Below are 115,343 nucleotides of genomic sequence, written 5' to 3'. Positions count from 1 at the left end.
GGAGAAGCGGAAGAGCTTCAAGGCGCTGCCGTTTATTTGGCTTCGGACAAGGCTTCGAGCTTTGTAACGGGCTCGCTGCTGCGGGTTGACGGCGGTTACGGAGCAATGACGATTTAACGAATAGGAGCGGAGCAAGCTTCGGCGGCGAAGCGATAGCAAGGGTGCGTTGCGACGAGGACTGCAGACCGGATTCGACGGATTTGGCCTCATGCATACATTACGGTCTCGCGGTTCGGTTGCTGCGCCGGAGCTTGACGCAAAGCCGCAAACGCTCAAAGGAATTCATACGGCAAATAAAGATGAGAGGAAGAGAACCATTATGGCAAAACAGCAAGTAGGCGTGATCGGACTCGCAGTCATGGGTAAAAACCTGGCGCTGAATATCGAAAGCAGAGGCTTCACCGTATCCGTTTTTAACCGTTCGCGCGAAAAAACGGACGTGCTGCTGTCCGAAGCAAAAGGCAAAAATTTGACAGGTACATATACGATTGAGGAATTCGTGGCATCGCTCGAGACGCCGCGCAAAATTTTGATCATGGTGCAAGCGGGACAACCGACGGACGATACGATCAACCAGCTTCTTCCGCATTTGGATAAAGGCGATATCATCATTGACGGCGGCAACGCATTCTTCCCGGACACGCAGCGCCGCAACAAAGAACTGGAAGCGCACGGCCTCCGTTTCATCGGGACTGGCGTATCCGGCGGCGAAGAAGGAGCGCTCAAAGGACCTTCCATCATGCCTGGCGGACAAAAGGACGCTTATGAGCTCGTAGCGCCGATCTTGACGGCCATTTCGGCGAAAGTAAACGGCGACCCTTGCTGCACGTATATCGGACCGGACGGCGCCGGCCATTACGTGAAAATGGTGCACAACGGCATCGAATACGGAGACATGCAGCTTATTTGCGAAGCTTACCAGCTGCTTAAGGACGTGCTTGGACTAAGCACCGAGGAGCTTCATGAAATTTTCTCCGAGTGGAATAAAGGCGAGCTGGACAGCTACCTGATTGAAATCACGACCGACATCTTCACGAAGTACGATCCGGAGACAGGCAAGCCGATGGTGGACGTCATTCTGGACTCCGCCGGCCAAAAAGGCACGGGCAAATGGACGTCGCAAAGCGCGCTTGACCTCGGCGTGCCGCTGTCGATCATTACCGAGTCGGTATTCTCCCGCTTCATCTCCGCAATGAAGGAAGAAAGAGTGGCCGCAAGCAAAGTGTTGAACGGACCGAAGCAAGCGGCGTTCGACGGCGACCGGACCGCATTCATCGAAGCGGTTCGCCAAGCGCTGTACGCGAGCAAAATTTGCTCCTATGCGCAAGGCTTCGCGCAAATGCGCGCCGCAAGCGAAGAATATAACTGGGATTTGCAATATGGCAACATCGCGATGATTTTCCGCGGCGGCTGCATCATTCGCGCCCGGTTCCTGCAAAACATCAAGGATGCGTACGACCGCAAACCGGAATTGAAAAACCTGCTGCTTGACGAATATTTCAAGAACGTCGTGGAGAACTATCAGGATGCATGGAGAACCGTCATTGCGACTGCCGTAACGCGCGGCGTGCCCGTACCGGCGTTCGCTTCCGCTTTGGCATACTACGACAGCTACCGTACAGAGCGTTTGCCGGCCAACCTGCTTCAGGCGCAGCGCGATTATTTCGGAGCGCATACGTTCAAGCGCGTAGACAAGGAAGGCACATTCCACTTCCAGTGGATGAACGATTAATTGTTTTTTTTGGCTGAGCCGGGGGAACGGTGAGAGTGAAGGCCGTAAGCGGCTTCGTACACCCAGTCTTTCAGCCGGTCGGCTTCTTGATCGAATCCGTTTCGGCGTTGAATCAGCATTAAAGAAATGTCGGCAAAATAACGAAAATTTTGCATCAAGCGTGGCTGGGGCAGATCCATTAACTTCGGATCTTCCTCAGTCACCTTTTTTTTAATATATTCCAGAGCCCATACGATATCATCTCTGCACAGCGGGTGATTCGGATTCAGAATTTGCTCGAGTCTGGCTTCGGCCGGATGCGGAACGTTCGGTTGGGAACGGGACATGGCGCTAGACATATAGAGATCTCCTTTCATAGAAAAAATAAACTATAGTAACATCATGACTGTTCACGTTGGAAATTATTCACATCCATCTTATGATTTGGACAAAGTTTCTATTCACACTCGGGAAGCTGTGTTATGATAAAGGGTAAGTTTGTAAATGTTACGCCCGGAAATAGGATAAGCGCATGGATCGACAAATGCGCAAAGTAAGAGGTGATTTTGTTGAATGGCGGAAATGTCGTGCTCATTGGACCGATGGGTACGGGGAAATCGACGGTAGGCAAAGCGCTAGCCGAAAAACTCGGATGGACGTTTGTCGATACGGATGCGGTCATCGAAGAGAAGGCGGGAACCACGATCGGCGCCATCTTCGCGGAACAGGGCGAGCCGGCGTTCCGTAAAATGGAGAGCGAGACGATTGCGTCGGTGCTTCAGGGGGAAACCCGGATTGTTTCAACCGGCGGCGGCGCCGTATTGGCGGAGCAAAATCGGAAGGCGATGAAAACGAGCGGGTTCGTAATCGCACTGCGTGCAACGGAGGAGACGATTATCATGCGAGTCGGCAACGACGAGAACCGCCCGCTGCTGCAAGGTAACGCTGCGGAACGGGTACGCCGTATTTTGGAGGAACGCAAGCATGCTTACGACTTTGCCGACTTTACCATCGATACTACAGATAAACCGGTTGAAGTCATAGTAGATTTGATCGTGAGCCGGCTGCCGAGAGGAGAAGCTTAAAGCTTCTCCCACTCCAGCATGCCGCCGGTCATGTTTTTGAGACCGGACAAGCCTTGCGCGGTTAAATATTCATAAGCACGGCCGCTTCGGTTGCCGCTGCGGCAAACCAGAATCGTTTCCCCGTTTTGCGGGATGTCGGCCAGCCGTTCGGGAAGCTGCATGAGCGGAATGTGGATTGCGCCGGGAATCATGCCAAACGCAACTTCTTCGTCTTCCCTTACATCGATAATATCGGGCTTCTCGCCGTTAGTGAGTCTTTGCTTCAATTCTTCGGGCATAATCGAGTGCATGCGGGTAAAAGGCCTCCTTTTGTACCTTAAATCGGTCATTTATTCATCATATGAAGTATCGGGCGGTCTGTCAAACGACCTCAATCCGGGTCCGGGGTCGACGTCAAATCGATAACGAAAAAGAAAGAGGAAACCCGTTCCCGTTGTCGAATAAGGTTGCAATAACGTTCTAACACATAAGGAGAGATACATAGTCATGAAAGCAGTAGTGAAGCCTACGGGCCGCTTGGAAGGCACCATCAACGCATTATCCTCGAAAAACTACACGACGCGCTACCTGCTGATCGGAGCGCTTGCCGATGGAACAAGCACCGTGTACTATCCCGCGCACAGCGAAGACAGCGATGCGATGCGGCGCTGCATCCGTGATTTGGGCGCCGACGTGCAGGAAGACGATACGAAGATGACGATTCGCGGCTTCGGCAAACATCCGAAGCATGTGAAAGAGCTCAACGTCGGCAACGCCGGAGCCGTGCTTCGCTTCCTTATGTCGACCGCGGCATTTTGTCCCGAAGTGACGTTTATTAACGCATATCCGAATTCGCTCGGCAAAAGACCGCATGACGATTTGATCGATTCGCTGCAGCAAATGGGCGTTCAAGTCGAGCATAACGAAGGGAAGCTGCCGATTACGATTCGCGGAGGTCATCCGCGCGGCGGCAAAATCACGGTATCGGGCAACGTCTCCTCGCAATTTTTAAGCTCACTGCTGTTCATGACGCCTCTGCTGGAAGAGGATACGGAAATTACCGTGCTGCACGATCTCAAATCGAAAGTCATTGTCGGGCAAACGCTCGAAGTAATCGCTCAAGCCGGGATTACGATTGAGGCGTCGGACGATTTGATGTACTACAAAATTCCGGGCAAACAAAAGTACGCGCCTCAGGAGTATGTGGTTCAAGGCGATTATCCGGGTTCGGCAGCGATTCTGGCTGCGGCGGCGGTGACGAATTCCGACGTGAAGGTGCTCCGTCTGGCTGAGAACAGCAAACAAGGAGAGCGGGCCGTTGTCGATGTGCTCCGCGCCATGGGCGTCAATTTGACGCATGAGAACGACGTTGTGCATGTGCTCGGCAATCAAACGCTGAAGGCGGGCGAGTTCGACGGGGATCATTTTACCGACGGCGTACTCGCGATGGTAGCCGCTGCCGTATTTGCCGAAGGGACCTCCCGCTTCTATAATGTGGAAAATTTGCGTTATAAAGAGTGCGACCGCATAACCGACTTCGTAACGGAGCTTCGCAAAGCGGGGGCGGACGTCGAGGAAAGACAAAGCGAAATTATCATTCGCGGCCGTCCCCAAGGCGTCGCCGGAGGCGTCGAAATCAACGCGCATTACGACCACCGCGTCATTATGGCGCTCACGATCGTCGGTCTCCGTTCGGAGCAGGGGCTCATTATTAACGATGCGCATCATGTCGCTAAATCGTACCCCCAATATTTTGACCATTTGCTGTCACTTGGGGCGCAAATTGAATTGGTAAAGGAATAGACTTCGTCGTAGAAATGCTATGAGGACGGTGAAAACGCCGTGACCGTTTTATGGAAAGGCATTCAAGTCGCGTTCGGTTACTTGCTCATCGCCGGGCTGCTGTTTGCAAGCACCGTATTCGGCGTGCTGCTTTACGGTAAAATAACGGGACGGGAATGGTTTCGCGAAAACGAAATGGTCGCTTATGCCGAGAATAACGAGGCGTCTGCCACTGTCGACGCTGTAACATCTTCGGCGCGCGTTGCGCAGGCACCCGCCCTGAAAGAGCTGCCGAAAAAGGCGATGCTGGAAGCGCCGCTCGTTTTTCAGAAGCCGGAGCTGCCTTCCGGCTGCGAGCTGACGAGCCTTACGATGCTGCTGCAATATTACGGCGTCAACAAATCGAAGATGGAACTTCTTCCCGAGATGAAGCGGGATTCGACTCCGATCCGCTACAATAAGGACGGGACGATCGCTTATTGGGGCAATCCGAACATCGGGTTCGTCGGCGAGATTACGGGTAGTGCCAAAGGCTTTGGCATTTATCATGCCGCACTGTTCGATCTGCTGAAGGAGTATGTCCCCTCGGCTGTCGATTTGACTCGCGAGCCGTTCTCGAAGCTTGAGCGTCAAGTATCGGAAGGCTTCCCTGTCGTCGCGTGGACCACGATCGATTACCAAGTTCCGGAGAAATGGATGACGTGGGACACGGACCTCGGTCCGATTCAAACTACGTTTATGGAGCACGCGGTACTGATTGTCGGCTATGACGAACAAAGTGTCTACGTCAACGACCCGCTGACCGGTAAGCGGAAGATCGAGAAATCCCGGTTCATTGCCACTTGGGAAGCGATGGGAAGACAGGCGTTAAGCTACACGGAGGCGGCCAAATCATAAAGGAGGTTATATGTATGCCATTTGAAAACCCTTCGAGAGACGAAATCCGGAATATTTTGAAAAGTGCGGCGACCGTGGCGGTCGTCGGACTTTCCGATAAACCGGATCGTACGTCCTACATGGTATCGGAAGCGATGCAAAAGAAAGGGTACCGGATCATCCCGGTCAATCCAATGGTAACGGGAACGATTCTGGGCGAAACGTGCTATGCGTCGCTCAGCGATATTCCGGAACCGGTCGATATTGTCAATGTGTTTCGCCGCAGCGATCAAGTCTTGCCGGTGGCCGAGGAAGCGGTGAAAATCAAAGCGAAAGTATTTTGGCTGCAGCTAGGCATTTATAATGAAGAGGCGGCCGAGATCGCAAAAGCGGGCGGGCTTGAAGTCATTATGGACCGCTGCATCAAAGTGGAAGACTCGATCTTATTGCCTGGAGGAAAGTAATGTTCAAGGATCAGCTGCGTGACCTTTTGCCGCTTTATTTGGTTACCGATCTTGCGGAATATGAAGGGAAATCCGCTCTGCATACTGTTCGCGAAGCGCTGCGCGGCGGCGTGACCATGGTGCAGTTGAGAGAGAAGAAAGCCCAGCTTCGCGATACGCTCAAAGCAGGCGCCGCCCTTCGGGAATTGTGCCGAGAGTACGGCGTTCCGTTTATCGTCAATGACCGAGTCGATGTAGCTATGCTGCTTGAAGCGGACGGCGTACATGTCGGGCAGGACGACTTGCCGGCCCGGGAAGCCCGCAAGCTGCTCGGTGACGACAAAATCATCGGCGTATCCGCCGGGACGATGGAAGAGGCGGAATGGGCGATGGAACAAGGCGCCGATTATTTGGGGGTAGGGGCTGTATACGCTACCTTAACCAAAGGAGACGCAGGCGCGCCGATCGGTACGGGGCTGATTGCGCAAATAAAAGACCGTTGGCCGCATGTTTGCATGGTCGGGATCGGAGGCATACAACCGCACAACAGCTATGAGGTTATAGCGGCGGGCGCCGACGGCGTAGCGGTCGTATCCGCTATCACGCGGCAGGCGGACCCGAAGCAAGCCGCCGAAACGCTGCTACGGCATATGAAGGGAATAACATAGGCCGCATACCGGCCCAAGTTTTCCGATCTGCTCCGTTCGAAAAGTTATTGATTGTATTGTTATAAAATAAATCCTCCTTGAAGACAATAAGAAAGGCTTCTGGAAAGGATCGGACCTTGCATAAAACATGGACCGTGAACCGGAAGACTTCTCTAATACCTCGAGGAGGATTTATTACATGTACAGCCAAAATTTCCAACAAAACAGCTTTTCCAATCAAGCCGGTGCAGGTTTTGCAAACACGCAAAATCGCGGTTTGGCAACGAAATACCAACCGGTAGGGATGGTACAATCCCAGTACAACCAATCCCTGAACAACCCGTCTATGACCAACCAGTCGTTCGGCACCCAACAGTTCGCTTCTTCCCAGTACAGCAACTATCAAAACCCGCAATCTTTCCATACGGCTAACTACCGTGGCGACCAACAAGGTCACGACGCTTACCTGCGTGCGGATTCCACGCAGCCTGCGCAATTCGCAACAGGATTCGGCGCATCTTCCTACGGTACTTCCATCGGTTCCATGAACCAAAATCAGTATGCGCAATCTCAATATGCCAGCCCTCAGTCTTTCCATTCCGCTAATTACCGCGGTGACCAACAAGGCCATGACGCTTACCTGCGTGCGGACTCCACTCAGCCGACGAACAGTCAATTCAGCATGGGCGCCAGCTCTTTCGGCAACCAGTTCGGCGCGTCTTCCGCTTCCAATTGGAATCAAACTGCGAATCAATCGGCACAGTATATGCAAGCGACTAACCCGCAGGCGTTCCACACGGCGAACTACCGTGGGAACCAACAAGGCCATGACGCCTACTTGCGTGCAGATTCCGTGCAACCGGCACAAAGTCAATTCGGTATGGGCAGCATGAACCGTTACCAATTTTAATCTTGTTTTAGCGTATATCCCCAGCAAGCGGCGGGCCTAGCGGCCCGTCGTTTTTTTAAGAATTGCGCGTAAGGCGCGAGCTCCAATAAACAGCTTCATACATAGCGGATTCGTTTGACAAATAACGGCTATGCGCTTACCATCGTTATAGGGAAAGGAGGAACGGTTATTTGAATTGGATGGGGAATTTGCAGCAGCTAGGAAGGTCGTTGATGCTGCCGACCATCACGCTTCCCGTCGCGGCCATTTTGCTGCGGCTCGGAAATTTACCATGGGATTCGATGCATATCCCGCAAGTGGGCGAACTGCTGCTGATGTGCGGCACGACGATTTTCACTTACTTGCCTCTGATCTTCGCTGTCGGCGTAGCTCTGGGTCTAACGGAGAATGCCGGAATCGCCGGGATGTCTGCGCTGATCGGTCACTATATGTTTACCGTATCCGTCGAACATTACATGGGCGATTTGTTCCAGCTTGGCGTTCCCGGAGGCATTTTAATCGGACTGATTGCAGCGGTTATATACCACCGCGTGAAACATATTCAATTGCCCGAATCCATTCAATTTTTCGGCGGACCGCGGATGGTGCCGCTGCTTATGGGTCTGGTCATTTTCATTCTCGCGGGTATCATGATTCAAATCGGGCCCATGCTCGAGTCGGGCATGCAAGCGTTAACGAATTTTATTTTGGGACTGGGCGGATTCGGAACGTTTTTATACGGTGTGATTCACCGGCTGCTTGTTCCGTCTGGTTTGCACCATGTATTCAACAACTTTTTTTGGTTTCAGCTGGGCGCATATAATGCGGAAGGCAATCCGGTGTTCGGCGATTTGCCGCGATATTTCGCCGGCGATCCGACAGCGGGCATTTACATGGCCGGTTTATATCCGATCATGATGTTCGCGCTTCCGGCGATTGCCATCGCCATCATTCAGGAATCCCGCGAAGATTTGAAGCCGAAAATCCGCGCGACCTTTTTGACCGCGGCTTTTGCCTGTTTTCTGACAGGCGTAACGGAACCGATCGAATTTGCGTTTTTGTTCGTGGCGCCGTACTTATTTTTTATCCATGCGCTGTTATCCGGTTTATCGATGTGGCTTGCCTATGCACTCAATATTCATCACGGCTTTTCTTACTCCGCGGGAGCGATTGACTTTCTGATCAATCTGCACTTGTCAACGAACGGCATGCTGCTCATCCCGATCGGTCTTGCGTACGGGCTATTGTACTACGTGCTGTTCCGTTTTGCGATTCGCCGCTTCCGTATTCCGACGCCCGGCCGTGAAGAAGGATCGCAGTTGGAAGAGTGGGCAGGGGATATTCCATATCGTTCACCGCTCATTTTGCAGGCGCTCGGCGGGAAAGAAAACATCAAGAATATCGAAGCGTGCATTACGCGGCTGCGTCTGACGCTGGTTAACGACCGGCAGATGGACACGGCGGCTCTCAAACTTCTAGGAGCGGCGGGCGTCATCCGTCTGGGCGGCGGGAACGTGCAGGTCGTCTTCGGGACGTATTCCGAGCTGATCCGGGAAGAGATCATGAAGACGATCCGCAAGGATATTCACCAGGTGCTGTTCAGTTCACCGATGCAGGGACGCATGATTTCGCTCGAAGAAGTGCCCGATAAAATTTTTGCCGGGAAACTGGTTGGCAACGGCGTCGCCTTTCTTCCGGAAAAGGGGGAGCTCGTTTCGCCCGTCGCCGGAAAAATCGTTCATATATATCCGTCGCTGCACGCGCTCGGGATTGAAACGCGGGAAGGACTGCAGGTGCTGCTTCATATCGGGATCGATACGTCGCAGCTGCAGGGGAAATATTTTACCGCGTACGTCAAAGAAGGCGACGAGGTGGAGCCGGGACAGCTGCTCGTTCGGTTTAACCTGCAAAAGGTGAAGCTGAACAGCACATCGCTTGCTACCCCGATGATTATTACAAATGCCGATATGGTTAAATCGTGGAGCTTCGCGCCGTATAAGGCGGTAAAGAAAGGCCAAGCTTCCGTCATGTCGGTTGTACTCAAAAATGCCGTCACAGGGGGAGGAAGCACGCATGGTTGAGGGGATAGGAGCTTCATCCGGTATCGCAATGGGCAAAGCGTTCGTCATTCCAACCTGGGAATGGGACTTTCCCGAAAAGCTCATCGACGTCACGGATCTTGCTTACGAGTTCGAGAGGCTGTATGACGGAATTCGTCATTCCAAGGTGGAAATCGAACAAATCAAGCAGGACTTTGTCAACGTCATCGGAGAAGACCAGACGCAAATCTTCGACGCGCATCTGGCCATACTGGACGATCCTGTCTTTATGAACGAAGTACAGGGCATCATGCAGCGGCAATATAAAGCGGCGGAAGTCGCTGTGAAGGAAGCGATCGAGAAGTTCGTGAATATGTTCGACCTGCTCGACGATACGTACATGAAGGAACGCGCGCTCGACATTAAAGATGTCGGCAACCGATTGCTCAAGCATTTGCTTGGAGCGCTGGAGGAGACGCTGCCGCCCAAGGACGAGCCTTATGTGCTTGTGGCCAAAGAGCTGTCTCCGTCCCAGATGGTGCATTTGGACGTGAACCAAGCGCTTGGCCTCGTTACGATGCTCGGAGGCAAAACGTCGCACGTGGCCATCATGGCGCGTGCTATGGGCGTTCCGTACGTGCTGGGCATCGAAGGAAAGCTGCAAGTTCCGATTCAAAGCGGCGATTTCCTGATCATCGACGGAGATGCGGGGCTGGTCTATGTCAATCCTCCGGAAGATGTGATCGACCGATACAAAAAGCTTCGCGAGAATTGGAAAGCGATGCACGAGCAGCTGCAGCAGCTCGCACATTTGCCCGCGGAGACGGAAGACGGCCAGCCGTTTCAGCTTGCGGCCAACATCAGCTCCGTCAAGGAGCTCGAGCAAGTGATCCGTAACGGAGCGTCGGGCGTCGGATTGTTCCGGACCGAATTTCTATACATGGACCGGCACAATTTTCCTCAGGAAGAAGAGCAGTATGCGGTCTACAAAGAAGTGGCGGAACGGATGGAGGGAAAGCGGGTCGTTATTCGCACCCTCGACATCGGCGGCGACAAGCATCTGGATTACTTGGAACTGCCCGAAGAGGAGAACCCGTCGCTGGGCTATCGCGCCATCCGCATCTCCCTCGACCGCGTCGACTTGTTCAAGACGCAATTGCGGGCGATTTTGCGGGCGAGCCACTACGGCAACATTCAGATTATGTACCCGATGATCTCCTCGCTAGACGAGCTTCGCAGGGCGAATGAAATATTGGCCGAAGCCAAGCGCGAGCTTGCGGCGGACGGTCTCCCGTTCCGAGATAAGCTGGAAGTGGGTATTATGATCGAGCTGCCGGCAGCTGTCATGATTGCGGAACTGCTGGCGCAGGAAGTCGATTTTTTCAGCATCGGCACGAACGATCTTGTTCAGTATGTGCTGGCGGTCGACCGGATGAACGAAACGGTGGCGCACCTGTACGATCCGTTTCATCCGGCGGTGCTCCGCATGCTCCGCATGACGGTTGAAGGCGCGAGGCGCTATGGGAAGCACGTAAGCGTATGCGGCGAGCTGGCCGGCGACATTCGGGCTCTGCCGGTCTGGATTGCGCTCGGCGTCACGGAGCTGAGCATGTCGGTGCAGTCGATTTTGCGGGTGAAGAACAGCTTGCTTCAGAGCCATTACAGCGATGGCGACAACATATGGAACGAACTTTCGCGATGTCCGAGCAGCCAGAAGGTCATGGATGTGCTCAGCCGTTTCATTCAAGCGGACTTGGCGGAAGAGACAAGGGCAGCCGGGCTTTACGCAGATGGCTGATGTCTGGCGTATCAGGTAACCATGGAGACGTAAGGGGGAACATACGATGGAACTGAAAGGTTACAAAGTGCTTGCTTTCGTAGATGAAGAGTTTGAGGATTTGGAGATGTGGTACCCGGTGCTGCGGCTTCGCGAAGCCGGCGCGGAAGTACATTTGGCCGGGCCGAAGTCCAAAGCCGTGTACCATGGCAAATACGGGGTGCCGCTGACAACCGATCATGCGCTGGACGAAGTGAGCGCGGAAGACTATATTGGCTTGTATGTGCCAGGTGGCTGGGCGCCGGACAAGCTGAGACGGTATGAATCCGTACTGCGATTGACGAGACAATTCCACGAGGTGGAAAAGCCGATTGCGCATATATGCCACGCCGGCTGGGTGCTCGCTTCCGCGAAAATATGCAAGGGCTACAAAATGACCTCGACGCCGGGCATTAAAGACGATCTTGAAAATGCAGGGGCGATCTGGGTGGACGAGGAAGCGGTCGTCGACCGCAACATCGTCTCGGGCCGCAGACCGCCGGACCTCCCGGCGTTCACCAAAGCATTCGTCGATGTGCTGGCCAATTATATCAAGAATAAACAATAGGGGCTGCCTTTCAGGTGAAAAACATCGTTTCATGGTTGCCGTCCGTTCTATGGATGGCAGTCATCTTTTATTTGTCTTCCCGTACGGGAGACGATGTAGGCGGTTGGCTGGACGAGGTGCGCCGCTTCGTGCCGATGATGGAAAGCTTTGATTGGGGTCATTTTATCTCCTACTTTATCCTTGCGCTTACTTTTTTATGGGGAATTCGCCCGAAACGGCTGACGTTCCAAATCCAGCTTGTCGTTGTGCTGCTGTGCATGCTGTACGGCGTGACCGACGAGTTTCATCAATCCTTCGTCCCGGGGCGGACGCCGGATGTGATGGACATTCGCAACGATGGGATAGGGGCTGCGCTTGCGATGCTTCTGGCGTCGCTGCCGGTTTGCAAAAAGCGGTTTGAGCGCCGATCCGGTGCTAAATTTTACTAGCCTCCAGACGGCAGGAGATTCAAGACGGAAGTAGAATAATTCTACTTAAGTAACGTTCGGTTTCTTGCTAAAGGAGTGGTTTTTGTTGCAGAAGCAATGCAAATGCGGCAAAGCGATGATCATCCGTCTTCGTACCGTCATTTATCAAAACAAAGTGGAAATTGAAAACGTGCCGATTTTCTCCTGCGATTCATGCAGCCGCAGCGAAGTGTTCTCTGAAGTAAAGCCCGATCTCACCAGTCTGATCGGGACGCTCGGCAGCAAGCCCGGGAAACAGCTGCTGCAATTCCAGGACGTTAGCGAAATCGCGCATTTGATGGTGAAGGTTACGGAGAAAAAACGCGCCGCAGATCCTGTCGAGATGATTATCGATGAACGTATCAACGAGCTGCTCGATTTGCTTCTTCTGGCACAATCGCTGCAGGATGAAGTATGGATTGCCGATGTCCGAAAACGATTGTCCCAGATTGCCAGTCGCTCGTTAAGTACCCATGATTTCTGAAAGCCACTGCCTTGCAGTTGGCTTTTTTGGCGTTATTTGATACTATTAATCGTAGGAAGAACCCAAATTCGTTGCGAAGTGGAGCATTTTGTCGTATGATAAGGCTAAATGATGACCTGTTCGCATTAATAAATATGATAAACATTGGAGAGAATGTCCGTGACTGTGACAATTTATGATGTAGCCAGAGAAGCAGGTGTTTCCATGGCAACCGTATCGCGCGTTGTCAACAACAACCCGAACGTGAAGCCGCAAACACGTAAAAAAGTTTTCGAAGCCATCGAGCGGTTGGGCTACCGGCCGAATGCCGTGGCCAGAGGGCTCGCCAGCAAAAAGACAACGACGGTTGGCGTAGTCATCCCTGACATTTCCAATTCGATTTTCTCCGAGGTTGCCCGAGGGATCGAAGATATCGCTAACATGTATCATTACAATATTATTCTTTGCAACGCCGATAAGAAGAAAGAGAAGGAGATTCGCGTCATCAACACGCTGCTCGAGAAGCAAGTGGACGGGCTCCTCTTTATGGGCGGCACGATAACGGACGAGCACACCCAGGCGTTCAAAACTTCCTCGGTTCCGGTAGTGCTCTGCGCGACCGCAGACGAGAAGCATACGATTCCGTCCGTCGACATCGATCACGAGAAAGCGGCGTATGACGCAGTCCAGCTGTTGATCGAGAAAGGGCACCGCAGCATTGCGATGATCTCGGGAACGCTTCAAGATCCCGCTCTGGGCTTCGCCCGCTACCAAGGCTACAAAAAAGCGCTCGAGGCTGCCGGCATTCCGGTGCGTGAAGATTATGTTCGCGTCGGCAATTACCGGTATGAATCCGGCCTTGAGGTGACCAAATACTTCCTGGCGCTGGACGAGCGTCCGACAGCCATCTTCGCCGCCAACGATGAAATGGCGATCGGCGCGATCCATACGCTGCAGGATAACGGCCTTAAAGTGCCGGAAGACATGTCCGTCATTGCCGTCGACAACATCCGGATGGCGTCCATGGTACGTCCGCAGTTGACGACCGTTGCCCAGCCGATGTACGATATCGGTGCGGTGGCGATGAGGCTCCTGACGAAGCTGATGAACAAGGAATCCAAAGATGCTTCGGAGCTGACAGAGGTCGTGTTGCCGCATGAAGTCATTCATAGAAATTCGGTGGCTCAACGCTAGCGTGAGCCTCTTTCTTTTGTTGTCTAGGAAATTAGACGAAGACAATGTTTGTGGATAATGGGGGCTCTCCCAAAAATAATTAGCTTTGGGGGTTCACTTCACTTTTGGGGGATTTGTTCTAGGGGGGACAATGGTTTGACTTATCGTACCATCGGCGTCATCGGCGCTATGAAAGAAGAAATCGAGCTGTTTCATGAGCATATGCATCGGGTGCGCGAAACGGAACGGGCGGGCATTACGTTTTATGAGGGCGAATTTCACGGAAAAACGATCGTCCTCTGCAAATCCGGCGTAGGCAAAGTGAACGCTGCCGTGACGACGCAACTGTTGATCGATACGTATGGCGCAGGCGCCATCGTGTTTACAGGCGTGGCCGGTGCGGTCAATCCCGAGCTGAATGTGGGGGATATCGTCATTTCGACCGAATGCATGCAGCACGATATGGACGTAACGGCGCTCGGGTTTCCGCGGGGAACGATTCCTTATGAGAAGACATCCCTGTTCATAGCGGATCCGCAGCTCCGGGAGCTGGCGAAAGAAGTAAGCGGCGAACTGTTCTCCGGTCGAGTGAAGGAAGGCCGCGTGCTTTCCGGAGACCAGTTCATTGCAAACCGAGAAACGGTAGCCGTGCTATACAACGAGCTGAACGGTGCCTGCACCGAGATGGAAGGGGCCGCGGTTGCGCAAGTATGCTCCATGAACGGTGTGCCGTTCGTCGTGATCCGCTCCATGTCCGACAAGGCGGATGGGTCGGCGCACGTTAATTTTGCCGAGTTTACGGTTGAGGCATCCAATAATTCATTTCGCATCGTGGAACAAATGCTTAAACGACTGTAGCCCTCTGCAGCAGCTGCAGCTTATATCGAAGGAGAGAATATACATATGGCATCCGTTACGATGGATCAGATCGTCGCTTTGGCGAAACACAGAGGCTTTATTTTTCCGGGCTCCGAAATTTACGGCGGTTTGGCGAATACTTGGGATTACGGCCCGCTCGGCGTGGAATTGAAAAATAACATCAAGCGCGCTTGGTGGAAAAAGTTCATTCAGCAATCGCCCTACAACGTCGGTTTGGATGCGGCGATTTTGATGAATCCGCAGGCCTGGGTCGCATCCGGCCATGTCGGCAACTTCAACGACCCGATGATCGATTGCAAGCAGTGCAAAGCGCGCCATCGTGCGGATAAAATCATTGAAAATGCACTCGCGGAAAAAGGCATTGAAATGGTCGTCGACGGCCTTACGTTCGATCAGATGATGGAACTGATCCGCGAGCACCATATTGTGTGCCCGGATTGCGGCGCATTCGACTATACGGACATCCGCCAGTTCAACCTGATGTTCAAAACATTCCAAGGCGTTACGGAATCGAGCGCCAACGTCGTATATATGCGTCCGGAAACGGCGCAAGGGATTTTCGTAAACTTTAAAAACGTACAACGGACGATGCGCAAGAAGCTGCCGTTCGGGATCGGGCAAATCGGTAAAAGCTTCCGCAACGAAATTACGCCGGGGAACTTCACGTTCCGTACGAGGGAATTCGAGCAAATGGAGTTGGAATTTTTCTGCAAGCCGGGCGAGGATCTCAAGTGGTTTGAATATTGGCGCGCATTTTGCCGCGATTGGCTGTTGTCTCTGAACATGAGCGAAGGCAGTATTCGCTTGCGCGATCATTCCGATGACGAGTTATCCCACTACAGCAATGCGACGACCGACATCGAATACAAATTCCCGTTCGGCTGGGGCGAACTATGGGGCATCGCGGACCGTACCGATTATGACCTGAAGCAGCATATGGAGCATTCCGGCGAAGACTTCAACTATATTGAGCAAGAAACAAACGAGCGTTATATCCCTTATTGCATCGAGCCGTCGCTCGGTGCCGACCGCGTAACCCTTGCGTTCCTGATCGACTCCTACGAGGAGCAGCAGTTGGAAGGCGACGACAGCCGTACCGTACTTCATCTGCATCCGGCGCTGGCACCGTACAAAGCGGCGATTTTCCCGCTGTCCAAGAAGCTGTCCGACGGCGCTCACAACGTGTTCGCCGAGCTGTCGAAGCACTTCCTCGTCGACTATGATGAGTCCGGTTCTATCGGTAAACGGTACCGCCGCCATGACGAGATCGGTACGCCTTTCTGTATCACCTACGACTTCGAGTCCGAACAGGACGGTCAAGTGACCGTTCGCGATCGCGATACGATGGAGCAAACGCGGATGCCGATCAGCGAGCTGAAGACGTTCATCGAGTCGAAGATCGAATTTTAATTAGAGGTATGCAGCCTGCGTCCATCATTGGATGCAGGTTTATTTTTTTGGAGAGAAGATTCGGCTTACCGCTCGCCGATATGCGACGGTCGAAGGCTGGGACAATTCCGCTTTCAATTAAATTTTCCCTGTACAACAGTTGGCTATCGTTTTATGTTTATTCATAACTTTGAGTCAGCAGCGCAGTCTGTAAATTACAATGATAACAAGCGAGGTAATAAGGAATGGCATCGATCGAGGATTTTTTGAAATTGGACATTCGAATCGGTACGATCATAAAAGCGGAGCCTTTTCCGGAAGCGCGAAAGCCGGCTATAAAATTGGAAATTGATTTTGGTGAACTCGGGATCAAACGCTCGTCGGCTCAAATTACGAAAAGATATGAGCCTGAGCAACTGGTCGGTCTTCAAGTAGCCGCTATCGTTAATTTTCCGATTCGACGCATCGCTGGCTTCGAATCGGAAGTTTTGGTCATAGGCGGGGTTCCGCAGGAAGGGGATGTCGTGCTGTTGAAGCCGGATTCACCCGTCCCTAACGGTACACCGATAGCTTAAGAAGGCGCCGGAATGAACGGATACTTACAATAGCTACTATTATTCGGCCCCGCGCAAGATAGGAGAACTGATTTACACGATATAGTACAGAGAAGTAAGCATGAATGATGAATATTTTATTGGCTTTTGATGATCAAGAAATTTTCTCTTATTTAAAAGAATCGTTCAGTCAAGCTGAAGCTATCATGAAGTAACAACGCTTGTCATGTCGGGGGGAGCTGAGCACACCCGGGCGAATCATATCCGCTTGTGGGCGACTTTGGAGCGGGCTCATCGAATGGGCAGCCTAGCGCGACTATGAGATTCATTCCAAGCGAATCCCTTTTAATCAAAAAAGCTGCAACGGCATTAGCCATTCGCAGCTTTTTTTCGTATCAGTTGAAGTATCATTACTTGTGTTTAACGTAAGAACACCAGTCTGGAAGCGTGTAACCTCACGCTTTGGAACAAAGACAAGGTTACTGACGCGCTCCTTGCCTATAAAGTCCCTTCGAAGCTGAAAACGACCTTCCCACGGCCAACGATAAAAGCGGGTCCAGGGCGCAGCGCCTGGGGTCCCCCTTATGAAGGGGGATTTAGGGGGTTGAAAGCCACTTTAGGGGGTTAGAAACACCCCAGTGGGCATAGGGGATTTATAAGTACATCATCGCGAGTTCTTTCGTATGCCGGTTTTTCAATTCGATCTCTTCCCGCCGAGGCATAGGCGTCCAGGAGGTTACAGGATCAAGCCACGTACGCGGAAGCGCCTCTTCGCTATGAGGCTGCCATTCATCCAGCCAAGATTTCGGCAGCGCGAGATCCGGCTTGCGCTCAAGCTCCCGGATCAGCGGATGATCGCTCAGCTCCATCCAGAGCAAGCTCCATGCCCGCGGCACAACGCGCCAAATGTCGTAGCCTCCGCCGCCGAGCGCGACCCAGCGTCCGCCGCAATGCTCATGTGCCAAGCGGTGGATGAATCGCGGCATGTCACGATACACATCCATACTGCAGTGGACGTGCGCGAGCGGGTCGAACGCATGGGCATCGCATCCGTGCTGCGAGACGATCAAATCCGGCTTGAACTGTGCCGCCGCTTTCGCTAATACCTCTTCGAAGCACTCGAGCCATGACGCGTCTTCGGTAAAAGGCTCTACCGGCACGTTGATCGCCTTGCCGAAACCGTTTCCATCGCCGCGTTCACTAACCGCGCCGGTTCCGGGGAATAAATATTTCCCGGTTTCATGAATAGAAAAAGTGCACACATCCGGGTCGGTGTAGAAGGTCCATTGGACCCCGTCCCCGTGGTGCACGTCGGTATCGATATAAAGAACGCGTGCACCATACACCCGTTTTGCATATTCAATCGCGACCGCAGCATCGTTGTAAACGCAGAAGCCGGCGCCTTTGCTTGGAAGCGCGTGGTGCAGTCCGCCGCCGAGATGAAGGGCATGCTCCCTCGCGCCGGACAGCACCGCTTCTACGGCGCCGATCGATCCGCCCACGACCATCGAGGTTACTTCGTGCATGCGAGGGAAGAACGGCGTGTCTTCCGTATCCAGCCCGTATTTGCCTGCGACATGAAGCGCAGCGGTTTCCGGCGAAGGGAAGCTGAGCGCTTCTACCGCTTGTATATACTCCTCCGAGTGAACGGTCAGCAGCTGTTCCCTGCTGGCACTCGTCGGCGCGTTCACGTATGAATCGGGAAGCGCGCCTGCTTTGCGGAGAAGATCAACGGTGAGCACCAGCCGTTTTTGATTAAAAGGATGCGTATCGTTAAACCGGTACCCGGTCTCGTTTTCATCATAAATAAACAATGTTTTCGAATTCATGGACACATGCCCCCTGCTGACGATAACTGACGCAGCAACCGTTATGTTAATACATGAACCGCTGACGGAATCGTACGCGATCGAATTGCTCGACGGAAGACAGCGGAACGTTTTTCCCGATTCGTACCATCAGGCAATTGGCCGGATGGGAGCATATTTCAGGATCATCGGTTGCAAACCATACCATATCGACGCTCTTCATCAGTTTTTCCATCATCTCACGATACTGCCAGACGTTGAGCCCGCTTTTTTCCAGGTCCCAGTGCCAGTAATATTCTGTCGTAAACGTAATGACGTTTTCTAGTTGCCCGTCCTCGAAAGCAAGCTGAATCATCTTTTTACCTAGTCCAAGTCCACGGTAATCGTCGGCAACTTCAATAGCGCCGAGTTCGATTAAATCATCCATTCCGCCCTCCGACCATCGCTCCAGCTCATCCGGATAATGGAAGGTAACGTAGCCGACGATCTGCTGCTCGCTCCGCGCGAGAATGATACGGCCTTCCGGGAGCTCCGCGATTTCGATTAACGCTTCGAACTGCTCCTTCGGGCGCCGAAACGCATCTAAATCCGGATGCATCGTATAGCTACGCAGGCGGTCGGACGGCACAGGGCCTTCAAGAACGAGATCGTTCGGAGTGTGGGAGATAACGCGAGATTGAAATATTTTCAAATGCTCCATTTACGATTGGTCTCCCTTCCAGAGCTTCGCATTTCTAGCATAACAAAAAAATAGTCGAATAAAAAGGCTTGTGGTATAATACTACGAGAACGTCACATAAATTTAACACATCGGAAATGAAAGCGTTTCAGACAAAATGTAAACAAATGGCTCAGGAGGTATAGAGACATGGATCAATCCAATGTAGAAAGCATCGCGCCCGTAGCGACGAATCCGAATTTGAAAAGCTACGAGGAAGAGCGCGCCGGGTTCGATTGGAAGCAAGTCGAGGAATCGTTTAGTTGGTCAAAAACGGGAAAAGTCAATGCAGCATATGAAGCGATTGACCGGCATGCCGAGTCCGGCCGCGGCGATAAAATTGCACTGTATTACAGCGACGACCGCAGGGATGAGAAGTATACGTACCAGGACATGAAACTGCAGTCCAATCGTTTTGGAAACGTTCTCCGCCAAAAGGGCATCGGCAAGGGCGACCGCGTGTTCATCTTTATGCCGAGAACGCCGGAGCTTTACTTTTCGCTGCTCGGTGCGATCAAAATCGGCGCAGTTGTCGGTCCGCTGTTTGAGGCGTTCATGGAGACGGCGGTTAAAGACCGGCTGGAGGACAGTGAAGCCGTAGCGATCGTAACGACGCCTTCACAGCTGCCACGCGTGCCGGTACAGGATTTACCGCATTTGAAACACGTGATCCTGGTAGGCGAAGATCTCGCATTGTCCGAGGGACAAGTTGATTTCCATAAGGAAATGGCGGCTGCTTCCGACCAGCTTGACATCGAGTGGGTGGACCGCGAAGACGGGCTGTTGATTCACTATACATCCGGTTCGACTGGCAAGCCGAAAGGCGTGTTCCATGTCCATAACGCCATGATTCAGCATTATTACACCGGTCGCATCGTGTTAGACTTGCAGGAAAACGATGTATACTGGTGTACGGCTGACCCGGGCTGGGTAACGGGAACGTCGTACGGCATTTTCGCACCTTGGCTTAATGGCGCGACCAACGTTATCCGCGGCGGACGTTTTAGCCCGCAGGATTGGTACAATACGATCGAGAAGTACAAAATTTCGGTATGGTACAGCGCACCGACTGCGTTCCGGATGCTGATGGGAGCGGGGGATGAGACGGTAAAGCAATTCAACCTGTCATCGCTGCGTCATGTACTGAGCGTCGGAGAACCTTTAAATCCGGAAGTGGTACGTTGGGGATTGAAAGTGTACGGTCAACGCATTCATGACACTTGGTGGATGACGGAGACCGGTGGCCATCTCATCTGTAACTATCCGTGCATGACGATTCGTCCGGGCTCCATGGGCAAGCCGATCCCGGGTGTGGAAGCGGCTATTATCGATGATGCCGGCAATGTGCTGCCGCCATATCGGATGGGCAACCTTGCGATCAAAACGCCTTGGCCTTCGATGATGCGCAAAATATGGAATAACCCGGCCAAGTATGAAGAATACTTCCGCATTCCGGGCTGGTATATCTCCGGCGACTCGGCATACGTGGACGAAGACGGGTATTTCTGGTTCCAGGGCCGGATTGACGACGTTATTAATACGGCGGGTGAACGTGTAGGTCCGTTCGAGGTTGAAAGCAAGCTGGTCGAGCATCCGGCGGTTGCGGAAGCCGGCGTCATCGGAAAGCCGGACCCGATGCGCGGCGAGATTATTAAAGCGTTTATCGCTCTGCGCGAAGGGTATACGCCATCGGAAGAGCTGAAAGCCGATATCGCCAAATTTGTAAAAGTCGGATTGTCCGCCCATGCGGCGCCGCGGGAAATCGAATTCAAGGATAAACTTCCGAAAACGAGAAGCGGTAAAATTATGCGTCGCGTGCTGAAAGCATGGGAACTGAACTTGCCAACAGGTGATTTGTCGACGATCGAGGATTAATGCCATTATAATATTAGAAAAGCCGTGCGCTCATCATCACCGTTGAGCGCACGGCTTTTTTCATGCATCTAACGTTCATAAATGGTTTCGGCCGATGCATTAAGCAAGCGTTCCGGTCGATCCTTCTCGCAAAAGCCTCGGCCGAAACCCGCAGCTATTTCTTGTACCTTACGGCAGCAGACGGTTTGGACTCGGCAGCTTCGTTGGTTGCGGTTATTTTATAATATCCTTCGAGTGGAATCGAGTAGCTATATTCCGACTTGCCGGTGCTGCCGATTTTTGAGAAATTGCCGTTCTCTTTGTCGCTGTAGTAAACAGTATATTGTTTTACATTTTCCTTTTCGCCATTGGCCTTCCACTTGAACTGAAGTTCTTTCCCTTCGACTTTGACCGAAAGCCCGGTGGGAGAGGAAGGGGCTTGTTTCGAATCTTTATTGCCGTTTCCGCCCGAGCCGCCCGGATTGTTCGGCGTTCCGCTGCCTGTGTTGCCCGTGCCGGGTTTGCCGTTGTTGTTCCCCGTGCTGCCGGTTGTACCCGACGGAAGAAGGACGCCCGACTCGTCAGGGGTCATGAGCAGCAGATCCATCATGGAGCCGTCCGTGTAAGCGGCCTTGCTCGGCAAGGATTCTTTGCCGGCTACATCCACGGCGGTGACGTAATAGCCATAGATGCCTCCATTCGCGACCGAATCGGTAAACTTCGTCTCATCTCCGGCCATGACAACGGCTTTGCCTACGCGCGAGAAAGGACCGTGATTGACGGAGCGATACAACCGGTAGCCGACCGTGTCCGCGCTGCCGCTCGCCTGGAACGTAATGATGCTTGTATCGCCGGTGTTCGTTGCCGCGACCGTTGTCGGGGCAGCAGGCGGCTTGCCATCATCCGTGCGTGGATCCGTAGCGGTCGGCGCATCCTGATCGTAGTCGGCTGGCTTGTAGAAATCTAGCGAACGCTTGCGATCCGCAGGGAGCCGATCCATGATGCTGGCGATTTGCGCGAAGACGTCACTGAGCGATTTTTCCCGCTTGATCACCGTCCGTTCGTGAATGAAATCGGGTGGGGTACCCTGCTGCGCAATGTAATTGATATCGTTATATTTAATGATCGGCAGGCGGACAAGCACATTGTCCTCCTCCGTCGGCACGAACTTTTTGTTGAACAAATCGGTGACCAGCTTGCCGGCTTTCGTTGTCGCTTCGCTCGGCAGTTTCCCGGAGAGGCTCGACACGGTCATCTCCACGATCCCTTCGGGCCGTTTGAATTGTTTGGTCGGAAACAACTCGGGATGCTTCTCCATGGCCGCATTCATAGAGAGGGCCCATATATTTTTGGCGCGATTCGTCCCGCCCGTTTTTTTGCTAAGTTTATGAATCGGCATATCGTAGCCGGCCCAAACGCCAAGCGTAATATCCGGCGTGTAGCCCATGAACCAGGCGTCCGCATCGTCCTGGGTGGAACCGGTTTTGCCGACGATCGGCATTTTTCCGTAATATTTAAAGCTTTTCATGAGGTCGGTTGCCGTCCCGGCCGTAATGACCGTTCTCATCATGTCGGACATCAAATAAGCGGTTTGCTCGGAAAAAATGACACTCGGCTTCAGCTCATGCTCATAGATCGTTTTTCCGTCGGAATCCGTTATTTTTCGGATCATGAACGCCTCGTTAAAGACGCCGTTGTTGCCGATCGTTGCATAGGCATTGGTCAATTCTTTAACGTTCACACCGTATTTTAAACCGCCGATTACGCCGGTCTGGGCGATGTAGTCGTCTTTCGTAATTGTCGTAATGCCCATGCGATTCGCATATCCCCAGGCTTCTTTGATTCCTACGACATCCAGGAACAGCTTGATCGCCGGGATGTTATACGATTGATCCAAGGCGCGCCGCGCCGTAATCAGGCCGTGGAAGCCGTCGTCCCAGTTTTCCGGGATATGGTAGCCGACTTTGGTTCCGTCCTTCAGAACGATCGGCGAGTCGTCAATAATGGACGCCGGCCCGATGGCTCCTTTTTCGATTGCCGGAATGTAGGCCGCGATCGGCTTCATCGTGGAGCCTGGCTGACGGTATGCTTGTGTCGCATGATTGAGCTGCTCGATAAAGAAATCGCGGCCTTCCATCATGCCGAGAATGGCGCCCGTCTTGCTATCCATCATTACGGCACCGATCTGCTCGACTCCTTTGGTTGGGTCGTCCGGCGTAAAGTTTTTCTCATTTTTCGCAATTTCCGTCATGGAATCGTAGATGTCTTTGTCGATGGTTGTGTATACGTGATAACCACCCCGGCTTAATTGCGCCTGGGCATTCTTAATCGCTTCGTTGTACGCCTCCGGATTTTTTTGCTGATCAAGCTTCGGATCCTGCGCTTTCACCAGCGCTTTGGCGGCTTCTTTTTCCACTTCGATCATGAGATAAGGATAGGTGGAATAAGCTTTTTTGGCCGGCTCGGCGAGCGACGCTTTTAGATCGAACTGCAGCGCTTCCTGATACTGCTGCTCGGTGATTTTATTTTCTTCGAGCATACGCCGCAATACAAGCTGCTGTCTGGTTACCGCGCGCTTGAAAGCCGCTCCGTCGAACTGGCCTTTGCCCGTAAACGTGGAATAATTGCTGGGCTGCTGCGGTACGCCGGCTAAATACGCGGCTTGCGCTATGCTGAGCTGGTTCAGATCGTCGATATTGAAAATTCCTTTGGCCGCCGCCTTGATGCCGTACAAGTTGTAGCCGGAAGAGCCGTTTCCGTAAGGAATTTTATTCAGGTAAGCCAGTAAAATTTCTTCCTTAGACATGAGCCTTTCCATGCGGAGGGACAGGAAGATCTCTTTAGCTTTGCGGCTGTCCGCTTTGTCCAAGGTCAGAAATACGCGGCGGGCGAGCTGCTGCGTAATCGTGCTGCCCCCGGTCTGCACGTCTTCCCTGAGCAGCTTCTGGACGACGGCGCGCAGCGTTCCTTTAATATCGATGCCCGGATGATTATAAAAGTCGTTGTCCTCGATGGCGAAGACGGCATCCAGCACGTGCTGCGGAATATCGTTGATCCCGGCGAGCCTGCGGTCTTCCTCCGTTCGGAGCTGCCCGATAACGGTGTCGTCGCGGAAGTATACGAAACCGGTCAAGGCGTTATCCTGCATTTGCGCCATCATCGAATCCTTGTCACGCACCGGATCGTCCTTCACGAGCGCACTAACGTAGCCAAAGGCGACGCCGCCTCCGAGAAAGCCCGCGATCACGCCGATAATGAAACACCATTTGATCGTCAAACCTATGTATTTGCCGGTCGCCTTCAAAATTTTTATATATCTCTTTTGTTTTTTCTCCTCACCCATGAATGCAAAATCCTCCCGACTTTGAAAACATTCCTACGTCATTATAGCATAAAGCGTACATGCGAAACACCGAAAGCAAGGTGATAAATTGCTGACGGTTTGACAAGCAAAATGAGGCTGTGATATAAATAGCTTTGAAATCATCGCAAAATGCGTCGATGGACTCACAGTAGGATCAGGAATCCATGCTTACAGAGAGCCGGTGGCAGGTGCAAACCGGTGCATGACCTGGCCGAATTACCGTCCGGAGCAGGGGAAGGGAACGCTGCTTTGTGCCGGTCCGTATAGGACCGCGCCGCTGTCGTTAGTAGCTTCTTCCGGGTTAACGGCCCTTATCCGTCAAAGTGAAAGTTCGGGAATCGGAAAAGGGAAACTATCATATTTTTCGATTTTTCGGCTTTAATTAGGGTGGTACCGCGAGCCGCAGCCTTCTCGTCCCTTCGGATCAGAAGGCTTTTTTGCGTTTTCAAACATCATTCGGAGGAAGGAACGAAGCAAAGATGGACATTGTACAAGAGCTGGAGTACCGCGGTTTGATCAATCAAATGACGGATCGCGAAGGATTGGCCAAAAAATTAAGCGAGGAGCCAGTCACGCTATATGTCGGGTTCGACCCGACGGCAGACAGTCTGCATATCGGAAGCCTTTTGCCGATCTTGGCATTAAGACGGTTTCAACTGGCCGGCCATGTGCCGGTTGCGCTTGTCGGCGGGGGAACCGGTCTGATCGGCGATCCGAGCGGCAAGGCATCGGAACGAACGCTGAATACGCGCGATATCGTGGCGCAGTGGACGGATAAGCTGAAGCGACAGCTATCACGCTTTCTGGATTTCGATGCGGCAGGCAACCCGGCGCAAATCGTCAACAATTACGACTGGCTTGGAGAATTGAACGTGATCGGTTTTTTGCGGGATATCGGCAAAAACTTCACGGTCAATTACATGCTGGCCAAAGATTCGGTCGACTCGCGGCTGGAGAAGGGCATTTCTTTTACCGAGTTCAGTTACATGATCCTGCAGGCGTATGATTTCTACAAATTGAACGAAGACCTTGGCTGCACACTTCAAATCGGCGGAAGCGATCAATGGGGCAACATCACGGCGGGCCTCGAGTTGATCGGGAAAACATCGGGCCGTCAAGCGTTCGGCCTAACGATGCCGCTCGTGACAAAAAGCGACGGAACGAAATTCGGCAAGACGGAGGGCGGCACGATCTGGCTTGATGCGAGCAAAACGTCCCCGTACCAGTTCTATCAATTTTGGATCAATACGGACGATAACGATGTCGTGAAGTTTCTCAAGTACTTTACGTTCCTGCCGGCCGGCGAAATCGACGAGCTGGCACGGCAAGTTCAAGAAAGCCCGGAGAAGCGCGAAGCGCAGCGCGTGTTGGCGAAAGAAGTGACGCAGCTGGTACACGGGGAAGCGGCCGCGCTCAGCGCGATCCGCATCTCCGAAGTGCTGTTCAGCGGCAACGTGCAGTCGCTGTCCGGCAGCGAGATCGAAGAAGCGTTCAAAGACGTGCCTTCGACGGAAATTGCCGGCGGTGCGGAAATCGGGCTGATCGATTTGCTGCTTGAAGTGAAGGCGGCTCCTTCCAAACGCCAAGCCCGTCAAGATATCGAGAGCGGCGCCGTTTCTGTTAACGGTACGCGCGTTACGGAACTGGAAAAGACCATTCGCTTAGACGATTGCCTGGAAGGACGATTTGTCGTCATTCGCCGGGGCAAGCGGAATTACTATTTGGCCAAATTCGTATAACCAAGCAAAAAAAACCTTGGCTCTTCGGAAGAAGAACCAAGGTTTTTCGATTCGTTTAAGATTAACGGCTGTAGAACTCGACGATTTGTTTTTCATCGATTTCTTGAGCAAGCTCGGAGCGCTCAGGCATACGGATGAATTTGCCTTCAAGAGCGGCGTCGTTGAACTCTAGGTAAGCCGGCAAGTAGTTGCGATTAGCAACCGCTTCTTTAACAACGGTCAAGTTGCGGCTTCTTTCACGAAGACCGATTACATCGCCGGTTTTTACGAGGTAGGAAGCGATATCGACTTTTTTGCCGTTCACGGTTACGTGGCCGTGGGAAACGAGCTGACGTGCGCCTGCACGGGAGTTCGCAAGACCAAGACGGTATACCAGGTTGTCCAGACGGCTTTCAAGCAGGAACATGAAGTTTTCGCCGGCAATCCCTTGCAGTTTGGTTGCTTTGTCGAACAGGTTGCGGAATTGCTTTTCGTTCAAGCCGTACATATGGCGAAGCTTTTGTTTTTCTTGCAATTGAACGCCGTAGCCGCTCAGCTTCTTGCGTTGTCCCGGACCGTGTTGTCCCGGAGGGAAAGGGCGTTTCAATTCTTTGCCGGTACCGCTCAGGGAGATGCCCAGACGGCGGCTCAATTTAAATTTAGGACCAGTGTAGCGTGACATGTATGGTAAGCTCCTTTGTCATGAATATGGTTTATTGGCATTTTCGCGTGAAGCGTGTGCCCGATTTTGCTAGCGCCTATCAGGAAGAACCAGCCGCGGTCCTGCCGGCAACAAAATCTGTACAGAGGGTGACACAAACTTCCACTTATAAGCGCGCGTTTTCATAGAAAAGCATGCTTATACTCGACTTCTTATTCTATAAGATTGAGATTAACGTGTCAAGTACAGGATCATGACGTATAATATTCGTGACAAGCCGAAATTTCTGGTACAATGATTCGTATTGCGGACATCATGATTTGAGATAAGGGGGTAGGGAGCGTTGACCGTTTGGAGTGTCCGGCACATATCCGATGTGCTGAATTCCTTCGGCTGGTACGGGCATATGGCCGGGGCACTGCTAGTCATGCTGCAAACCATATTTCCGTTTGTGCCGTTCTTCGTCGTTGCGGGTGTGAATGTGCTTTTGTTCGGATTTTGGGGCGGCTTCGCCGTGAATTACATATTTTCCTGTTTAGGCGCAGCGATCGTATTTTTTGCAGCGAGAAACTTCGGGCGGTCGTGGGTTCAAAAAAAACTGGCCAAATATAGCTACATTGAGAAGTTCAACGAAAAACTGGAGCGCCACGGCTTGCTGTACATGGTACTTATCCGGCTGCTGCCGGTTTTGCCGTCTTCGGTCATTAACCTGAGCGCTGCGGTTATGAAGGTGCGTCCGTTGCATTTTATGATCGGGACATTGATCGGGAAAGCGCCGGTGATTTTACTAGAATCGATGATCGGTCATGACCTGCTGCATTTTCGACACTACAAGGGCAGGCTGATGATCCTTGCAGCGATTTTCATCGTGCTGCTGCTCGTAAGCCATTTTGTTAAGGAACGATGGTTCAAATCAAGCAAAACCGGAATATAAAATTTTTTTCGTCCTTGAAGGAGAGACTATGGATTATGCGTGATCCCCGTTTGCAAAAGTTGGCGCAAAACATCGTAGGTTACTCGCTGAACGTTCAGCCTGGCGAGAAAGTGCTGATCGAGATGATCGGTTCCGAAAGAGAAATCGTAAAGTGTCTCGTGGAAGAGGTGCATGCCCGGGGCGGTTATCCGTATGTGGAGCTGGTGGATAATGCCGTTCGTGCGGCCGTGCTGCGTTCGGCGACCACGGAGCAGCTTGAGCATTGGGCTGAGATGGACTGGCAGCGCATGAAGGATATGAACTGCTATGTCGCCATCCGCGCCGGAGAAAACGTCAGCGACATGTCCGATGTGCCCGAGGAAAAGCTCAGTCAGTTTAACCGGATTTACCGTAAAAAAGTTCATCAGGAGCAGCGTGTGAAACATACGCGGTGGGTCGTCATGCGGTACCCGAACGCTTCAATGGCACAGCTGGCCGGGACGAGCACGGATCAATTCGAGCAATTTTATTTTGATGTCTGCAATTTGGATTACGCGAAAATGTCCGAAGCAATGGGTCCGCTGCAAGCGTTGATGAATCGTACCGATCGCGTGCGTATCGTCGGGCCGGGGGCAACCGATATTTCCTTCTCGATCAAAGGCATCGGTTCGGTGAAATGCTGCGGCCGGCGTAATATACCCGACGGAGAAGTATACAGCGCGCCTGTCCGCGATTCCGTGAACGGGACAATCGCTTACAACACACTTTCCGTCAATTCCGGCGTCACGTTCGAAAATATTACGTTTCGGTTTGAGAACGGGAAAATCGTGGAGGCTACATCGAACGATACGGTCCGCCTGAACCAGATTCTTGATACGGACGAAGGGGCAAGGTACATCGGAGAGTTCAGCCTCGGCTTCAACCCGTACATCCTGCACCCGATGAAAGACACGTTATTCGATGAAAAAATCGCCGGCAGCTTGCATTTTACGCCAGGTCAAGCTTATGAGCAGGCGGATAACGGGAACCGCTCGGCGGTGCACTGGGACCTTGTCTTGATTCAGCGGCCGGAATTCGGCGGGGGCGAAATTTACTTTGACGACCGGCTGATCCGCAAAGACGGCAGATTCGTCATTCCGGACCTGGAAGGATTGAATCCGGAAAACTTGAAGTAACGCCGCCGGAGGCAAAATAGTATTGCGTGATCCCATTTTCCAATGTATCATAATCGTAAGAAAGCGATTTACTTTTTATTTTTGCGTCACTCGACGCCTGGAGGGAATTTTGTATGACTAACGCTAACAACGCTGCAATTGTGGAGATTTCACAAACTGCTAACAAATTCAGATCGTCCATCGTTTTACAGTACGATAATAAGTTCATCGATGTGAAAAGCATTCTGGGATTGTTCACGACGCTGCTCACTTCAAGCAAATACGACCTGCACGTTCACGGTCCAGACGCGGACGAAGCGAAGAAGGCGATGGCTGAAGTGTTCGCCAAGTACAGCCTGGAGCTCAACAGCATTGTCGATTAATAGGCTTTATGCAAGAGACGGGCGTTTTCGCATTGCGAAAATGCCCTTTTTCAGCTTCGGGTGACTTGTTTATTCCTCGATTTTCGTCTAATATAAAGCTAATGGAGTAAGGTTGGCATCAACGATTCGTCCTTGGGAAACCGGGAGGGAGCCAGGGCGCTGAAGTTGCCGACACTCCAAGGGTATACAGGGGGGAAGCAACATGTCGTCGGATGTGCTGCTCAGCTTATCGCAAAAGGCGCTCCATTTGCTTCAGGAGGACGCGGATAAGATCGAAAAGCTGATCGAAGTACAAATGGAAAACTTGACCACGCGCCAATGTCCTCTGTATGAAGAGGTATTAGATACGCAAATGTACGGGTTGTCCCGGGAGATTGACTTTGCTATTCGCGCGGAGCTTATCTCGGAGTCGTCCGGCAAGCAAATTATGATCAAGCTGGAGCGGAACCTCGCACAGCTTTATGAAGCACTGGAGCAAAATAAAAAGTAGTCTTCGATGACGAAGACTACTTTTTATTTTTTTTTAGCGTCCGTTTCGATCGGAAGCCTTATGTATCGTGACAATGCGGTTCGGTTGTCCGAGATAGCCGGTCGAACCAAGTGTGCGCTATGAGGCTACACGAGGAAGAACGCGATGCCCAGGATAAGGTAGACGACCAGCAGCAGCACGCCTTCATACCAGGTTGTCGTCCCGTCCTGCGAGATCGACTTGGCAATGAAGGCGGCAACGCCGATCGCGACAAGTTCGAAGGACGTAAACACGAGATCCATTGTTTTTCCGAAGAAGAACGAAACGAGCACCAATACAGGCGCTACGAATAACGAAATTTGAAGCGAGCTGCCGACCGCGATTTCGAATGCCGCGCCCATCTTGTTTTTGCGGGCCATGATGATGGCGGCGCTGTGCTCCGCGGCATTGCCGACGATAGCGATCAGGAACGCGCCGACGAACAGCTCCGATAGGCCGTATTGATGGCTAAACGATTCCAGCGTGCCGACAAGCCATTCGCTGTCGAACCCGACCATAACGGTAGCCACAATGAGAAAGAGAACGGAGGTGCCTTTGGACCAGGCGGGTTCGCCGTGCTCCACGACTTCGTCCGACAGCTCGTTTTTGTGCGTGACCATGGAAAAAAACAGCCAGAGCAAATACGCGATAATGAGAATAACGGAGACGATGATGCTAAGGTTCGCCGTTTCCATCTTCGTAAAGCTGCGAGCGAAGGACGCAGGAATAAACAGAGCGATAACGGCGAGCATCATCAAGGAAGCGCTGTGTCCGGCCAGCTTGACGTTGAAACGCTGCTCCTTGTACTTCAAACCGCCGATCAGGACGCTGAGCCCGAGAACGAGAAGCATGTTTCCGATAATCGACCCGGTGATGCTCGCCTTGACCACATCGAACATCCCGTCCTTGACAAGGAAAAACGCAATAATCAGTTCGGCGGCATTGCCGAACGTCGCATTCAGAAATCCCCCCATCCGCTCGCCCGCATAATGGGCTACGCTTTCCGTAGCTTTGCCCAGAAAACCGGCGACGAAGATGATCGCCAGCGAAGCGATCAGAAACTGCACGGTCGAGCTGAATACGGGAGCGCCGACATAGTGCGCCACGCCGCTAAGAATAAAGCTTCCGATCAATCCGATCGTAAAGCCGTAACGCTTCACATTCCATCACCTCAATAAAATATCATTTCCATAGTGTACATTAAAATATATCCAAAAAAAAGCATATAAAGCATCATCCAGAAAAAAATTACATTTCCAATAAATTTTAGAAAACGGTTGCACTAAAAGCTCCGGCATTCGTTACGTTATGATTGGAAATGGAAATAAGCGTTTTTTGCCTGTGTTGAACCGGCGTTATTTATGTTGGAGGCGATTAGGAAACTCACTGCTTCAGAGCGGATTAAGGAGCAGGTTCTTACTGTAAAAAATTTCTTTTCGTAGTATAATATGTTGAGAACGTAGCACGATTAATCATGGGCCATAAGGGGAAAAGATGTGAAAATTGTTTTTCGGATTCATTTTGCGTTTCGGATTATTTTTTCTGCACTTGCTTTTTTATTGCTGACAGCGCATACGTCCTGCGAGGAAGTCAAACCGCGGCAGTGGAACGATCCGATTCCGATGGCATTGACGCTCGGCGAGCCGCCGCATTCGATTCATACGCCGTTTATCGCAGCGCAATTTCAAAACTATTACAAAAAGTCAGGCTTGAAAGTGAAGATCGATTTGGCGCCGAACACGCGGGAATCGCTCAAAAGGGTAGCGGAAGGAACATCGTATTTCGCGCTGGTCGATCAGGCGCAGCTTATCGCTGCCCGGGTGGACAACCTTCCCGTCGTATCGGTCGCAGCCGTAATCCCTTCTGACTTGCACGCGGTCATTGCTGCTGAAGGGGTCATTTCATCGCCGAAAGAATTGGAAAAGATGAAGGTCGGCTATTCCGGAGACGCGACGGAGCAGGCCGTTGTCAAAGCGATGGTTGAGAGTGCAGGAGGAGACGGCAGCAAGGTTCAATTTGTCAATGTCGGGTCTGACGGTATAGACGCGCTGCTTCAGCACAAAGTATCCGCGCTCAGCAAAGCTTCGGTATACCGCGATCTGCTGCTGCTCGATAAAAACGGTTTCAAAGCGAAAACGTTCGAACCGGTCAAGTACGGGGTTCCGGCAATAGGCGGGATGTTTCTCGTAACAAGCGAAGATCACGCGAAAAACAATAAACTGCCGATCAAAGCGTTTATCGAAAGCGTCCGCAAAGGAGAAGAGTACACCCGCGACAATACGGAAAAAGCGTCGGTCATGCTCATTTCGCAGGAGTCTACTGAGCTCCCCTTGGAGGGCAAGACGGAATTGGCCAGCTTGCAGCTGCTGCTTCCGTTCATGACCGCGGATAAAGGAAGCTACGAGCCGCAAACGGCAGAGCAATGGAAAATGGTTTCCGATTGGATGTACAAGCAGGGGATCATTTCCAAATCCGTCGATCCGAAAGAAGCATATACGAATCTTTAGAAGGAGGACAACAGTCTATGCCTGAAAGGCGAGCACAACGGAAACGCATCAGCGGCAAAAGTTTGTTTTACCGAATTACCGCGGCAGTCATCGTCCTCGTCTGCCTCGCGCTGTACGTATGGTGGGAGATGAGCCAGACCTTATAATTGTTATTGGAATGCGGGGGTTAGTACTTATGATGGAAACGATAAAAAAAATATGGATTTGGTTTTTGCCGTCGTTCATGCTGGCGACGATTTTATTGTCCGCGATTCCGGGGCAGGAAGATTGGCTCGGCTTTACGATCGCTTTCATTCCCATGCTGCTTGGCGGCGGCATTATCGCGTACAAGTCGCTCCTTGCCATTCTGGAGACGAGAACGATTACGGCGGGAATTATGGTTGTCATTACGATCGTAGGCTGCGCCTACCTCGGATTTTACCAAGCCGCCGCGCTGGTCGCTTTGATGATGTTCATCGGCGAATTTTTGGAAGAGATCACGCTCGCCAAGACGAGAAAAGCGGTGCAGCAGCTAATGGACTTCGTGCCGGATACCGCTACCGTTTGGCGCAATGAAGCTTGGCAGACGATCGACGCGGATGACATCCGGACCGGGGAAGTCGTATGGGTGCGGGCGGGAGAACGGATTCCCGTCGACGGCAAAGTCGTCAAGGGAGAGGGCGCCGTCAATCAATCCGCGCTGACCGGCGAATCGCTGCCTGTCGATAAACAGCCGGGAGATGCCGTATTGATGGGTACGATCAACGAGTACGGCTCCCTGCATATCGAAACGGAGAAGATCGGTTCCGGCACCGTGATGGGAAAAGTGATCGAAATCGTGTACGAGGCGGAGGAACGCAAGGGACCGACGCAAAAAATTGCGGATCAATTCGCGAAATATTTTACGCCGCTCATCCTCGTTGTCGCGACCGTTGCCTGGCTCGCGACAAGCGATATCGTGCGAACGATGACGATCCTGGTCATCGCCTGTCCTTGCGCCCTGGTGCTGGCTACGCCGACAGCGGCCGTAGCGAGCATCGGCAATTTGGCCAAGCGCGGGGTGCTGATCAAAGGCGGCAAAATGATCGAAGCGCTGAGCAAGGTGGATGTGGTCTGCGTAGACAAAACAGGCACGATTACGTCGGGGCAGCCGAAAGTGGTTGAATTTGCCGTTTTCGGCGATCAGGCGGAATCGGACGTCTTGCAATGGGCCGCAGCGGTTGAGCAGCATTCCGAGCATCCGTTGGCGCGGGCCATCGTCGATTATGCGAAAGAGAACGGAGGGTTCGAACCCAAAGAAACGGACTCGTTTACTTCCATGCCGGGAGCGGGGGTTCATGCCGTCATCTCCGGTACGGACGTATGGATTGGGAACGAAAAAGTCGTTTCGGCTATAGCCGGATTGAATGCGGACGCTTCAGATGCTGCCCGAAGATTCATATCGGAACAGCAGCAGTTCGGGAGAACCGCTCTTGTCGTCATCGTCGGACACGAGTGCGCCGGAGGCTTCGCCATTGCGGATACGGTGCGTCCCGAGGCATCGTTCGCCGTATCCGGATTGAGGCAGGAAGGTATTCGGCGCATCGTCATGCTGACCGGCGACAACGAGGCGGCCGCTCAGGCTGTTGCGCGGCAGGCGGGCATTGATGAAGTGCGCTCCGCGCTCCTGCCCGCAGACAAGCTGGAGTATATTCGCGAATTGCAGAAGGCAGGCCATGTCGTGGCGATGGTCGGCGACGGCGTGAACGACGCGCCGGCGCTGATGCTGGCCGATGTCGGCATATCGATGGCCGGCCGAGGCACCGATATCGCCATCGAATCTTCCGGCGTTGCGCTCATGGGCGACCAACTGCAGCTGCTGCCGGAAGTGCTGAAGATCAGCCGCCGGGCCATGCAGCTGATCCGGCAAAACATTTGGGGCTTTGCCGTCGGCTTTAACGTTGTCGGCATCGCGCTCGCCGTTTTGGGTTTGATCTCGCCGGTAATGGGCGCGATCATACACAATATCGCTTCGTTGTTTGTCGTGATGAACTCGGCACGGATGATTACGTACCGCAGAAAAGTGCAGTTTACCGTAAAGGCGGAGCCCGTTCAGGCATGACGGCGATGCAGGACGCCGTTCGAGAAGGCTTGGAGGTGCTGCAGCAGCTCATTCGAATCAATACGACCGCAGGGGCAGGTTTGGAATCCAAAGCTGCCCTCTGGCTGTTCCAGCGTGCCAAAAACCGCGGATGGCAGGCCGAGGTCGTAGAGCCGGAGAAGGGCTTCGGCTCGTTGGTCGTAACGTTCAAGGGAGGAAGCGATGATGCGCTGCTCTTGCTCTCGCATCTCGATACGGCGGAACCGGGCAGCATCGGCGACTGGAGTCGGCACCCGCTGTCCGGGGAAGCGGCGGAAGGATACATATGGGGAAGAGGCGCAGTCGATTGCAAAGGGCTCGCCGCCGTATGGTGGTCGGTGATGCTGCTGCTGGAAAAGGCGCCGCTTGCGCGAACCGTCGTGTGGGCGGCAACGGCAGGCGAAGAGACGCGTTCGGCCTGGGGAACCCGCTGGCTGCGCGACCATTGTCCGGAGCTTCGGCGATGCCGCTGGGTGCTCAATGAAGGCGGGGGCTGGGAGATTCGCCTTGGCCGCACCCGTTACACGTTGTGCCAGGTCGGCGAAAAAGGATATGCAAGGCTGCTGCTGCCGGCGTCAAGCGTTAACGCCTGCGAGCATTTTCGAATGAATGGCGGGCTTCCAGAGCCATATAGAGCGTTTTTACGTATGGCCGGCGGTCTCGCGGGTCATGTGGCAGCGCATCAGGGGAGCACTGCAGCGCAGTGGCTGACGCGCTGGCTGCAACGAAGCAGTCCCCATACGCTCGATTCGTATGAGATGTTCTACCATCTCTTTCAAATCAGACCGAGCGCCGAATTTCCCGGCCGATTTGAACTGATTTGCCATGCGCTGCCGGGAGACCCGATAGAGCACACCCTAAGCCGGGGACTGCGCAAGCTGGGGCTGACATCTCACGAGGGCTGCGACATGTTGGAACTGGTACCGCCGACGTTATCGCCGACGGACGATCCGCTTTACGAAGCCATTCGGCGTACGCATGATTTGCCGGTGCTGCCGGTCATTACGCCCGGTCGCTCCGACAGTTATTGGTTTCGAGCGACAGGCATACCCGTGTACGGCTGGTTTCCGCGTATCGAAGCGGCCGATTTGATGCGTATGCATCAGCCGGATGAACGGATATCCGTCGCGGCGTTTACCGAAGCCGTCGAGTGTTTATACCGTCTTATAAGCCGATTTGTGACGGCAAATACGGAAATACAATAAAACGGATACCCCACGATTTCTCTAAAGGGTACCCGTTTTGTTTGTCAGAAGCCGGGACAGCACCGCTCTGGCTTCTTCCATCGTGACCGGCATCGGTCCGGATTGCTCTTCCCAAAGTCCGGAGAACAGCTGAAGCACAAGAGGAAGTTCCAGATGGGCTTCTTTTAGCAGGTGGGGGTGCTGGCAGAACAATTCCCTCGGAGTCAGGCTGCCGAGGCATTGTCCATCCTTCACGACGACCACATGATCGGCCCATTCCGCCACGAGCTGCATATTATGTGTCGCCACAATGACCGTTTTCCCTTTGGCCATCAGCAAATTCATAATTTCCTGAACGCGTTTTTGTCCCGCCGGATCGAGGAAGGCCATCGGTTCGTCGAGGATGACGACATCGGGATCCATGGCGACGATGCCTGCGATCGCCACTTGTTTTTTTTGGCCAAAGCTGAGTTCATGCGGGTTCAGCTTTGCCAGATGTGAAATATGAAGCAGCTCCATGCTTTCATCCGCCTTACGGAACGCTTCGCCTGCTGGCAGACCCAATTGCGTCGGACCGAAAGCGATGTCGTCCCTGACGGTCATGGAAATGATTTGGTCGTCGGGGTCTTGAAAGACGACGCCGACATGGCGGACGAGGTCGGATTGATTCGCTTTTGACACTTGCTCTCCTTTAAACCATACTTCCCCGGAGGCGCATGAATACAAGCCGTTCATATGAAAGATAAGCGTCGATTTACCTGCTCCGTTTGGTCCTACAATGGCTGTTTTTTTACGGAGCGGGATTTCGAAATCAATGCCGTTCAAGGCGGCAGCACGATCTTTGTTATACTGGTAGCGGACATGTTTAAAGACGAAAACCGGTTCCATGGGAATCTCCTAACTTTTATCGTAAATAAACGCGGCCACAACGGGGGCAAGCCAAACCAACGCGAGCAGTACATCCGACCGCAGCAAAGGCGCAATATGCTGTTGCGGCGGGACGCCCCGGTAGCTTCGCGACATCATCCCCATATAAATGCGTTCCGATCTCTGTAGCGATCGAAGGAGCAAACTGCCCAGCAGCCTCGACAGAACCACGTACTGGGAAAACGAAAAAAAGCGGCGCGTGCGAAAGCCCCGGCTTTTCAGCGCTTGCAGCATATGCAGCGCCTCGGTTCGAATGACGTCGATGAAACGGAGCGTGAACAAGCTTAATTCCACGAAGATGCCGGGAACTTTCAGCTTCACGAGCGCTTGAAAAAACTCGGAGATGCTGAGCCGGTAAAACAGCAGCGTCAGCACATGCAGCGTAATGACTAGACGCAAGCTGTACGTCAGCGCCTTATGGATGCCATCGATGGAAAGCGTCAAGCCTAGCAGCCGGAAGACGGATCCTTGCTCGTATAAGGAGAAAAATACGAACGAAAATACGATGAAAGGAAGAGCAAGCCGCAACCGGCGTCGCAACATCCGGACAGGAACTTTGCAGCAAAGCATCAGCAGCAATGTGAATAACAGCATAACGAAGAGCGTTTCCGTATGCTTCATAGAAACGCTCAGCATGATCATCAGAAGGGCCGTTACGATCCGGGCCGGCGGGTGGTTTAGCATCGCATTCATTTTTTTCCCGCAATCCATTTGCCGAGCAGCAGGAAGACGGCGAACGTAATGGCTACACCGGCCAGTCCCGCAAGACTGGAGGAAACCCAGGAATCCATGCCCGGGATCGCGTAATCGGGCAGCGGAGACTTCATGAAGCTGGAAGCATGCTCGATGTATCCGGCTTCTTCGCCTGCTTTTTCAAATCCGTCCGGGTGCGAGGAAGCGAATAATGAGATAAATCCGCTGATCACGAGCGATACGATCAACCAATTTCGAACTTTTCCGTTCATTGCAGCATCGACTCCTTATTGGCGAATTGAAACGAAGAGCGAAGCGCATAAGGGATCACGACAACGGTAATAGTGGCTTCGCCGATGCCGATAAACGTATGCCAGAACAACAAGGCTTTGGCCGCCGTTCCGAAAGGGACGACGCCGGACAGTGCCAGCTCGATCGCAGCGACAAGCGAAAGCACCGTGACCGACAGCCAGGCGCTGACGAACACGGCGACGGACCGCGGGATCAACGAAAGGCTGCGCAATAGCCGGAAGGATAAAGCTGCAACGCCAGGCGCAATAATCGCCATATTGAGCAGATTCGTTCCAAGCGCCGTAATCCCGCCGTCCTGGAAGACGATTGCTTGAATCGCGATGACGGTGGACATGATCAGTGTGGACGGCCAAAATCCGAACAGCAGGGCGGCCAGCGCTCCCCCGATCAGATGACCTGAAGTCGCCGCGCCGAGTATGGGGAAGTTAATCATTTGGGAGGCAAAAATAAATGCGGACATAACCCCCATAACCGGAACTGCGCGGTATTCCAGCCGATGTTTGGAATGCTGGACGCTTTTGGCGAGCACGGCTGCAGCGACGACGGCGGAAGACGCCCATACTTTCGGGTCTAAGACTCCATCAGGAATATGCACTTCTTACTCCTCCTCGATATGCAAAAACAATAAACATATCATATCACTGTGTCATTATTTAGTAAATATGTAACACAGCTTATCGATTGGCAGAATAGATTTCGATTTTAGTATTTTCATTCCGTATAGATCGTGTTATATTATCCATAAATTGTGCTACATAGGTAAAGAATGCTAGGAAATCTTATTTTGGTTTTACGGCGAGGGTTATGAAAACGATGACAAGGAGCTGCTGCAGTATGCATGAGGGACATCACGGCATATTGGATAAAACGAAAAAAAAGGGAAAGTCGCACCATCACCACGGTCACGGCCATAGCCACGACCATGAACACGATCATGATCACGACCATAACCATGATCATGACCACGATCATCATCACGACCATCATCACCATCACCACGGAAATGGAAACGGTTTAAAAGTAGCTGCGGGCGTCATTGTGCTGGGTGCCATCGCGGCATTTATATTGTGGAGAGTGCTCTGATTGGAATTAGGCCGCCGGAAGCGATATAATATGAAGCAAATTGGCCGGAAAGGGGCTTTTTCCGATGGATTTGCAGTTGAAAGGCAAGACGGCGGTCGTCACCGCTTCCAGTAAAGGACTTGGGCGAGCGATCGCAGAACAGCTCGCTGCGGAAGGGGCGAGCCTCCTCTTATGCAGCAGGGACGAGCAGTCCGTATGCGATGTTGCGGCGAGGCTGCAGCAAACGTACGGCATCGAGGCGGCGGGCATGGCGGTGGATCTGAGCAGCCCGGAGCAAATCGGTTGGCTTGTGCAGCAGGCGAAAGACCGATTCGGCACGGTGGATGCGCTCGTTTGCAACTCCGGCGGTCCGCCCAGCGGCAGCTTCATGTCGCTTGACGAGGACGCGTGGATGAACGCGGTTCAGCTTAACTTGATGAGCGTCGTTCGATTAACGAGAGGATTTTATCCGCTGATGAAAGAGCGAGGCGGTCGAATTGTAACGGTAGCGTCCACTTCCGTTAAAGTGCCGATTCCCGGCCTCGTCATCTCGAACACGCTGCGAACCGGAGTTGTCGGGCTCATGAAGACGCTGTCCGCGGAGTGGGGCACTGACGGAATATTGCTCAACACCCTTTGTCCCGGACGCATTATGACCGACCGGATCGTCGAGCTGGATACGGCGCGAGCCGCGCGGGAGAACATAACGCCCGAGCAGGTGCGCGATGAGATGATCAAGGATATCCCGCTCGGCCGTTATGGAGAGCCGGAAGAATTGGCGGCCGCGGCTGCGTTCCTGCTGTCTCCCCGCAACAGCTACATGACGGGTTCCGTGTTCTATGTAGACGGCGGCGCGGTCAAAGCGATATAAGCGAGAGTTCCCGCCGGGCCGCGGCAAGCCTGTACTTAAGTCCAGTTGCTTTCGGGCCTGGAACTTATTACAATAGAAATATAATCCTGTTGCAACTGTTTACCCGGTATCTCCGGGATCAGGTGCCAACCGAAATGGAGTGATCCTCATGAGCGAAGAAGTACAAACTGGTCTTATCCGGATTTCAGATGATGTCGTTTCGACAATCGCAGGATTAGCTGCACTGGAGACGCCGGGGATCGCAGCCATGTCGGGAGGTATTTCCGAAGGGCTTGCCAAACGTTTAAGCGGAAAAAACGTGCAGAAAGGCGTATCGGTAGAGGTCGGGCAAGTGGAAGCGGCTATCGATCTGCGCGTCATCGTGAACTACGGTTCAAAAATCCAAGAAGTGTGCCGCGATCTGCAGGAAAATGTACGCGATGCGGTTGAAAATATGACCGGATTAACCGTGGTTGAAGTCAACGTGAAAGTCGAGGGCGTAGCATTCCGCGAGGAAGAGACGGCCGCGATTGTGGATGAAACGCATCGGGTCAAGTAATCGAAGAAGAGAGCCGTGATGGAACGAAGACGTTCCTCAGGCTCTCTTTTTTGTGGGTTCTTTTTCCGGCTTGTTTTGTTCACGGGAAATGCTGAGCAAAATGCCGAGACCCATTAAGGTCACAAGCATCGATGTCCCGCCATAGCTGATCAGCGGCAGAGTGACGCCGGTCATCGGAATGCTGTTCGTAACGCCGCCGATATTAATGAAGGCTTGTATTCCGATCATGCTGACGATGCCGATCCCCGCCAAGGTGCCGAACACGTCCTGACAGCGCAAGGCAATAATGATTCCTCTCCAGAGGAAGGCAAGATAGATGAGCAGAAAGAAAGACGTGCCGATAAAGCCCAACTCTTCGCCGATAATGGAAAATATAAAATCGTTATGCGCTTCCGGCAAATAATGCAGCTTCTGGATGCTTTGTCCGAATCCGGCGCCGGTTAAGCCGCCGTGTCCGAATGCATATAGCGATTGAATCAATTGAAAGCCCGAGTGGTCCGGATCGGACCATGGATTCAAAAATGCGGTGATCCGCCCGACCCTGTAGTTGTTCGTGCCTGCGTTCAGCAAATAGACGGAAACGGCAAGCGCGCCGAGACAGGCAAAGACCGATCCGAGAATGAATATATGCTTCAGGCTTGCGCCGCCGATAATGAGCATCAGTACGGCGACGAGGACGAGAATCATCGTTGATCCCAAATCATTCTGCAGCATGATTAAACCGCAAACAAAACAAATGACAAGCAGCGGAGGGACGAGCCCGCGCTTAAACTCGCGAATACGCTCGCCTTTCTTGCTGATGATGACCGCCAAATAAATGATGACTGCCAGTTTGGCGAATTCCGTAGGCTGCAGCCCGAAGCTTCCGATGTAGAACCAGCTTTTCGCGCCGTTCACTTCTTTGCCGATCAGCGGAACGAGAAATAGCAGCCCGACGACGCCGGCGAAGAAAGGAGCGATCCACTTTTGATACTTGCGGTAATCCACATTCATGCAAAAAAACATGGCTACCGTCCCCATGCCGATGGATATCGATTGACGAATCGCCAAATACCACGGATTGCTCGGTTTATAAGCCATGCCGGCGCTAAACACAAAAGCGAGACCGAAGCAAACTAAGGAAAACGTCAGAAACAGCAGTAAAAAATCAGGCGTTCCTCGTCGCTGGGAAGTCATGGATGACCTCCGCTTATTGCGCGAGCTTTACTTTCAATTCTGCGAGCTTTCCGTTTACTAGCTTCATGATGGTATCCGGTACTTTCGATTCATAATCCAGACCGTGAGGGAACGTCGCTCTTCCGATATAAGCGTCCTCGATGTTAAGAATAGCGTAAGGGGACTCCAGTTTGCCGGTTTCAACGCGTGTGTTAACACGTAAAAAATAGTCTTCGCCGTTCGCTTTATCTTCGATTTTCAGGTCATATGTAGCCCGGTAATACTCCCACTGCCACCGCACGAAGCCGAGTTGCTCCATTGCTTCGTCCAGATGGGCGAGATCGCTTTTCATTCCTTTAATTCCACTGTTTTCAATAATCACAGCAAGCCCTCCCTGATATGTATGTCGCCTTATAGGTAACATGAAAAATGAAAAAAACTTAAACGGGTTTCACTGGTAAATCCTTTATTCATGATAGTATGTTTCCCTTACTTGTGCAAGCCTAATGCATCGAGTGTTGTCACCGTTTCGCCCAAAGTTTGAAATTCTTGTGAAAACGAAGATGAATCGCACGGCCGCTTTTGGTAAAATGAATAAAATACAATAAAATTCGAGTAGCAAGGATCGTATTCGGTATCATGCGATTGTAGCGACGGAAGCGGAGGAAACGGGCATGAGCAGATGGAGTGAAGCCGTGGAAGCGGTGTACCCGGATATGGTGAAATGGCGCAGATACTTGCATATGAATCCCGAGCTGTCGTTTCAGGAATCGCAAACGGCTGCGTTTGTCGCAAGCTTGCTGCAGGAATGGGGAATTGAGGCTCGTACGGGAGTCGGAGGGCACGGGATCGTCGCCCGGATCGAAGGGGCGGCCAAAGGGCCGACCGTCGCACTGCGAGCCGATATGGACGCGCTGCCGATACAGGACGAGAAAAGCTGCGAATATGCGTCCAAAGTTCCCGGGGTGATGCATGCGTGCGGACATGATGCGCATACCGCCACGCTGCTTGGCGTAGCCAAACTAATGAATGAACATAGAGATCAATTGGCCGGGAACGTAGTCTTCCTGTTCCAACCGGCGGAAGAAACAACGCCCGGCGGTGCAATCGAGATGATTCGGGACGGTGCGTTGGAGGGCGTGGATGTAATCTACGGCATACATTTGTGGACCCCGTTCGAAACAGGGGCTGCTTATTGTAAGCCGGGAGCGATTATGGCAGCTGCCGATGAGTTTATTATTGAAATTAAAGGCAAGGGCGGACACGGCGGTTTGCCGCATCAGACGGTCGACAGCATTTATGTCGCTTCCCAGCTCGTCGTCAACTTTCAAGGGATCGTTAGCCGCTTCTCCGATCCGACGCAGCCATGCGTCGTTACGGTCGGATCATTTCACAGTGGAACGAGCTTTAATGTAATCGCAGAAACGGCTACCCTGAAAGGGACCGTGAGAACGTTCGACCCCGAGCTGCGATTGCAGGTAAAACGGCGGCTGGAGGATATAGCGGAATACACTTGCCGCATGAACGGCGCGGAATGCGCGATTAAGTATAACCTCGGGTATCCGCCCGTTATCAATCACGCGGCGGAAGAGGAACGCTTCCGAAGGGCAGCTGCAGCAGCGCTAGGAGAGCAAGGAGCACGCACTTCGCCGCTGATTATGGCCGGTGAAGACTACGCCTATTACCTGGAACGCATTCCCGGGTGTTTCATGTTTGTAGGCGCGGGGCATAAAGAACGAGGCATTGTGCATCCGCATCATCACCCGCGCTTTGATATCGATGAAATCGCGATGCATCATGCGGCAAAGCTGTTCATTCGGATGACCGAAGACTATTTGGCTGAACATGCATACTCCCGATAAGTGCTAGTCGAATGCGCGCATGGCGGCAAAGGGAAAGGGAAATGATACTCCTGAAGCAGCCCGGGCCGAGAAGGTTTGGCGGCGGGCTGTAACTTTTGACGGGAGGGATCATCCTTTGGCTAGAACATTGCGTGAAATTATGACGACGGACGTTTCGACGGTCACATTGAAAGATAATGTATATGAAGTTGCGGTAAAAATGAAGCAGGAAGACACCGGTTTTATTCCGGTCGTTGAAGGCAAGAAGCTGATCGGCGTCATTACCGACCGGGACTTGGTTATCCGCGGTTACGCCTCGAAAAGAGAAGGGTCCGCCGCGATCAAAGAGGTCATGAGCGATCGCGTCGTTTCGGTGCCTCCGGAAACGACGGTTGATGAAGCGGCGAAAGTGATGGCCAAAGAACAAATTCGCCGTTTGCCGGTTGTAGAGAATGGCGAGCTCGTGGGCATCGTCTCGATCGGCGACCTTGCCGTACGCGATAAGTTCGAGGACGAAGCGGGAGAAGCGCTCAGCCAAATATCTGAGAAAGACAAACAGCCTGTCTAATTCGAATCTGCACATCTGCACTTATGGACGTTCACCCGCCAATGGCGGATGGACGTTTTTTTAACGATAAAAATGTATCACAAAAAATTACAGTTGAATTGCGGTCGCTCATCTTTGAATGGCCTTGATAGAATAGTTTATTTAAGATTAGAAAGTTATTTACGAGGGCTCACCTTTGTGATCTTTCAAAAAAAGCATCCGCTAAGGTACGGATGTATCTTTATCGAATATGATTCGATAGGAGCTTTTTTTATATTGTCTTGTTCACGTGTGCATAGTATAATGGAATTGTTACGTAAATGCTTACATTAACAATTATTATGGTTGTGAGAGGCAGGGGAAACGATGGATAAGGTACGTTTCGGGATCGTCGGAATCGGAAACATGGGGAAAGGCCACGAGGGTTATTTTTCGAAGAAGGAAATCAAAGGCGGCGAGCTGACCGCGATTGTGGACACGGATCCTTCGAAGCTGGATTGGGCTCGTTCCCAATACGGCGACCGCTATCAATTGTTCGACAACTTGGACGCATTCTTCGCATCCAAAGCGTTCGACGCCGTATTGATTTGCACGCCGCATTACGATCATCCGACCGTAGCCGTCGCGGCGTTCAAGCATGGTTACCATGTGCTTGTGGAAAAACCGGCCGGCGTATATACAAAGCAAGTTCGCGAAATGAACGAGGCTGCCGCGAAGTCGGACAAAGCGTTCGGCATTATGTACAACCAGCGTACGAATCCGTTGTACCAGAAGCTGCGCAGTCTGATTACTTCGGGCGAACTTGGCGAAATTCGCCGCACGAACTGGATCATTACGAACTGGTATCGCTCCCAAAGCTATTACGACTCGGGCGGCTGGCGCGCGACGTGGGCTGGAGAAGGCGGGGGCGTTCTGATCAATCAGGACCCGCACCAGCTCGATTTGTGGCAGTGGACGACGGATATGATGCCGATGCGGGTACGGGCTTTCTGTCACTTCGGCAAATATCGCAACATCGAAGTGGAAGACGATGTGACCGCATATGTTGAATACGAGAACGGGGCGACGGGGCTGTTCATTACGACAACCGGCGAAGCGCCGGGAACGAATCGGTACGAAGTCACCGGCGACCGCGGCAAAATCGTAATCGAGGACGGGAAAATGACGTTCTGGCGGCTGGTTGTGCCGGAGCCGGAATTTAACGCAAGTTACAAAGGCGGCTTCGGGTCGCCGGAGTGCTGGAAATGCGAAATTCCGGTCAAAGCTTCCGATGGTACGCAGCATAAAGGCATTACGCAAAACTTCGTCGACCATATTCTCAAAGGGACCAAGCTGCTCGCTCCGGGCGAGGAAGGCATCAAGGGTTTGACGCTGTCCAATGCGATGCATCTGTCCACTTGGACGGACAATTGGGTCGATCTGCCGATCAACGAAGACTTGTATTACGAGAAGCTTCAAGAGCGAATCAAGTACTCCAACTTCAATAAAGTTACCAATGAATTGAAACAAATGGACGTTAGCGGCACGCACTAACGCAGGCAACATAAAGAGAGAGGCATTGTCCTCTCTCTTTATGTCTTTTCATCGGCCCACAGCCCTCTTTTGCTTTCCCTCGCCTGCCGTTCCTGCTTCCGGAACAAATCCTGGAACATGACATTCGGCGCCACCGACATCGTATTTGCATAACCGTCGCGGACCAGCGTTTCGTTAAACATGACGGGATCGCCATCAATGAATACATAACGCAGCAATCGACCGTATTTGTCTTTATCTCCCGCATCCGCGAACAAGTATACTTTTTTTCCCGTCAGCTTGGTTTTCGTGAAATTACTCGCTTCTTTTCCGAATTTTTCAACTGGCGAACCGGGCTTTACGGTTTCCGGCGTGTTAACGCCGATCAAACGTACTTTGTCCCCCGCCTTCGTCTCGAACGTATCCCCGTCGACCACTCGCTTCACTTCGGTAATCGTCGTTTTTCGATCCTTTAGCGTTGGGTACTGCTTATAAATCTCCTGAACGAAGCCGCCTGTTCCTTGCTTCGAGCCTCCGCCGCATGCCGTCGCAAGCAGCATTAGGATCATCACGGCGATCAGCTTTTTCATGACGTTCATTTTCACTCGCTCACACTCCCGCTCTATATTGTAGGGCTTGCCGCTCGCGCTTGTAAATGGATTGCTGCCAAAAAAATGTTTAAATCCGGCACGTTCCCCTCATACTAAAACTATCTGTAAAAGTTTGGAGGGTTCGGCATGCCATTTCATAAAGAACGGCCGCTTGTCGTGCAGAACGATTTTTGCATTTTGCTGGAGACGCGCCATCCCGATTTCGACGAAGTAAGAGCGGGACTGATGCGCTTTGCCGATCTTGTCAAATCGCCGGACAACATCCATACGTACCGGATGTCCTCGCTGTCGCTGTGGAATGCGGCTGCGGCGGGTGTGACGGCTGAGGAAGTCACCGATTTCCTGGAACGTTGGGCGAAGTTTGGTGTTCCCGCAGCCGTGAGACAGGATATACGCCGATTTATCGAGCGCTATGGCCTCGTAAGAATTGAGAAGCTTGGGGAAGATCTGCTGCTCATTTCCGAAGACGTCGACGTCATTAAGGAGATGGTGTCCTATAAATCGCTGCGCTCGTATGGGCTGTGCCAGGTGGATACGCAGACGCTGCGCTTTTCGTCGCTACACCGCGGCATGCTGAAGCAGGAGCTGATCAAGCTCGGCTATCCGGTGGAAGATTTGGCCGGCTATAGCCAGGGCGAGTCGCTCCCGATCAGGCTCAAAATGGAGGATGGCGAGGAAGGAACGTTTTCGCTGCGTGATTATCAGCACAAGGCGGTGGAGTCCTTTTATAAAGAAGGGAGCCTGCGAGGAGGGAGCGGCGTCCTTGTCCTGCCTTGCGGCGCCGGAAAAACGGTGATCGGCATCGCCGCGATGGGGCGGCTCGGCTGCGCGACGCTCATATTGACTTCGAACAGCACATCGGTACGGCAATGGAAACGCGAAATTTTGGAAAAGACCGACGTCTCGGAGGACATGGTCGGCGAATATACCGGAGCGCTAAAGGAAGTGCGTCCGATTACGATCGCCACATATCAAATCTTGACCTATCGTAAATCGAAAGACGATCCTTTTGTCCATATGGATTTGTTCAACAAACGGGATTGGGGCTTGATCGTCTATGACGAGGTACATTTACTCCCGGCCCCAGTCTTTCGCATGACGGCCGAAATTCAGGCGACAAGACGGCTCGGCCTGACCGCCACGTTAATCCGGGAGGATGGACGGGAGGATGACGTCTTTTCCCTGGTCGGGCCGAAACGGTACGAAATGCCCTGGAAGGACCTGGAGACGAAAGGCTGGATTGCCGGTGTGGAGTGCGTGGAGTTGAGGGTTCCGATGCCCGATCACGTGCGCGAATCATATGAAACGGCGGACGCTCGTCAAAAAATGCGCTGCGCCAGCGTCAATCCGCTGAAACTGGACGCCGTAGACGATTTGCTGCGGAAACACCCGACGGAACCGGTGCTGATCATCGGTCAGTACCTGGAGCAGCTGCACCAAATCGCCGAGCGGACCGACGCGCCAATGATTAGCGGGGAAATGGCTCACGAAAAGCGGGAAAAACTGTACAGCGCCTTTCGAAGCGGAGAGATCCGCGTGCTGATCGTATCGAAAGTGGCCAATTTTGCCGTCGATTTGCCGGATGCGGCCGTAGCGGTGCAAGTATCGGGCAGCTTCGGGTCCAGGCAGGAGGAAGCGCAGCGGCTCGGCCGCATTTTGCGGCCGAAATCGGGAGCCAATCAAGCGTATTTTTATTCGATCGTAAGCGAGGATACGAAAGAGCAGGAATTTGCGCTTAATCGGCAGCTTTTTTTAATCGAGCAAGGCTACCGATACCGGATTGAATCGATGAACGTTACAACGAAGCGCAATGAGGAAGGAGCGGCGGCGAAATGAACTATGCGGAGCTGTTGAAACGCATGCCGAATGAACTGCGAAGAAGCCTGGAGACGGAACTGTACGGACCATGGTTGAACAAAGGCGTGTCGCTCGCCGAAGTATGCACCGATCCTGTTGTAGTGAAAACGATTTGGGGCCGCATGGTCGATACCGAGCGGACGGTGCTGCGCACGCTTGTTCTGCGAATCGGCAGCGAGCCGTTCGATTATGCACGGCTTGAAAAGGCGACATCGCCGGTTTTATCGGGGGCTGAGACGAGACTTGGCCTATGCGGACTGCTCCGCAAAGGAATCGTCTTCGCTTTTCGCAAAACGTGGGGGGAATATTTGTACTTGCTTCCGATAGACGGTTTCGGGCTATGGCGCGACTTGCTGCTTCCGGAAGAAACGTCCGGTTGCGAACGTCCGGGAGATTTCGTGATGCCGGAAGTGATTCGCAGCGCACGGCTCAGCTTGCGTCTGGAGCTGTTCCAGACGCTTGTGTTTGCGGCTCAGCATGGACTGAAGCTGTCGAAGAACGGGACCGTGCATAAAAAGCTGCTCCAGAAGCTCGCGGACCAGCTTGGCTTGAACGGGGAGCTATTGAACGGAGCATCGCTCAAATATGCGTATGCAGACACGTACCCGCTGCCGGTGGCCGTAGCGCTGGATTTTTTACTTCGATTGCAGCTGCTTTCGCAGAACGAGGAGGAGCTTGCGCTGCAGCCCGAGGCGATAAGGAACTGGCTTTCTGCGTCCCCAGAAGCGCAAACGAAGCGTTTGTATCTTATATGGAAGCAATTGACGCTGTCCCCGCAAGCGTGGATGCAGCATGCCGTGAGTATGGCGGAACGGCTCGCCTCTGGCGGCGAATGGTTCTCGGCGGAAATGCTAATTGCCAATTTGTCTGCGCAAGGGATAACGGAGGAGCACGAGCAGGCGGAGGAACAATCTCAAGAGCTGCAAGCTCGGTGGCTGCTGCCGCTCGTCGCTTTCGGCTGGATGGAGGAAGGCCGGAGCCCCACAGGAGGTTCAATGGCCTGGTTTCGATGGACGGAGCACCCATTTCAATCAGGGGATGCCGAAGCATCAGATGAAGGCGGTTTGATGATCCAGCCGGATTTTGAAATTCTCGCGCCTCCGGATGTGCCCGGTGCGGTGCTATGGGAGCTATGCTGCCTGGCCGACACGGTACGTCTCGATCAGGTGAGCATCTTCAAGCTGACGAAGAGCAGCGTGCGCCGAGCGCTGGAGAATGGCAGAACGCAGGGAGAAATCGTTATGTTTTTGGAGTCTCATGCTCTGTACGGTCTGCCCGAGCATATTCGGCTGGCGGTTGAGCAATGGGCGAAGCCTTTCGGCAAAACAAGCTTTATGCAAGCATGCCTGCTGCGCTGCGTGGACGAAGAAACGGCCCAGTCGCTAGAACGGCTTCCGGGAGCTTCCCAATATTTGCAGGATAAACTCGGAAGCAACCACTACTTGATTGCTGCGGAAGACGTCAAACCGCTGGCTGCGGTACTCGAGAAAGCAGGAATGATGCCTGGCGTCCCGTCGGATTGGAAAGGAAGCGAAACGGCTGCGCAGGCCAGTGCATATCCGAAGCTCGGAGAGCACGCGGACAACAACCGCCATGATCTAAGGGAATGGACCGGCGATAAAGGATTCATTTATGCTCGCACGTCCGTCGCTTACTATGAGATGGAAGCGCGCATTCCGAGCGCGATCGATTTGTATCCCGAGTATTCGGAAATTCCGGCAGGATGGCTGAGAGACTATCGTTCCTACCACGCGTCGACACGAAAGGAAATGGTGGAAAAAGCAATCCGGTTGAAAACGGTGCTGCAAATTCGCAAGGACGGCTGCGACTACCGGATCACTCCTCATAAAGTGCAGGAAACTCGCGGCAGCTGGTGCATGACGGGGATCGGACGTACGGCATCGACGATCGACCATATCGAGGAAATGCGGTTGATGCCGGAAGAATGGCAGGAGATGAAACTGATTCTTCCTGGCATTAATGATAAATATTTATATTAATGTAGCGCGGCGAATGTGATATGATAGACATGTATGTATCTATAGACAAATGGATGAGCGAAAGGGCAGGTGGCTTAAACCATGGCAATCATGGAACCGCAGACGCTCGACATGTCTGCTATATTGCTGGGAGCTTACGAGCTCGCCGATATGATTAAAAATTCCGCGGAAACGGCGGATTACTTATATTGGAAAGAACGCAAGGACCAGGACGAGGAAGTCAAACGGCTTATGCCGCTGCTCAATCGGAAGAAGGAGCTGTTTGAAGAAACGCAGCGCTTCGGGCATTATCATCCGAATTACCACGAAGCACTGGATCAGGTCAATGAAGTGATGCAGAAGCTGGATGCGCTGGAGAGCGTACATCACTTCAAGGAAGCGGAGCGCAAGCTCGATGAACTGTTGTACGAAGTTTCGCAATCGATAGCGTTTGCCGTTTCCGATACGATCAAGGTTCCGGGCAATGACGCCCTTGCCAGCGGCGGAGGCTGCTCGACGGGTGGCAGCTGCAGCGGCAAGTGCGGCTAACGAACGGTTAGGCCCGTTACTCGCGCTGAAGCCGGAACACCGGCAGGATCGCGCCGACTGTTTCGCCGCGGCGATTCGTAACCGCCGGCCGATGGAACGGCTCGAGCTGCTCCGCTTCGGACGATTTCAGCAGTCCGAGCTGAAGCAACGCCTCCGTCGCTGCAGGATAAAGCGCGCGTTCGCTACCGTCTTCGATTTTGAGGGCAAGACCGATGCCCTCCTGCGGAACGGTAAGCGCATAGACGCCTTCGGCGCCCATCTTGCCGACGATGCGTCCGCCGGTTACTTCGATTAACCGGGTATCGTAGCGTCCGGTTCCGGCTACATAATAAGGCGCCGTGCGGATGGCGCCGATAATTTGCCGGCAGGCGTCCGCACGCGGCCGAGGCAGCTCCTCAGGGTTCCCCAGGCGCGCATAACCGTAAGCGAGCGCCGCCAGCGGCAGCGCAAATACCGGAACGCCGCAGCCGTCCGTTCCCAGTCCGATGCTTTCCGTCGGGACGCCGCACATATCTGCTACCGTCTGCAGCATTTTTATCTGGACAGGATGAGCACTTGCGGTATACTGTTGAGTAGGCGCCTGCATGAGCGCGGATAATGCTAGCATGCCGGCATGTTTGCCGGAGCAGTTATTGTGAAGCGGCGTCACCGTTAGCCCGGATTGCTTGATAGCTTCGGCGGCGGGCTTGTAGAACGGTTCGTGCACGCCGCAGCTAAGAGCGCTTTCATCGAACCCTGCTTTCCGCAGCAACGCCAGCGCGGTTTCCGCATGGGCGGACTCCCCGTTATGGGATGCGCAGCAAAGCGCCAGTTCGGCCGGGGTCAACGCATAGCGTTCCAAGCCTCCCGCTTCGATCAGGGGGATCGCTTGAATCGGTTTGGCTGTGGAACGGGCATACGTATAATAATCGGGATTTCCGGTGAACGCTATTGTATGCCGGCGGAAATCGACGACAGCCATATGGCCGCGATGTATACTTTCCGTCATCTCTCCCCGGGTAACTTCTACTAAAATTTCTGCTGTAGCGGATGACGACATGATAATCGGTCCTTTCCAAAAATATAATGGCAATGAAAGAAGGGTTTTCCCATGTTTACCGAACGTAGCGGCATAATCGTATGGGTGAATGATTTGAAAGCGGCAGGCAAGCAATTGGAGAAATACGGCAACGTGCATTTTATTTCCAAAAAGCTTCATTACGCCGCTATGTACGTATATACGAACCGGCTTGACGAGACGGTCAAACAGCTTCAAAAGCTTCCTTTCGTCAAAAAAGTCGAGCGGTCTTACCGCAGTGAAATCAAAACCGAGTATAACAGTAATATTCCTGATAAGACAAGATTCTACACGTTATAATACGCGCTATCCTATACCATACGTCATGCATGAAGCTTCTGTTCGCAGAAGCTTTTTTATTTTGTTTTTCAATTATGTAGGTTTTCTAAAGATTTTTTAAGTTGATTCTGTGCCTAAATGAACTAAAATAATAGATAAGCGATCATGCAGTACATAGGTTTAAAGTACTATTTTTGTAGGAAGAGGGTATGGATAATGGGCTCGAGCAGAATCGAAGGTTTGGAGAAGAACGATGCAAATACTTTTCTTCTTGGCAACAAAAGGATTGCAGAGATCATCATCACTCATCATGCCCGAAGCCGCTGGGCCGATCGTGTGGAGTCGGAGAAGACCGGCTTCGCGGATATTTCCGCTTTCTTATGGAGCAAGTTGAAAACGGATTCCGTACGAACTTATTACAAAAACGAGCAAGACGTATTCCTGATCGATGAAGATTTGGTAATGGTGGCGGAATTTACGCCGGTGCAGCCTGAACATAAAGGCCCAGGACCTGTTATTTATAAGATGATTGTCGTGACGTTTCTCGGCCGCATGTCGGAAACGATGGAGCTTCGGGATTTGCGCTCCTACTATTCCTGGTTGCGTCATTCACGGCGGATGACGCTGATCAAAAACAGCCGGAAACGAAGATAATATAAGAATCGTCCGGAGGCGTGCCGAAAAACAGGCATGCCTTTTTCTTTTTTGGTATAATGTGTAGTATTCATGCTCCACCGGAGGAACGATCATGGCGCTTAATTTTCATCAGCTTCACATTTTTTATACGGTTGCGGAAAAAGGCAGCTTCTCGCACGCCGCCCAGGCGCTGCATATGACACAGCCTGCAGTGACAATGCAAGTCCAGTCGCTGGAGGATTATTTCGGCACGAAGCTGTTTCTGCGGTCCACCAAGCGGGTGGAACTGACGGAAGCGGGACGGACCTTGCTTCCGTATGCCAAGCAAAGCATTGAGCTTATAAAGGAAACGGGAATCCGCATGTCCCGGTTCACGCATATGCTGGAAGACCGTCTCCATCTGGGGGCAAGCCTGACGGTCGGCGAATATATATTGCCGCGGCTGCTCGGTCCGTTTAGCAGCGAGTACCCGAACATCTCCGTCAGTATGAAAGTCATAAATACGAAGCAAATTCTCGAAGAGGTGCTTGCGCATCAGCTTACGTTCGGGCTTGTCGAGGCGGAAGTGCATCATCCCGATGTGCATACCGAAGCGGTGCTCAACGATGAGCTTAAGCTTATCGTTCCGCGGAATCATCCGTTGGCGGAGAAGGAACACGTCACGGTCGAAGAGATGCTTCATTATCCTTTCGTGCTTCGGGAGCAGGGCTCCGGAACGCGGAGCGTGATGGAAGAGGAGCTGGAGCGGGCCGGATACGACCGGAACGCGCTCAAAATCGTTATGGAGCTCGGCAGCACCGGAGCGGTGAAATCGGCGGTCGAAGCGGGACTGGGCATCTCGATTTTGTCACAATCGTCGGTCAAGCATGAGTCGGCGCTCGGTGTGCTTCAGGTGAAAAACGTGGAAGGGATCAGCTTTGCCCGCAGCTTTCATGCGATCTATTTGAGCTCGACGCTGCTGCCGATATCAGCCGTAACGTTTCTAACGTTCCTGCGGGAAAAAGATTTAAGTCAGTGGCTGTAAACAGTGGATTCAGGAGCCGTGAAAAAATCGGTTCGGCTAAGTCCAAGTCGTCCAAGCGCTGATGTATGGTACAAATAGATTGGAAAAAGGGGATATCAGCATGCAATATGCCGATTTGCATTCGCATACAACGGCGTCGGACGGCACGCAGCCTCCGGCGGACAACGTGAAGCTCGCTGCCGCCGCCGGTTTGTCGGCTGTGGCCATTACGGACCACGATACCGTCGCCGGACTGGAAGAAGCGATCAAGGCCGGCCGGGAGTACGGGATCAAGGTGGTGCCCGGGGTTGAGATCAGCACCGTGTACGCAGGCCAGGATATTCACGTTCTCGGTTACTTCATCGATTGGAAAGATGAGACGTTTTTATCGAGACTCGCCGAACTTCGGCGAGTGCGCGACCGGCGCAACGAGATGATTATCGACAAGCTGCAGGAGCTTGGGCTCGACGTGACGATGGACGATGTCATCGCTTCGCTTCAAGCCTCGAAGAAAGCGGAGGAGACCGTCGGCCGGCCGCATATTGCGGATGCGCTGGTGCGCAAAGGCTATGTGGCGAATATGGCCGAGGCGTTTGACCGTTATTTGGCAAAGGGAGCTGCGGCCTATGTCAACCCGCCGCGGATCGAGCCGGCCACCGCCGTGAAGTGGATCATTGATGCGGGGGGCACTCCGGTGCTTGCGCACCCGGGGCTGTACGATCAGGATGACGTGATCCCGAAGCTTAAGCAAGCGGGGCTTGCCGGGCTGGAAGCGTATCATTCGGACCATACGCCGGAACAGGAAGTGCATTATGCCGCGCTTGCCGAATCGCTGGGACTTACGATTACCGCAGGGTCCGATTTTCACGGAGAGCGGGGAGGGGTCGTGTTTCACGCGCCGCTCGGCGCCCGCCGGATCGATGCGGCCGTATGCGATCGGCTGCATGAGCAGAGAGGCGGGCGATTATGAACATACGCAAAGCGATTATTCCAGCAGCGGGTCTCGGAACCCGCTTCCTCCCGGCGACGAAGGCGCAGCCGAAGGAAATGCTGCCCATTGTCGACAAGCCGGCTATCCAATATATCGTGGAAGAAGCGATATCGTCGGGCATCGAAGATATAATGATCGTAACGGGCCGGCACAAGCGCGCGATCGAGGATCATTTTGATAAATCGATCGAGCTGGAGGCGGCGCTCGAGCATAAAGGATCGCTGGAGCTGCTCGAAATCGTGCGTTCCGTATCGAATTTGGCCGATGTGCATTACATCAGGCAGAAAGAGCCGCTCGGTCTCGGTCACGCGGTTCTTACCGCACGTAAATTTATCGGGAACGAGCCGTTCGCCGTTCTGCTCGGGGACGATATCATTCGGTCGGAGAAGCCTTGCCTCAAGCAAATGATCGAGCTGTACGAGCAAACACAGACATCCGTTATCGCCGTACAGGAAGTGCCTTGGGAGGATGTCGACAAATATGGCATCGTTTCTCCGGATTCGCTGACCACATCGGATAAGCATTGCTACATCGACGATTTGATCGAGAAACCGGAACGTGACAAGGCGCCGTCCAATTTGGCGGTCATCGGTCGTTATATCATCTTGCCGGAAATTTTCGCCATTCTGGAGAATAGCAAGCCCGGGCGTAACGGCGAAATTCAGCTGACGGACGCGCTGGGCCAGTTGAACCGGCTCAAACGGATGGTCGCCTGCCAATTCGAAGGGAAACGATACGACGTTGGCGACAAGCTCGGGTTCGTCGAGGCTACCTTAGAAATGGCATTGGCAAGCGATGAACTGAAAGAGCCGCTGAAGCGTTACTTACGACGATTAATGAACGATCTGTAGGACAGATGCCATAGCTGCCTAAAAATTGAAAGGTACCGAGAAAAGGACAATTGCCGAAAACAGTATAAAAAGACCCGAATGTTTCCTTTGAGAGGGAACATTCGGGTCTTTTTTGGCTTGCTGCGTGCGCTACTTCAATTGTACCTGCATTTGCTTAATATGCTCTGCGTCCGGGGTGATGAACAACGTCTTCTGATGATCATAGATGACAAAACCGGGTTTGGCTCCGCTCGGTTTGCGGACGTGCTTGATCAAAGTATAATCGACCGGCACTTGGCTCGACTGCTTGGCCTGGCTGAAATAGGCGGCCAGCTGAGCGGCTTCGTTCAGTGTCGCTTCGCCGTACTCCAGGCTGCGGATCACGACATGCGAGCCCGGAATGTCTTTCGTATGGAGCCAGGTGTCGCCCGCGTGGGCGAGCCGGTTCGTCAAATATTCGTTTTGTGTATTGTTTTTGCCGACGTAGAGCGGAATACCTTCGCTAGACGTATAACAGGCGAGGACAGGTTTCTGATTCGGCTTTTTTTTGCGTCCTTTTTTACTGCGCGCGCGCAAGTATCCTTGCTCCGCCAGCTCTTCGCGTATTTCTTCGATATCGCTAAGCCCGGCGCTATCGAGCTGCTGCAGCAGATTGTCCATGTAGCGGATTTCCATATCCGCTTGTTCCATTTGCTCGCTAACGGCGGAGAGGCTGTTTTTGCTTTTCGTATATTTTTTGAAATATCGCTGAGCGTTCTCCGATGGGGTCAGCAGCGGGTCAAGCTCGATGGTGACAGGACGCTGCTCCTCGTCGTAATAATTGGTCACCTCGATCTGCCTGTCGCCTTTCTGGATCATGTGCATCGAGGAGGTCAGCAGTTCACCCAAGATGCGGAACCGATCGGCCTGCCGGGCGTCAGCTAACGTTTCTTCCAACTTCTCCAGCTTTTTGACGTTTTTGCTCCGCTCGTTCGTAAGCAGCCGAATGAGATCCGAGACGCGCTGCTTTACCGTATCCCGCTCCGCTTTATCGCCGAAATACGCTTCGAGGCAATCGCTGACGGAGTCGTAACGGGTCTTCTCACCTTCAATATGGGTCAACTCGATGACCGAAAAGTACGTTTTGCCCGTCTTCTCCTGCAGGACAATGTTTGCCTGCGACTGATGGGCATGAAGCTGTTCGGTTACTTCGCGGAACGGCTCCCACAGATTGACGGCAAAATCAGCCGGGTCCGTCACTTCGTTTGTGCTGCTGCGTTCCGCTTTCATAGCGCGAAACACGAGTTCCTTGGCCGCAAGCGGGCTGAAGCCGCTAAACCGTTGTACGATCGCCTGCTCCCACCATCGCGGAGTAGAGCCGGGAACGTCACCCTCTCCATCCGCTTCGGCGATCATACTCCAGAAGGCGGCGGTAAACCGCTCCCTGTTCCAACCGAAAGGAAGCTCTTTATGCTGCTCCGGCGGAGCGGTATAGGCGCTTCCCGGCATGACGACGCGGTATGAGCTGATCGCGGGCGTCACATGGTGAATTCCGTCGAGAATCGTTCCGGATACCGGGTCCATAAGGATAATATTGCTGTGCCGGCCCATAATTTCAACCACAATCAGCTTCGTGCTAATATCTCCCAGCTCGTCCCGTTGGCGTATTTTTATATGAACCACGCGCTCCATCCCCGGCTGTTCGATCGCTTCGATCACGCCGCCCTCGCAATGTTTGCGCAGCAGCATGCAGAACATCGGGGCCTCCAGCGGATTGATGTAGCTTTGCTCGGTGAGATGCGCTCTCGGATAAGTAGGGTTTGCGGACAATAATAGCTTTACGCCGCTGCCGGGAATCCGAATCTGCATCACAATATCATTTTCCGTAGGCATTTGAATTTTATTGATTCTACCGCCGACACAGCTCTGAAGCTCATGAACGAGACTGTATACGACGAGACCGTCTAACGACATGCTGTACAACTCCATTTCTTCATCATTGCAACCGGAGTACAGGGAAGGTTGCAACGACTTAATAAGCGCTAAACTCTATCATGCCATATTTTAATGGAAAACTTAAGCTTTTTTCACTCGTTCTAGCCTTTCCTATGTGCCTGACACCTTGTTTTATACATATTTTGTCCGGGGAATGGCGTTATGATAGGCAGCGTTTGCCAAGAGATCAAGATTTCGTGCTATTTTGCAGCTTGTCTGAATACATTTAGCCTAGACAACCTTTTGGCTTGGACGAACCCGTTATTTCCGGCAAAGGTATAAGGGCTGGACGGCGTGATGTCCATTCAAGTTTCAAGCACCGGCGGTGCCATAAGTTTTGGGAGGGAGAAGCAAATGAGTCAGAAACAGTGGTACCAGATGACGGCGGAGGAGATCTTGGAGCAAACCGGGACCCATCCCGCCGGAGGACTGACCGCAGAGGAGGCGCGCGAACGGCTTGCGACTCACGGAGCAAACGAGCTTGCGGAGGGTGAAGGTGTATCGCCGATTACATTGTTCCTCAACCAGTTCAAAGATTTTATGGTGCTGGTGCTGGTTGGGGCTACGCTCGTGTCGGGACTCCTTGGGGAATACCTCGACGCCATTACGATTATCGCGATCATTATTATGAATGGCATCCTCGGCTTCGTACAGGAGTTTCGCGCAGAGCGTTCCCTGCGGGCGTTGAAAGAGCTGTCGGCGCCCTTGGCCAAAGTGCTTCGCGGCGGGGTAGTGGAGCAGGTTCCGGCAAGGGAGCTTGTTGCCGGGGACGTCGTCATTTTGGAAAGCGGGGACAGGATTCCGGCCGATCTGCGTTTTCTTGAAGCGTTCGGCACTTATGTGGAGGAGTCCGCATTGACCGGCGAATCCGTTTCTGTCGCCAAACATACGGAGGCGCTGCAGGGCGGCGAAGTGCCGCTTGGCGATCAGCGGAATCTCGGGTTTATGGGCACGATGGTGACCCGGGGCACGGCCAAGGGCGTTGTGGTCCGAACGGGAATGGATACGGAGATGGGGAAAATCGCCGATCTGATCCAGAACACCGATGCGATGGAAACGCCGCTTCAGCATCGGCTGGAGCAGCTCGGGAAAATATTGATCATCGTGGCGCTTGCGCTTACCGTGCTCGTCGTCGTAGCGGGCATATTGCACGGGCAGGAACCGTACGGCATGTTCCTTGCCGGCGTTTCGCTCGCGGTCGCGGCGATTCCCGAAGGGCTTCCGGCCATCGTAACGATTGCGCTGGCGCTCGGGGTACAGCGGATGATTCAGCGCAAAGCGATTGTTCGCAAGCTGCCGTCCGTGGAAACGCTAGGATGCGCGTCCGTGATTTGTTCGGACAAAACAGGCACGCTGACGCAAAACAAAATGACGGTAACTCATTTGTGGATCGGCGGCGATGTGCTGGAGGTAACCGGGGACGGCTACGACCCGCACGGCGACATTGTGAAAAACGGGAAGCATGTGGATGTGCGCAAAAACCAAATGCTTCGCAAATTACTGCAAGTCTCGGTGCTTTGCAACAATGCGATGCTCCATGAACAGCATGGAGAAGCGAAAAAGAAAAAAGGCGAAGAGCCACCTGCCGTATGGAACATCAAAGGCGACCCGACGGAAGGCGCGCTTGTCGTATTGAGCGCCAAAGCCGGCATCACGCAGCAGTCGCTTGACGGCTTGTACCGGCGCGTCACCGAAATGCCGTTCGATTCGGAGCGGAAGCGGATGTCCGTCGTCGTCCAGCATCAGGGGGGACGCATGGTGTGCACAAAAGGCGCGCCGGATGTGCTGCTGTCGCAGTGCGCTTACGTGCTGTGGGACGACAAAGTGATCCCATTTACCCCGACGCTCAAGCAGAAGGTGCTTGCGGCCAACGAGGGCATGGCGAAAAACGCGCTTCGCGTGCTTGGCTTGGCTTATCGCGATATGAAGCCGTCCGAGCGCTGCGAACAGGAAGATGAGGTGGAAGCGCAGCTTATTTTTATCGGCTTGACGGGAATGATCGATCCGCCGCGGCGCGAAGTCCGGGAGGCGATCGTGAAGTGCAAACGGGCGGGCATCAAAACCGTAATGATTACCGGCGATCATCAAACAACGGCCGAAGCGATCGCCCGGCAGCTCGGGATATTGCCTGCGGACGGGCTGGCTTTAAACGGCCAGCAGCTCAGCAGCTTGAGCGACGAAGAGCTCGATAAGCAAGTCGACAACGTGTACGTCTATGCAAGGGTGTCGCCGGAACATAAGCTCCGCATTGTCAAGTCGCTGCAGCGTCGGGGTCATGTCGTCGCGATGACCGGCGACGGCGTGAACGATGCGCCGGCGATCAAAGCGGCCGATATCGGGATCGCCATGGGGATCAGCGGCACCGACGTTTCCAAGGAAGCATCGGCTCTCGTACTGAGCAACGACAACTTCGCGACTATCGTCTCCGCGATTGAAGAAGGACGCGGCATCTATGAAAATATTCGCAAGTTTATCCGTTATTTGCTCGCCTCCAACGTCGGCGAAATATTGACGATGTTCCTGGCGATGATGGCCGGCTTGCCACTCCCGCTCGTGCCGATCCAAATTTTGTGGGTCAACCTGGTAACCGACGGATTGCCGGCGATGGCGCTTGGCGTCGACCAGGCGGAAAAAGATTTGATGCAGCAAAAGCCCCGTCCGGCGAAAGAAAATATTTTTGCGCGGCGTTTGGGCTGGAAAATTATTTCCCGCGGCATTTTGATCGGGCTCTGCACACTGACGGCGTTCTACATTACGCTGAAACAAGGACAGGACAGCCCGGACGCGCTGATCAAAGCGCAGACCGTCGCATTCGTGACGCTCGTTATGGCGCAACTCATCCATGTATTCGACTGCCGCAGCTCGCGTTCGATCTTTCACCGCAACCCGCTGCAAAACGTATGGCTCGTGCTGGCGACGGTTTCGTCGCTGCTGCTGATGCTGCCGGTGCTGTACGTGGAAGCGCTGCGGCCGATCTTCAAAACCGTTCCGCTCGATGTAACGGATTGGATCCTGGTTCTCGTGTTCGCAGGAATACCGACGTTCTTGATGGGCCTGGGCAGCGTCATGAGCAAACCGGCCAAGCGCAAGCCGCTTTCGTACGGAGGAGGACAAAAGCCGGTAAAACCGATTGTCCGTTAAGCTGCCTTAAGATGCAGGTATCTGGAACCAGCCGAAATTCCGCTTCAGACGGGATTTCGGCTTTTTTTTAAATGCGATGGTATTGAATATTTACGAAAACCTATGCATCCTATCGAATTTGCGCTATGATAAAGGATAAATCACATTGTAACGGGAGTCTGTGCGATGAATTTTACGAAAATGCAAGGATTGGGCAACGATTTTATCGTCCTGTTCGGGGAAAAGACGCTGCCAGCCGACGCTGCAAGTTTTGCAGTACGGTATTGCGACCGTCACTTCGGGATCGGAGCTGACGGCGTCGTTTATTTGCTGCCTTCGGAAAAGGCAGATTATATGATGCGCATCATCAATTCGGATGGCACGGAAGCGGAGCAATGCGGCAATGCCATCCGCTGCGCAGCCAAGTATATATATGATAACGGTTTGATCGACGCCTCCCGAAAGAACTTGGTGATCGAGACGATCGGTGCCGGACCGCAGCCGGTACGGCTGACGATTGAAAGCGGCGTCGTCAGAGCGGTGCAAGTGGACATGGGAGAGCCGGTCCTGAACGGTCTTCGAGTGCCTACGACGATCGATGCCGAGCCGGTGACCGATTATCCCGTTGACGTAGATGGACAGCAATTCCGTATTACGGCGGTATCGATGGGCAATCCGCACTGCGTTATTTTTACGGACGATGCGGTGAACACGGATTTGTACGCTTACGGTCCTAAGCTGGAGCATCATCCGTTTTTTCCGCGGCGGATCAACGTCGAGTTCGTTACCGTAAAGCGGAGAGACTATGCGGAGATGCGCGTTTGGGAACGCGGAGCGGGGCCGACGCTTGCTTGCGGGACAGGTGCCTGCGCTACACTCGTAGCCGGCGTGCTGAACGGGAAGATGGATCGTCAAGCAATCGTTTCGCTAAAGGGCGGCGATTTGCAGATCGAATGGAATGAAGCGGACAATCATGTGTATATGACCGGTCCGGCGGAGGTCGTGTTTAAAGGAACGATTTAATGTTCATGATGGGTAGGAGGGATCGGCGACCGGCCTATTTTCGGAAGACGCTGCTGCGTCCGTTGCTGCCGGGGATGAACGGCGGGGTTTAGTGTCAGCCGGATACGTTTTTCCTTCGGAAACTCGTATGAAGGGTCGGAAATTGCTGAAGCCGCAGACCGTCGTCGACCTTGAAGTTAAGTGAATGTTCAGGAGATATTGGGGTGCTCGATTCCCACTTGTACCCACTAACAAAATGAATTAGAATAGATTGGTAAGGTGAGCGGTATGGTCATCAGTATGACCGGATACGGACAAGCTGCGCTTACCGCAGCCGGAATCCAAATACAGATCGAGCTGAAATCGGTCAACCATCGTTATACCGAAGTGGCCGTCCGAATGCCGCGCGAATGGGCGCGCTTCGAGGATATGCTCAAACAGGCCGTTCTCCGTCATGTCCGGCGAGGCCGGGTCGATGTGTTCGTCAACTTCGAGAAAGACAAGGAATCGTCCCACTCGGTGCAGATCGATTGGGAGCTTGCCGCCGCCTATAAGGACGCCGCCGAGCAGTTGAAGGAGAGGTTGTCGCTGCACGGCGACATCACGCTGCGGGAATTGCTCGACATTCCCGGAGTCGTTACGCTTCAGCAGTCGTCGGTAGACGGCGAGAACGAAATCTCCGAGGCGATTTCGTCTTGTGCGGCGAGCGCCGTACAGGAGCTTCTTGCCATGAGAGAGCGGGAAGGCGCATTCCTTCAGAGGGAACTGGAGCAGCGTGCCGGTACCATGGAACATTATTACGGGCTTGCCGCCGTATTAGCGCCGCAAACGGTCAAAGAATACGCGGAGAAGCTGAACGCCCGTATTCGGGAACTGGTTCATCAAGGGCCGATTGACGAGAACAGATTGGCCATGGAGGTCGCCGTCTTCGCGGACAGGGTCAATATCGATGAGGAAATGAACCGGTTGCAAAGCCATTTCGCGCAATTTCGCAGCTTGCTGCAAAGCGAGGAACCGGTAGGGCGGAAGCTTGATTTTCTCGTACAGGAAATGAACCGGGAAGTCAACACGATCGGCTCTAAAGCGAACAACGCTTCGCTTACGGCGATTGTCGTCGATATGAAGGCCGAGCTGGAAAAAATGCGCGAGCAGATTCAAAACATCGAGTGAACGAAGAAGCATATAGATGCTCTTAGGTCGAACAACAACGTAATAAAACTCTTTCTTTTGAAGCCGGCCAGCCCATCAGCTTGTTAAGCGCCAGCGTCGGTTCCGTATTTACGGAGTGCGCTCGCCAAAATCAACCGCTTCAAATGGAAGAACCAGGGGGAAAACCATTCATGGCGATCAAATTAATTAACATCGGTTTCGGGAATATCGTATCCGCAAATCGAATCATTTCCATCGTTAGCCCGGAATCAGCGCCAATCAAACGAATCATTCAGGAAGCGCGCGACCGCCACATGCTGATCGATGCGACATACGGACGCCGGACGCGGGCCGTGATTATTACGGACAGCGACCACGTCATTTTATCAGCGGTTCAGCCGGAGACGGTTGCCCATCGACTTTCCAATAAGGACGATGATCATGACGAGTAATACGAGCTATGCCCCGGCAGAGAGAGGGATTTTGATTGTACTTTCCGGACCTTCCGGGGTCGGTAAAGGCACGGTTTGCAAGGCGCTCCGCGAATGCTCGAACGATATCGTCTACTCGGTTTCCGCGACAACCCGCGCGCCGAGACAAGGCGAAATCGATGGAGTGAACTATTTTTTCAAAACGAAAGAACAATTTCTGCAGCTGATCGAACAAGACCAGATGCTGGAATGGGCGGAGTACGTCGGCAATTACTACGGCACGCCGCGGAAATTCGTCGAGGAAACACTCGCTTCCGGCAAAGATATCATTTTGGAGATCGAAGTTCAGGGCGCGCTGAAAGTGAAGCAGAAATTCCCGGAAGGCGTGTTTATTTTCCTGCTGCCTCCGTCGCTTCCCGAGCTGGAAAATCGGATCGTGGGGCGCGGCACGGAAACGGAAGACGTCATTCGAAGCCGGATGTCGGTTGCCATGGAAGAGATTGCCTTGATGGAACATTACGATTATGCTATTGTTAATGATCAGGTCGATTTGGCCTGTTCCCGGATTCGCTCCATCCTTGTAGCGGAACGAAGCCGCAAAGACCGGATGGTTTCGAAAATAAAACATTGGATGGCCGAGGTGAAAAAATAATGCTGTATCCTTCCATTGACCGTCTGCTTGATAAAGTGGACAGCAAATATTCCTTGGTAGTCGCTGCCGCTAAGCGGGCTCGCTTGCTGCGTGACGGTTCCAAAACCGAGCTTCGTCAAAAAAGATCCCATAAATTCGTAGGCCTGGCTCTCGAAGAGATCTACGAAGATTACATCTCCTACGAAAAGATTCAATCCAAAGAGACGATAAAATAAACAACCCTTCGTGGTTGTTCTTTTTTTCTTTACCGAGTGGAAAGGTTACGTTCAGTTTATGTGTGTTCATCGAAAGGCTTCGATCAGAAGCTTTTCTTGCATATAGGGAGGAGTGGATCGGATGTTGAACGGAAAAACGATCGTGCTTGGCGTATGCGGCGGCATTGCGGCGTACAAAGCGGCGGCGCTGTGCAGCAAGCTGGCGCAAGCGGGGGCGACCGTTCGAGTTATTATGACGGAATCGGCGACGAAGTTCATCGCTCCGCTGACGTTTCAAACGTTATCGCGGCAGGAGGTGGCCGTCGATACGTTCGATGAAAAGGACGCTTCCGTCGTATCGCACATCAACCTTGCCGACAGTGCCGATCTGGTTGTTGTCGCGCCGGCGACGGCCAACATGATCGGTAAAATGGCGCTCGGACTCGCCGACGATATGCTCAGCACGACACTGCTGGCAACGACGGCTCCGATTCTCGTCGCGCCGGCGATGAATGTGCATATGTACGCGCATCCGGCCGTCCAGGCCAATTTGCAGACGCTCGCCGATCGCGGCGTCCTGTTCATCGAGCCGGGAACCGGTCAGCTTGCTTGCGGTTATGTGGGCAAAGGGCGTCTTGCCGAGCCGGAAGAAATCGCCGAAGCCATTCGCGGCCATTTTTCAAAAGAAAGGCTGCTGGAAGGAAAAAAGGTGCTTGTCACGGCGGGCGGTACGGTCGAACGCATTGATCCGGTCCGCTATTTGACGAACGATTCTTCCGGCAAAATGGGCTTTGCGATAGCCGAGGAAGCAAGGCGCATGGGCGCGGAAGTGACGCTGGTCGTAGCGAAAGTGACGGCCCCAATTCCTTCCGGAATGCCGGTCGTACGGGTGGAGTCCACCATGGACATGATGAACGCGGTGCTGGCTCGGCTGCCGGAGGTGGACATCGTCATCAAAGCGGCGGCTCCTGCCGATTATCGTCCGGCCGAGCGCTCGGAGCAAAAAATGAAGAAAAAAGACGAAGAATTGACGTTGAAGCTGGTCAAAAATCCGGACATTCTTCAGGCGGTCGGCGAGCGCAAGACGGAGCGGCAGTTCGTCGTCGGCTTTGCGGCGGAGACGCAAAATCTCGAAGCGTTCGCGATGGACAAGCTGAAACGCAAAAACAGCGATCTGCTTGTAGCTAACGATGTAACCGTGGAAGGTGCAGGCTTCGGAACGGATACGAATGCGGTGCGAATCTACGACCGGAACGGACTGGTGGAGGCGCCGCCACTGATGAGCAAGGCGCAGGTGGCGCAGCGGCTTTTGACAATGATAGCGGAGCGGTTACCCAAGAAAGAAGGGACGGACGAATGTATGCAAAAGTAATCGTCGATGTACCGGCGAAGCAAACCAACCGGGCATTCGATTATATGGTACCGGAGGCGATGAAAGATTGGATCGCCGTCGGCAGCCGGGTGGGTGTTCCTTTCGGACCGCGGACGCTGCAAGGCTTTGTCGTGGAGCTGCACGAGGGTACCGAGCTGGATGCGGGGAAAATCAAGTCGGTTGCGCAAACGCTGGACTTAACCCCGCCGCTTACGCCGGAGCTCGTCAAGCTCGGACGCTGGATGAGCCGGACGTACATGTGTCATGAGATCACGGCATTGCAGGCGATGATTCCCGGTGCGCTCAAGGCGAAATACGAACGTCATGTTTGTGTCCGCGAGCCGGAAGGGCAGCAGCAGAATACGATGCTGCTGCCAATTCAACATGAAATTATACAGTATGTACGGAGCAAGGAGTCGGTGGAACTGGAGTCTCTGCTTGCCCGGTACGCATCGGAAGGCGTACTCATTCGGCAGTTGATCGACGAAGGGTACCTAGAGGAAATGCAGCTCGTCAAAGATCGGATGACAACTAAAAAAGCGTTAACCGTATTTCCGCCGGAATCGCTGGAACAGCTCGACGCATGGATCGATGAACTTTCGGTGCGCGCGGCGAAGCAGAAGGAAGTGCTGGAGCATTTCAAGCGGCATCCGGAGCCGATCAAGCTGACGGAGCTGCTGTCGGAGCTCAATATTAGCGCGAGCACGGTAAAAGGACTAGCGGAGCGGGGCTGGCTGCGGATCGAAGAGGTCGAGGTGCAGCGCGACCCTTACGCGAGCCGTACATTTCGGCCGACGTCCCCGCTTCCGCTCACACCGGAGCAGCAGCAAGTGTTCGGCTGTATCCGGGAGAGCGTGAATGCGCGGGAACGGCATGTATTTTTGCTGCAGGGGGTAACGGGCAGCGGCAAAACGGAAGTCTACTTGCAGTCCATCCAATCGTGTCTTGACTTGGGACGCGAGGCGATCGTGCTCGTGCCGGAAATCTCGCTTACGCCGCAGATGGTGGAACGGTTCAAGGGGAGATTCGGCAACCGGGTCGCCGTGCTGCACAGCCGGCTTTCCCACGGGGAACGGTACGACGAATGGCGCAAAATCGTGCGCCGGGACGTCCAGGTCGTCATCGGCGCGCGTTCGGCAATATTCGCTCCATTTACGAACCTCGGACTCATTATTATTGACGAAGAACATGAAACGACTTATAAGCAAGAAGAAAGCCCAAAATATCACGCCCGTGACGTCGCTGTGGCGAGAGCCCGATATCATGGAGCTTCCGTCGTTCTCGGCTCGGCAACGCCCTCGCTGGAAAGCATGTACCGCACGCTGCCTCAAGCCAAACAACAAGCGACCGTCCACAGACCGGCCTTCGAGCTGCTCTCGATGCCGTCCCGGGTGGAGGGACGTCCGCTGCCCAAGGTGAATATCATCGACATGCGCGAGGAGCTGAAGAACGGCAATCGCTCCATGTTTAGCCGCGCCTTGTATAAAGCGATCGAAGAACGGTTACAAAAGAAAGAACAGACTGTTTTGCTGCTCAACCGCCGCGGGTATGCGACGTTCGTCATGTGCCGGACGTGCGGCTATGTCGCCGACTGCCCGCATTGCGACATTTCATTGACGTACCACCAGAGCTCCAAGGCGATCCGCTGCCATTATTGCGGTTATGCCGAACGGGAGTTGTCCGTTTGTCCGGATTGCGGCAGCGAGCATATACGCCATTTCGGCACGGGAACGCAGCGTGTGGAGGAGGAGCTTGGGAAGCTGTTTCCAGGCATCCGCGTCATTCGTATGGATGTGGACACGACGACGGAAAAAGGCTCGCATGAAAAATGGCTGACGATGTTCCGCAACCGGCAGGCGGATGTGCTGCTCGGAACGCAAATGGTCGCCAAGGGACTCGACTTCCCGTATGTGACGCTAGTCGGAGCACTTGCCGCCGATTCGGTGCTCAATCTTCCGGATTTCCGGTCAGCCGAGAGGACATTTCAACTGCTGACGCAGGTGGCCGGCCGCGCAGGCCGCCATCAGCTTCCGGGCGAAGTGTTCGTCCAGACGTACACCCCGGAACATTACAGCATTGTCAGTGCCAGCCGTCACGACTATACAAGCTTTATGAATAAGGAAATGCAGATACGGCAATTGCATAATTATCCTCCTTTTCACCGGCTCGTGCTGATCACGCTGTCGCACGAACAAGTTCCGCTGCTGCTTCGCTCCGGCGAAGTGCTGGCTTCCCGGCTAAAAGAGCTGTCGAGATCGCTAGCCGATGGCGGGGTGGAGATGGAAGTGCTCGGCCCTGTCGCTTCGCCAATCTCGCGGATCAAAGATAGATATCGGTTCCAATGCATGATAAAATATCGGGGAGAGACGGAGATCGCTCCGCTGCTGGAGCAGGCCGCTGCCGTGCTCGACGATGCGGTGAAGGGGCAGAAGTTAACGCTGTCCATCGATGTCGATCCTTTTATATTGATGTAAGGCTCCGGTCCAAGCCGGCCGGAATATACATAAGAAAGTGCGAAATTATCGGTTTTTCGTTTTTCAAATAAAGGAAGGTGCACATCTCATGGCGATCAAAATTATTGTGAAAGAACCGGATCCGGTGCTGCGCGAAAAATGCGTGCCCGTTTCGAAAATTACCCCTAATATTCATAAACTGCTGAACGATATGGCGGATACGATGTACGATGCGGAGGGCGTAGGCCTAGCTGCACCCCAAATCGGTATTCTCAAGCGCGTCATCGTCATGGACGTCGGAGATGAACATGGCTTGATCGAATTGATCAATCCGGAAATTATCGAGCGGGAGGGCGAACAATTCGGACCGGAAGGCTGCTTGAGCATTCCCGGACTCACGGGAGACGTAAGACGCGCCGCGCGGGTGAAAGTCAAGGGGCTAAACCGCGACGGCGAAGAAATCGTCATCGAAGGGACGGAACTGCTGGCACGCTGCATTCAGCACGAGGTCGACCACCTGAACGGCGTGCTGTATACGGATCTGGCGGAAAGCATGTACAAAAACGAGCCGCAAGATCGTGGTGAAGCATGAGCATACGCGTTATTTTTATGGGCACGCCGGATTTCGCCGTGCCTTCTTTGCACAAGCTTTTACAGAACGACCAGGTGGAAGTCGTTGCGGTGGTCACGCAGCCGGACCGTCCGGTCGGACGCAAGCGGGTGCTGACGCCGACGCCGGTGAAGGCGGAGGCGGAGCGTCAAGGGCTGCCGGTGCTCCAGCCGGAGAGGCTGCGCCGTCCCGAGTCGGTGGAATCGCTTCGCTCGCTTGCGCCGGATTTGATCGTCACCGCCGCGTACGGGCAAATTTTGCCGAAGTCGGTGCTGGAGCTGCCGCGTTTCGGCTGCATTAACATCCATGCGTCGCTGCTTCCCAAGTACCGCGGCGGCGCACCGATCCAATACGCCGTCATGAACGGGGATGCCGTTACAGGCGTCACGATCATGTACATGGCCGAGGGGCTCGATACCGGCGACATGATCAGCAAGATCGAAGTACCGATCGGCGACGACGATACGCAGGGTACGATGTTCGAGAAGCTTAGCGCTGCCGGCGCTTCGCTGCTCGAGGAGACATTGCCGAAGCTGCTTAGCGGCGAAGCGAAGGCTGTGCCGCAGAACGACGCAGAAGCGGTCTACTCTCCGAACATTCAAAGAGAGCAGGAGCAGATTGATTGGACGAAGCCGTCCGTGCAAATCTGGAATTTGGTACGCGCGCTTCATCCGCGTCCGGGTGCGTTTACGCTTTGGAACGGGGACGTGCTCAAAATATGGAGATGCCTGAAGCCGAATGCTGAGGAAACGGCGCCAGCGGGCGTAAAGCCGGGAACGGTGCTGGAAACCGGGGAACGCGGCATCGCCGTGGCAACCGGTCTAGGCGTTCTGCGGATCGTCGAGCTGCAGCCGGCCGGAAAGAAGGCGATGGAAGCGGCGGACCTGATCCGCGGCGGGCAGCTTGTTTCCGGCACCGTGCTGGGCTGAGCTGGCCGGAAGCTTCGCGCGAAATACAGCTGCCTCTGTGCAGCGTGCCAGCAATATGGGGAACGGAATGATCGGAGGCATTTGCAATAGTGAATAAGGATAGAAAACAAAACGGCGGCCGCCCTGCCAAAGGCCCGAACGGCGGTGGCGCGGGGACGCGCAAGCCGTCCGCTCGGGAGGCGGCGCTCGACGTGCTTGTGCGCATTGAGCAGGATCGGGCTTACAGCAACCTGCTGCTCAATCAGACGCTGCAAAAACACAAGCTGGACAAGCAGGATGCCGGCCTGGCGACGGAAATTGTCTACGGCACGGTGCAGCGCTTAAACACGATCGACTATTTTCTCGAACCGTTCGTGAACAAAGGGCTCGGCAAGCTGGAGCCGTGGGTACGCAGCTTGCTGCGGCTGAGCTTCTATCAATTGCTGTATCTGGACCGCATCCCGGACCATGCGATCGTGAACGAGGCGGTCAGCATCGCCAAGCGCAGGGGGCATCAGGGCATCTCCGGGATGGTCAACGGCGTCCTGCGCAGCGTCATCCGGCGCAAAGCCGAGCTGATGCTGCCCGCGGGTTTGCCGGCCGACCGGCGAATCGCGCTGGAACAGTCGCATCCCGAATGGATGGTGCGGCGATGGATCGCGCAGTTCGGCGAGCAGCTTGCCGAGCGGATCTGCGCGGCGAACAACACCCCGCCGCGCGTCAGCATCCGCGCGAACAAGATGAAGCTCGGCGCCGGCGAACTGGCCGAGCGGCTGCGCGAAGGAGGGCTCGAAGCGGAGCCCTCCGCCGTATCGCCCGCCGGCGTGATCGTCCGCGGCGGCGGTAACATGGCCTTGACGCCGGAATATGCGGCAGGCCTGTATTCGGTGCAGGACGAGAGCTCGATGCTCGTCGCGGAATGGGTCGACCCGCAGCCTGGTGAGCGGGTGCTCGATTGCTGCGCGGCGCCGGGCGGCAAGACGGCGCACCTGGCGGAAAAGATGGGCGATCAGGGCGAAATTATCGCTTGCGATATGCACGAGCATAAGGAGAAGCTGATTCGCGATCAAGCGGAGCGGCTCGGACTGAAGAGCATTCGCACGATCACGGCGGATGCCCGGAAACTGGCCGAACGGTTCGCGGCGGACAGCTTTGACCGCATCTTGCTGGACGCCCCTTGCTCGGGACTCGGCGTCATCCGGCGCAAGCCCGACATGAAGTGGGAGAAGAGAGAGAGCGAGCTGGCCGATATATGCGAGGTTCAGCGCGAGCTGCTCGAAGCCGTTCATCCTCTGCTGAAGCCGGGAGGCATTCTCGTTTACAGCACTTGCACGATCGAGGCTGCCGAGAATGAGGACATGATCCGAGGTTTTTTGGCCGCGCATCCCAAATTCGAGCCGGACGAGCCGTCCGGAAAAAACGTTCCGCTCGCGGATCGCAGCCAGGGAGGCGCAGTGCAAATTATGCCGTATGACTTCGGCTCGGACGGTTTTTTCATCGCCAGACTTCGGAAACGAGCATAGGAACGCAGTTTGTGGTAAAATAAAATGTGGTCTTTTTGGAGCATGTTATCTGGGAGACCTTCACTTTAGAAAAACAGGTTGTGATCATACGATGGAATCAAAGGAAAGTCCGGTGCTTACGGATACCAAGCCTTACGTGTACGACCTTATATTAGAGGAATGGCAGGACTGGGTTAAAGCCAACGGGGAGGCCGGCTTTCGTGCGGGCCAAATTTTCGACTGGCTATATGTGAAAAGAGTTTCAAGCTTTGACGAGATGTCCAATTTGCCGAAGGCGCTTCGCGAAAAACTGGCGCAGCAGTTCGATTTCGTCACGCTCAACGAGGTGGCGCACTACCGCTCCCAGGACGGCACGGTGAAGTTTTTGTTCGAACTGACCGATAAAAACGCCATCGAAACCGTCATCATGAAGCATAGCTACGGCAACAGCATTTGCGTAACGACGCAAGTCGGCTGCCGCGTCGGCTGCACGTTCTGCGCCTCGACGCTCGGCGGGCTGAAGCGGAATTTGACGCCGGGCGAAATTATCGCGCAGGTGGTCAAAGCACAGCAGCTGCTCGATCAAACGCAAGAACGGATCAGCAGCATCGTCATCATGGGGATCGGCGAGCCGTTCGAAAACTACGACGCCGTAATGAAATTTTTGAAAGTGATGATTCATCCGAAGGGGCTTCAAATTGGTCAGCGCCATATTACCGTATCGACCAGCGGCATCGTGCCGAACATATACCGGTTCGCCGATGAGGATACGCAGATTAACTTGGCTATTTCGATCCATGCGCCCAACGATGCGCTGCGTTCCAAGCTGATGCCGGTAAATCGCAGGTTCCCTTTCAAAGATTTGATCGAAGCGTGCCAGTATTACATTGCCAAAACCGGAAGGCGCATCACGTTCGAATACGCCTTGATGGGCGGGGTCAACGATCAGCCGGAGCATGCGGAGGAGCTTGCGCAAGTACTGAAGACGTTCCCTCATGCGCATGTGAACTTGATCCCGGTAAACTTCGTTTCCGAACGCAATTTTGTTCGTACGCCGCGCGACGATATTTTTACATTCCAGCGCATCTTGGAGCGGAACAAAGTGAACGCGACCATTCGGCGCGAGCAGGGAAGCGATATTGCGGCTGCTTGCGGCCAGTTAAGAGCGAAGCATATGGAATCGGGTGCGAGGTGAGATAGAGAATGCGTAAAATGGCCTACTTATCCGATATCGGACGCGTACGAAAAATTAACGAGGACTGTCTCGCCGTTCAGGACAACCTGAACGGCCTCACCCTCGCGATCGTGGCGGATGGCATGGGCGGTCACCAGGCGGGGGATGTCGCAAGCGCGATGGCGGTGGAACTCATTCAGCAAGGACTGCAAAACTTGCATCAGGATGTGCCGGTGGAAGCGCGTCATGTGCTCATCAAAGAGACGCTGGAAAGCGCAAACGAGAAAATTTTCGAATTCGCTTCCGCACGGGAAAATTACCATGGCATGGGTACGACCGCGATTGCCGTTGCGGCAGACGATCATCATGCTGTGATCGGACATATCGGCGACAGCCGTGTATATTGGATTCGGGGCAATCGGATCGACCAGGTGACCGAAGATCATTCTTTGGTTAACGAGCTGGTACGGAGCGGACAAATTTCGCGTGAGGAAGCGAATCATCATCCGCGCCGGAACGTGCTTACGCGCGCGCTCGGGACCGAGCCGACGATCGAAGTCGACGTACTGCAGGTCGATTGGCAGAATGGCGATTTGCTGCTGCTGTGCAGCGACGGATTAAGCAGCCGGGTGGAGCCGGGGCAGATCCTTCAGCTTGCTTCCGGCGACGGCGATCTCGATGTCAAAGTGCACAAGCTTGTGAACGAGGCGCTCGATGCCGGGGGAGACGACAATATTACCGTAATTCTCCTCGCTAACGGCGAAGTCGCTGCAGTACATAACGATGGAGAAGTGGGGTGATGGCATGATCGGAAAGCAGCTTGGAGGACGTTACGAAATTCTCGAGCGGGTCGGCGGCGGCGGAATGGCAATCGTTTACAAAGGACTTGATATTTTATTGCATCGTCATATCGCCGTGAAAGTGCTGCGTCAGCAGTACGTACACGACGAAGAGTTCATCCACCGTTTTCGCCGCGAAGCGCAAGCCGCAGCCTCCTTATCTCATCCGAACGTGGTCAGCATCTATGACGTAGGCCAAGAGGACGACGTTCATTACATCGTCATGGAGTATGTGGAAGGAACGACGCTCAACGAGCTCATCAAGGAAAAAGCGCCCCTTCAAGTGGAGGAGGCGATTCATATCGCGGGTCAAATATGCGATGCGCTCGATCATGCCCATCATAATCAAATCATCCATCGAGACATTAAGCCTCATAACATATTGATCGGTAAAAACGGACGTGTGAAGGTGACGGATTTCGGGATCGCCCGCGCGGTCACTTCCTCGACCATAACGCAGACCGGTTCGGTTGTCGGATCGGTGCATTATTTTTCGCCGGAGCATGCCAAAGGCACGCCGACCGGGGAGCAGTCCGATCTGTATTCGCTCGGAATCGTCATGTATCAGATGCTGACCGGCAGACTTCCGTTTCTCGGCGAAAGCCCGATCAGCGTCGCGCTCAAGCATTTGCAAGAGGATGTGGAGGAGCCGCGCAAGGTCAATCCGCTCATTCCGCAAAGCGTAGAAAATATCATATTGCGTGCGATGCGTAAAAGCACCTCCGAGCGGTACCGTTCGGCCAAAGATATGCTGAACGACTTGGATACATGCCTTCTGCCGCACCGGCGCAACGAGCCGAAGTTGAACTTCGAGGACGAAGACGAGATGGACGAGGAGCGAACGCGCGTGATGCCGGCGCTGCGTCCGGGTCAATATACCGTTTCGGACGATGATGAGGAAGATGCGGATGAAATGCCCGTGGCGGTACCCTCCGGAAAAAAGAAGAGACGCTGGGTCAAGCCGCTTGTATGGTTTATTGTGCTGATGGCGCTGCTCGGCGGCATGTGGTACGCGGTTGGCTATGCCAAAAAAATGCTGGAAGTGCCGGAAACGTTGGTGCCTAACGTCGTCAACAAGCCGCTGGCCGAAGCGCAGCAGCTGCTTAAGGATGCGGGGCTGGAAAACGAAGTCGAGTACCAGCCGTCCAAAGATGTGGCGAAAGATATCGTCATCCGGCAGAATCAGGCAGACATCAAGGTGAAGCTTCCGAATAAAATCAAGCTGTACGTCAGCCAGGGCGTGGAGATGAAGAAGATGCCCGAGGTGACCAAGAAAAACGTCGCGGACGCCAAGCAGCAGCTGACGAATCTAGGAATCATTCCGGAAAATATAACCGTTGCTTCAGAAAATAGCGATGTCGATCCGGATACGGTCACGAAGCAGACGCCGAACGTGAATGAGGATATCGACCCGGCGACGGTAAAAGTGAGCTTGACGGTAAGCAAAGGGCCTGCAACCATTCCGATGCCGAATCTCCTCGGGAAAATGGAAGCGGAAGCGAAGAGCACGCTTGAGAAAAGCAATTTGAAACTGGCCAAAGAAGGCATTACCTTCGAAGCCAGCTATAAAGCGCCGAAAGGCCGGGTCATCAAGCAGTTTCCGTACGAACCGGACGAATTGGTAGCACCGGGCTCCGAAATTAAGCTGGTCATTAGTTCCGGCCTGCCGGAAGATGCGGGGCAAATGAAAGTCAGCGTACCGGTCACGCCGGCTAGAGAGGGCATTGCATCCACGGTCCGAATCATTTTAAGCGATGCGGTAAGTGACAATAAGGAAGTCCAAAAGGTGTCCAATGTCATGAAGGCGGAAAGCGTCGATGTGAATCTGGTTGTCTCGCCCGACAAGAATGCAGTTATTACGGTCAAGGTCGACGAGAAAAATGCCGATTTGATTACCGTGACCTATCAAAATTATTTAGACCAAAAAGCCGGCAAGCCGTTCGTCGTCCCCTCCAAGCCTTCCACTACAAGCACCGGGTCGCAGGGAACGGGTAACGGCTCGCAGCCTGCAAGCGGCACGCCGACTCCGCCTGCCGGGGGAACGACGCCTCCCGCCGGAGGTACGGCGAATAAGCCTGTCAATGCGCCGGTGAACGGCGGTACGGGGTCAACCAATTCAACCAATCCGCCGAGCGGTTCAACCGGCAACACGACAAACACAGGAGGCCGAAACTGATCCATGCCAATGGGGTTAATCGTTAAGGCGTTAAGCGGATATTACTATGTCATGCCCGATGCGGCTGAAGACAGCAATCCGATTCAGTGCCGGGCCAGGGGGATCTTCAAAAAAAGGGGAATCTCCCCTTTGGTCGGCGATCGGGTGCGGTTCTCGCTGACGGAAAACGGGGAAGGTACGGTGGACGAAATATTGCCGCGTTCTTCCGAGCTGGTTCGCCCGCCTGTAGCGAACGTGGATCTGGTCGTCCTTGTCTTTTCCATTGACGAGCCGCAGCTCAATTTGCCGCTGCTCGATAAATTTCTCGTTCATACCGAAAGCGCCGGTCTGGATGCACATATTTGCTTAACGAAGCAAGATTTGGCTGCCGGCAATCCCGAAGTACAAGACGTTGAAGCCGGCGTGCATATGAGTTTGACGGATGTCATTCGCTTGTATGAATCGATCGGCTACAGCGTGTCCTTAACAAGCGCCAAAGAGGAGATTGGCGTCGATGTGGTGCTGGATCGTCTGGCCGGCTGCATCAGCGTCTTCGCCGGGCAATCCGGCGTCGGAAAGTCCTCCTTGCTCAATGCAATGGTTCCCGGCCTGAGCCTGGAAACGAACCAAATCAGCATGAAGCTTGGCCGCGGCAAGCATACGACGCGCCATGTGGAGCTCATCCGGCTGAACAACGGGGGGATCGTGGCCGATACCCCCGGCTTCAGCTCGCTTGATTTTTTACAAGTGGATGCGGAGGGACTTGGCAGCTGCTTCCGGGAATTCGCCGAGTACGCGCAGCAATGCCGCTTTCGCGGCTGTCTCCATCAACACGAGCCCGGCTGCAAAGTGCAGGAGGCCAAGGAGAACGGGGACATTGCCGCTTCGCGATACGAGCATTACTTGCATTTTCTATCGGAAATCAAAGACAAGAAAAGGAGGTACTAACATGCTCCGAATCGCTCCTTCCATCCTATCCGCCGACTTTTCCATGTTGGGGCAAGAAATCGCCGACGTGGAGCGCGGCGGGGCGGACTGGGTTCACGTCGATGTTATGGACGGTCATTTCGTTCCTAACATTACGATCGGACCGCTCGTCGTGGAGTCGATCCGGCCAAGGACGAAGCTGCCGCTCGACGTTCATCTCATGATCGAGCAGCCGGATCGGTACATCTCCGATTTCGCCAAAGCCGGAGCGGATCTCATTTCCGTTCATGCGGAGGCATGCGTACATTTGCATCGTACGCTTCATTATATTAAAGATCAGGGCATAAAAGCCGGCGTCGTGCTGAATCCGGCTACGCCGCTTTCCGCCATCGAGCACGTCATGGACGAGACGCTCGATCTGGTCCTGCTCATGACCGTGAATCCGGGCTTTGGCGGACAAACGTTCATTCCTGGCATGCTGCCCAAAATTACGGCGCTGCGGCATCAATTGAACGATCGCGGCCTTCGTCATGTCGATATCGAAGTCGATGGCGGCATTAACGCGGTCACTGCACCGCAAGTGATAGCGGCCGGCGCGAATGTGCTCGTTGCCGGCAACGCGGTGTTTAACCAACCGGACCGCGCTGCGGCGATCGCCAGCCTAAAGGGCGAGAGGAGCTAGCAGCGAATGCGGACATGGACGGTCATCGGCTACAGCGTGATCTGTGCGGCATTGCTCCTGCTATTTTCGCAAATTCAAGATCTGTTGAAGTACGTTTTTTCGCTTGGAGCATTGTACCTGGGCATTTATTTTTTCAGGCGGCACGAGTCGCGCGGGATGCGAATTGCTTTCGTCGCAACGACCGTTGTGCTCTATTTCATATTTACCGTAATGTATGCGATGTATCTTTTCGTCAAACAGCACCCGTCGGGTGCCTGACGCCGAGGAGACTGCCGGATGACCCGGCGGTCTTTTTTTCATGATCGGATAGGATAGGCAGGAATATTGACCCGCCGGCGTACATACATTGTAACAACGATTTGGAAAACCCATGAGCATACTGCGGTTTTCGTCCAGCGATCATACATTTTCATGTTTATTGGTTGCCGGAAGCACATAGCGGCACGTTTTTGGCAGAAGCGGAATACAATGAACTATGCGGTAACGAAACAGGTTTTGCTGTAAGGCTTACGCTGTCAGGGAGGGTTATGCTTTAGGGCAGGACCGGAAGGAGGAGGACTACGAATGAAATTTTACACGATCAAGCTTCCGAAATTTTTGGGTGGTTTTGTCAAGGCGGTACTTAATACATTCAGTAAAAACTGAAGGTACGCGAATTCATACTTATACTGCCTTACAGGCCGAGCGTCCTAAAACTCAGGCTGCGCTGGCAGCGATAAACTAAAAAAAGCACCTGGATCAGGTGCTTTTTGTCTGCGATCGCGGGTATAATCCCGATTATACGCGAGTTACTTTGCCGGATTTCAGCGCTCTTGTGCTAACCCAGACACGTTTCGGCTTACCGTCCACCAGAATGCGGACTTTTTGCACGTTTACACCCCAGGTGCGCTTCGCTTTGTTGTTAGCGTGCGATACATGGTTGCCGGTACCCGGTCCTTTACCAGTAATAAAACATTTGCGGGACATTGTTACACCTCCTTAAAAAGCTCCGAAGACCCTTAAGTCCTTAAAGCGGTTCATGCGTTATCTTTCGTAAGGCGCTAGGCTTTTAAAAACACACTTAATTATCATATCACAGCTGATTTGACCCCGTCAACGCAGAAGCCCGATTTTAAGCCAAGTTTTGGGTCATTTTATTTATTTCTTATTTTATATATAGTACAATGAGTAATAGTCCATCCTAATCAATATCGAAGGAGCTGTATGGAGATGGCTATTGAACTGTCCACGGAATATGGCAAAGTGTATGTTGCGGATGAAGTGATTTCCGTTCTTGCCGGGTCTGCGGCTTTAGATTGCTACGGACTGGTGGGAATGGCCTCGCGCAACCAATGGAAGGACGGAATCGCGGAGCTGCTGCGACGAGATAATTTGAGCCGCGGCGTCGAGGTGCATCGGGATGAGCACGGCGTGCTGACCATCGATTTATATATTGTCGTAAGCTACGGAACGAAAATTTCCGTCGTAGCGCATAATGTGCAGACGAAGGTGAAGTATGCGCTGAAAGATGTCGCCGGATTACTGGTGGACGATGTCAATATTTTCGTTCAAGGGGTTAGAATTGTCCAATAATGCAGAGCATTCAGCATGGTAAGCAGCGGGTTGGCCGAATCGGGTGCACCGAAGACGGACACGGTTTATTGCAGGAAGGGGAATGGTTTTTTTGAGTAAGCGCTTAAATGAGATTAACGGTCATGATTTTATACGGATGGTGGAAGCCGGTGCCCACGTACTCAAGACGAACGTGGATAAAGTGAACGCGCTTAACGTGTTTCCGGTGCCGGATGGCGACACCGGAACGAATATGAATCTGACGCTAACCTCGGGTGTGGAGGAGCTGCGGCGCAGACCTTCGGACCATTTGGGCAAGGCGGCCGAAGCACTGGCGAAAGGATTGCTGATGGGCGCGCGGGGAAACTCAGGCGTCATTTTATCGCAGCTGTTCCGCGGGTTTTCGAAAGCGGTGAGCGACTTGGCATCGGCCGATGCGGTACAGTTTGCCGCTGCTTTCCAAAACGGCGTGGATATGGCTTATAAAGCTGTCGTCAAGCCCGTTGAAGGAACCATCCTTACAGTTGCGCGGGAAGCGGCCAAACAGGGCACGGTATCGGCCAAGCGGCATCACAGCATTGAAGCGGTGATGGCAGATTTGGTCAAGCAGGCGAAAGAAACGTTAGCTAAAACGCAGGACATGCTACCGGTTCTGAAGCAGGTCGGCGTTGTGGATTCCGGCGGACAAGGACTTGTATACATTTACGAAGGGTTCATATCCATACTGGAAACGCTGGAGGAGAAGACCCCATCGGAACCGCTGCCTTATTCCGCATTCGACGCGATCGAGCCGTTTGAAGAGCAGGATGCGCGGGTAGCGCCGGATATCCATAGAGGCAGCGGCGCCCATGTGCAACCGCATCCAACAAGCGCTCAGTCGAAGCTGGCCACCGAAGACATCGTATTCGGGTACTGTACCGAATTCATGGTGACATTAAACGCACAAAAAACCGCAAGCCGCGCATTTGAAGAAAGCCGGTTCCGGCACGAGCTGTCCGAACACGGCGATTCCCTTCTTGTGGTGGCCGACGATGATCTGGTCAAGGTGCACATTCATGCCGAATTTCCAGGCACTGTAATGAATTTGGCCCAAAAATACGGCGATTTGAGCCGCATCAAGATCGAAAACATGCGAGATCAGCATACGCATTTGCTGATGGAGGAAGCTGGATTATCTACGAGTGCGGAAAAAGGAAATCCTGCTGCCGCTCCGTCTCCGGCACATGGTAAACCGTACGGCTTTGTCGCGGTATCGGTAGGCGAAGGGATCAGCGGTATATTTCGGAGCCTAGGCGTCGACCAAGTGCTGTACGGCGGCCAAACGATGAATCCGAGCACGGAGGATATCGTGAAAGCGATTTTGGACGTCGATGCAAGGACGGTCTTTGTTTTGCCGAATAATTCGAATATTATACTGGCCGCTCAACAAGCGGTAGAGCTAGTGGAAGATAAGCAGGTCATAGTCATTCCGAGCAAATCGATTCCGCAAGGCATCGCCGCCGTGCTCGCTTTTCAGGAAGCGGCCGCTCCCGACGAAAATGCGGAGGAGATGCAGCAGGCGCTGCAATACGTACAAGCGGGGCAAGTCACATATGCCGTGCGCGATACGCAAATGGACGGCATCGATATTAAACAAGGCGACTATATCGGTATTCATAACAATAAAATCGTATCCGCCGACCCGGACATTATCGTTTCCTGCAAACAATTAATCGCAAGTTTGCTTGGAAGCGGAGCGGAGATCGTCACGCTGTATACCGGTGCGGATGCGGATGCACACCAGACGGAACATCTGGTCGATTATATCAGAGATCAATTCGCGGAAGTTGAAGTCGAAGTGCACGAAGGCGGGCAGCCGCTCTATTATTATATTATTTCAGCGGAATGACCGGCGGTTCCGAATCTTCTTTGCCAAGCGAATCAAAATAGATGAGAAAACATGCTGATGTTGATTAAACGGGGTGAACCTATTGAGTCAGGTTCGAATTGTAACGGACAGTACGGCGGATATTCCGCAGGAGCTAAGAGAGAAATACGGCATCGAGATGGTGCCGCTCAAAGTGATTTTCGGTTCGGAGTCTTATCGCGACGGGGTCGATATGGGGCCGGACGAATTTTATGCAAAGCTGGTCGCATCGAATGTGCTGCCGACGACGTCGCAGCCTTCGCCTGTAGACTTTTTGGATACATTCAAGAAGCTGGCGGAAGCCGGCGACGGGCCGGTCATTTCGCTGCAGCTTTCTTCAGCAGTGAGCGGCACGTATCAGTCCGCGCTGCTTGCCAAGACGATGATCGACGATCTGGACGTAACGGTGGTGGATTCGAAGTCCGCGTCATACGGGATCGGACTGATTGCCGTTGAGGCGGCGCAAGCGGCAAGGCAAGGAAAGAGCAAAGAAGAAATTTTGGCGCTCATCGCTCAATTACGCAAAGAAATGCGCCTCTATTTCCTTGTCGATACGCTGGAATATTTGCAAAAAGGCGGGAGAATCGGCAAAGCGGCAGCGCTTGTCGGTTCCCTGCTCAATATTAAGCCGATTCTCTCGCTGAGCGATGAAGGCGAAGTCTATTCGGTAGAAAAGGTGCGCGGGCAAAAGAAAGCGATGAACCGGATTCTCGAGCTTTTGAAACAGGATTTGTCCGGGCGGCCGATTCAACTGAGCATCGCCTATACGACGGGACGGGAGACGGCGGATGAGCTGTGCTCACTCATCAGCGAGCACTTTGAGGTGGTCAGCGTGCATTATACGCACATTGGACCTGTGATCGGGACGCACGTCGGTCCCGGCACCGTAGCGGCATTTGCGGCGCCGGCTTCCAGACCATGACGATCGATTTGTACGCACTTCCGGTCACCAAAGTGTCCGGCGTCAAAGGCAAGAAAGCGGAGGAGCTTCTCGCGCTCGGCATCGCGAGCGTGGGCCAGCTCCTCGACTATTATCCTTTCCGCTACGAGGATTACACGCTTCGAGACTTGACGCAAGCGAAGGACGGAGACCGGATTACGGTGCAGGGAACGATTGCCGGCGTGCCGCAGGTGCAAATGTATGGGCGCGCCAAATCGCGGATGCTGCTAAAAATCGTAGTCGATAACTTGTTCGTCACCGCCGTTTGGTTTAACCGTCATTTTTTGAAGGACAAGCTCACGGCGGGCACGGACATTATTTTAACGGGAAAATGGGATCAAAAACGGCTGCACCTTACCGTTTCGGAATCGGAATTTCCCGGCGCAAGCACTTCTCAGACAGGAACGCTGCAGCCGGTTTATTCGATCAGTGGTTCGATCACGCAAAAATGGTTGCGGCAAATGATGAAGCAGGCGGTTATGCAGTTCAGCGAGATGATTCCCGAGGTGCTGCCGGCGGCGTTGCTGCGCAAGTACGATCTGCTGCCGCGCAAGCAAGCGATCGTGCTGCTGCACCTCCCCGGTAATATGGAGCAAGGTCAGCAGGCACGGAAACGGATGGTATATGAGGAGTTGTTCCTGTTTCAACTAAAAATGCAGGCTTATCGCGCGTTGAACCACTCCAGGGCGGACGGGGTTGCGCACCCCGTCGATTTGCCTGAAGTTCGTGCGTTCGTGCGCTCGCTTCCTTTTACACTCACCGAGTCGCAAAAAAACGTATTAGCGGAAATTTTGCACGATTTGCAGCAGCCGCACAGCATGAACAGGCTGCTGCAAGGGGATGTCGGCGCCGGCAAGACCGTGGTTGCCGCCGCGGCGTTGTTTGCGGTCGTGAAAGCGGGTTACCAGGGCGCTCTGATGGTGCCGACGGAAATTCTCGCCGAGCAGCATAAGCGGTCGCTTGACCGGCTCTTCGAGCCGTACGGTATTCAGACCGCGCTGCTGACCGGCAGCTTAACGGATCGGCAGCGCCGAGACGTGCTCGCTGCGCTTCAAATGGGCATGGTCGACGTCGTTGTCGGTACGCATGCCTTGATTCAGGAGGATGTCTTTTTCAGGCGGCTCGGACTGGTAGTGACCGACGAGCAGCATCGTTTTGGCGTTCAGCAGCGCAGCATTCTTCGGCACAAGGGGATGAACCCGGACATTATGACCATGACGGCGACGCCGATCCCGCGAACGCTGGCTATCACCGCTTTTGGCGATATGGACGTTTCCACGCTGCGCGAACTGCCCAAGGGCCGCAAGCCGATCAAAACCTACGCCGTGACGCATAGTATGCTCGAGCGGGTCATGGGTTTTATCGGCCGGGAGGCGTCCGAGGGACGGCAGGCGTATGTCATTTGCCCGCTGATCGAAGAATCGGAAAAGCTCGATGTGCAGAACGCAATCGACGTGCATGCGCAGCTGCAGCATGCGTTCCCGCAGTATAAGGTCGGCCTGCTCCACGGCCGGATGACGCCCGGCGAGAAGGACGATACGATGCGCGAATTCAGCGAGGGGCGGGTACAGGTGCTCGTCTCCACAACCGTCATCGAGGTTGGGGTCGATGTGCCGAATGCCACGTTAATGATTGTCTACGATGCGGACCGCTTCGGGCTGTCGCAGCTGCATCAGCTTCGCGGCCGGGTCGGCCGGGGCGAACATCAGTCTTATTGCATCCTCATAGCGGATCCGAAAAATGAGGTGGGCAAGGAACGGCTGAAAGCGATGACGGATACGAACGACGGCTTCGAGATCGCCCGCCGCGACTTGGAGCTTCGCGGCCCGGGCGACTTTTTCGGCACCAAGCAAAGCGGTCTGCCGGAATTTCGATTGGCGGACATGGTGACGGATTTTGAAACGATGGAACAGGCGCGCGACGATGCCGCCGAACTTGTACGTCGAACCGATTTTTGGACCGACGCTGCATTTGTCGCGATCAGGGAATATTTGCGGCGGGAGCAAATCTTGAGCGGCGAGCTGTTGGATTAAATAATTAGGTACACATGGCCGAGCCCTCCGACATAGACTTACTGTGTAGGATGTAAGTCCAATTTTTATTGACAACGGTCACGATAAAGGGAGCATCCGGCGTCCCGTTGCAAGATCGGTTGCAGCGGGCGCACCGGAAAATGCCGGTATCCGTAGCCTATGATGGACAACGAGTAGCGGAGTTTGCGGTATTCGTTGCTGTAATAAGGCTGACGAATAAGGGAGCTGTCGGTATCCGTTGCAATGTGGGAGGGGCGCGGCATGAGCTACACGAAATACGGGTTTGATCCCGCACAGGTGGAACGGATCAAGCTGAAGATGAAAAATCCCCAAACGAAGGAACGGGTAAAAATGATCCTTCAGGGCGTCACCAAGTATGATCTTCAGGATCGCGTCAAGGTGCGCCGGTTTGTCGGTATGCTGACCAAAGCGCTGGGCGAGAAAGTGACGGAGCAGCAAATGGAGCATTTGGTCCAATTCGTCGTTTCACAAAAGATCGACCCGAACAATACGTTCCATTTGATCAAATTGTGGAGCATGTTCCGCTGAGCGGAACATGTTTTTTAATGTTACTGAATGAAAGAGCAGCCTGTTGTAAAGCTGCAGCGCATAGGCGAATTTTAGCAATTAGAAAAATTCAAGGGAAAAACATCTGGTTGTTTTGAAATACGCCAATAAACGTTTCTTATTATGTCCAGCGGTGCCAAGTTGAATTGCCGTACAACTTTCCTTATGATGAATGTAACGTTCATAGCGATGAAGGAGAATGACATATGGCCAAAATCCTCTTGGTGGACGATGACAACTATATCCGTGAACTGATGAAGGCCTCTTTGCATGGTGAAGGATTTGCGCTCTTCGAGGCGCGCAACGGGCGGGAAGCACTTGAACAATTGGAACGGCGCCCCGTAGATTTGGTCATCCTCGACGTGATGATGCCGCTGATGGACGGCTGGGAACTATGCCGCGAGCTGCGCCGCTTGTACCCGGATCTGCCGATGCTGATGGTGACGGCCCGCACGGAGACGATGGATAAAGTGAAAGGCTTTGAGCTCGGCACGGACGATTATTTGGTGAAGCCGTTCGACCCGCCGGAGCTGGTCGCTCGGGTGAAGGCGCTTCTGAAACGATACCGGATCGCTTCCTCTCAAGTGATCCGCCTGGGTGAAGTGGAACTGAACCGCAGCAGCTTTGAAGTAAGCCGGGGCCGGGAACGGATGTCGCTTCCGCCGAAGGAATTCGAATTGTTATTTAAGCTCGCCGCGCACCCGAATCAAATTTTTACGCGCAACCAACTGATCGAACAAATTTGGGGCATCGATTACGAAGGGGACGATCGGACGGTCGACGTGCATATTAAACGGCTGAGGGAACGTTTCCCGGAGCCGATCGTCGGCTTCGCCATCCGCACGATTCGCGGACTCGGCTATAAGCTGGAGGTGCTGGCATGATCCGCTCGCTCTATTCCAGGGTTGTCCTCACCTTTATGGGCGCTGTGATCATTGGGTTAATATCGGCGTTTTATTTGACCAACTGGTTTTTCCGGGATCAAGTTTTCAACTCCATAAGCGAAGAATTGCTGCTGAGTGCAAAGGATCTTGTCGAGACGTACGGCATGACGCAAGGTGTGGAAGTGGACAAGTTTTTTCGCGCTCATTACTCGGCACGAGGTAACATCGTCACGTTGATCGATGCATCGGGACAGCGGTATCGATTTGATGAGCAGCTCTCCGGTAACGTCAAGCCGATCCCGGACGAAGCGGTGCGCCAGGTGCTGAATGGACAAGCGTACCAGAGCAGCGATGAACAGCCGGAAAGTTTGTTGGCGGGTTATCCGCTTTCAGCGGATGGCCTCAAGTTCGCGCTGTTCGTCCAGCCGGGAGAGCTGCATATGGCTTATTTGATTCGCCGCATGGTGCTGACCTCGCTGGCTGTCGTACTCATCGTCGGCAGTCTGCTCTTGGCTGTGGCCGCACGCTATCTCGTTCAGCCGCTGAAGCGGATGACCTGGGCGACCCAGCGTTTTGCCAAAGGCGATTTCAATGTCAATCTGCAATGGAAGCCGCGAAAAGACGAGCTGGGGGAGCTGGCTCAAAGCTTTAGCCATATGGCTTCCGAGCTGAGGCAAATGGAACAGATGCGCAGAGATTTTGTGTCCAATGTATCTCACGAAATTCAATCGCCGCTGACGTCGATAGCCGGATTTTCGAAAGTGCTGCGCAGCCGTCCCATGTCGGACGAAGAACGGAATCAATATTTGGATATTATTACGACGGAGTCGGAAAGGCTGTCGCGGCTGAGCGATAATTTGCTCAAGCTTGCTTCGCTGGAATCGGAGCACCATCCCTTTCATCCGCGAACGTACGGGTTGGACGAGCAGCTGCGGCGGGTCATCGTATCGCTTGAACCGCAGTGGACAGCCAAGAAGCAGCAGCTTGACTTAAAGCTGCCCTCCGTCAAAGTCGCAGCGGACGAAGACCAACTGAACCAAGTTTGGATCAATCTGCTCGGCAACGCCATCAAATTTACGCCGGAAGGAGGCGTGATTCGGATTGCGCTTCAGCCGTTGACCGATCGCATCCGCGTCCGCATTGAAGATAACGGTATCGGAATTACCACTGAAGAATTGGCACGCATATTCGACCGGTTTTACAAAGCGGATCGTTCGCACCATCGGGAGCACGGAGGGAGCGGTCTGGGCCTTGCCATTGCGAAAAAAATCGTCGATTTGCATCGGGGAACCATCGAGGTAAGCAGTCAACCTGGCAAATTTACCGTGTTTACAGTAACGCTGCCGAGCGTGTCGATCAAACGGGGCTAAGTGGTGCTCTCCTTTTTTTTCCTTAGTTCCCCATAAACTCCTATCGTTTTATAAATCGGATCGTTTTATAGTTAAACCTGGCTATGTTTGTGCCGGGTTTTTCTTTTTGTTCAAATTTCGTTCATGTTCAGTTCATATTGACGTTGTAATGTAACTCTAGACCTCATGTTTCATAGAGAGAACGGAAGGAGTTCGAGAATGAACCGGCTGATCCAATTTTCAATGAAAAACGTTTCGGCGCTCATGATTATGATCATTCTCCTGCTCGGCAGCGGGATTTATTCGGCCCTCAATATAAAGGAGGAGAACTTTCCGGATATCTCGTTTCCTGTCGTCATGGTGTCAACTACTTACACCGGTTCGCCGCAGGATGTGATGGAGAACATTACGAAGCCGATCGAGGAAAAGCTTGCGAATGTGGAAGGAATCGATTCGCTGACTTCCACTTCAAGCGACAATATTTCATCAGTGCTCGTACAGTTCAAACAGGGCGTGGATATTGACAAGAAAAAACAAGATATCGATAGTCTGCTGCAGGAAGTGAAACTTCCGAACGCTGCTGGCAAACCGAAGGCCGCGACGTTCGGGTTTGCGTCCATCCCAGCTTACTATTTGGTAGCGTACGCGGACGAAGGAATGAGTCAAACCGAGCTTGACAAGCTGTATAAAGATAAAATCAAGCCCGGCTTCGAAGGGATCAGCGGTATCGACCATGTCAACGCGGTCGGGAATCGCGAGACCACGATGGATATTCAGCTCAACGCCGATGCTTTGAGCGCGTTCGGGTTGACCCCGTCCCAGGTTACCGCCGCCATCAACTCGTCGCTGTCCAAAGGACCGATCGGTACGGTGGAGCTGAGCGGCAACGCCAAGATGGCCCGGGTAACGGGCGATTTGGACAGTTTATACAGCCTGGAGCAAATGGAGATCGGGCTGTCTTCCGGGGGTACCGTGACGCTGTCTCAAGTCGCGAAAGTGTCGGCCATCGCCGAATCCGAATTTAATGCCCGGTTGGACGGCAAGCCCGCGCTCGGCATTCATTTGTTCAAAACGAAAGACGCCAACGCAGTGGAATTCTCCGATTCGGCGGATAAGCTGATGGAGGATTGGAAGGCGTCGATGCCAAGCGTCACCTTCAAAACGATCTACAACAGTGCGGATGAAGTAAAAGAATCGATTAACGGGATGCTGCGGGAAGGGATTGCGGGAGCGCTGCTCGCTTCCGTCATGATTCTGCTTTTCCTCCGCAACGTAAGAATGACGCTGATCGTGCTCGTTTCCATTCCGTTGTCCATCCTGATCACCTTAATGATGCTGAAGCAGATGGACATCACGTTGAACATTATGACCCTGGGCGGCATGTTTATTGCAGTCGGGCGGGTCGTTGACGACTCTATAGTCGTTATTGAGAACATTTATACGAATTTGGCCAAGGCGCAGGAGCGCAACGAATCGGTCATCGCTTACGCGACCAAGCAAGTAGCGATGGCGATTACGTCTTCGACGATCGCAACGGTCGGCGTGTTCGCTCCGATGGGTCTGGTCAGCGGGATTGTCGGCGAAATATTCAGGCCGTTCGCTATAACGATAGGATGCGCACTTCTGGCTTCGCTACTCGTCGCACTTACAGTCATCCCGATGCTTGCCAAACTGCTCGTGCTGCAGGGCAAAACGATCAAGTCGCATGACGAAAGCAAGCCCGGAAAAGTTACCGTTTTTTACGAACGCCTGCTGCAATGGTCACTGACGCACCGGATCAAGACGCTGCTCATTTCAGGACTGCTATTCGTCGTGTCGTTAGCGGTGACCATACCGAATTTGGCCGTTGCGTTCATGCCGAGCGGGGAATCGCCGAGAACGATGTACTACCAAATCAAGCTGCCTTATGAAACATCGTTTAATTCGACCGATTTGAAGTCCAAAGAGCTTGAGAAGATGATGCTCGAAACAAATGATTCTAACGGAGACCCGGTATTCAACTATGTTGAAGCGCTGGTCGGTTACAGCGACGGGGACGATCGAGTTCCATACGCGATGCAAATTTACGTCGAAGTGAACAAAAACGTCAATCCGGATCAGGCTAAAGAGCAGTTCAAGCAGGCGATTTTGGCCGAGCTGCCCAAGGATTCGGAAGTAGAGCCCCGATCGCTCGGAGGCGGAGGCGGAGTTTCCACCACCGACTTCTCGTATTCATTGATTGGGGAGGAGCAGAAACAGCTCGAAATAGCTGCCGAACAAATCAAGAAAAAGCTGTCCGAGTTTCCGGAGCTCAGTGAAATCGAAGACAGCTTGAGCGACGCGAAAACCCAGGTTGACATCGTCGTCGACCAAAAGAAAGCACGCACTTACGGATTGGATGTCGCTTCGGTAAGAGAAACGGCTCGCAGCTGGATTGCGAAGCAGGAGCTTGGCGATATCAAATTGGACGACATTACGTATACGACCACGGTCTCGCTATCCAAAACCGACAAGGATTCGCTTGAGAAGCTCGGCAGAATGCCGATCAAAACGAATGCCGGCACCGTATATTTGGATGAAATCGCCAAGATCAAGGAAGTCGAAGCACCTGCTTCGATCCGGCGGGACGATCAGAAGCAAGTGGTGAACATCACGGCGAAAATCGATTCCGCGGACAAGAGCGGCATCAGCCGGGAAGTATCGGCGGCGCTCAGCGCGGTTGAACTGCCCGACGGCGTAGACCGTCAAGTGAAAGGGGTAAGCGAAGATATTAACGAGAGCTTTACCCAACTGTTTGCCGCTATGGCCGTAGCCGTAGCCGTCGTATATCTCGTCATGGTGCTTGCGTTCGGAAACGCCGGGGCGCCTCTGGCAATCTTGTTCTCGCTGCCGCTTGCGGCAATCGGCGGCCTGCTCGCTCTCTTAATTACAAGGGAATCGCTCAACGTGACCTCGATGATCGGCTTCATGATGCTGATCGGGATCGTCGTTACGAATGCGATCGTGCTGATCGACAGGGCACAGCAGCTTCGCCACGAAGGCTATACCGTACGGCATGCCTTGATCGAAGCCGGCCGGGTTCGCCTGCGTCCGATCATTATGACGGCCGGTGCCACGATCGTTGCCTTGCTGCCGCTGGCGCTGGGCTTTACGAAAGGAACGCTCATTTCCAAAGGTCTCGCGGTCGTGGTGATCGGCGGCTTGACGACATCCACCGTGCTCACGCTTGTCGTTGTGCCGATCGTCTACGAATTGATCGAGGCTTTCAAGAATCGGGTATCCGGATGGATTCATAGAGAGAAGCGCAGCGGCTCCAAGCCGACTTCGCTCGAAATGTAAGAAGAGGAGGCACCCAAAGATGTCAGAGAGAGCGAAAAAGGCGAAGAAACGGGTTTGGGCGCTTGCTTTGCTGGCGGTTGTTACGGCGCTTGCCGCCGGCTGCTCGGCGTCAAAAGGCCAAGCCACGGTTAATATGGATTTGGAGAACAAACCGCTCAAAACCGAGTCGATCGCAAAGAAAAAAATTAGCGAGCCTCGCGAGCAAATTGCCGATGTGGCCGCGATCAGTACCGTGGATGTCATTCCGAAAGCAAACGGCCAGGTGACTGCGGTTTACAAGAAGCGCGGCGATGTGGTGCAGGCCGGTGAAGCGCTGTTCCATATCGATAGCAGGGATGCGGAATCCGCTGCGCAGAAGAGCCGAATCTCACTTGAAAGTTCCCAGCAGTCGCTGGCAAAATCCCGCGAGGATAATTCGAACGCCCGGAGGGATTTGCAAAGCGCGATTGCCAAATCGGAAGAACAAGTGAACAACGCCCAGAAAGAGTACAGTAAGATTCGAAATGATTATGATGAGGGTCAAGCGACGCTGCGTCAGGTTGAACAAGCAGAGACGGCGTTCAACAACGCGCGGCTTGATCTGGAGTCTCAACAAAACAAACTGGCTGCTATGGACAAAACGGACCCGCTTGCCGCGCAGCAAGCGCAAGTCTCGTCGTCGCAAGTCGCTTATACGGATGCGCAGCGTGCCCTGGAAAATTACGACGTGAAAGCCCCGGTCAGCGGCGTCCTTACGGATTTCAACGTTGAAGCGGGCGGATCCGTATCGCAAACCGCCAAGATTGGACAGGTACAGCAAATCGATCCCATCAAGATCAAGGCGGAGCTGAGCGAAGCATCGTACCTACTGGTGAAAAACAAAAAACAGCTGACATTCTTTAGTCCCGATCGGCCATCGGAGAAAGCAACCGCCGATATCACATTTTTGTCGGGTGTGATGAGTGCTCAGACGAAAACTTACTCGCTGGAGCTGGAAGTAGCCAACAGCGACCAGAAGCTGAAGCCCGGCTCCCGGGTGCTGCTGCAGCTGACGACGGAAGACGAAGAGCAGGTCATTGCCGTGCCTACGCTCAGCATCGTCCGGGAAGGGGCGGATTCCTACGTCTTCGTTCTTCAAGGCGATCATGTTGAAAGACGCAAAATCAAGCTGGGACGTCTCGGCGACACGTATCAGGAAGTGCTCGACGGAGTGAAGGAAGGAGAGAAGCTTGTCACATCCGGCCAGCATCAGCTGAAAGACGGACAAAAAGTCAATGCGGCCGGGGCGGCTGTCGCCCCTACTTCCTCCGGGCAACCTGCAGCGGATTCGTCCAAAAAATAATACCGAATTAGGAGGCATTTCGATGAATAAGCATTGGAAAACAGCGATGACCGCCGTCTTGATCGGTTCGACTATCATTCAAGTCGGCACGCCGGTCCTTGCCGCAGACAGCCCTCAAGCTTCTGTAGCCGCGCCGAGCAATTACGGGCTAACCGATACGATCCGGGCTGCGGTGAAGAGCCTGGCGGTCGAATCGACGCCAAACGGCACGCGCATTGCGGCAACCGTACGACTCTATAACGGAGGTACGCAAAAAACGCGCATACCGGATCATCAGCTTCGCATCCGCTCGACCGACGGCAATGAATATACGCTGAATGCGAGCGCCGCGAACAAAGGAGCACTCCAGCCCAATGAAATCGGCGAGCTGGTATATATGAACGTGATCGACAGCGGGACGCCGATTACGATTTCTCAGCTTTCTTTTGTATACGTAGACGAGTACGTTTATCCGAAAACGGAAACCCCGCTATTGAACATTCCGATCGATAAACAGGTATGGTATGCATCGGCCACAGGCTCGCAAACCGCCGAATCGAAAGAATGGGGCGAATCGTTTACGATCCCGGGCCTGAACTCCGGTCTGCGCTACACGCCGACAGCGATCGACGTTCAGTACGTTTCGACTGCCGCTCCGTCAGCGGGTGCTTCCGCAGGGGCTGGAACCCCCGCCTCTGCCGCAGCTTCCGCTGGCGCAGCATCTGCAGGCGCGGCTTCCGCAGGTGCGTCCTCCTCGACCGGAACAGGACGCGTTGCGCTTGTTACCGTGTTAGTGGAAAACCCGGGTGTCGGACGCGAAACGATGCCTGATTTCCGAATTGACGGGCAAACCGAGCAGAAAAATTACACCGGTAAACGTACGGAGCAAGGTCCGATTACGATCGATGTAGGCGAGAAAAAGTATGTACATTTCGCAATCCCGATGGACAATAATAGCGAGACGCTGAAGTCGTTGATCGTAACGACTACCGAAACGTACGTTCAAGCCGGTGCGCAGGGCGCCACTCCGGTAAGTACGAACTTTGACGTTGGTCGCCTCAGCATCGCTGTTCTTGCCGGCGGCCAGACCGACACGGTGCAAGCGAGCCCTTATACGATGGGGAACCTGATTACAATGGATCCGATCAACAAGCTGATCGACGGGAAGACCGAAGTGTCATTGATGGAAATGCACATTCACGATAACGGAGACACCGGATATAAGACTGTTGTCGGTAAATTCAAGCTTACTAACCGGAACGACATCCCGGTTCCGCTGCCGGCTTTCCAAACGGAGCTTGTCGGCGAAGGCGGCGTAACGTACGCCGGAACGCGGCAGTCCAATGCAGCGGCAACATTGAACCCGAATATGGGTTATGTCATCAACTATTCGTTCAACGTGCCGAAATCGGAAACCGGCCAGCAGTTGAAGCTGAAACTGCTTGATGCACAAACGGCTGCACCATACAAAAGCACGATTGCGGCGATTCAAACCGCGGCCACCGATCCGGAAGCGGGCGGCACCGCGTTCAAGATGTATCCGTTCGATATTACGCTTAACGATTGGATCATTGCTACGATGACGACGCCTACCGGCTCTTCGCTTGTATACAATTATAAATTGTCGCTCAATCTGGATATTAAACAGGCGGATGACGTGCTGCTTGACAATAATTTCTCCAAGCTTCACTTTGAACTGGTAGATAACTCGGGTCGCATCGTCGGCACGGCGGATTCCGAGCTTACCGGACCGAATAAGCTGGTTAACGGCAAACAGACAGTAACGTTCAACGCCAAGTCCGAGCAGCTCGACTACCCGCTAACGCTTAACGTATATGAAAGCTTCGATACGCCAAACGGTCAAGCGAAGCGGTTCATTACGAGCCTCAAACAGCAAAACGGCTAAACCGGGTTGTTCTTTTAAAGTCAGAACAAAGCGGTGCCTCAACGCTAACAAATATAATGAGATGAGCGCTTCTTTTCCCGTTGTACGGGGAAGAGGCGCTCGTTTTTTTTTCGCGTCTCTCGTTTTGCGCTATTTTCCTCCCGCCTTTCCGATAACAATCGCGAATTCGTTCACGAAGGACGGTCACAGTTCGTTCCGAATTGGTGTGAGCACAATCACACGTCCGGATTCCGCAGTCGCGTATACTCGGTATATCGAAACAAAAGCTAATCGAAAGCGAGTGGTCATGTATGCTGCGTGAATCGACAATCCAAATCATCAAATCGACGGTACCCGTCCTGGAGCTTCACGGTACGGATATTACGAAGCGGTTCTATCACCTCTTGTTCACAAACCATCCTGAACTATTGCATGTGTTCAATCATGCGAATCAGAAGCAAGGCCGTCAACCGGAAGCACTGGCTAATGCGATCTATGCTGCCGCGCAGCACATCGATAAGTTGGAGACAATACTCCCGGTCGTGAAACAGATCGCCCATAAACACCGGAGCCTCGGCATCCAAGCGGAACATTATCCGATCGTCGGGAACACGCTGCTGGCCGCAATCAAAGACGTGCTGGGCGATGCGGCGACGGAACCGATTTTGACGGCGTGGGCGGAAGCTTACGGCATTATCGCCGATGCATTTATTTCGGTGGAAGCCGCGATGTATGAGCAGGCCGAAAGGCAGGATGGCGGCTGGAAAGGATTTCGGGCGTTCCGGGTGGACCGCAAGCAGAAGGAAAGCGAAGTCATTACATCGTTTTACCTTGTTCCGCAGGACGGGGGGGCGATCGCCGACTTTGAACCGGGGCAGTATGTGAGTGTAAAGCCGGAAATGCCGGGCGAAACGTATACGCATATTCGTCAATACAGCCTTCGGACGCACCGGGAAAGCCGTACTATCGCATTTCAGTCAAGCGCGAGGACGCGGTGCACGATCGCACGGCAGGCAAGGTATCGTGTTACTTGCACCATCAGATCGAGGAAGGGGATATTTTATGGTTGACGGCTCCGGCCGGGGACTTTATTCTGAACCGCGCAGACCGCCGGCCCGTTGTACTGATGAGCGGCGGCGTCGGTCTGACGCCAATGGTGAGCATGCTGAATACGCTTGTGGAAACTTCGCCGGACCGGCCGGTTACGTTCATTCACGCTGTTCGCAACGGTGATTTGCATGCCATGCGTGACCACGTGGTTGGGCTGGCGCAGAAGCATGCGCAGCTGAAAGTATATTTCTGTTATCAAGAGCCTACGGACGGCGATCGGGAACAGCAGGCTTACGACAAGGAAGGGTATATTGATTTGCCGTGGCTAAAGTCGATTTTGCCGAATAACGATGCTTGCTTTTATTTCTGCGGGCCCGTTCCTTTTATGCGATCGATGAATCGGGCGCTGAAAGAATGGGGTGTAGCCGCTGATAACATACATTACGAGTTTTTCGGTCCGGCCGGCAGCTTGGAAGAACCGGCGATAGTAACTCCCGTATCTCGCGCATAGTTTCCACAAAAGCACTAGGGAGGTCGACAGTATCAGCCCCCCTACATGCGCCGGTTCTTCATGCGGATAATGGACGTCAGCCGTGGCGTAAGGGTTGTTTTCGACCGTTAGCCGTTGTAGTTTGCGGACTGCGCACGCAGCAGCCGGTTGACGGTTTCGCGTCTCAAGCCGATCAGTTGACCAATCTCCTCCTGCGTGAGCACATCGGTCAGCCCGGCCGGCGCAATATAAATACCGAACCACTCCTGCAGCTTTTGCAGCTTGTCCGCAGGGGCGGTTTGAGTCAATTGATCGATCCGCTGCTGCATCATGCGCAGCTTGCTTTGCAGCAGGAGCGCGATCTCGAGGCCTTTTTCCGGATGCTGTTTCAGGTTATCGTACCACTCTGCGGCCGGCAGTGACTCGACTTCGCTTGTCACCAGCGCGATCGCCGTGCCGTGGTATTCCTTCGGGCTGATGAGGGAGTGGTGGGGAATGATTTCGCCGGGAACGATAATATTGAACAATATCGGATTTCCATCCTCATGGATGCGAACGATTTTGAGAAGACCGCTCTTAATATGATATAAAGGCCCTGATTCTCCTTGACGGAACAAGGTTTCGCCTTTATGCAGCAGCATAGCACGTTCACCTCAACTATTTAGCGCTCAGCCTCCGGCAACGAAGGCCAAATACATGAATATATTTACCGAGAAAAAGCTTCGATCCGGAGCTTTTTCTTTTTTTAAATTATAGCATATGTTGATCGTTTCGAAGGAGGATTGCCATTGGAAGCAAAATCGTTTATTAATGAATTATAGAAAGGATGGTCGAACCTATTGAAACTTAGTGTACTGGATCTTGTGCCCGTCTTTGACGGTGCGGACGCCGAAACTGCGCTGGAACAGGCGGCTTCGCTTGCGCGGGCTGCCGAGCGGGCCGGTTACCATCGATATTGGGTGGCCGAGCACCATGATATGCCGAGATTGGCCTGTACTTCACCGGAGGTGCTGCTCGCCCATATCGGCGCGCGCACCGAAACGATCAGGCTCGGATCCGGCGCTACGCTGCTGCCGCATTACAAGCCGATCAAAGTTGCGGAATCGTTCCATATGCTTTCCTCGCTGTATCCAGGGCGCGTCGATATAGGGATTGGCAGAGCACCCGGCGGCTCAGCGCACGTCATGATGGCGCTCAGCGGCAATTTTTTGGAAAACGTACGGCAGCTGCCGCAGTCGATCCAGGCTTTGACGGCCATGATTGCAAACGAATATATCCATGACGGCGAGTGTGTAACCGCACGGCCGCTGCCGTCGATCGCGCCGGAAGTTTGGATGCTGGGCACCAATCACAAAAGCGCAGCCTACGCAGCGGAATTCGGAACCGGTTTTGTATTCGGGCAGTTCATGAGCGATCTGGACGGAGCGCAGGTGTTAGCTTCTTACCGTGAATCATTCCAACCGTCCCGTCTTTGCCGCGAGCCGCGAACCATCGTTGCCATCGGCGTCGTATGCGCCGACTCGGAAGAAGAAGCGCAGTTCAGGGCCGCACAAGTTCGCCGCTGGTTTCAGCCGGAACCCGATTCGTCGGCTCCGAACGTTTCACCGGCTACGTCTTCTTCAGGTGCACCCGAAGCTTCGTCATCGCCGGCCGATCAGACTTATCAGGGGGCGGCTTTGCTGCCTTCGAACAATGATACCCCAACTTTGCCTTCGAGTCCCAGTAAACTGCTTGTCGGTCGACCTGATCAAATCAAACTGCGTCTCGAGGAGCTGGCTCGCGCCTATGAGACGGACGAGTTTTTGATCGTAACGCTAGTGCCGGATTATGAATTTCGCCTCCAATCCTACGAACGGCTGGCATGTGCAGTATTAGGCTAGGGCAAGCCTTATTTACGCGGTTGCTGCCACCACTCTCACTGCCGTAAAATGCAACTTTTCCGAGCGCCTTCGCGTTATAAGAAGGTGCTATTATTTATGTTATCCTAGCTTGTCACGGGAAAATGGGAAAATGGACCTACGCATCCTTTTTGTGACCGGTGCGTATTAGTTTTACATTCAATTGTGGAAAGGAGTGCGACCCAACAGTGGCCCGATTGGAATACCGGCTCTATTCGGAACAAAGTGAGACATATCCGCTGCTGTATTATTACGAGCGGGTAGGCCGCGACGAGACGGCTTTGCGATTTGCCTGCGATTATTTTGTGAAGGATGGAAAAGTGTACGAGAAAACGTCCGCTGCCGTCGAGTCCGCCTGCTATGTTGTATACGTGAAAGAAGCGGAGGATGAGCGGCAAATGCCGTGGGGAAAACCGTCTTCCACTGGGCGACGGGGTATTCTTATGGAGCTAAGGGAGTATAGGGAGGGAACGGCCGATTACCCTTTGATTCATACGTTCAGCTTCCCGGACACGCTTGAAGCGATTCTCCATTTGCAAGCGAACTATTTGTACGTAAACGACAGGGAATGGTACCGGACTTCCGCGGAAATTGACGAGGACCGGGTAACGTACGTGTATTACGCGGTACCTGTGTAGAGTCAGATACATAGAGGAGGGAGAGGAGAAGCTTTGGAACAATTCAACAACGGCGGGACGACGCGACAGCCGACTCAGCGTCCGCTGTCAACCCGCAAAGCGGTAAAGCTTTTTTTGGCATCGACGCTGATCCTCGGCAGTGCGGCAGGCTGTTCCAGCAATAAAGATTGCATCGATCAAAATCAGGACGGCTACTGCGACAACGGCGGCGGCCGGTCCGGGTCCGGTTCGGGCTACTACGGTTCCGGCGGCGGATCGAGCAAGTCGGGGTCGTCTACGGGCGTCAGCTCGGGTTCTCACGGAGGAATCGGCAGCAGCGGCATTTCCAGTTCCTGAGACGAATATGTTCTTTTTTCGGAGGAAAACTCGAATGAACCGCGGATTGCAATCGACGAGCTCAAATTATCCGAGTATGAACTATGGACGGATGGGAATGGAGCGTAGAAGATGACAAGGGGAACCGTTCTTTTGACGGACAGCTACGCTGACCGGCGAAACGCGATTTACGGACCGCTTCGCAATGAAGGGGTTTTTACTTGGGATTGCATGTTTGGGCAAGAATACGCCCTGGCCGGTCTTCACCGATTGAGCCGCGAGCGGCATCGGGAAATGCTGGCGGCTGCAGAAGCGCTCGGGCGTATATACGCCAAGACCGTTGCGGTTGTGCAGCAGGGAGAAGCTGCGCTGTGGGCCGAGCTCGGCTTACCGGAAGCGGCGTTCGGGGCTGTTGCCTTGCGTTTCGACGAAACGATCCCGACGTTGATCGGGAGGTTTGATTTTGCCGACACACCGGATGGCCTCAAGATGCTCGAATTCAACAGCGATACGCCGACAGGGATTGTCGAGGCGTTTCATGTGAATGGGGTTGTGTGCGAGGCGTACGGCGCGGAAAACCCGAATCGCGGATGCAGCGCCATGTTGGGGATGGCTTTCACCCGTATGAAGGAAGTATACCGGAAGGCGGGTTGTCGGACGGAGCGTACCGTTTTCAGCGCTCTGGACTGGCATGAGGAGGACGCCGGAACGACGCGCTACTTGCTTGCGCAATCGGGAATGGAAGGGGCGAGCTTCGTTCCGCTATCTGCGCTGCGCGTTCAAGGCGAAAGGTTGTGGGCGCCTGCCGCTGGGAGCGACACAGCGGAATTGCAGCCCGTAGATTTGTTGTACCGGCTGCATGCCATCGAGAAATTGGCGCAAGACTACGACGATGACGGTTACCAGACAGGGGAGCACGTGCTGAGGCTTATTGCCTGCGGGGAGCTTGCGGTGATTAATCCGCCGTCCGGATTCGCAGCCCAGACGAAGGCGCTGCAGGCGCTCATCTGGAATTTGCATGAAACCGGGCAGTTTTTCGCACCGGCAGAGCATGAAATGATTGAACGCTATATGTTGCCTACTTACCTCGAGCCATGTTTCCCGGAAGGAACGCCGTATGTCAGCAAGCCGATTCTTGGCAGAGAAGGCAGCGGAGTAACCATATATGACGGAAACGGCGCAGCGCCCGAGGAGAGCGGAGAAACCGAGTACATGCACCAGCCGATGGTGTACCAGCAATATGCGCAACTGCCGGAGATCGAGATTGAGACGCTTTCGGGCCCGTATCGCGGGCGGTTGTTATGGGGCTGTTTTCTTATCGACGGAAAAGGTTCAGCCGTTGTAGCCAGAGTTGGCGGGCGTATTACGGATAATTTATCGTTTTATTTGCCGTCGGCGTTTGCCGATGAATGAGATGAAGTAAAAGACATAAGCCGGGAGGGTTATAAGGTGGCGCCATGGGAGCCGATCGTAAATTTTTTAATTTATTTGGGGATCACGGTCCCGTTGATGGGCATAGGTGTTTTATTTTTTAATTTGACGACGCCGTACAACGAATTTCAATTGATCCGCGACGGTGGAGATGTAAGCGATCAGGCGAAAGCGGCGGCAGGCAAGGCGGCAGCCTACGATCTGGGAGGCAAAATCATCGGGCAGGTGCTGGTGCTTGCTTCCGCCGTTTACCACTCCGTCGGGATCGTTGATCTGATTGTGTGGGGAATCCTCGGCATTGCGTTTCAGATTGTAATTTTCTATTTATTTGAACTTTTGACGCCGTTCAAAGTCGTGGCCGAAATTCCGAAAGGAAACGTGTCCGTCGGCATTTTCTCGTTTTGTCTAAGCCTTGCGTCGGGACTTCTGATGGCTTCTTTGATCAGTTACTGATTGAATTCCGAATTCGAGAACTTATAAAACCATATGTTTTCCGACCGTCGGTTGCGTTTCGCTGACGGTTTTTTTGCGCTAACACGATGGCACCGATGCACGGCTCAACAAATCCGCGTTATTCGGATTCCAAAAAAAATTACGAGGAATGTGTCATAATACACATTTTTCAAACGTATATATTGTCTATAATTCAGGCTATATACGAAAAGAGGTCGAAAAATGTTTTATTGCATCGCTTGTAATCAACTCCATCAACTTGATGATTTACGCAAGGAAGCAGACGGGAGGCACATTACTTTCCGGACAGGCTTTCATTATATTAACGATACGCTTTACCAGGCAGGGTATTGCAGTGAAGTCGGGTCGGTCAAGCCGCCGTTGGTTGCGTCCAACAATCATATCGGCCAACCGGAGCTCTCCTTCTGAAGGACGTAAAACCTCCTGTGCGGAGCAACCTTCCTCGCTGCTTGCTGATAACAATGATCTCTTAATCATTGTTCTGGTACGGCATAGGGAGTTCTCTGGGTTCGGAATTAGAGCATATACAAAGGTCGGGCAAGCCGTCTCACTGCGTATAATACAGCATCAAATAAAAAAGGGGTGAGATGAATGACACCGCAGGAGTTCATAACAGCCATCGCACCCTTTGCTGTTTCCGAGCAACAGCGTACGGGCGTTCTGGCTTCGGTTACGATGGCCCAGGCGGCGCTTGAAAGCGGATGGGGGTCAGCCGCGCCCGGGAATAATTTGTTCGGCATCAAAGGAACAGCAAGCGATCTCGCCACCCTGGAGTATGTTAACGGCCGATTCGTTACTGTTCACAACGGATTCCGCGTATACGACAGTTGGGAGGACAGCATTGCGGACCACAGCGACTTTTTGCTGCAGAACAGCCGTTATGCTGCTGCGGGCTTTTTTGAACGCAGCCAAGCGTTGGACTACACTGGTGCCGCATATGCGCTGCAATCGGCCGGTTATGCAGCCGACCCTCAGTATGCGATCAAGCTCATTTCGATAATCCAGACCTATCAATTGGCCGAATATGACACACTGGAGGAGGACGATATGCCAATGAAATTCGATCACGACTGGCAATGGAACATGCTCGGCGATGCGCTTGAAGGGCTATACAGGAAGGGGCTGCTTTCGGACTATATCTGGGTGGAGAAAGCGTATAATCGACAGCTCACCGGTACGGAATTGGCCTGGCTTAACACCATCATCTACGCAAGGCAAAGCGGGATAGAGGTGTAAAAGAAAGCAGCATCCCCGCCGGTTCAGCTAAACCATGGGATGCTGCAGATGTGTCTGTTTCGATTATATCAAATTATCGGCGGAACCCGGAAAGCTGCTGCTCCGCGATTTGCACCATCCGACGTACCATATGTCCGCCGATCGCGCCAGTGTCGCGTGTTGCCATGTAGCCGTAATAGCCGTCTTGCGGAATTTGAATGCCGAGTTCTTGCGCAACTTCGTATTTTAGCTGTTCCAAAGCTTGGGACGCTTGTTGCACCACCAATTGATTGCTGTTTCTGGACTGACCTCTAGCCATAGAAATACCTCCATTTGTTTGGTTTCAAACCAGTAATCTTATATTTCCCCCATCGATTCCCTAATTATTCATTCAAGTCGACGTGATATGATGATTTTGGTGATGCCCATGTTTATTTCCCCTATGCTACCGGAACATACCCAGAATCCGTTTGCTGACGATTCCTATATATTCGAACCGAAGATGGCCGGACATCGGCTGATTTTGTCGCGGGATGCGAAAGAAACCAGGTTATGGACTCGTCATATGGAAGAGTGCACGCGGCAGTATCCGGAACTCCACCATGTTCCTATAGAAGGCGACGACCTTGTGCTTGACGGTGAAGTGTGCTGTATAAATCCCGACACGGGTCATCTCGAATCGGGTTTGGTCATGGAAAGATTGCAATTAAAAAAGAAAAAAAGAATCGATGCATTCGCCGCCCGGCGGCCGGTCCATTATGCCGTGTGGGATATACTATTTTATAAAGGGCGCGATCTTCGCAGTCTCCCGCTCGTCAAAAGGCGGTCGATCCTGGAGTCCGCGTTAGAGACGAACGATCATTTTATAACGGTTCCGCAAACGGATGGCAGCGCCGACCGGCTTATTGTTACATTGAAGGATAAAGCGATAGAAGGCATTGTCGCCAAAAAAAAGGACAGCCCTTACGTATCCAGGCGGTCCCATGATTGGTTGAAGATTGCGATCGATTAAGGGCGACTACGCGTCCAACAAACAAAGAAAACAACACCTGGAGTACGCTCTTTCGTTAGAGTCGTGCGCCAAGTGTTATTTTTGTTTGCTGCGATACAATACTTTACTTAAATTAATTTGAGAGTTTTTTTTACATAAAAGAGCGTGGTCAATCGAAGGATCTTTTTATTTTGTGCAAAATAATTCAGGCCCCGTCTCACGACGAGGCCCTTCATGGGAGAGGAGAAACCGGACGAAGAGCTTATGGGGAACGTAAGTCTTCTCCGCGGTTGTCTACGACATTTTCGGATGTCGATGATATAAGGTTGCGCTTTTTTTAGCAAAAGTATACGTGCCTTGACAAATTTTTTTTGTTTTTTTGTGCATGAGAAGACGTTTATGGTACGATATCATTACAATTAAGGCGAAGGAAGGCTTAAGCATGAGAGTCATTTCGGGCAGTGCCAAAGGGCGTCCGCTCAAAGCGGTGCCGGGCATGGGGACGCGGCCCACAACGGATAAAGTAAAGGAAGCGGTGTTCAGCATGATCGGCCCTTACTTCGAAGGGGGCTTTGTGCTGGATTTGTTTGCAGGTACGGGGGGCCTTAGCATCGAGGCGTTGAGCCGGGGAATGGAGCACGCGGTGCTGACGGATATGGATAAGAAGGCTATCGATACGATCCGTCATAATTTGCAGGCGACGGGGCTAACCGACCGGGCGGAAGTATTTCGTAACGACGCGGTGAAAGCCGTGAAAGCGCTCGGAAAAAGGGACATGCAGTTCGATCTCGTCTTTCTGGACCCGCCTTATAAACTCAAATTAGTATCAGAATTACTGGAGCGGCTCATGGAGGGCGAATTGCTGGCGGACGGTGCGCGCGTAGTCATCGAGCATGATGCGGAAGATCGATACGAGGCGGCCGTAGGAACGCTGGAGTGGGTGCGCCGTACGGAATACGGGGATACCGCGATCACCATATTCCGTAATCGCATCGGCGATATAACGAATTAATGGGCAACAGGAGAAGGAGCTGACCGTACATATGGATGCAAAAGATCAAAATCGTGATGAAAGAGCGGAAAGCAATTGGAAAATAGCCGTTTATCCAGGGAGCTTCGATCCCGTGACGAACGGGCATTTGGATATTATTCACCGGGCTGCGAAAGTGTTTGACAAGCTGGTGGTGGCTGTTCTGAACAATTCTAGCAAAAACCCGCTGTTTTCCGTTGAAGAAAGGATGGAACTTCTTCGTCAAGTGACGGCGGATTTGCCAAATGTGGAAATCGACAGCTTCCGCGATTTGTTAATTAATTATATGAAGCAAAAAAACGCCCATCTTATTGTTAGAGGTTTGCGGGCTGTATCGGATTTCGAATATGAGCTGCAAATGGCTTCGACGAACCAGAAGCTCAGTGAAGATATCGAGACGTTCTTTATGACGTCCACACCGAAATATTCGTATTTAAGCTCCAGCATCGTGAAAGAAGTGGCCCGCTTCCATGGCCCGGTCTCCGATCTGGTTCCGAACGAGGTAGAGCAGGCTCTCCGCATCAAATACGGCAGCGATAAAGCATAATTAATGCGATTGATGTCACGTCGGAAACGCTTATGGTTTACGGTTCAATAAAAAGGCGGCGAAAACGGACAAAATAAGCAATATCAAAATCGTTGTGCCGAACTGGAGCATCATCGGACTAATCAACGGCCACAGACTGTCCTTTTCGAGGGCCCAGGTTGAATTTGCCGCGGCATAACCGGCCAGCACCGGCTGGTCGCTTCCTTGCGAAAGCATGGCCATCAGCGGCTTCCAGGATATAAGCGACAGCAGAAAGGCGATCACGCCATGCTGCAGACGCGAAAGCATAAACCGCGAAAAACGCAAATCCGTCGCGGCGACGAAGCTTTTGATTTGAGCATGCGTGGACAAGCCGCCCCAAGCAATGAGAAGGCTCAGCAATGCCGACTGAGCTGACTCTGGAATATAGTGCGACCCGGCGATGGCATATGTGCCCAAGTTCGGTTCCAGTACGCCTGTCAGCAGTGCGGTAAACACCGATGCTGTGCCTACCGGACGAAACCCGAATATGGAGAAGATGGCTGCGACCGCTGTGGAAAAATGAGTCAGAGTAATCATTTGCATCATAACGGAAAAAATCATCATGCAGCCGCCGATAATGAAAAGCTGCTCAGTGCCGGCTGCGACGGAATCGCCCAACAGCTTGCCGAACGTTCGACCGTCGCGGTTTTTTGCCGTCCGCATCATTTGGGTGCTTCTTGACAACCATCCGGATGCTGCATCATCAGCAAAATTTCGGGGTGCAAACGGTACCTGTGCGGATTCCGCCCCTATGCGATGCAGCAGCATGAGCAAAATGGCGGAAGCGTAGTGAATGACGGCTAAGGCCAAGCCGGCCGTAGCATTTTGCAAAAAACCAACGCCGACAACGCCGATAATGAAAATCGGATTAAATACATGCGAGGCAGACAGGAGGCGTTCTCCTTCCTCGCGTGTAATCGCGCCTTCCTTTCGCAGCGCGCCGATGGCGGCGGCGCCGGATTGCGGCCCGGTTGTATATCCAAGCGCCAAAATCCATCCGCCGATGCCAGGGAGCCGAAACAGCATCCGGAGCAGCGGCTCAAGTAAAGCGCCGAGACCGTGAAGCAGCCCCAGCCCGCGCAACAGCTCCGTCAAAATTAAAAACGGCAGCAGGGTGGGGAACACCAGCTTCCACCATAAATGCAGCCCCTGGATGGAAGCTTGGAAGGCTTGAGCGGGAAAGCGGATAATGCCGAACACCAGCGCTAATGCGGAAACGCCGAGCAGCAGCGTGGTTAGGCGTGGGGAGAAGAGAGTGTGCCTTCGTTGCATCCAAATCACTCCAAGCGCATATAGATTGGTACATGTTTACGCTTTGTCCGATGGGTTTAGACCTGTGTTGCAACTGTTACACCGGCGAAGCAGTGTCAGTTGTCAACGGATTGCAACTTATAAATACATTTTTTGCGAAAACACCGAGGGGGATTACAGCATGGGAGATGCGGGGCAAATCAAACGCGCTTCACGCATTGTATTTTCGGTTTTTACTGCGATCGCCATCATCTATTTGGTCTATTTTTTGCCGTTACCGCTATACATTTTTAAACCTGGTACAGCGGAGGTATTGGCCCCGATGGTGCATGCCAAATCGACCGACGGCGCGGATAAAGGCAAGTTCATGCTGACAACGGTACGTGTAGCGGACGCGACCGTTTTCGGCTATTTGATGTCGTTCGTCAGGCCATACGAAGAACTGAGAATGAAGCAGGAACTTCTCCGCAAAGGGGAGACCGAATCGGAGTACACGCAGCGGCAGGAAGTCGTTATGCTTTCCTCTCAGGCCAATGCGATACAAGCAGCCTATAATAAATTGAAAATTCCATACCATATTCAAAAAGAAGGACTCGTCATTCAACAGGTATATCCCGAATTCCCGGCGCATAAAGAGCTTCGGGCCGGCGATTATATCGTGAAAGTGGATGATATCGAGGTAACGACGCTCAAGGAGCTGCAGAATTATCTCGCTTCCAAAAAAGCGGGGGATACGGTATCGGTCAGCTATAAACGTAAGGGGACCATTCAAACCAAAGAAATTGGGCTGGGCGTATTGCCAAACGATGGCGGAAAACCGGTCGAAGGGCAGCCGCAGCGGGTCGGTCTTGGCATCGTACCGGCTGAGTTGCAGAGCATTAAAGCGGACTCGGAGGATAAACAAATTACGATCAAAGCGGGCGATATCGGCGGTCCTTCCGCCGGACTGATGTTTTCGCTCGAGATTTACAACCGGCTGACGTCGGGCGACGTTTCAAAAGGATACAGTATCGCCGGCACCGGAGAGATCGATCCGAAAGGGAATGTCGGCGTCATCGGCGGGATTCAGCATAAAGTTGTCGCTGCCGATAAAGCGGGGGCCGAAATCTTTTTCAGTCCGAAAGACATGGAATATCAAGGGCAAAAAATTCCGAATTACTCCGATGCGGTAAAACGGGCGGAAGAGCTCCATACAAAAATGAAGATCGTCCCCGTAGGAACGATCGACGACGCATTGAACTATTTGGAGAAGCTTTCGCCCAAAAACGGCGGCAATACCGGCTAAACCGATGCAATGTACAGTGGCTGCTCGAAATAATCCCGGAACAAATCGCGGTGGCCGGGACGGTCGTATCCTAGCGCGTACACGGATGTAGCACGAATATCAAGATCGAGAAGCGGCGATATTCCATCCGTTACTTTGGTGACGATCGGAACTTTAGCCGCAGTTTTCATCCGTTTGAGCAGCTTGCGCCCGTTCTCCGTAAAGCCAAGTACCCGCAAGTAAGGGACGCCCTCGCGCAGAACATCCGCGGCGAGCTGCTGCTTGGAATGGTTCAGCAAAATGCGCATCAGCATACGCTGCAGCTTCGTCCGGGTGTAGCGGCGCGTTTTCAACCGGTCAAGCAGCCCTTCGACGACCGCGCCGCCGGTTAGCGGCGGCAGTTCTGCGATGGCCCGCCGAATCCGGTGTTCCAAACCTTCGGTTACTTCGTGAAAGCCGGCGAGCTGCTCGGGCGAATGGTGCAGCAGCTGCAGCATCAGCGGGCGGGCAAACTTTTCCCAATTGATCGGGGCCCGGCCTGCATTCCATTCACGTTCGAGAATCGAACGCGTGTAGTCGGGCACAAACGGTCCGATTCCTTCCAGCGTCTGCGCTTCGAACAGCAGCTTTCGTATGGCTGTGGCGCTTGCAATTTGCTTGTCCGTAATATTCAATTGATTGTACTCGGCCTTTGTACGCGTGATCGTTTGCGGGACGATGTCGCTCCCGAGCCGGCGCAGCGCGATTAAGTAATGCAGGCCCAGCGTATTGTTGGGCCTCGCCAGCTCCTCCTCCCGCGCGCCGGGGACGAGCTGCGACACCGCGCGGCTGAAGGCGGCGGGGTAAGCGGCGCCGCGCTTCAGCTCGCCTTGCAGCAGCAAGCGCAGATGTTCCGGCTCCTGCTGCAGCGCATCCGCCGCCGCATCAAGCCAGCCGATGTCGCCGCTTTCGCTGCCGAAGCAGAGGTTGTCCACGACGCCGCATGCGTCAAGAGCGGACACGGCGCCGAAGGCGAACCATTCCGCAGGCTGCGCGGAATAAGCGACCGGCAGCTCCAGCACAAGGTCTGCGCCCATGCGCAGCGCCATCTCGGCGCGAGCCCATTTATTCACGAGCGCGGGTTCGCCCCGCTGCAAAAAATGTCCGCTCATGACGCAAATGGCAGCGTCGCAATTTGTTGTCTTCTTCGATTGTTGGTAATGATAGTAGTGACCGTTGTGCAGCGGATTGTATTCTACGATTAAACCGACCGTGCGCATATGTTCCTCCGTACGACGAAATCCAGCGGTATTCACTGGCAATGGATTATTAATCACTATAGCATGAACTGAAAATGTTGACAAAACAAAGCGAAAGTCGCTATAATAAAATTTGTTTGTTTGGGGTGATACGACATGCTTATACATTTGAAGGACGTCGCCGCGAAAGGCACGATCCGGTTGGACGGAACGGAAGATTTGACCGGCGTTTTGCCGAAGAAGGGCAGTCTGCTCGATTTCGGTCCGCTGCGAATGCAGCTGGAAGCGCGGGATCAAGCGGGAATGGCGGAAATATCAGGCCAGCTCGAAATCGACGTGGAGCAAGCTTGTTCACGTTGTTTAGCTCCGGTACCGCAAAAGCTGACCATTCCGTTTCACGAAACATTCGTTAAGGGGGAAGAACCGGATCCGGACGCACTCGATATAGAGGCGGACGAGGACGATGGAGACGATTTTCTTTACGTCCAGGAGGACCGGTTTGATCTCTTGCCCTATTTGGCGGAAAGCGTCATGCTGGCGCTCCCGTTCATACCGCTTTGCAGCAGTGATTGCCAGGGCCTGTGCCCCGTATGCGGCACAAACCGCAACGAACAGGCTTGCGGCTGTAAACAGGACAAGGTGGATCCGCGTCTGGCGGGACTGGCGGATTTTTTTAACAAGCAATCGTAAGTCGATCGTGAATTCGTTGAAGGAGGTGGGAATATGGCAGTACCTCAAAGGAGAACATCCAAAACGCGCCGCGACAAGCGCCGGACTCACTTTAAATTGGTAGTACCAGGCATGGTGAAATGTGACAACTGCGGAGAACCGAAATTGGCTCACCGTGTATGCAAGGTTTGCGGTCACTACAAAAAAAGAGAGATCATCACTCAGTAATCATACCGGCCAAAGAGATAGTGCCTTCATCGAACAGGTGAGGTGCTATTTTTTTTGCCGTGCCAAAGCTTCCATTTTTGATGGCAATCCATTATACTATCTCATATTACTTGGTCATAAGATGTAGTGTCAGGTACATGCTCTAAGCGATGGGACTTGCGCTATTATGCCAACCAAAGGTGGTGCTTACGTCATCGAACGCCTTCCCAAAAGACAGCGCCAGCAGCAGCTAACGAAAGCGATTGAAGAAAATCCTTTTATTACGGATGAAGAATTGACGCGGTTGTTTCAAGTCAGCATCCAGACGATTCGTCTGGACCGGCTCGAGCTCGGTATACCGGAGCTCAGGGAACGGATGAAGCTGATGGCCGAGCAGTCGTATGATCAGGTGCGCTCATTGCCGCTGCATGAAGTCATCGGCGACGTCATTGATCTTCAGCTGGACAAGAGCGGCATTTCCATGTTTGAAATTAAAGAAGAGCACGTGTTCTCCAGAACGAAGATTGCACGCGGCCATCATATTTTCTCGCAAGCGAACTCGCTGGCGGTGGCGCTGATCAACGATCAGGTAGCGTTAACAGCCGCGGCGGACATCCGATTCGTAAGGCAGGTCCGGCTTCAGGAAAAATGTATCGCCAAAGCATACGTACGCTCGATATCGAAAGGAAAAGCAAAAGTGGAAGTTTTTACTTACGTCGGGGATGAGATGGTTTTCCAAGGGAACTTTATTATTTATCATGCCAGCAAAGACCGTGGCGACGGAGGAGAGCTTCATGCGGATAGCGATTGATGCCATGGGTGGAGACCATGCTCCTTATGCGGTTGTGGAGGGAGCGATCGCCGCTGCCGAGGAATGGACCGATACGACGATCATTCTTGTCGGAGATACGGCGGTGATCGAGCCGCTGCTTCAAGGGAAGAAGCTGAGCAATATCGAGCTTCGCCACGCCAGCGAGGTCATCGAGTCCGATGACGAACCGGTCAAAGCTGTAAGACGCAAAAAGGACGCGTCGATGGTGGTGGCCGGCCGGATGGTGAAGGAGCGGGAGGCGGACGCCATGATATCGGCGGGCAACACCGGCGCGCTCATGACGATCGGTACGCTTGTTGTCGGGCGGATCCAGGGAATCGAACGGGCGGCGCTTGCGCAGATGTTCCCGACGATCGACGGCGCCGGCGTATTGGTGCTCGACCTTGGCGCGAACGTGGATGCATCGCCGGAGCAGCTCGTCCAGTATGCGGTCCTGGGCAGCCTGTACCGCAGCAAGTTTCACGGGCTCGAGAAGCCTTCGGTCGGCTTGTTGAATATCGGTACCGAGGCGATGAAAGGCAACGAACTGACGAAAGCGGCCTTTCCGCTGCTGGAACAGGCACCGATTCATTTTGTCGGCAATGTAGAGTCGAGAGACGTACTGAGGAAGCCGTGCGACGTTATCGTATGCGACGGTTTTGCCGGCAACATTATGCTGAAGTCGGTGGAAGGCGCGGCCTCCGTCATCATGTCCGAGCTGAAAAAGGAATTTATGCGCAATTTGCTGACCAAGCTGGCCGCAGCCGTTGTCAAGAAAGGCATGCTGCAAATGCGCAAAAAGATGGACTACACGGAGCATGGAGCCGCTCCGCTGCTCGGCGTAAATGGATTAGTACTGAAGGGTCACGGTTCTTCGAACGGCTATGCATTCAAAAATGCGGTAAGGCAGGCGAGGATTGCGATTCGGAACGATTTGGTTCGCAGCATATCTTCGGAAATCAGCAACGGAAGTGAGATGTGACTTTATGAGTTTACAAGCGGTAGGCGTTCTTGGAACCGGCAAGTATGTGCCGGAAAGGGTGCTGACCAATCACGACTTGGAGAACATGGTAGACACGAACGACGAGTGGATTGTCACACGGACGGGAATTCGCGAGAGACGGATCGCATCCCCGGAACAAGCGTCCTCCGATCTGGCATACGAGGCTTCGAAAATTGCGCTCAATAAGGCGGGGATCGCTCCGGAAGAGATCGACTTGATCATCGTGGCCACCATCACGCCCGATATGTCGTTTCCTTCGACGGCCTGCATCCTGCAGGACAAGCTCGGCGCGAAAAAAGCGGCGGCGTTCGATCTTTCGGCGGCTTGCTCGGGGTTCATCTACAGTTTGGCGAACGCGACGAATTTCATTGCTACCGGCACTTATAAATACGCATTGGTTGTAGGCGCGGAATGTTTGTCGAAAATTACGGATTACACCGACCGCAACACTTGCATCTTATTCGGCGATGGCGCCGGCGCGGTAGTATTGGGTCCGGTAGCGGAAGGCAGAGGCTTCAAGTCGTTCGAGCTCGGGGCCGACGGCACCGGGGGCGATCTGCTGAAGATTGCCGGAGGCGGATCGCGCTGTCCGGCCTCGCCTCAAAGCCTCGAAGGCAAGCAGCATTTCATTTACATGGCCGGTGCCGAGGTGTTCAAGTTTGCCGTGCGCATTATGGGCAGCGCAGCCGAGGACGCGCTCCGGAAAGCAGGGATCGCGAAGTCCGAGGTCGATTTGCTCGTGCCGCATCAGGCGAATATTCGCATCATTCAATCGGCGCTGCAGCGGCTTGATCTGAGCGAAGACAAATGTATGATCAACCTGGACAAATACGGCAACGTATCGGCGGCATCGATTCCGATTGCGCTGGCGGAAGCCGACGAAGAAGGTCGCGTGAAGGAAGGCGACTGCATAGTGCTTGTCGGCTTCGGCGGCGGACTGACCTGGGGTGCATCGGTATTGATTTGGTAATATTACGGAGTTGGAAGGAGCGGTACCTTCATGGGAAAAACGGCATTTGTCTTCCCCGGACAAGGGGCTCAAGCCGTCGGCATGGGCAAAGACATTTATGACGCGGACAACAGCGCCCGGCACATTTTTGAATCGGCCGATGCGGCGCTCGGATTCGATTTGAGTCAAATCATATTCGACGGTCCGGATGACGAATTGAAGAAGACCTACAATACGCAGCCGGCGCTGCTAACTGCGAGCATCGCTTATCTGGAGCTGTTCCGCGCCCGTTTCGGCATCTCGCCGGATTATGTGGCGGGTCACAGCCTGGGCGAGTACAGCGCGCTGGTAGCGGCGGGCGTGCTCCGCTTCGAGGATGCGGTGCGTACCGTTCGCGCCCGAGGCGAGTTTATGGAGCAGGCGGTGCCCGGCGGACAAGGCGCAATGGCGGCGGTGCTGGGCGCAGAACGCGAAGCGCTGCAAGCGCTGTGCGCGGCGGTTAGCCGGGAAGGCGCGGTCGTGGAGCTTGCCAACCTGAATTGCCCGGGACAAATCGTCGTTTCCGGCAGCAAGGAAGGCGTACAGGCTATCGTGGAGCGTGGGAAAGAAGCCGGAGCCAAGCGGGTCATTCCGCTTGAAGTTAGCGGGCCGTTCCATTCTTCTCTGATGAAGCCAGCTTCCGACCGGCTTGCCGGCGTTCTTGCGAAAGTGGGCATGGAGCCTGCATCCATGCCGGTCGTCGCGAACGTCACGGCCCTTCCGGTGCAGGAGCCGGATGCGATACGACGCTTGCTCGTCGAGCAAGTAAGCTCTTCCGTTCTGTGGGAAGATAGTGTAGCCTGGCTCATTGAACAGGGCGTCGATACGTTCGTCGAGTTTGGCTCGGGAACCGTGCTTGCCGGGCTGATCAAGAAAATCGACCGCAATGTGAAAGTGTATTCAGTGAACAGTCTGGAAGCTCTGGACAAATTCCAAAACGAAACAGCGGTGTAAGCTGAAGCACATTACTCATGGGAGGTAGATCTACGTATGCTAACCGGGAAAGTAGCGCTTGTTACCGGCGCTTCCAGAGGCATTGGCCGATCGATTGCGTTAACGCTCGCCGAAGCGGGGGCGGATGTCGTCGTGAATTACGCAGGCAGCGAAGCGTCGGCTGCAGAAGTCGTGCAGGCGATTGAAGCGATGGGACGCAAGTCGTTCAAAGTGAAGGCGAACGTCGGTTCCTCGCAGGAAGTCGAAGATATGTTCAAGCATGTGATGGAGACGTTCGGCCGGATCGATATTTTGGTGAATAACGCCGGCATCACGAGGGACAACCTGATCATGCGCATGAAGGAAGAAGAGTTCGACCAAGTCATCGAGACGAACCTGAAGGGCGTTTTCAACTGCGTCAAAGCGGCCACCCGGCCGATGATGAAGCAGCGCTCCGGGCGCATCATTAACATTTCTTCCGTCGTCGGTGCGCTCGGCAACCCGGGCCAGGCGAACTATGTGGCGGCCAAAGCGGGCGTCATCGGCATGACGAAAGCGGCTGCTAAAGAACTGGCTTCCCGCGGCATCACCGTCAATTGCGTGGCGCCCGGCTTTATCGAGACGGATATGACCGACAAACTGTCGGAAGAGCTGCGCGCGCAGCTGCAGCAGCAAATTCCGCTAGCCCGGCTCGGTCAGCCTGAAGATATCGCCAAGGCGGTTCGCTTCCTGGCCTCCGACGACGCTTCATACATGACAGGCCAAACGATTCATGTGGACGGCGGCATGTATATGTAATCCCCCGGCAGGCAACAATGGCGAGGAGCTGATCTCCGGCCGCTTGCCGAAGTTGAGCGTGAAAAAGCCCGAAAATTCACAATCATTGTTTTTTTACGCGGGCCTGCGGATGGCTATGGCAATTTGTCCATAAGTTAAGTATAATACCAAAGAGGAGGTGAACCGGATGTCCGATATTTTGGATCGCGTGAAACGAATCGTCGTAGACCGCTTAGGCGTTGACGAGGCGGAAGTGACCCTTGAGGCTAATTTTAAGGATGACTTAGGTGCCGATTCTCTCGATGTAGTCGAGTTGGTTATGGAATTGGAAGATGAGTTTGATATGGAAATCTCTGACGAAGACGCAGAGAAAATCGCTACGGTAGGTCAAGTAGTTGAGTACATAAAATCTCATACGTAATGTTGGCTAAGTCCCGTTTCTTCAAAAAACGGGACTTATCTCCATTCCTAAGCGGAAAAGATTGTTTATTTAATAGAGGTGGGCTAAAGTGAAGCAAAGAGTCGTTATTACGGGGCTTGGCGTCATGTCTGCACTCGGACGCGACCATGAAACGTTCTGGGGCAGTTTGATGGAAGGCCGTTCCGGCGTCAGCCTGATCGAGTCCTTCGACGTCAGCGAATATCCTACCCGCATTGCTGCGGAAGTGAAAGATTTTAATCCTGAGGATTACTTCGATAAGAAGGAAGCCCGGCGGATGGACCGTTTCGTCCAATTTGCCGTCGCGTCAACCATCATGGCGCTGAAGGATGCCGGTTTGAATGTGAAAGAAGATACCGATCCCGAACGGGTAGGCGTCTATGTCGGTTCAGGCATCGGCGGCTTGTCGACATGGGAAGAACAGCATAAGATTTTGCTTGAAAAAGGGCCGAAACGCGTAAGCCCGTTTTTTATCCCGATGATGATCGCCAATATGGCCTCCGGGCAAATCTCCATGCTGACCGGCGCCAAAGGCCCCAACAGCACGGCGGTGACCGCTTGTGCGACCGGAACGCATTCCATCGGCGATGCCTTCAAGACGATTATGCACGGCGATGCCGACGTGATGATCTGCGGCGGCGCCGAAGCGACGATCTCACCGACAGGCGTAGCCGGTTTCTGCGCGCTTCGCGCGATGTCGACACGCAACGAGGAGCCGGAGAAAGCCAGCCGGCCGTTCGATACCGATCGCGACGGCTTTGTCATGGGCGAAGGTGCGGGCATCCTCATTTTGGAATCGCTTGAGCATGCACGGAAAAGGGGCGCCCGCATTTACGGCGAGGTGATCGGCTACGGGATGAGCGGGGATGCGCATCATATGACCGATCCCGATCCGGACGGCGCTGCGCGCTGTATGGTGAAAGCGGTAAAAGACGCAGGCATCGCCTTTGAAGACATCGACTACATCAATGCGCACGGCACGTCGACGCCGATCGGCGATAAATCGGAGACGACGGCGATCAAGAAGGCGTTCGGCGACCACGCTTACAAGCTGGCCGTTTCGTCGACAAAGTCGATGACAGGCCATCTGCTCGGTGCCGCAGGCGGCGTGGAAGCGCTGATCTGTGCGCTGGCATTGAAGAACGGCATTATCCCGCCGACGATCAATCTCGACAACCAGGATCCGGAGTGCGATTTGGATTACGTGCCGAATACGCCGCGACAAGCCGATCTTCGTATCGCCATGTCCAACTCCTTCGGTTTCGGCGGACATAACGCGACGATCATCATGAAGAAATTCGAGGAATAACGGGCTGGTCATACGTTTATACTAAAATATTGCTTGATTCATGGGGACCGAACTCCGTGAATCAAGCCAACCGCTTACATGTAGGTGATATGCATGCATCGTAACCTGAAGCAGCTTCAGACGGAGCTGCGCCTGCCGTTTCGCAACCCCGAACTGCTGCGACAGGCGTTTACACACTCCTCGTATGTGAATGAACACCGTATCGGTCAATACAGGGATAACGAACGATTGGAGTTTTTGGGCGACGCCGTTCTGGAATTGACGGTATCGGAATATTTGTTCGACAAATATCCCGATCGCTCCGAAGGCGAACTCACGAAGCTTCGGGCTTCCATCGTTTGCGAACCTTCGCTCGTCGGCTTCGCCGAGCAGCTCGACTTTGGATCATATGTGCTGCTCGGCAAAGGAGAAGAGCTGACCGGTGGGCGTACACGTCCTGCGCTGCTTGCGGATGTGTTTGAGTCGTTCGTCGGCGCACTATATTTGGATCAGGGGCTTGAAGTCGTACGCGAATTTTTGCGCAAGCACATGTTCCCGTTTTTGCCGCAGCAAGGAAAATTGCTGAGCACGGACTACAAAACGTTCCTGCAGGAGCACACCCAGCAGCAAGGAATGGGGCCGCTCGAATACAAAATCGTCGATGAACGGGGCCCGGCCCACGAACGCGAGTTTATCGCCGAAGTGTATGTTCACGAACGGCTGCTTGGACGGGGAACCGGACGCTCCAAGAAAGAGGCGGAGCAACAGGCCGCGGCCGAGGCGCTTTCCACACTGAAGATCAAGGTACAGCAGTTATAGCAGTCCAAGGTAGCAGCGGTGGCATCCGGGAAGCGGAGCTGCCGCTTTTTTTTACGGGACATCCTTGATCTACTAAACTTCATGGAATATGGTACAATAGCGATATGATCGGCAACTGGGAATACACGTCGTCGTGATAGCGTTTGAAACAAGCATGGACAACGGAAAGGGCGTTCCTTGTTATAACCGTTTCAATAGGTTTGGCAACTGATAGCGCAGCTACAAGTTATAACCGTTGCAATAGGCTTTGACAACATGATAACGCAGCTTCAACGTTATAACCGTTGTTGCAATAGGCTTTGACAACATGATAACGCAGCTTCAACGTTATAACCGTTGCAATAGGCTTTGACAACATGATAACGCAGCTTCAACGTTATAACCGTTGCAATAGGCTTTGACAACTGATAACGCAGCTTCAACGTTATAACAGTTGCAATAGGGGTGAGGCATTTGTTTTTGAAGCGTATCGAGCTGTCGGGATTCAAATCGTTTGCGGATAAAACCGAACTGGAGTTTGTCCAGGGCATTACGGCGGTTGTCGGCCCGAACGGCAGCGGCAAGAGCAACATCTCCGACGGCATTCGCTGGGTGCTTGGAGAGCAAAGCGCCCGGTCTTTGCGCGGGGGCAAAATGGAGGACATCATCTTCGCCGGCAGCGACGCCCGAAAGGCCGTCAATTATGGGGAAGTTTCTTTAACGCTGGATAACGCCAGTCAGTCACTGCCGCTCGATTATGCCGAAGTGACGGTAACCCGGCGGGTGCACCGCAGCGGCGAGAGCGAATATATGATTAACCGGCAAACGTGCCGGCTGAAAGATATAACCGAGCTGTTCATGGATACCGGAATCGGGAAAGAAGCGTATTCGATCATCGGCCAGGGCCGGATCGAGGAAATATTGAGCACCAAATCCGAGGAGCGGCGAGGTATTTTCGAAGAAGCTTCCGGCATCGTCAAATATAAGTCGCGGAAAAAAGAAACCGAGAAAAAGCTGCAGGAAACGGAGCAAAATTTGCTGCGTATTCACGATCTTGTTTCGGAGCTGGAAGATTCGCTCGAGCCGCTTCGCAATCAATCGGAGAAGGCGATCCGTTTCAAAGAGTTGAAAGAGCAGCTGAAATCGAGCGAAATCGCGATGTATGTTTATCAGATCGAGCAAATCTACGAATCGTGGGCGGAAACGAACCAGAAGCTGGAAAAGCTGCGCCATGAACAGCTTGAACTATCCGGTTTTGTAGCCCAGCACGATGCTCAGTTGGAGAAAGAGCGCTGGGAAACAAGGCAGCTCGAGCAAGTGATTGAGCAGTTGCAACAGGATTTGCTGCAGCTCAGCGAAGATTTTGAGAAATGCGAAGGCCAAGGCGAAGTACTAAAGGAACGCAAAAAAAACTTTGCCGCAAGCCGCAGCCAGCTTCAATCGACAGCTGCCCAACAGACGCAGCGTTTGCATGAAAAGGAAGCGGAGATGGCGGGGCACCGTCAAAAAATCGAAGCGATCACAGCGGAGCTCGCTACGCATCAAGCCAAACTGAAAGAAGAAGAGGACCGGCTGCTTGGCGTTGCCGGCGGCATCAGCAGCGAGGAAGAAGACCGACTCAAAGCCGAGCTGCTGGAGAAGCTGGGCGAACTGGCGAATGCCCGTAACGAAGCGCGTTACGCTCAGCAGCAGCTTGAAACGTTGAGCCGCCGGATGGAGCGGCTAGGCGACGAGCACCGCAAATGGCGGGAGCAGCAGGAGAGTATCGCAGATCGCAAGGCGAAGCTGGAGAAGCGGCTCGAGGAGGCTGTCAAAGCTATCGCCGATGTGCGCAACAAGTA

The 115,343-nt window shown here is 53.4% G+C and carries 112 protein-coding genes, 1 pseudogene and 1 other annotated feature (2 of these 114 cut by a window edge); of the genes and pseudogenes, 92 read left to right on the top strand and 21 right to left on the bottom strand.

The features are described from left to right. Both ACFQI7_RS05060 and gndA read left to right on the top strand, forming a co-directional pair. Nucleotides 1-117, top strand: partial view of an SDR family oxidoreductase gene (locus ACFQI7_RS05060; RefSeq protein ID WP_218097512.1) — the 3' portion only. Its footprint begins 651 nt before the window's first position; 117 of the gene's 768 nt are visible here — the last part of the coding sequence; the start codon falls outside the window, past its left edge; it ends in the stop codon at nt 115-117. A 202-nt stretch (nt 118-319) separates the two neighbouring features. After that, complete coding sequence (gene gndA, locus ACFQI7_RS05055) at nt 320-1,732, top strand: NADP-dependent phosphogluconate dehydrogenase (RefSeq protein ID WP_218097180.1); 1,413 nt, start codon at nt 320-322, stop codon at nt 1,730-1,732. Here gndA and ACFQI7_RS05050 read toward each other — a convergent pair. Continuing rightward, nucleotides 1,729-2,070, bottom strand: a complete 342-nt coding sequence (locus tag ACFQI7_RS05050) for a hypothetical protein (RefSeq protein ID WP_230414630.1) — start codon at nt 2,068-2,070, stop codon at nt 1,729-1,731. The two genes, gndA and ACFQI7_RS05050, sit on opposite strands and share 4 nt — an antisense overlap. 201 nt (nt 2,071-2,271) lie before the next feature. Between ACFQI7_RS05050 and ACFQI7_RS05045 the strand changes: the two genes are divergently transcribed. Continuing rightward, nucleotides 2,272-2,796 (top strand): shikimate kinase, encoded by a 525-nt coding sequence (locus tag ACFQI7_RS05045; RefSeq protein WP_329958201.1) that lies wholly within the window; start codon nt 2,272-2,274, stop codon nt 2,794-2,796. Here the strand turns inward: ACFQI7_RS05045 and ACFQI7_RS05040 are convergent. Further along, complete coding sequence (locus ACFQI7_RS05040) at nt 2,793-3,086, bottom strand: rhodanese-like domain-containing protein (protein ID WP_218097182.1); 294 nt, start codon at nt 3,084-3,086, stop codon at nt 2,793-2,795. The two genes, ACFQI7_RS05045 and ACFQI7_RS05040, sit on opposite strands and share 4 nt — an antisense overlap. Before the next feature lie 196 nt (nt 3,087-3,282). Here ACFQI7_RS05040 and aroA point away from each other — a divergent pair, with 196 nt between their 5' ends. From aroA to csaA, 14 genes are all read left to right on the top strand, one after another. After that, nucleotides 3,283-4,578 (top strand): 3-phosphoshikimate 1-carboxyvinyltransferase, encoded by a 1,296-nt coding sequence (gene aroA / locus ACFQI7_RS05035; protein WP_218097183.1) that lies wholly within the window; start codon nt 3,283-3,285, stop codon nt 4,576-4,578. A gap of 39 nt (nt 4,579-4,617) precedes the next feature. Next, nucleotides 4,618-5,454 (top strand): C39 family peptidase, encoded by an 837-nt coding sequence (locus ACFQI7_RS05030; protein ID WP_218097184.1) that lies wholly within the window; start codon nt 4,618-4,620, stop codon nt 5,452-5,454. Nucleotides 5,455-5,468: 14 nt separating this feature from the next. Then, entirely contained in the window at nt 5,469-5,897 is a 429-nt protein-coding gene (locus ACFQI7_RS05025) for a CoA-binding protein (protein ID WP_218097185.1), read from the top strand. Continuing rightward, on the top strand, nt 5,897-6,544 hold the full coding sequence (thiE, locus tag ACFQI7_RS05020) for a thiamine phosphate synthase (RefSeq protein WP_218097186.1): 648 nt from the start codon (nt 5,897-5,899) through the stop codon (nt 6,542-6,544). Before ACFQI7_RS05025 ends, thiE begins: the two co-directional genes overlap by 1 nt. Before the next feature lie 178 nt (nt 6,545-6,722). Further along, nucleotides 6,723-7,433, top strand: a complete 711-nt coding sequence (locus ACFQI7_RS05015; RefSeq protein WP_218097187.1) for a hypothetical protein — start codon at nt 6,723-6,725, stop codon at nt 7,431-7,433. Nucleotides 7,434-7,603: 170 nt separating this feature from the next. Beyond that, a complete protein-coding gene (locus ACFQI7_RS05010; protein ID WP_218097188.1) occupies nt 7,604-9,493 on the top strand; it encodes a glucose PTS transporter subunit IIA in 1,890 nt (629 codons plus the stop codon). Further along, a complete protein-coding gene (ptsP, locus tag ACFQI7_RS05005) occupies nt 9,486-11,249 on the top strand; it encodes a phosphoenolpyruvate--protein phosphotransferase (RefSeq protein WP_218097189.1) in 1,764 nt (587 codons plus the stop codon). The genes ACFQI7_RS05010 and ptsP overlap by 8 nt, the downstream gene beginning before the upstream one ends. 46 nt (nt 11,250-11,295) lie before the next feature. Then, nucleotides 11,296-11,835 carry a type 1 glutamine amidotransferase domain-containing protein gene (locus tag ACFQI7_RS05000; protein ID WP_218097190.1) on the top strand — a complete coding sequence of 180 codons (540 nt, stop codon included), beginning with the start codon at nt 11,296-11,298 and terminating at the stop codon, nt 11,833-11,835. 14 nt (nt 11,836-11,849) lie between these two features. Continuing rightward, complete coding sequence (locus ACFQI7_RS04995; RefSeq protein ID WP_218097191.1) at nt 11,850-12,263, top strand: VanZ family protein; 414 nt, start codon at nt 11,850-11,852, stop codon at nt 12,261-12,263. Nucleotides 12,264-12,348: 85 nt separating this feature from the next. Continuing rightward, nucleotides 12,349-12,765, top strand: coding sequence for a hypothetical protein (locus ACFQI7_RS04990; RefSeq protein WP_218097192.1), 417 nt, complete (start codon nt 12,349-12,351; stop codon nt 12,763-12,765). Between the two features lie 159 nt (nt 12,766-12,924). Then, nucleotides 12,925-13,938, top strand: a complete 1,014-nt coding sequence (ccpA, locus tag ACFQI7_RS04985) for a catabolite control protein A (protein ID WP_218097193.1) — start codon at nt 12,925-12,927, stop codon at nt 13,936-13,938. Between the two features lie 135 nt (nt 13,939-14,073). Then, nucleotides 14,074-14,775, top strand: coding sequence for a 5'-methylthioadenosine/adenosylhomocysteine nucleosidase (locus ACFQI7_RS04980; RefSeq protein WP_218097194.1), 702 nt, complete (start codon nt 14,074-14,076; stop codon nt 14,773-14,775). A gap of 45 nt (nt 14,776-14,820) precedes the next feature. Beyond that, nucleotides 14,821-16,206, top strand: a complete 1,386-nt coding sequence (locus tag ACFQI7_RS04975; RefSeq protein WP_218097195.1) for a glycine--tRNA ligase — start codon at nt 14,821-14,823, stop codon at nt 16,204-16,206. A 224-nt stretch (nt 16,207-16,430) separates the two neighbouring features. Continuing rightward, entirely contained in the window at nt 16,431-16,760 is a 330-nt protein-coding gene (csaA, locus tag ACFQI7_RS04970; protein ID WP_218097197.1) for a chaperone CsaA, read from the top strand. Between the two features lie 632 nt (nt 16,761-17,392). Here csaA and ACFQI7_RS04965 read toward each other — a convergent pair. Together ACFQI7_RS04965 and ACFQI7_RS04960 are read right to left on the bottom strand one after the other, a co-directional pair. Continuing rightward, nucleotides 17,393-18,568, bottom strand: coding sequence for an acetoin utilization protein AcuC (locus ACFQI7_RS04965; protein ID WP_218097198.1), 1,176 nt, complete (start codon nt 18,566-18,568; stop codon nt 17,393-17,395). Between the two features lie 46 nt (nt 18,569-18,614). Next, complete coding sequence (locus ACFQI7_RS04960) at nt 18,615-19,247, bottom strand: GNAT family N-acetyltransferase (protein WP_218097200.1); 633 nt, start codon at nt 19,245-19,247, stop codon at nt 18,615-18,617. A gap of 168 nt (nt 19,248-19,415) precedes the next feature. Between ACFQI7_RS04960 and acsA the strand changes: the two genes are divergently transcribed. Then, entirely contained in the window at nt 19,416-21,140 is a 1,725-nt protein-coding gene (acsA, locus tag ACFQI7_RS04955) for an acetate--CoA ligase (RefSeq protein WP_218097201.1), read from the top strand. 154 nt (nt 21,141-21,294) lie between these two features. Here the strand turns inward: acsA and ACFQI7_RS04950 are convergent, their stop codons facing one another. Beyond that, nucleotides 21,295-24,462, bottom strand: coding sequence for a transglycosylase domain-containing protein (locus ACFQI7_RS04950; RefSeq protein ID WP_218097202.1), 3,168 nt, complete (start codon nt 24,460-24,462; stop codon nt 21,295-21,297). A 146-nt stretch (nt 24,463-24,608) separates the two neighbouring features. After that, nucleotides 24,609-24,905, top strand: a binding site (T-box leader). A gap of 57 nt (nt 24,906-24,962) precedes the next feature. On the opposite strand from ACFQI7_RS04950, the gene tyrS reads away from it, so the two are divergent. Then, complete coding sequence (tyrS, locus tag ACFQI7_RS04945; protein WP_218097203.1) at nt 24,963-26,222, top strand: tyrosine--tRNA ligase; 1,260 nt, start codon at nt 24,963-24,965, stop codon at nt 26,220-26,222. Between the two features lie 61 nt (nt 26,223-26,283). Here the strand turns inward: tyrS and rpsD are convergent, their stop codons facing one another. Beyond that, on the bottom strand, nt 26,284-26,883 hold the full coding sequence (gene rpsD, locus ACFQI7_RS04940) for a 30S ribosomal protein S4 (RefSeq protein WP_218097204.1): 600 nt from the start codon (nt 26,881-26,883) through the stop codon (nt 26,284-26,286). Between the two features lie 322 nt (nt 26,884-27,205). Between rpsD and ACFQI7_RS04935 the strand changes: the two genes are divergently transcribed. The 4 genes from ACFQI7_RS04935 to ACFQI7_RS04920 all read left to right on the top strand — a co-directional run bounded on the left by ACFQI7_RS04935 (nt 27,206) and on the right by ACFQI7_RS04920 (nt 29,802). Further along, a complete protein-coding gene (locus ACFQI7_RS04935; protein WP_218097205.1) occupies nt 27,206-27,796 on the top strand; it encodes a TVP38/TMEM64 family protein in 591 nt (196 codons plus the stop codon). Between the two features lie 35 nt (nt 27,797-27,831). Beyond that, nucleotides 27,832-28,950, top strand: a complete 1,119-nt coding sequence (locus ACFQI7_RS04930) for an aminopeptidase (RefSeq protein ID WP_218097206.1) — start codon at nt 27,832-27,834, stop codon at nt 28,948-28,950. 113 nt (nt 28,951-29,063) lie between these two features. After that, entirely contained in the window at nt 29,064-29,312 is a 249-nt protein-coding gene (locus ACFQI7_RS04925) for an HPr family phosphocarrier protein (RefSeq protein WP_218097207.1), read from the top strand. 202 nt (nt 29,313-29,514) lie between these two features. Next, nucleotides 29,515-29,802: a YlaN family protein gene (locus ACFQI7_RS04920; protein ID WP_218097208.1), complete on the top strand. Its 288-nt coding sequence runs from the start codon at nt 29,515-29,517 to the stop codon at nt 29,800-29,802. Nucleotides 29,803-29,927: 125 nt separating this feature from the next. On the opposite strand, the gene cax is transcribed toward ACFQI7_RS04920, so the two are convergent. Next, the gene (gene cax, locus ACFQI7_RS04915; protein ID WP_218097209.1) at nt 29,928-30,980 is read right to left on the bottom strand and encodes a calcium/proton exchanger; all 1,053 of its coding nucleotides are present in this window, start codon (nt 30,978-30,980) and stop codon (nt 29,928-29,930) included. A gap of 336 nt (nt 30,981-31,316) precedes the next feature. Here cax and ACFQI7_RS04910 point away from each other — a divergent pair, with 336 nt between their 5' ends. From ACFQI7_RS04910 to ACFQI7_RS04895, 4 genes are read left to right on the top strand one after another with little or no spacing between them, the layout of a single operon-like run. Continuing rightward, nucleotides 31,317-32,327, top strand: coding sequence for an ABC transporter substrate-binding protein (locus tag ACFQI7_RS04910; protein WP_218097210.1), 1,011 nt, complete (start codon nt 31,317-31,319; stop codon nt 32,325-32,327). A gap of 17 nt (nt 32,328-32,344) precedes the next feature. Further along, nucleotides 32,345-32,473: a hypothetical protein gene (locus ACFQI7_RS04905; protein ID WP_268966806.1), complete on the top strand. Its 129-nt coding sequence runs from the start codon at nt 32,345-32,347 to the stop codon at nt 32,471-32,473. Nucleotides 32,474-32,502: 29 nt separating this feature from the next. Further along, the gene (locus tag ACFQI7_RS04900) at nt 32,503-34,407 is read left to right on the top strand and encodes a heavy metal translocating P-type ATPase (protein WP_218097211.1); all 1,905 of its coding nucleotides are present in this window, start codon (nt 32,503-32,505) and stop codon (nt 34,405-34,407) included. Then, entirely contained in the window at nt 34,404-35,630 is a 1,227-nt protein-coding gene (locus ACFQI7_RS04895; protein ID WP_218097212.1) for a M20/M25/M40 family metallo-hydrolase, read from the top strand. Before ACFQI7_RS04900 ends, ACFQI7_RS04895 begins: the two co-directional genes overlap by 4 nt. 21 nt (nt 35,631-35,651) lie before the next feature. On the opposite strand, the gene ACFQI7_RS04890 is transcribed toward ACFQI7_RS04895, so the two are convergent. The 4 genes from ACFQI7_RS04890 to ACFQI7_RS04875 are packed head-to-tail and all read right to left on the bottom strand — an operon-like array spanning nt 35,652 to nt 38,136. Further along, the gene (locus ACFQI7_RS04890; RefSeq protein WP_218097213.1) at nt 35,652-36,497 is read right to left on the bottom strand and encodes an energy-coupling factor ABC transporter ATP-binding protein; all 846 of its coding nucleotides are present in this window, start codon (nt 36,495-36,497) and stop codon (nt 35,652-35,654) included. 9 nt (nt 36,498-36,506) lie between these two features. Beyond that, nucleotides 36,507-37,229 (bottom strand): cobalt ECF transporter T component CbiQ, encoded by a 723-nt coding sequence (gene cbiQ / locus ACFQI7_RS04885; protein WP_218097214.1) that lies wholly within the window; start codon nt 37,227-37,229, stop codon nt 36,507-36,509. After that, complete coding sequence (locus ACFQI7_RS04880) at nt 37,226-37,501, bottom strand: PDGLE domain-containing protein (protein ID WP_218097215.1); 276 nt, start codon at nt 37,499-37,501, stop codon at nt 37,226-37,228. The genes cbiQ and ACFQI7_RS04880 overlap by 4 nt, the downstream gene beginning before the upstream one ends. Further along, entirely contained in the window at nt 37,498-38,136 is a 639-nt protein-coding gene (locus ACFQI7_RS04875) for an energy-coupling factor ABC transporter permease (RefSeq protein WP_218097216.1), read from the bottom strand. Before ACFQI7_RS04875 ends, ACFQI7_RS04880 begins: the two co-directional genes overlap by 4 nt. A 239-nt stretch (nt 38,137-38,375) precedes the next feature. On the opposite strand from ACFQI7_RS04875, the gene ACFQI7_RS04870 reads away from it, so the two are divergent. The 3 genes from ACFQI7_RS04870 (at nt 38,376) to ACFQI7_RS04860 (ending at nt 40,012) form a co-directional block, all read left to right on the top strand. After that, the gene (locus ACFQI7_RS04870) at nt 38,376-38,624 is read left to right on the top strand and encodes a hypothetical protein (protein ID WP_218097217.1); all 249 of its coding nucleotides are present in this window, start codon (nt 38,376-38,378) and stop codon (nt 38,622-38,624) included. Nucleotides 38,625-38,688: 64 nt separating this feature from the next. Then, entirely contained in the window at nt 38,689-39,474 is a 786-nt protein-coding gene (locus ACFQI7_RS04865) for an SDR family oxidoreductase (protein ID WP_218097218.1), read from the top strand. Between the two features lie 148 nt (nt 39,475-39,622). Next, nucleotides 39,623-40,012 (top strand): Asp23/Gls24 family envelope stress response protein, encoded by a 390-nt coding sequence (locus ACFQI7_RS04860; protein ID WP_218097219.1) that lies wholly within the window; start codon nt 39,623-39,625, stop codon nt 40,010-40,012. Nucleotides 40,013-40,048: 36 nt separating this feature from the next. Here ACFQI7_RS04860 and ftsW read toward each other — a convergent pair whose 3' ends face one another. Next, the gene (gene ftsW, locus ACFQI7_RS04855) at nt 40,049-41,188 is read right to left on the bottom strand and encodes a putative lipid II flippase FtsW (RefSeq protein ID WP_218097220.1); all 1,140 of its coding nucleotides are present in this window, start codon (nt 41,186-41,188) and stop codon (nt 40,049-40,051) included. A gap of 13 nt (nt 41,189-41,201) precedes the next feature. Further along, nucleotides 41,202-41,549 carry a YugN family protein gene (locus tag ACFQI7_RS04850; RefSeq protein ID WP_218097221.1) on the bottom strand — a complete coding sequence of 116 codons (348 nt, stop codon included), beginning with the start codon at nt 41,547-41,549 and terminating at the stop codon, nt 41,202-41,204. Between the two features lie 292 nt (nt 41,550-41,841). On the opposite strand from ACFQI7_RS04850, the gene ACFQI7_RS04845 reads away from it, so the two are divergent. The 3 genes from ACFQI7_RS04845 to ACFQI7_RS04835 all read left to right on the top strand — a co-directional run bounded on the left by ACFQI7_RS04845 (nt 41,842) and on the right by ACFQI7_RS04835 (nt 45,088). Beyond that, on the top strand, nt 41,842-43,029 hold the full coding sequence (locus tag ACFQI7_RS04845; protein ID WP_218097222.1) for an amidohydrolase: 1,188 nt from the start codon (nt 41,842-41,844) through the stop codon (nt 43,027-43,029). A gap of 115 nt (nt 43,030-43,144) precedes the next feature. After that, nucleotides 43,145-43,576 (top strand): CBS domain-containing protein, encoded by a 432-nt coding sequence (locus ACFQI7_RS04840; protein WP_218097223.1) that lies wholly within the window; start codon nt 43,145-43,147, stop codon nt 43,574-43,576. 345 nt (nt 43,577-43,921) lie between these two features. Further along, nucleotides 43,922-45,088, top strand: a complete 1,167-nt coding sequence (locus tag ACFQI7_RS04835; protein ID WP_218097224.1) for a Gfo/Idh/MocA family protein — start codon at nt 43,922-43,924, stop codon at nt 45,086-45,088. A gap of 38 nt (nt 45,089-45,126) precedes the next feature. Here the strand turns inward: ACFQI7_RS04835 and ACFQI7_RS04830 are convergent, their stop codons facing one another. Further along, nucleotides 45,127-45,666, bottom strand: a complete 540-nt coding sequence (locus tag ACFQI7_RS04830; RefSeq protein WP_218097514.1) for a thermonuclease family protein — start codon at nt 45,664-45,666, stop codon at nt 45,127-45,129. Between the two features lie 138 nt (nt 45,667-45,804). Between ACFQI7_RS04830 and ACFQI7_RS04825 the strand changes: the two genes are divergently transcribed. The 3 genes from ACFQI7_RS04825 (at nt 45,805) to ACFQI7_RS04815 (ending at nt 50,063) form a co-directional block, all read left to right on the top strand. Then, nucleotides 45,805-47,514, top strand: a complete 1,710-nt coding sequence (locus ACFQI7_RS04825; protein ID WP_218097225.1) for a DNA repair helicase XPB — start codon at nt 45,805-45,807, stop codon at nt 47,512-47,514. Further along, nucleotides 47,511-49,535 carry a helicase-associated domain-containing protein gene (locus ACFQI7_RS04820; RefSeq protein ID WP_218097226.1) on the top strand — a complete coding sequence of 675 codons (2,025 nt, stop codon included), beginning with the start codon at nt 47,511-47,513 and terminating at the stop codon, nt 49,533-49,535. The genes ACFQI7_RS04825 and ACFQI7_RS04820 overlap by 4 nt, the downstream gene beginning before the upstream one ends. A gap of 81 nt (nt 49,536-49,616) precedes the next feature. Next, nucleotides 49,617-50,063 (top strand): YlbF family regulator, encoded by a 447-nt coding sequence (locus ACFQI7_RS04815; protein ID WP_218097227.1) that lies wholly within the window; start codon nt 49,617-49,619, stop codon nt 50,061-50,063. A 16-nt stretch (nt 50,064-50,079) separates the two neighbouring features. Here the strand turns inward: ACFQI7_RS04815 and ACFQI7_RS04810 are convergent, their stop codons facing one another. After that, nucleotides 50,080-51,102, bottom strand: coding sequence for an asparaginase (locus ACFQI7_RS04810; RefSeq protein ID WP_218097228.1), 1,023 nt, complete (start codon nt 51,100-51,102; stop codon nt 50,080-50,082). 51 nt (nt 51,103-51,153) lie between these two features. On the opposite strand from ACFQI7_RS04810, the gene ACFQI7_RS04805 reads away from it, so the two are divergent. The 5 genes from ACFQI7_RS04805 to galU all read left to right on the top strand — a co-directional run bounded on the left by ACFQI7_RS04805 (nt 51,154) and on the right by galU (nt 54,880). Next, a complete protein-coding gene (locus ACFQI7_RS04805; RefSeq protein WP_218097229.1) occupies nt 51,154-51,420 on the top strand; it encodes a YlbG family protein in 267 nt (88 codons plus the stop codon). A gap of 195 nt (nt 51,421-51,615) precedes the next feature. Next, the gene (locus ACFQI7_RS04800) at nt 51,616-52,053 is read left to right on the top strand and encodes a hypothetical protein (RefSeq protein WP_218097230.1); all 438 of its coding nucleotides are present in this window, start codon (nt 51,616-51,618) and stop codon (nt 52,051-52,053) included. Between the two features lie 94 nt (nt 52,054-52,147). Next, nucleotides 52,148-53,059, top strand: a complete 912-nt coding sequence (locus ACFQI7_RS04795; RefSeq protein WP_218097231.1) for a selenium metabolism-associated LysR family transcriptional regulator — start codon at nt 52,148-52,150, stop codon at nt 53,057-53,059. 100 nt (nt 53,060-53,159) lie between these two features. Then, the gene (locus ACFQI7_RS04790; RefSeq protein WP_218097232.1) at nt 53,160-54,008 is read left to right on the top strand and encodes a PHP domain-containing protein; all 849 of its coding nucleotides are present in this window, start codon (nt 53,160-53,162) and stop codon (nt 54,006-54,008) included. Next, nucleotides 54,005-54,880 carry a UTP--glucose-1-phosphate uridylyltransferase GalU gene (gene galU, locus ACFQI7_RS04785; RefSeq protein WP_329958202.1) on the top strand — a complete coding sequence of 292 codons (876 nt, stop codon included), beginning with the start codon at nt 54,005-54,007 and terminating at the stop codon, nt 54,878-54,880. The genes ACFQI7_RS04790 and galU overlap by 4 nt, the downstream gene beginning before the upstream one ends. A 129-nt stretch (nt 54,881-55,009) precedes the next feature. Here the strand turns inward: galU and ACFQI7_RS04780 are convergent, their stop codons facing one another. After that, entirely contained in the window at nt 55,010-56,812 is a 1,803-nt protein-coding gene (locus ACFQI7_RS04780; protein ID WP_218097233.1) for an Rqc2 family fibronectin-binding protein, read from the bottom strand. Between the two features lie 375 nt (nt 56,813-57,187). Between ACFQI7_RS04780 and ACFQI7_RS04775 the strand changes: the two genes are divergently transcribed. The 18 genes from ACFQI7_RS04775 (at nt 57,188) to spoVM (ending at nt 76,648) form a co-directional block, all read left to right on the top strand. Beyond that, nucleotides 57,188-59,974, top strand: a complete 2,787-nt coding sequence (locus tag ACFQI7_RS04775) for a calcium-translocating P-type ATPase, SERCA-type (protein ID WP_218097234.1) — start codon at nt 57,188-57,190, stop codon at nt 59,972-59,974. Between the two features lie 165 nt (nt 59,975-60,139). Continuing rightward, the gene (dapF, locus tag ACFQI7_RS04770; RefSeq protein WP_218097235.1) at nt 60,140-60,976 is read left to right on the top strand and encodes a diaminopimelate epimerase; all 837 of its coding nucleotides are present in this window, start codon (nt 60,140-60,142) and stop codon (nt 60,974-60,976) included. A 267-nt stretch (nt 60,977-61,243) separates the two neighbouring features. Next, nucleotides 61,244-62,125, top strand: coding sequence for a YicC/YloC family endoribonuclease (locus ACFQI7_RS04765; protein ID WP_218097236.1), 882 nt, complete (start codon nt 61,244-61,246; stop codon nt 62,123-62,125). A gap of 170 nt (nt 62,126-62,295) precedes the next feature. After that, nucleotides 62,296-62,556 carry an extracellular matrix/biofilm regulator RemA gene (gene remA / locus ACFQI7_RS04760; RefSeq protein WP_009672664.1) on the top strand — a complete coding sequence of 87 codons (261 nt, stop codon included), beginning with the start codon at nt 62,296-62,298 and terminating at the stop codon, nt 62,554-62,556. Beyond that, nucleotides 62,546-63,187 (top strand): guanylate kinase, encoded by a 642-nt coding sequence (gene gmk, locus ACFQI7_RS04755; RefSeq protein ID WP_218097237.1) that lies wholly within the window; start codon nt 62,546-62,548, stop codon nt 63,185-63,187. The genes remA and gmk overlap by 11 nt, the downstream gene beginning before the upstream one ends. Further along, the gene (rpoZ, locus tag ACFQI7_RS04750) at nt 63,187-63,402 is read left to right on the top strand and encodes a DNA-directed RNA polymerase subunit omega (RefSeq protein WP_218097238.1); all 216 of its coding nucleotides are present in this window, start codon (nt 63,187-63,189) and stop codon (nt 63,400-63,402) included. The genes gmk and rpoZ overlap by 1 nt, the downstream gene beginning before the upstream one ends. Before the next feature lie 121 nt (nt 63,403-63,523). Beyond that, nucleotides 63,524-64,753 carry a bifunctional phosphopantothenoylcysteine decarboxylase/phosphopantothenate--cysteine ligase CoaBC gene (gene coaBC / locus ACFQI7_RS04745; RefSeq protein WP_218097239.1) on the top strand — a complete coding sequence of 410 codons (1,230 nt, stop codon included), beginning with the start codon at nt 63,524-63,526 and terminating at the stop codon, nt 64,751-64,753. Beyond that, nucleotides 64,738-67,227 (top strand): primosomal protein N', encoded by a 2,490-nt coding sequence (priA, locus tag ACFQI7_RS04740; RefSeq protein WP_218097240.1) that lies wholly within the window; start codon nt 64,738-64,740, stop codon nt 67,225-67,227. Before coaBC ends, priA begins: the two co-directional genes overlap by 16 nt. A gap of 88 nt (nt 67,228-67,315) precedes the next feature. Beyond that, a complete protein-coding gene (gene def, locus ACFQI7_RS04735) occupies nt 67,316-67,798 on the top strand; it encodes a peptide deformylase (protein WP_218097241.1) in 483 nt (160 codons plus the stop codon). Further along, nucleotides 67,795-68,745, top strand: a complete 951-nt coding sequence (gene fmt, locus ACFQI7_RS04730) for a methionyl-tRNA formyltransferase (RefSeq protein ID WP_230414632.1) — start codon at nt 67,795-67,797, stop codon at nt 68,743-68,745. The genes def and fmt overlap by 4 nt, the downstream gene beginning before the upstream one ends. Nucleotides 68,746-68,834: 89 nt before the next feature. Then, entirely contained in the window at nt 68,835-70,247 is a 1,413-nt protein-coding gene (rsmB, locus tag ACFQI7_RS04725) for a 16S rRNA (cytosine(967)-C(5))-methyltransferase RsmB (RefSeq protein ID WP_230414633.1), read from the top strand. A 91-nt stretch (nt 70,248-70,338) separates the two neighbouring features. Then, on the top strand, nt 70,339-71,421 hold the full coding sequence (gene rlmN / locus ACFQI7_RS04720) for a 23S rRNA (adenine(2503)-C(2))-methyltransferase RlmN (RefSeq protein ID WP_218097242.1): 1,083 nt from the start codon (nt 70,339-70,341) through the stop codon (nt 71,419-71,421). 8 nt (nt 71,422-71,429) lie between these two features. Then, on the top strand, nt 71,430-72,200 hold the full coding sequence (locus ACFQI7_RS04715; protein ID WP_218097243.1) for a Stp1/IreP family PP2C-type Ser/Thr phosphatase: 771 nt from the start codon (nt 71,430-71,432) through the stop codon (nt 72,198-72,200). A 4-nt stretch (nt 72,201-72,204) separates the two neighbouring features. Further along, the gene (gene pknB, locus ACFQI7_RS04710) at nt 72,205-74,415 is read left to right on the top strand and encodes a Stk1 family PASTA domain-containing Ser/Thr kinase (protein ID WP_218097244.1); all 2,211 of its coding nucleotides are present in this window, start codon (nt 72,205-72,207) and stop codon (nt 74,413-74,415) included. Between the two features lie 3 nt (nt 74,416-74,418). After that, the gene (gene rsgA, locus ACFQI7_RS04705) at nt 74,419-75,342 is read left to right on the top strand and encodes a ribosome small subunit-dependent GTPase A (protein WP_218097245.1); all 924 of its coding nucleotides are present in this window, start codon (nt 74,419-74,421) and stop codon (nt 75,340-75,342) included. Between the two features lies 1 nt (nt 75,343). Further along, nucleotides 75,344-76,003: a ribulose-phosphate 3-epimerase gene (gene rpe, locus ACFQI7_RS04700; RefSeq protein ID WP_218097246.1), complete on the top strand. Its 660-nt coding sequence runs from the start codon at nt 75,344-75,346 to the stop codon at nt 76,001-76,003. Between the two features lie 6 nt (nt 76,004-76,009). Continuing rightward, the gene (locus ACFQI7_RS04695; RefSeq protein ID WP_218097247.1) at nt 76,010-76,261 is read left to right on the top strand and encodes a hypothetical protein; all 252 of its coding nucleotides are present in this window, start codon (nt 76,010-76,012) and stop codon (nt 76,259-76,261) included. A gap of 306 nt (nt 76,262-76,567) precedes the next feature. Then, nucleotides 76,568-76,648: a stage V sporulation protein SpoVM gene (gene spoVM / locus ACFQI7_RS04690; RefSeq protein ID WP_014652194.1), complete on the top strand. Its 81-nt coding sequence runs from the start codon at nt 76,568-76,570 to the stop codon at nt 76,646-76,648. Nucleotides 76,649-76,780: 132 nt separating this feature from the next. Here the strand turns inward: spoVM and rpmB are convergent, their stop codons facing one another. Further along, nucleotides 76,781-76,969, bottom strand: a complete 189-nt coding sequence (gene rpmB / locus ACFQI7_RS04685) for a 50S ribosomal protein L28 (RefSeq protein WP_218090467.1) — start codon at nt 76,967-76,969, stop codon at nt 76,781-76,783. Nucleotides 76,970-77,212: 243 nt separating this feature from the next. Between rpmB and ACFQI7_RS04680 the strand changes: the two genes are divergently transcribed. The 11 genes and pseudogenes from ACFQI7_RS04680 to hmpA all read left to right on the top strand — a co-directional run bounded on the left by ACFQI7_RS04680 (nt 77,213) and on the right by hmpA (nt 93,297). Next, nucleotides 77,213-77,575, top strand: a complete 363-nt coding sequence (locus ACFQI7_RS04680; RefSeq protein ID WP_218097248.1) for an Asp23/Gls24 family envelope stress response protein — start codon at nt 77,213-77,215, stop codon at nt 77,573-77,575. 82 nt (nt 77,576-77,657) lie between these two features. After that, complete coding sequence (locus tag ACFQI7_RS04675) at nt 77,658-79,442, top strand: DAK2 domain-containing protein (protein WP_218097249.1); 1,785 nt, start codon at nt 77,658-77,660, stop codon at nt 79,440-79,442. A gap of 82 nt (nt 79,443-79,524) precedes the next feature. Continuing rightward, a complete protein-coding gene (locus ACFQI7_RS04670) occupies nt 79,525-80,382 on the top strand; it encodes a DegV family protein (protein ID WP_218097250.1) in 858 nt (285 codons plus the stop codon). Next, the gene (gene recG, locus ACFQI7_RS04665; protein WP_218097251.1) at nt 80,379-82,433 is read left to right on the top strand and encodes an ATP-dependent DNA helicase RecG; all 2,055 of its coding nucleotides are present in this window, start codon (nt 80,379-80,381) and stop codon (nt 82,431-82,433) included. The genes ACFQI7_RS04670 and recG overlap by 4 nt, the downstream gene beginning before the upstream one ends. 261 nt (nt 82,434-82,694) lie before the next feature. After that, a complete protein-coding gene (locus ACFQI7_RS04660; protein ID WP_218097252.1) occupies nt 82,695-82,982 on the top strand; it encodes a stage VI sporulation protein F in 288 nt (95 codons plus the stop codon). Nucleotides 82,983-83,206: 224 nt separating this feature from the next. After that, nucleotides 83,207-83,884, top strand: a complete 678-nt coding sequence (locus tag ACFQI7_RS04655; RefSeq protein ID WP_218097253.1) for a response regulator transcription factor — start codon at nt 83,207-83,209, stop codon at nt 83,882-83,884. Beyond that, nucleotides 83,881-85,254 carry a sensor histidine kinase gene (locus ACFQI7_RS04650; RefSeq protein WP_218097254.1) on the top strand — a complete coding sequence of 458 codons (1,374 nt, stop codon included), beginning with the start codon at nt 83,881-83,883 and terminating at the stop codon, nt 85,252-85,254. The genes ACFQI7_RS04655 and ACFQI7_RS04650 overlap by 4 nt, the downstream gene beginning before the upstream one ends. 198 nt (nt 85,255-85,452) lie before the next feature. Continuing rightward, entirely contained in the window at nt 85,453-88,551 is a 3,099-nt protein-coding gene (locus ACFQI7_RS04645) for an efflux RND transporter permease subunit (RefSeq protein WP_218097255.1), read from the top strand. 19 nt (nt 88,552-88,570) lie between these two features. Then, nucleotides 88,571-89,872, top strand: a complete 1,302-nt coding sequence (locus ACFQI7_RS04640; protein ID WP_218097256.1) for an efflux RND transporter periplasmic adaptor subunit — start codon at nt 88,571-88,573, stop codon at nt 89,870-89,872. Nucleotides 89,873-89,894: 22 nt separating this feature from the next. Continuing rightward, on the top strand, nt 89,895-91,757 hold the full coding sequence (locus ACFQI7_RS04635) for a hypothetical protein (RefSeq protein WP_218097257.1): 1,863 nt from the start codon (nt 89,895-89,897) through the stop codon (nt 91,755-91,757). Between the two features lie 290 nt (nt 91,758-92,047). Then, a pseudogene (hmpA, locus tag ACFQI7_RS04630) lies at nt 92,048-93,297 on the top strand (NO-inducible flavohemoprotein). A 107-nt stretch (nt 93,298-93,404) separates the two neighbouring features. On the opposite strand, the gene ACFQI7_RS04625 reads toward hmpA, so the two are convergent. Then, entirely contained in the window at nt 93,405-93,917 is a 513-nt protein-coding gene (locus ACFQI7_RS04625; RefSeq protein ID WP_218097258.1) for a Crp/Fnr family transcriptional regulator, read from the bottom strand. Nucleotides 93,918-94,115: 198 nt separating this feature from the next. Between ACFQI7_RS04625 and ACFQI7_RS04620 the strand changes: the two genes are divergently transcribed. From ACFQI7_RS04620 to ACFQI7_RS04590, 7 genes are all read left to right on the top strand, one after another. Then, complete coding sequence (locus ACFQI7_RS04620) at nt 94,116-95,156, top strand: LLM class flavin-dependent oxidoreductase (RefSeq protein ID WP_218097259.1); 1,041 nt, start codon at nt 94,116-94,118, stop codon at nt 95,154-95,156. A gap of 206 nt (nt 95,157-95,362) precedes the next feature. Next, on the top strand, nt 95,363-95,812 hold the full coding sequence (locus ACFQI7_RS04615; RefSeq protein WP_218097260.1) for a hypothetical protein: 450 nt from the start codon (nt 95,363-95,365) through the stop codon (nt 95,810-95,812). A 33-nt stretch (nt 95,813-95,845) separates the two neighbouring features. Continuing rightward, a complete protein-coding gene (locus ACFQI7_RS04610) occupies nt 95,846-96,148 on the top strand; it encodes a hypothetical protein (protein ID WP_230414634.1) in 303 nt (100 codons plus the stop codon). Nucleotides 96,149-96,259: 111 nt separating this feature from the next. Continuing rightward, complete coding sequence (locus ACFQI7_RS04605) at nt 96,260-97,540, top strand: glutathionylspermidine synthase family protein (RefSeq protein ID WP_218097261.1); 1,281 nt, start codon at nt 96,260-96,262, stop codon at nt 97,538-97,540. 36 nt (nt 97,541-97,576) lie between these two features. Then, nucleotides 97,577-98,011: a DUF350 domain-containing protein gene (locus ACFQI7_RS04600; RefSeq protein ID WP_230414635.1), complete on the top strand. Its 435-nt coding sequence runs from the start codon at nt 97,577-97,579 to the stop codon at nt 98,009-98,011. Nucleotides 98,012-98,233: 222 nt separating this feature from the next. Then, nucleotides 98,234-98,440, top strand: a complete 207-nt coding sequence (locus ACFQI7_RS04595; protein WP_218097262.1) for a DUF3973 domain-containing protein — start codon at nt 98,234-98,236, stop codon at nt 98,438-98,440. Nucleotides 98,441-98,623: 183 nt separating this feature from the next. After that, the gene (locus tag ACFQI7_RS04590; RefSeq protein ID WP_218097263.1) at nt 98,624-99,268 is read left to right on the top strand and encodes a glycoside hydrolase family 73 protein; all 645 of its coding nucleotides are present in this window, start codon (nt 98,624-98,626) and stop codon (nt 99,266-99,268) included. A gap of 73 nt (nt 99,269-99,341) precedes the next feature. On the opposite strand, the gene ACFQI7_RS04585 is transcribed toward ACFQI7_RS04590, so the two are convergent. After that, nucleotides 99,342-99,566: an alpha/beta-type small acid-soluble spore protein gene (locus ACFQI7_RS04585; protein WP_218097264.1), complete on the bottom strand. Its 225-nt coding sequence runs from the start codon at nt 99,564-99,566 to the stop codon at nt 99,342-99,344. A 102-nt stretch (nt 99,567-99,668) separates the two neighbouring features. On the opposite strand from ACFQI7_RS04585, the gene ACFQI7_RS04580 reads away from it, so the two are divergent. The 3 genes from ACFQI7_RS04580 (at nt 99,669) to coaD (ending at nt 101,815) form a co-directional block, all read left to right on the top strand. Then, complete coding sequence (locus ACFQI7_RS04580) at nt 99,669-100,259, top strand: ATP-dependent DNA ligase (protein WP_218097265.1); 591 nt, start codon at nt 99,669-99,671, stop codon at nt 100,257-100,259. A gap of 421 nt (nt 100,260-100,680) precedes the next feature. After that, on the top strand, nt 100,681-101,250 hold the full coding sequence (rsmD, locus tag ACFQI7_RS04575; RefSeq protein ID WP_230414636.1) for a 16S rRNA (guanine(966)-N(2))-methyltransferase RsmD: 570 nt from the start codon (nt 100,681-100,683) through the stop codon (nt 101,248-101,250). Nucleotides 101,251-101,281: 31 nt separating this feature from the next. Next, complete coding sequence (gene coaD, locus ACFQI7_RS04570) at nt 101,282-101,815, top strand: pantetheine-phosphate adenylyltransferase (protein WP_218097267.1); 534 nt, start codon at nt 101,282-101,284, stop codon at nt 101,813-101,815. A gap of 30 nt (nt 101,816-101,845) precedes the next feature. On the opposite strand, the gene ACFQI7_RS04565 is transcribed toward coaD, so the two are convergent. Then, nucleotides 101,846-103,108 carry a sporulation protein gene (locus ACFQI7_RS04565; protein WP_218097268.1) on the bottom strand — a complete coding sequence of 421 codons (1,263 nt, stop codon included), beginning with the start codon at nt 103,106-103,108 and terminating at the stop codon, nt 101,846-101,848. 160 nt (nt 103,109-103,268) lie between these two features. Here ACFQI7_RS04565 and ACFQI7_RS04560 point away from each other — a divergent pair, with 160 nt between their 5' ends. Then, nucleotides 103,269-104,372: a SepM family pheromone-processing serine protease gene (locus tag ACFQI7_RS04560; RefSeq protein ID WP_218097269.1), complete on the top strand. Its 1,104-nt coding sequence runs from the start codon at nt 103,269-103,271 to the stop codon at nt 104,370-104,372. On the opposite strand, the gene ACFQI7_RS04555 is transcribed toward ACFQI7_RS04560, so the two are convergent. Beyond that, nucleotides 104,369-105,610 (bottom strand): nucleotidyltransferase, encoded by a 1,242-nt coding sequence (locus tag ACFQI7_RS04555; protein WP_218097270.1) that lies wholly within the window; start codon nt 105,608-105,610, stop codon nt 104,369-104,371. The two genes, ACFQI7_RS04560 and ACFQI7_RS04555, sit on opposite strands and share 4 nt — an antisense overlap. Nucleotides 105,611-105,745: 135 nt before the next feature. Here ACFQI7_RS04555 and ACFQI7_RS04550 point away from each other — a divergent pair, with 135 nt between their 5' ends. The 11 genes from ACFQI7_RS04550 to smc form a co-directional block, all read left to right on the top strand. Beyond that, the gene (locus tag ACFQI7_RS04550) at nt 105,746-106,279 is read left to right on the top strand and encodes a YceD family protein (protein ID WP_218097271.1); all 534 of its coding nucleotides are present in this window, start codon (nt 105,746-105,748) and stop codon (nt 106,277-106,279) included. Nucleotides 106,280-106,312: 33 nt separating this feature from the next. Further along, nucleotides 106,313-106,486 (top strand): 50S ribosomal protein L32, encoded by a 174-nt coding sequence (gene rpmF, locus ACFQI7_RS04545; protein WP_218090440.1) that lies wholly within the window; start codon nt 106,313-106,315, stop codon nt 106,484-106,486. Nucleotides 106,487-106,652: 166 nt separating this feature from the next. After that, on the top strand, nt 106,653-107,276 hold the full coding sequence (gene fapR, locus ACFQI7_RS04540) for a transcription factor FapR (protein ID WP_218097272.1): 624 nt from the start codon (nt 106,653-106,655) through the stop codon (nt 107,274-107,276). Further along, nucleotides 107,260-108,258 carry a phosphate acyltransferase PlsX gene (plsX, locus tag ACFQI7_RS04535; protein WP_218097273.1) on the top strand — a complete coding sequence of 333 codons (999 nt, stop codon included), beginning with the start codon at nt 107,260-107,262 and terminating at the stop codon, nt 108,256-108,258. The genes fapR and plsX overlap by 17 nt, the downstream gene beginning before the upstream one ends. Nucleotides 108,259-108,262: 4 nt before the next feature. Then, on the top strand, nt 108,263-109,249 hold the full coding sequence (locus ACFQI7_RS04530) for a beta-ketoacyl-ACP synthase III (RefSeq protein WP_218097274.1): 987 nt from the start codon (nt 108,263-108,265) through the stop codon (nt 109,247-109,249). Nucleotides 109,250-109,279: 30 nt separating this feature from the next. After that, nucleotides 109,280-110,221, top strand: coding sequence for an ACP S-malonyltransferase (gene fabD / locus ACFQI7_RS04525; RefSeq protein WP_218097275.1), 942 nt, complete (start codon nt 109,280-109,282; stop codon nt 110,219-110,221). A gap of 36 nt (nt 110,222-110,257) precedes the next feature. Beyond that, nucleotides 110,258-110,998 carry a 3-oxoacyl-[acyl-carrier-protein] reductase gene (gene fabG / locus ACFQI7_RS04520; protein ID WP_218097276.1) on the top strand — a complete coding sequence of 247 codons (741 nt, stop codon included), beginning with the start codon at nt 110,258-110,260 and terminating at the stop codon, nt 110,996-110,998. A gap of 166 nt (nt 110,999-111,164) precedes the next feature. Next, a complete protein-coding gene (acpP, locus tag ACFQI7_RS04515) occupies nt 111,165-111,398 on the top strand; it encodes an acyl carrier protein (RefSeq protein ID WP_218090435.1) in 234 nt (77 codons plus the stop codon). 88 nt (nt 111,399-111,486) lie between these two features. Then, complete coding sequence (gene fabF / locus ACFQI7_RS04510; protein ID WP_218097277.1) at nt 111,487-112,725, top strand: beta-ketoacyl-ACP synthase II; 1,239 nt, start codon at nt 111,487-111,489, stop codon at nt 112,723-112,725. Between the two features lie 93 nt (nt 112,726-112,818). Next, nucleotides 112,819-113,523, top strand: a complete 705-nt coding sequence (gene rnc, locus ACFQI7_RS04505; protein ID WP_218097278.1) for a ribonuclease III — start codon at nt 112,819-112,821, stop codon at nt 113,521-113,523. Nucleotides 113,524-113,976: 453 nt separating this feature from the next. Next, nucleotides 113,977-115,343 carry the start of a chromosome segregation protein SMC gene (smc, locus tag ACFQI7_RS04500; protein WP_218097279.1) on the top strand. 2,209 nt of this gene lie beyond the right edge of the window, so 1,367 of the gene's 3,576 nt are visible here — the first part of the coding sequence; it begins with the start codon at nt 113,977-113,979; its stop codon lies beyond the right edge, outside the window.

Origin of the sequence: Paenibacillus allorhizosphaerae, assembly GCF_042659105.1 — a bacterium.
GTDB lineage: Bacteria > Bacillota > Bacilli > Paenibacillales > NBRC-103111 > Paenibacillus_G > Paenibacillus_G allorhizosphaerae.
The sequence above is the reverse complement of the archived record's forward strand: the minus strand, read 5'-3'. Positions and strand labels throughout refer to the sequence as shown.

Excerpts from the sequence above, each read along its gene's own strand:
- acsA (WP_218097201.1), top strand. The coding sequence starts at position 19,416 with ATGGATCAATCCAATGTAGAAAGCATCGCGCCCGTAGCGACGAATCCG.
- ACFQI7_RS04900 (WP_218097211.1), top strand. The coding sequence starts at position 32,503 with ATGATGGAAACGATAAAAAAAATATGGATTTGGTTTTTGCCGTCGTTC.
- ACFQI7_RS04765 (WP_218097236.1), top strand. The coding sequence starts at position 61,244 with ATGGTCATCAGTATGACCGGATACGGACAAGCTGCGCTTACCGCAGCC.
- gndA (WP_218097180.1), top strand. The coding sequence starts at position 320 with ATGGCAAAACAGCAAGTAGGCGTGATCGGACTCGCAGTCATGGGTAAA.
- ACFQI7_RS04810 (WP_218097228.1), bottom strand. The coding sequence starts at position 51,102 with ATGTCGTCATCCGCTACAGCAGAAATTTTAGTAGAAGTTACCCGGGGA.
- ACFQI7_RS04800 (WP_218097230.1), top strand. The coding sequence starts at position 51,616 with ATGGGCTCGAGCAGAATCGAAGGTTTGGAGAAGAACGATGCAAATACT.
- ACFQI7_RS04560 (WP_218097269.1), top strand. The coding sequence starts at position 103,269 with ATGGGAGATGCGGGGCAAATCAAACGCGCTTCACGCATTGTATTTTCG.
- ACFQI7_RS04870 (WP_218097217.1), top strand. The coding sequence starts at position 38,376 with ATGCATGAGGGACATCACGGCATATTGGATAAAACGAAAAAAAAGGGA.
- ACFQI7_RS04585 (WP_218097264.1), bottom strand. The coding sequence starts at position 99,566 with ATGGCTAGAGGTCAGTCCAGAAACAGCAATCAATTGGTGGTGCAACAA.
- ACFQI7_RS04530 (WP_218097274.1), top strand. The coding sequence starts at position 108,263 with ATGAGTTTACAAGCGGTAGGCGTTCTTGGAACCGGCAAGTATGTGCCG.
- ACFQI7_RS04865 (WP_218097218.1), top strand. The coding sequence starts at position 38,689 with ATGGATTTGCAGTTGAAAGGCAAGACGGCGGTCGTCACCGCTTCCAGT.
- ACFQI7_RS04920 (WP_218097208.1), top strand. The coding sequence starts at position 29,515 with ATGTCGTCGGATGTGCTGCTCAGCTTATCGCAAAAGGCGCTCCATTTG.
- ACFQI7_RS04640 (WP_218097256.1), top strand. The coding sequence starts at position 88,571 with ATGTCAGAGAGAGCGAAAAAGGCGAAGAAACGGGTTTGGGCGCTTGCT.
- coaBC (WP_218097239.1), top strand. The coding sequence starts at position 63,524 with ATGTTGAACGGAAAAACGATCGTGCTTGGCGTATGCGGCGGCATTGCG.
- ACFQI7_RS04590 (WP_218097263.1), top strand. The coding sequence starts at position 98,624 with ATGACACCGCAGGAGTTCATAACAGCCATCGCACCCTTTGCTGTTTCC.
- ACFQI7_RS04715 (WP_218097243.1), top strand. The coding sequence starts at position 71,430 with ATGCGTAAAATGGCCTACTTATCCGATATCGGACGCGTACGAAAAATT.
- remA (WP_009672664.1), top strand. The coding sequence starts at position 62,296 with ATGGCGATCAAATTAATTAACATCGGTTTCGGGAATATCGTATCCGCA.
- ACFQI7_RS04815 (WP_218097227.1), top strand. The coding sequence starts at position 49,617 with ATGGCAATCATGGAACCGCAGACGCTCGACATGTCTGCTATATTGCTG.
- rpoZ (WP_218097238.1), top strand. The coding sequence starts at position 63,187 with ATGCTGTATCCTTCCATTGACCGTCTGCTTGATAAAGTGGACAGCAAA.
- ACFQI7_RS04930 (WP_218097206.1), top strand. The coding sequence starts at position 27,832 with ATGCGTGATCCCCGTTTGCAAAAGTTGGCGCAAAACATCGTAGGTTAC.
- acpP (WP_218090435.1), top strand. The coding sequence starts at position 111,165 with ATGTCCGATATTTTGGATCGCGTGAAACGAATCGTCGTAGACCGCTTA.
- ACFQI7_RS04905 (WP_268966806.1), top strand. The coding sequence starts at position 32,345 with ATGCCTGAAAGGCGAGCACAACGGAAACGCATCAGCGGCAAAAGTTTG.
- ACFQI7_RS04780 (WP_218097233.1), bottom strand. The coding sequence starts at position 56,812 with ATGTCGTTAGACGGTCTCGTCGTATACAGTCTCGTTCATGAGCTTCAG.
- ACFQI7_RS04660 (WP_218097252.1), top strand. The coding sequence starts at position 82,695 with ATGAGCTACACGAAATACGGGTTTGATCCCGCACAGGTGGAACGGATC.
- fabD (WP_218097275.1), top strand. The coding sequence starts at position 109,280 with ATGGGAAAAACGGCATTTGTCTTCCCCGGACAAGGGGCTCAAGCCGTC.
- priA (WP_218097240.1), top strand. The coding sequence starts at position 64,738 with ATGTATGCAAAAGTAATCGTCGATGTACCGGCGAAGCAAACCAACCGG.
- rpmF (WP_218090440.1), top strand. The coding sequence starts at position 106,313 with ATGGCAGTACCTCAAAGGAGAACATCCAAAACGCGCCGCGACAAGCGC.
- rnc (WP_218097278.1), top strand. The coding sequence starts at position 112,819 with ATGCATCGTAACCTGAAGCAGCTTCAGACGGAGCTGCGCCTGCCGTTT.
- ACFQI7_RS04555 (WP_218097270.1), bottom strand. The coding sequence starts at position 105,610 with ATGCGCACGGTCGGTTTAATCGTAGAATACAATCCGCTGCACAACGGT.
- rsgA (WP_218097245.1), top strand. The coding sequence starts at position 74,419 with ATGCCAATGGGGTTAATCGTTAAGGCGTTAAGCGGATATTACTATGTC.
- fabG (WP_218097276.1), top strand. The coding sequence starts at position 110,258 with ATGCTAACCGGGAAAGTAGCGCTTGTTACCGGCGCTTCCAGAGGCATT.
- recG (WP_218097251.1), top strand. The coding sequence starts at position 80,379 with ATGACGATCGATTTGTACGCACTTCCGGTCACCAAAGTGTCCGGCGTC.
- ACFQI7_RS04650 (WP_218097254.1), top strand. The coding sequence starts at position 83,881 with ATGATCCGCTCGCTCTATTCCAGGGTTGTCCTCACCTTTATGGGCGCT.
- pknB (WP_218097244.1), top strand. The coding sequence starts at position 72,205 with ATGATCGGAAAGCAGCTTGGAGGACGTTACGAAATTCTCGAGCGGGTC.
- tyrS (WP_218097203.1), top strand. The coding sequence starts at position 24,963 with ATGGACATTGTACAAGAGCTGGAGTACCGCGGTTTGATCAATCAAATG.
- ACFQI7_RS04975 (WP_218097195.1), top strand. The coding sequence starts at position 14,821 with ATGGCATCCGTTACGATGGATCAGATCGTCGCTTTGGCGAAACACAGA.
- ACFQI7_RS05000 (WP_218097190.1), top strand. The coding sequence starts at position 11,296 with ATGGAACTGAAAGGTTACAAAGTGCTTGCTTTCGTAGATGAAGAGTTT.
- def (WP_218097241.1), top strand. The coding sequence starts at position 67,316 with ATGGCGATCAAAATTATTGTGAAAGAACCGGATCCGGTGCTGCGCGAA.
- ACFQI7_RS04790 (WP_218097232.1), top strand. The coding sequence starts at position 53,160 with ATGCAATATGCCGATTTGCATTCGCATACAACGGCGTCGGACGGCACG.
- rpsD (WP_218097204.1), bottom strand. The coding sequence starts at position 26,883 with ATGTCACGCTACACTGGTCCTAAATTTAAATTGAGCCGCCGTCTGGGC.
- ftsW (WP_218097220.1), bottom strand. The coding sequence starts at position 41,188 with ATGACTTCCCAGCGACGAGGAACGCCTGATTTTTTACTGCTGTTTCTG.
- ACFQI7_RS05050 (WP_230414630.1), bottom strand. The coding sequence starts at position 2,070 with ATGTCTAGCGCCATGTCCCGTTCCCAACCGAACGTTCCGCATCCGGCC.
- gmk (WP_218097237.1), top strand. The coding sequence starts at position 62,546 with ATGACGAGTAATACGAGCTATGCCCCGGCAGAGAGAGGGATTTTGATT.
- ACFQI7_RS04635 (WP_218097257.1), top strand. The coding sequence starts at position 89,895 with ATGAATAAGCATTGGAAAACAGCGATGACCGCCGTCTTGATCGGTTCG.
- ACFQI7_RS04565 (WP_218097268.1), bottom strand. The coding sequence starts at position 103,108 with ATGCAACGAAGGCACACTCTCTTCTCCCCACGCCTAACCACGCTGCTG.
- ACFQI7_RS04830 (WP_218097514.1), bottom strand. The coding sequence starts at position 45,666 with ATGAACGTCATGAAAAAGCTGATCGCCGTGATGATCCTAATGCTGCTT.
- ACFQI7_RS04550 (WP_218097271.1), top strand. The coding sequence starts at position 105,746 with ATGCTTATACATTTGAAGGACGTCGCCGCGAAAGGCACGATCCGGTTG.
- ACFQI7_RS04775 (WP_218097234.1), top strand. The coding sequence starts at position 57,188 with ATGAGTCAGAAACAGTGGTACCAGATGACGGCGGAGGAGATCTTGGAG.
- ACFQI7_RS04675 (WP_218097249.1), top strand. The coding sequence starts at position 77,658 with ATGGTTTTTTTGAGTAAGCGCTTAAATGAGATTAACGGTCATGATTTT.
- csaA (WP_218097197.1), top strand. The coding sequence starts at position 16,431 with ATGGCATCGATCGAGGATTTTTTGAAATTGGACATTCGAATCGGTACG.
- aroA (WP_218097183.1), top strand. The coding sequence starts at position 3,283 with ATGAAAGCAGTAGTGAAGCCTACGGGCCGCTTGGAAGGCACCATCAAC.
- ACFQI7_RS04890 (WP_218097213.1), bottom strand. The coding sequence starts at position 36,497 with ATGGAACCGGTTTTCGTCTTTAAACATGTCCGCTACCAGTATAACAAA.
- ACFQI7_RS04925 (WP_218097207.1), top strand. The coding sequence starts at position 29,064 with ATGACTAACGCTAACAACGCTGCAATTGTGGAGATTTCACAAACTGCT.
- ACFQI7_RS04695 (WP_218097247.1), top strand. The coding sequence starts at position 76,010 with ATGCGGACATGGACGGTCATCGGCTACAGCGTGATCTGTGCGGCATTG.
- spoVM (WP_014652194.1), top strand. The coding sequence starts at position 76,568 with ATGAAATTTTACACGATCAAGCTTCCGAAATTTTTGGGTGGTTTTGTC.
- ACFQI7_RS04655 (WP_218097253.1), top strand. The coding sequence starts at position 83,207 with ATGGCCAAAATCCTCTTGGTGGACGATGACAACTATATCCGTGAACTG.
- rpmB (WP_218090467.1), bottom strand. The coding sequence starts at position 76,969 with ATGTCCCGCAAATGTTTTATTACTGGTAAAGGACCGGGTACCGGCAAC.
- ACFQI7_RS04625 (WP_218097258.1), bottom strand. The coding sequence starts at position 93,917 with ATGCTGCTGCATAAAGGCGAAACCTTGTTCCGTCAAGGAGAATCAGGG.
- ACFQI7_RS04880 (WP_218097215.1), bottom strand. The coding sequence starts at position 37,501 with ATGAACGGAAAAGTTCGAAATTGGTTGATCGTATCGCTCGTGATCAGC.
- ACFQI7_RS04680 (WP_218097248.1), top strand. The coding sequence starts at position 77,213 with ATGGCTATTGAACTGTCCACGGAATATGGCAAAGTGTATGTTGCGGAT.
- ACFQI7_RS04965 (WP_218097198.1), bottom strand. The coding sequence starts at position 18,568 with ATGAATTCGAAAACATTGTTTATTTATGATGAAAACGAGACCGGGTAC.
- ACFQI7_RS04605 (WP_218097261.1), top strand. The coding sequence starts at position 96,260 with ATGACAAGGGGAACCGTTCTTTTGACGGACAGCTACGCTGACCGGCGA.
- ACFQI7_RS04860 (WP_218097219.1), top strand. The coding sequence starts at position 39,623 with ATGAGCGAAGAAGTACAAACTGGTCTTATCCGGATTTCAGATGATGTC.
- ACFQI7_RS04820 (WP_218097226.1), top strand. The coding sequence starts at position 47,511 with ATGAACTATGCGGAGCTGTTGAAACGCATGCCGAATGAACTGCGAAGA.
- ACFQI7_RS04805 (WP_218097229.1), top strand. The coding sequence starts at position 51,154 with ATGTTTACCGAACGTAGCGGCATAATCGTATGGGTGAATGATTTGAAA.
- ACFQI7_RS05025 (WP_218097185.1), top strand. The coding sequence starts at position 5,469 with ATGCCATTTGAAAACCCTTCGAGAGACGAAATCCGGAATATTTTGAAA.
- ACFQI7_RS05015 (WP_218097187.1), top strand. The coding sequence starts at position 6,723 with ATGTACAGCCAAAATTTCCAACAAAACAGCTTTTCCAATCAAGCCGGT.
- plsX (WP_218097273.1), top strand. The coding sequence starts at position 107,260 with ATGCGGATAGCGATTGATGCCATGGGTGGAGACCATGCTCCTTATGCG.
- ACFQI7_RS04960 (WP_218097200.1), bottom strand. The coding sequence starts at position 19,247 with ATGGAGCATTTGAAAATATTTCAATCTCGCGTTATCTCCCACACTCCG.
- ACFQI7_RS04825 (WP_218097225.1), top strand. The coding sequence starts at position 45,805 with ATGCCATTTCATAAAGAACGGCCGCTTGTCGTGCAGAACGATTTTTGC.
- rpe (WP_218097246.1), top strand. The coding sequence starts at position 75,344 with ATGCTCCGAATCGCTCCTTCCATCCTATCCGCCGACTTTTCCATGTTG.
- galU (WP_329958202.1), top strand. The coding sequence starts at position 54,005 with ATGAACATACGCAAAGCGATTATTCCAGCAGCGGGTCTCGGAACCCGC.
- ACFQI7_RS04645 (WP_218097255.1), top strand. The coding sequence starts at position 85,453 with ATGAACCGGCTGATCCAATTTTCAATGAAAAACGTTTCGGCGCTCATG.
- ACFQI7_RS04595 (WP_218097262.1), top strand. The coding sequence starts at position 98,234 with ATGTTTTATTGCATCGCTTGTAATCAACTCCATCAACTTGATGATTTA.
- ptsP (WP_218097189.1), top strand. The coding sequence starts at position 9,486 with ATGGTTGAGGGGATAGGAGCTTCATCCGGTATCGCAATGGGCAAAGCG.
- cbiQ (WP_218097214.1), bottom strand. The coding sequence starts at position 37,229 with ATGAATGCGATGCTAAACCACCCGCCGGCCCGGATCGTAACGGCCCTT.
- ACFQI7_RS04835 (WP_218097224.1), top strand. The coding sequence starts at position 43,922 with ATGGATAAGGTACGTTTCGGGATCGTCGGAATCGGAAACATGGGGAAA.
- ACFQI7_RS05040 (WP_218097182.1), bottom strand. The coding sequence starts at position 3,086 with ATGCACTCGATTATGCCCGAAGAATTGAAGCAAAGACTCACTAACGGC.
- coaD (WP_218097267.1), top strand. The coding sequence starts at position 101,282 with ATGGATGCAAAAGATCAAAATCGTGATGAAAGAGCGGAAAGCAATTGG.
- rlmN (WP_218097242.1), top strand. The coding sequence starts at position 70,339 with ATGGAATCAAAGGAAAGTCCGGTGCTTACGGATACCAAGCCTTACGTG.
- ACFQI7_RS04845 (WP_218097222.1), top strand. The coding sequence starts at position 41,842 with ATGAGCAGATGGAGTGAAGCCGTGGAAGCGGTGTACCCGGATATGGTG.
- ACFQI7_RS04895 (WP_218097212.1), top strand. The coding sequence starts at position 34,404 with ATGACGGCGATGCAGGACGCCGTTCGAGAAGGCTTGGAGGTGCTGCAG.
- ACFQI7_RS04795 (WP_218097231.1), top strand. The coding sequence starts at position 52,148 with ATGGCGCTTAATTTTCATCAGCTTCACATTTTTTATACGGTTGCGGAA.
- thiE (WP_218097186.1), top strand. The coding sequence starts at position 5,897 with ATGTTCAAGGATCAGCTGCGTGACCTTTTGCCGCTTTATTTGGTTACC.
- fmt (WP_230414632.1), top strand. The coding sequence starts at position 67,795 with ATGAGCATACGCGTTATTTTTATGGGCACGCCGGATTTCGCCGTGCCT.
- ACFQI7_RS04580 (WP_218097265.1), top strand. The coding sequence starts at position 99,669 with ATGCCCATGTTTATTTCCCCTATGCTACCGGAACATACCCAGAATCCG.
- ACFQI7_RS04950 (WP_218097202.1), bottom strand. The coding sequence starts at position 24,462 with ATGGGTGAGGAGAAAAAACAAAAGAGATATATAAAAATTTTGAAGGCG.
- dapF (WP_218097235.1), top strand. The coding sequence starts at position 60,140 with ATGAATTTTACGAAAATGCAAGGATTGGGCAACGATTTTATCGTCCTG.
- fapR (WP_218097272.1), top strand. The coding sequence starts at position 106,653 with ATGCCAACCAAAGGTGGTGCTTACGTCATCGAACGCCTTCCCAAAAGA.
- rsmD (WP_230414636.1), top strand. The coding sequence starts at position 100,681 with ATGAGAGTCATTTCGGGCAGTGCCAAAGGGCGTCCGCTCAAAGCGGTG.